Genomic DNA, 115343 nt, shown 5'->3' with positions numbered 1-115343 from the left:
AGAAAGCTTCGCCAGAGCTGCTGGAGCAGGCGCGCAACAAGGCCGGGGCGCAAAATGCCCGCTTCCTCAAGCCGAACGATATGATCACGCTCGAGTACCGCTCTGACCGCTTGAATCTGAACACCGACAACAACCTGGTGATCACTCGCGTCAACTGTGGCTGATGAGCGAAGGCTTTTGTTGCAGGCATAAAAAACCCCGTCACATGGACGGGGTTTTTTTAGTGCGCGCAGAAATTACTCTGGGCGAACCTGTGCAGCTTGCATACCCTTTTGGCCTTTCTCAGCCACGAAAGAGACGGTCTGGCCTTCTTTCAGGCTTTTGAAACCGTCGGATTCGATAGCTTTGAAGTGTACGAACAGGTCGTCACCGCCACCTTGAGGAGTGATGAAGCCGAAGCCTTTTTCATCGTTGAACCACTTAACGGTGCCGGTTTGGCGATTAGACATGGTGTATCTCCAAGAAACATATATTTTTCAGTACTGTGCTGCTCAGGCCAACTGGGCACACCGGGATATCATAGTCGAAATGTTCGCTTTGGTAGCCCCCCGGACGTGCTGTTTGCCAATCAGTCGTGTTTTCTTTACTGTCTGTTTCGGCTGAAAGCCCCGGTTTACAAGGCTTTGCGCGGAACGTAAAGACAATAAAAAAACCTGTAAAACCTGCATAAATCGTCCGAAAAGGCTCAAATTCAGCCCTTTTTAGCGGCGCTGAGCCGACTCAGAAGACTTTTTTGATCACTTTTTCGCCGGGGTATTTGCCTTGCATTTGGCGATTTGGCCCAGTGCTTTCTGCTGCAATTCAGGAGTGGCTTTGTTGTCCATCAGCGCCTGAATGTCGCTCGCTGGATAAGACTTGATGGCGTCAGCGCCGCAAGCACAATGGGATTTGGCAGCTGCAGCACCGATTTGTTGGGTCGCCGCCTGGGTGCACTGGGCCATGTACTTCTCGCGCTCGCCCTTCGGCCAGTCGGCGTGGGCACTCAGCGGCAGCAACATAACAATAGGGGCGACGACGGCGAACAGGGTATTCAGACGCATGCGAGGATGCTCCTTGTGGGTCAATGTCTTGTTATCTGAGGGCTGAAGGGGCCATCAAGTTCAGCACTCTGGCATAAAAACAGACGATTTGCCTTGTGATCAAACAGAGGCATAAGTGACCGCTCATCTGTGCTAGCATGCCGGGCTCAAGCGTTCTCAGGCTCCGGATGACCTACAGTCCCGGCAGCGGTCGACGTGCGAATATTTCGATTTGAATCCCAGTCACTCTGGTTCGGTTTTCCGGTTGGCCGCAAGGCTCCTGCCGCTGTAAGGCAGGCGTTCGTCATTGAATGGCCTGGATCGGATCTTGTACTGGCTCATCCCAACCCACGTGACCTTTGGTAGGGGTCACCACTAGGAGAGGAGGCGCCATGCCAACTATTACTCTTCCCGACGGCAGTCAACGTTCATTCGATCACCCGGTTTCCGTAGCCGAGGTCGCCGCATCCATTGGTGCCGGTCTGGCCAAAGCCACTCTGGCCGGCAAGGTCAATGGCCAACTGGTCGACGCCAGCGACATCATCAGCAGCGACTCGACCCTGCAAATCATCACGCCAAAGGATGAAGAGGGGCTGGAGATCATTCGCCACTCTTGCGCTCACCTGGTGGGTCATGCGGTCAAGCAGCTGTATCCGACCGCGAAAATGGTGATCGGGCCGGTCATCGACGAAGGCTTCTATTACGACATCGCCTTCGAACGTCCTTTTACTCCGGACGACATGGCCGCTATCGAACAGCGCATGCAGCAGCTGATCGAAAAAGATTACGACGTAATCAAGAAAGTCACTCCGCGCGCCGAAGTGATCGAAGTGTTCAAGGCCCGTGGCGAAGACTACAAGTTGCGCCTGGTCGAGGACATGCCGAACGAGCAGGCCATGGGGCTGTACTATCACGAAGAATACGTCGACATGTGCCGCGGTCCGCACGTGCCGAACACACGCTTCCTGAAATCCTTCAAGCTGACCAAGCTGTCCGGTGCCTACTGGCGCGGCGACGCCAAGAACGAGCAACTGCAGCGCGTTTACGGCACCGCTTGGGCAGACAAAAAGCAGCTGGCCGCTTACATCCAGCGCATCGAAGAAGCTGAAAAGCGCGATCACCGCAAGATCGGCAAGCGACTGGGCCTGTTCCATACCCAGGAAGAATCCCCGGGTATGGTGTTCTGGCACCCGAACGGCTGGACTCTGTACCAGGTGCTCGAGCAGTACATGCGCAAGATCCAGCGCGACAACGGCTACCTTGAGATCAAAACCCCTCAAGTCGTTGACCGCAGCCTGTGGGAGAAATCCGGGCACTGGGCCAACTACGCCGACAACATGTTCACCACGCAGTCGGAAAACCGCGACTACGCCATCAAGCCAATGAACTGCCCGTGCCACGTGCAGGTGTTCAATCAGGGCCTGAAGAGCTACCGCGAACTGCCGATGCGTCTGGCCGAGTTCGGTGCTTGCCACCGTAACGAGCCGTCGGGTGCGCTGCACGGCATCATGCGCGTACGTGCGTTCACTCAGGACGACGCCCACATCTTCTGCACCGAAGAGCAGATGCAGGCTGAGTCCGCTGCGTTCATCAAGTTGACCATGGACGTTTACCGCGACTTCGGCTTTACCGATGTCGAGATGAAACTGTCCACTCGTCCGGAAAAACGCGTCGGTTCCGACGAGCTGTGGGATCGCGCTGAAGCTGCATTGGCTGCAGCCCTTGATTCTGCGGGCCTGCCGTACGATCTACAGCCGGGCGAGGGGGCGTTCTACGGTCCGAAGATCGAGTTCTCGCTGAAAGACTGCCTTGGTCGGGTCTGGCAATGTGGTACTCTGCAGCTCGATTTTAACCTGCCTGTCCGTTTGGGCGCTGAATACGTCTCCGAAGACAACAGCCGCAAACACCCAGTGATGTTGCACCGCGCGATCCTCGGTTCCTTCGAGCGTTTCGTCGGGATTCTGATCGAGCACTATGAAGGTGCGTTCCCTGCCTGGCTCGCGCCAACGCAGGCGGTGATCATGAATATCACTGATAAACAGGCAGATTTTGTTGCAGAAGTAGAAAAAACTCTCAACGAAAGCGGATTTCGTGCCAAGTCCGACTTGAGAAATGAAAAGATCGGCTTTAAAATCCGCGAGCATACTTTGCTCAAGGTTCCCTATCTCTTGGTAATCGGAGATAAGGAAGTCGAGATGCAGACTGTCGCTGTGCGTACTCGTGAAGGTGCTGACCTGGGCTCGATGCCCGTCGCCCAGTTCGCTGAGTTTCTCGCGCAAGCGGTTTCCCGGCGTGGTCGCCCAGATTCGGAGTAATTATTATTAAGCGTGAAATGAGACAAGATAAACGAGCTGCACCGAAAGCCCCGATCAACGAGAATATCTCGGCACGCGAGGTTCGGTTAATTGGGGCTGAAGGTGAACAGCTTGGGATTGTGTCAATTGAAGACGCGCTTCTTAAGGCTGAAGAGGCCAAACTGGATTTGGTGGAAATTTCCGCCGATGCAGTACCCCCTGTTTGCAAACTGATGGACTACGGCAAATCGATCTTCGAGAAGAAGAAACAGGTTGCCGCAGCCAAGAAAAACCAGAAGCAGATTCAGGTTAAAGAAATCAAGTTTCGTCCAGGGACGGAGGAAGGGGATTACCAGGTAAAACTGCGCAACCTGGTACGTTTCCTGAGTGATGGGGACAGGGCCAAGGTATCCTTGCGATTCCGCGGCCGTGAGATGGCCCACCAGGAGCTGGGGATGGAACTCCTCAAGCGGGTTGAAGCTGACCTGCTCGAGTACGGTTCGGTCGAACAGCATCCTAAGATGGAAGGACGCCAGCTGATCATGGTCATCGCCCCGAAAAAGAAGAAGTAATCAACAGGGCACGGCAGGCCTTCTGATTATGTTTATCAACTGAATGCGGAGTATCCGAACATGCCAAAAATGAAAACCAAAAGTGGTGCTGCTAAGCGGTTTCTGAAAACTGCTAACGGTATCAAGCACAAGCACGCTTTCAAGAGCCACATCCTGACTAAAATGTCGACCAAGCGTAAGCGTCAACTGCGCGGTAGCAGCTTGCTGCATCCGTCTGACGTGGCAAAAGTCGAGCGCATGCTGCGCCTTCGTTAATTTTAGTCAAGAATAGAGGAAGTAACTCATGGCTCGTGTAAAGCGTGGCGTCATTGCCCGTAAGCGTCACAAAAAAATTCTGAAACTTGCTAAAGGCTACTACGGCGCACGCTCCCGCGTATTCCGTGTTGCCAAGCAAGCGGTAATCAAGGCAGGCCAATACGCCTACCGTGACCGTCGTCAGAAAAAACGTCAGTTCCGCGCTCTGTGGATCGCTCGTATCAACGCTGGTGCTCGTGTTAACGGTCTGTCCTACAGCCGTTTCATCGCTGGCCTGAAAAAAGCGTCCATCGAGATCGACCGTAAGGTTCTGGCTGATCTGGCAGTGAACGAAAAAGCGGTGTTTGCTGCGATTGTCGAGAAAGCTAAAGCCACCTTGGCTTAAGTACCCCCGACAATCACCCGGCCTCACTTCCGTGGGGCCAGGTGGTAAACGTCTTAAATAGGGGAAGAGCCTTCAAGCTCTTCCCCTATTTTGTATCTGGAGTCTGTACATGGAAAACCTGGATGCGCTGGTCTCTCAAGCACTAGAGGCTGTGCAAAGCGCTGAAGATATCAATGCCCTGGAGCAAATCCGGGTTCAATACCTTGGCAAAAAGGGTGAATTGACTCAGGTGATGAAGACCCTGGGGAATTTGCCGGCAGAAGAGCGTCCGCAAGTCGGCGCCCTGATCAACGTTGCCAAGGAACGTGTTACAGGCGTTCTCAATGCGCGCATGGCTCTGTTTGAAGAAGCCGAACTGGCTGCCAAACTGTCTGCCGAATCCATTGACGTGACATTGCCGGGCCGTGGCCAGACCTCCGGTGGTCTGCATCCGGTGACCCGGACTCTGGAACGTGTCGAGCAGTTCTTCACCCGCATCGGCTACGGCATTGCCGAAGGCCCTGAGGTCGAAGACGACTATCACAACTTCGAAGCGCTCAACATCCCAGGCCATCACCCGGCCCGGTCGATGCATGACACCTTCTATTTCAACGCCAACATGCTGTTGCGCACCCATACCTCGCCGGTACAGGTCCGCACCATGGAATCGAAGCAGCCGCCGATCCGCATCGTCTGCCCAGGCCGCGTGTATCGCAGTGACTCCGATATCACCCACTCGCCGATGTTCCACCAGGTCGAAGGCCTGCTGGTTGATCGCGACATCAATTTTGCCGATCTCAAAGGCACCATCGAAGAATTCCTGCGGGTGTTCTTCGAGAAAGAACTGGCCGTACGGTTCCGTCCTTCGTACTTCCCGTTCACCGAGCCATCCGCTGAAGTCGACATGGAATGCGTGATGTGCAGCGGTAAAGGCTGCCGCGTCTGCAAGCAGACTGGCTGGCTGGAAGTGATGGGCTGCGGCATGGTTCACCCGAACGTGCTGCGTATGTCCGGCATCGATCCGGAAGAGTTCTCCGGTTTTGCCTTCGGCATGGGCGTCGAGCGTCTGGCCATGCTCCGTTACGGCGTGAACGACTTGCGTCTGTTCTTCGACAACGACTTGCGGTTCCTCGCGCAATTTCGCTAGTCGTAACGAATTCTTAGGAGAGCAGGATGAAATTCAGTGAACAATGGCTGCGTGGCTGGGTTAGCCCGCAGGTAAATCGCGACGAGCTGGTTGCTCGTCTGTCGATGGCTGGCCTTGAGGTCGATAGCGTGACCCCGGCCGCCGGTGTTTTCAGTGGTGTTGTGGTGGGCGAGGTGCTGAGCACCGAGCAACACCCTGATGCCGACAAGTTGCGCGTGTGCCAAGTCAGCAATGGTGCGGAAACCTTCCAGGTCGTGTGCGGTGCGCCAAACGTGCGTCCGGGCCTGAAGATTCCGTTCGCCATGATCGGTGCTGAGCTGCCGGGCGACTTCAAGATCAAGAAAGCCAAGCTGCGCGGCGTTGAGTCCAACGGCATGCTCTGCTCGCAAGCCGAACTGCAGGTCGGTGAAGGCAATGACGGTCTGATGGAACTGCCGGCCGATGCGCCGGTGGGCGAAGATTTCCGTGTGTATCTGGATCTGGAAGACGCGAGCATCGAGGTCGACCTGACCCCGAACCGTGGTGACTGCCTGTCCCTGGCCGGTCTGGCCCGTGAAGTCGGCGCGCTGTACGATGCTCCGGTCACCCGTCCGGTGGTCATGAGCATTCCTGCCGTGCACGACGAAGTGCGTTCGGTAGAAGTGCTGGCACCAGCGGCATGCCCGCGTTATCTGGGCCGCGTTATCCGTAACGTCGATCTGTCCAAGCCAACGCCGCTGTGGATGGTTGAACGTCTACGCCGCGCCGACGTGCGCAGCATCGACGCTGCCGTCGACATCACCAACTACGTGATGCTCGAACTGGGCCAGCCGCTGCACGCCTTCGATCTCGCCGAAATCAATGGCGGCATCCGTGTGCGCATGGCGGAAGAGGGCGAGAAGCTGGTACTGCTCGACGGTCAGGAAGTCAGCCTGCGTAGCGATACGCTGGTGATTGCCGACCACACCCGCGCGCTGGCGATTGCCGGTGTCATGGGTGGTGAGCACAGTGGTGTCTCCGCGACCACTCGCGATGTATTCCTGGAAAGTGCGTTCTTCGACCAGATCGCTGTGGCGGGCAAGGCTCGTTCCTACGGCCTGCACACCGACGCATCGCACCGCTACGAGCGTGGCGTCGACTGGCAACTGGCCCGTGAAGCCATGGAGCGCGCCACCGGCCTGCTGCTGGATATCACTGGCGGCGAAGCCGGCCCGATCATCGAGACCGTCAGCGAGCAGCATCTGCCGTCGATCGCACCGATCACCCTGCGTTCCCAGCGCATCACCCAGATGCTCGGTATGGAAATGGATTCGGCACAGGTCGAGCGTTTGCTCGGCGGTCTGGGTCTTGGCATTACTGCCGACGGTGAAGGCCAGTGGCGCGTAGAAGTGCCAAGCCATCGCTTCGACATCAGCCTGGAAGTCGATCTGATCGAAGAGCTGGCTCGTCTGTACGGCTACAACCGTCTGCCGGTTCGTTATCCGCAAGCGCGTCTGGCGCCGCAAGCCAAAGCTGAAGCGCGTAGCGACCTGCCGGAGCTGCGTCGCCTGCTGGTAGCGCGTGGTTATCAGGAAGCAATCACTTACAGCTTCATCGATCCGCGTCAGTTCGAACTGTTCAACCCGGGCGTCGAGCCGCTGTTGCTGGCCAATCCGATCTCCAACGACATGGCGGCGATGCGTTCGTCGCTGTGGCCGGGTCTGGTCAAGGCATTGCAGCACAACCTCAATCGTCAACAAGACCGCGTGCGTCTGTTCGAAAGCGGTCTGCGCTTCGTTGGTCAGTTGGAAGGCCTGAAGCAAGAGCCGATGCTGTCCGGTGTGGTTTGCGGTAGCCGTCTGCCGGAAGGCTGGGCGCAAGGTCGCGACACGGTCGATTTCTTCGACGTCAAAGCTGACGTTGAGGCTGTGCTGGGCTTTGCCGGTGCACTGGATTCGTTCACTTTCGCTCCGGGCAAACACCCGGCGCTGCATCCGGGTCAAACCGCGCGCATCGAGCGCGAAGGGCGTGAAGTCGGCTTCATCGGCGCCATCCACCCGGAATTGTCGAAAGCTCTGGGTCTGGATCGTCCAGTCTTCGTTTTCGAGCTGGTTCTGGCTGAAGTGGCACTCGGTAAAATGCCGAAATTCCACGAGTTGTCGCGCTTTCCTGAAGTGCGTCGTGACCTTGCACTGATTGCGCACAAAGACGTCGCGTCCGCAGCCGTACTGGACGTAATCCGTGAAAATGCAGGTGAATGGCTCACAGATCTCAGGCTGTTTGACGTGTATCAGGGTAAAGGTATTGATCCTGATAGAAAAAGCCTTGCAGTTGGCTTGACCTGGCAGCATCCATCGCGCACTCTTAATGACGATGAGGTGAATTCGACGACGCAAAATATCCTCACCTCGCTCGAACAAAGGTTGAACGCCACGTTAAGGAAGTGACGTATGGGGGCTTTGACGAAAGCTGAGATGGCGGAACGTCTGTATGAAGAGCTGGGCCTGAACAAGCGGGAAGCCAAGGAATTGGTCGAACTGTTTTTCGAGGAGATCAGGCACGCTCTTGAAGACAACGAGCAGGTCAAATTGTCCGGTTTCGGCAATTTCGACCTTCGGGACAAACGCCAGCGGCCTGGCCGCAACCCGAAAACGGGGGAAGAAATCCCGATCACGGCTCGCCGTGTGGTCACCTTTCGTCCAGGGCAGAAGTTGAAGGCCCGAGTTGAGGCTTATGCTGGAACCAAGTCATAACGACGAACTACCCGTCATCCCGGGCAAACGCTACTTCACCATCGGTGAAGTCAGCGAGCTGTGTGCCGTAAAGCCACACGTGCTGCGCTACTGGGAGCAGGAGTTTCCTCAGCTCAACCCCGTCAAACGCCGCGGAAACCGCCGGTATTATCAGCGCCAAGACGTGCTGATGATCCGGCAGATCCGCGCGCTCCTTTACGATCAGGGTTTCACCATCGGCGGCGCACGCTTGCGTTTGTCCGGCGATGAAGCCAAAGACGACACGACCCAATACAAGCAGATGATTCGGCAGATGATTGCCGAACTGGAAGACGTACTGGTGGTTCTCAAGAAATAAAAAGCAGCGTTTGAATACTTCCAGTTTTCAAACGCTTGCGCTATATTCTTGAGCGTTCTTCGAGGTGAAGAACAGTTGCAAAACCAGTCGGGGCGTAGCGCAGTCCGGTAGCGCACTAGCATGGGGTGCTAGGGGTCGAGTGTTCGAATCACTCCGTCCCGACCATTATTCCTGAGTAAAATCAGACAGTTAAGCCGATCAGATGGATCGGCTTTTTTGTGCCTGCGCAAAACTACCCGGTAATTTCGTTGAGAAGGCCTGGATTCACTCCGTCCCGACGATCTTTGCTGGCATTCAGCAAACGTAAAACACCATTAAAAACCAGACATCCCCTCCGCACGAGAATTGATGCCTTCCTCAGCATCTGATTCCATCTCGTCTATGCGTAGTAGAGGTTCAGCGCAATCAGCTCAAACACAGCCACAAATACGCAGAACGCAACGAATCTTCAGGTAAACACCCGGCGAGGCTTTTCATAGCCTTGATAGTTACTGAATGCGCTGCAAAGATTTCCCAGAAAATCAATAAAGTCCATCAGATCTGCATCCTCGCCTGCACGCTTCACGCATCTTGCCAATTCCAGTCTGGTTGAAGTTTCTCATTGTCCTTACGGTCGGCCTCGGTAGTCGGCGTAGGGCTCTACTCCACCCACGGGGGTGGCCCGTCGTAGAGGGAAAGTCATCAGCAACCCCCGTTTACACAGCTCAGTATCAACAACTAATAAGGATATTAAGTGCTTCACAAACTGATATTACTGGCGTTGATCGCCAGTTCAAGCGGCTGTGCAGCAACGGCCATGCGGATGGATTATGACAAGCACCGATGTCCCTACATCGGTGTTCGGCTCGACTGGTGGTTGGTCGGTACATCCAAAGGCAAGTTGATTCCCTTTTTACTGATCGACGCGCCATTTTCATTGGTGGTCGATACCGTATTCTTCCCCTTCGAATATCAATACACCTGCAATTTCTGACTGGCGGGTAGTGCAACCCAAAGCAATGTAAAACTCCCTTAGAAAAGTCTTGGCATGTGCCAAGGCTTTTTCGTTGCTGACGCCTCCGCGGATAAAACTCAGGACGATCCAACCCTGCAGTCCCGCACCTGCATCAGTGCAAACCCCAGAAGATTCAGGCCTTTCCACAGATTCGGATCGTTCACATCTGCGTGATCCTGCGCGAGCCCAATTCCCCAAATGTCATCAACCGGGCTCGCTTCGACGATGACCCGAGATCCAGTGCGCATCAGGTATTCGTCCAGCTCCGGGTTTTGGGAGAACTTGGCTTGGTTTGCCCGGACGACGATGTCGTATCGGTGTTGCAGCCAGAGCTGGTCGTTGAACCCGTGCACCTTGCGGCCGAGGGCTTTGGCGGCGTTCGGGGTCGGGGCCTGGAGTACTTGTGCACGAATTTCCTGATCGTCGAACAAGGCTGCCTTCTCGGCCATCATGAAGTGTTCGGCTGTCGGGTAGCGTTGCCCCTCGACAACGAATTCGGCTTCATACCACTGGCTGAAGCACGAAGCCGTGACGGCGTCTTTGCTTCGCTGGTGTCCCCAGAAAAAAGTGAAATCCAGAGGCTCTCCAGCGTTGAAGCGAGCGCGTAGATCTTCGAGAAGTTTAGAGTCGTGCAATGAGATTTCCTCGGTAACTGACGTTCGACGTTACAGTCGCTGTGCGTGTCAGGGCAATACGCAATATTGCCCAGAGACTAATCCAGTGGGCCCAAGACCTGGCGGTAGTGTTCTTCGCCTTGAAGCGTCTGCCGGGTCAGGCGGATTTCCAGGCCTTGGGGGTTTTCTTTGCGGTTGCCGCTGAGCTGGCGCCAGCCCATCTCGGGTTCCCAGACGCGTACTTGCAGGTCGCTGATGCTGTCGAGCACCGCCACTGCCTGTTTCGGCGCGGGCAGCGGGTAGTGATCACGTGGCGTGGCGGCGGCGCGGTACAGGGTTTGATCTTTCAACCACCAGCGCACGCGCTGCAAGCCGTTGTGCGAGGTGGCAGCACTGCGGATCACGTCAAGACGAAAGCGCTGGTCGTCGGCGCTGCGCACGCTGATTGCCGCTGGCTGCTCGGATCGTTCGTCATCGTTGTCGTTCAACAGTGGCTCGCGCAGTTCGATGCTGGCGCGCAAGGCGATATCTCGTTCCAGTTGATGCAGCGTGCGCAGCAGTGCTTCGGTGTGTTCGGTGCTCGCCTGCAGGTGCGTGTCGGCGCGGCTCACGCTGTCCAGACCGCGCCAGGCAATCAGGCTGACGATCGCCATGAGCATGATCGCGACCATCACTTCGATCAGGGTAAAACCCTCTTGCCGGTTATTCATGGCTGGTTGGCCAAGGTCAATTTGCCCGTGGCTGTGCGCTGCACGGTGAGCGTGTTCTGGCCGTCCGAGAGTTGCAGTTGTGCGGGTGAATCGAACCACTCGGCGTTCAGTATCAGCGGCTGCCTAGGTGTCACTTGCACCTTCAGCGATGGCGTTTCCCAGTGACGGGGGCGCAGTTGCGGATCGGCGAGAAAGTGATCGAAGCCGGGGCCTTGTTCATTGCGACGACTGAAACGAAAGCCGTTTTTGTCCGCCAGCCAAGTGATCGGGCGTCCATCGGCCAGGGCTTCGGCATGGGCGATTTGCAGCAACTGGATCAAGCGATTGGCGTCCTTGCGCAGCAGTTGCGCCGGGTCAGGCTTGATACTCAGGCTGACGGCGGCGCTCGCAATACCGATGATGATCAACACCACCATCAATTCGATGAGGGTGAAGCCTGTTTGTCTGTCCTTGTCCATACCGCAACGTTCCTTCGTTGTGAATCCATCCTGGCGGATTCGAACCATCAATCCCGATAGAAAAGCGAATGTTGTCCTGTAGACTGCGACGCAAGACAACAGGGAGGTTGGGTCTTGGCATTTACTTTTCGCTTATCCGCAACGCAGCTTGTGCAGTCGGCGGCGCTGATCACGGCGCTGGCAGGCGGACTATTCTGGTCTGCGCTGTTGCTGACGCCGGCACAGTCCCACGTTCCGGCGGTGGACCCCCAAGTGCTGCCGGCGCGCGCCGACACAGCGGCTTTGCAGTGGTTTTCCAACCAGCCGGCACCGTTGGATATCAAGGTTTCCGGAGTGCTGGCAGGGGCGCACGCTGCAGTAGCAATCCTAAGTCTCAACGACGGTCCGCCGCGCAGTTTTCTGGTGGGTGATCGCTTGGCTCTGGGTGTGCACGTGATAGCTATTGAACAGGATGCGGTGGTCATTGAGCGTGGCGCAGAAAAGAGCCGATTAAAAGTCAGCACGCTGCCAGACTCCCCGTCGCTGCCTCGGTTGACTCGACCCTGAGCTGTGTCATTGGCGCTTTTCCTGCGGCCGGCCGAGTAAGGTTTCGAGTCGCGCCAAGGGCGGTGCCTGACGTTCGCGATCCGAAACCAGCAGCGTCACGCGCATCAGTCGTCCATCGGTGCTCGGGGTCACGCGTTGATCACAGCGCAGTTGCAGGCGACCTTGATCGCACTCGAAGGTTTTCAGTCCCGGGGCAAAATCTTCCTCCAGACGCAACTCGGCGAGCCGGGTTTGCGCCGCCAGCAAAGCGATCGAGCGATCGCGCAACAGGCCATTGCTCTGGGTCATCAGGCCCGCAACGCGCACGGCGACAGACATGGCCACGGCGATGATTGCCAAAGCCACCAGAACCTCGATGAGGGTGAAACCTCGCTCCTTGCGCAACGCTTCCATGCTTGTCTCTGCGGTTGAAACCGGCCCGCAGAATAACACCCGTCCTTTGGCGAATGTGCAGAAAAACAGTGCGTTAATGATTGTTGTACGATGACTGGCTTTTGTTACACTGCGCGCCGAATGTAATCATGCCAAGGAAGGTTGAAATGGATTTCGCGCGCGTCAAATCTCAGTCCGCAGGTCGTCGAGGTCAGCAGGGTTTTACCCTGATCGAGATCATGGTGGTGGTAGTCATCCTCGGCATTCTGGCGGCGATGGTCGTGCCCAAGGTGCTCGACCGACCTGATCAGGCCCGAGCCACTGCGGCGAAACAAGACATCGCCGGCCTGATGCAGGCACTCAAACTCTATCGCCTCGACCACGGCAATTACCCGACGCTGAATCAGGGGCTGAAGGTGTTGGTGGAGCGTCCGGCGGATGCGAAAAACAGCAACTGGCGCTCTTATCTGGAACGCTTGCCCAACGACCCGTGGGGGCGTCCTTACAACTATCTGAATCCTGGCGCGAACGGTGAGATCGACATCTTCTCCCTCGGCGCAGACGGCCAACCCGACGGCGACGGCGTCAATGCCGATATTGGTTCCTGGCAGCTCTGAGAGCGGCCATGAAATCATCGTCGCCACAGGCGCAGAAACAGCGCGGCATGGCCATTATCAGCGCCTTGCTGATTGCCGCCGTGGTTGCGGTGATCGCCGCTGGCATGCTCACCCGTCAGAGCGTCTTTACCCGTTCTCTTGAAGCGGAACAGTCGCGAGTGCAGGGCGCTGCTGCGCTGTTGGCGGGGCTGGAGCTCAGTCGGCAACTGCTCAGAGACACGCGTCAACAGGACGCGCTGACCCGGCTCGATCAACCTTGGGCGCAGCCTGTCAAAAGCCATTTGTTGAGTTCGCCGGGGGGCGGTTTCGAGGGGCGCATCGAGGATCAGCAGGGCAAGTTCAATTTGCGCAATTTACTCAGCAATGAGCGCGTCGATGGCGGACAGTTGCGCAGCTTCGAACGCCTCTGCGAAATGATCGGAATCGATGCTGCCCTCAGCCAGCGCATCAGCCAGCGAGTCATTGCCTCCTACCCGAGAATGCCCGACCTGCAAGCCGCCGGGCAGAGTATGGCGCAGACCGGTTTCGACGGCGTCCGCGCGACGTCGCCGAGTGCGCGTCGAAGCCCCTTGCCGGCCACTCAGCCGATGTTGCGCAGCCTTGATGATTTACGTGGCCTCGAAGGCATGAACGAGGAGTTGCTGGGTCGCTTGAATCAGTATGTCAGCCTGATTCCGGCCAAGACCTGGGTCAACGGTAATACTGCCAGCGCCGAGGTATTGGTGGCGGTGGTTCCGGGGTTATCGCTCGCGCAGGCCAGGGCCGTGGTAGGAGAGCGCGATCGTGGCCAGTGGTTCATCAATCGCGGGGACTTCGTCAACCGTCTGCACTTGCCGCATCTGACCGTCGACGGACTGAACGTCGGCATCAGCAGCGATTGGTTTTTGCTGCGCGGACACGCGCGTCGTGACCAGCGCCGCGTCAGTCTGGATGCGCTGCTGCATCGACCCGCCGACGACATGCCGAAAGTGGTCTGGTCGAGGCTCGGCGTATGACTCGCCTGCGAGTCGCCTTGCCGCCGCTGGCGGGTTTGACCTCGGATTCCGAGATTGAATTTGCGCGCCTGGATCGGCACGACCGGGTCAGTCAGACCGGTGTCACTACGCTGTTGCTGATTGAACAGGAGTGGCCGTTACTGCCCGTCGAGTTTTTTCTGCATCCGGCGGACAGCGTACTGACCAGTTTGCAGTTGCCACCGCTGGCGCCGGTGAAGATCGATGCGGCGGTGAAGTGTGCCGCGCAGGCGCTGATTCTGGGTGGCACCGAACAGATGTACGTTGCACACAGTGCTCGTGAGGTCTCGGGACAAGTGTCGCTGGCCTGGCTCGCGCAGGCATCTCTGGATCGTTTCGGGCTGTTATTGGCTCAGCACCGATTGAAGCTGCGAGGCCTTTACCCGGCGCCTTATGCTCTGCCGGTGCCCACGCAGGGGCAGGTCAGCGCCTGCGTGCTGGACGGGCAATTGCTGCTGCGCTTCAGCGGTGCGCAGGCTTCGGTAGAACCCTTGGCGCAGGAGCGTCTGGATGAACTCGTCACCAGTGGTCGCGGCTTGCAGTGGATCGGCGCGGATGCTCCTGCAACAGTCTTCGAACCACAACCTGCGGAGCAGCGCTGGTGTGGCGTTGCGCCGGGATGGGGGTTGCATGCAGGCATCGGCAAGGCTGCCGGCCCCGCTCGCGGTTGGGGCAAGGCCGTCTTCTGTTGTGCTTTGGCGATTGCGATCTGGGTGTCAGGGCTGAACCTTTACGCGGCCCGTGAAGTGACCCAGGGCGAGCAGCTCAAGGCGCAAATGAGCCAACGGGTGAAGCAGGCTTTTCCAGAGTTACCGGTGATTCTCAATCCGTTGCAGCAGGCTCGCCAGCAACTGGCGGCTCGACACAATGGGGTGGCGGCCGAGGCGAATCACGGGTTTGCCTACCTGGTGCAAAACGCCGCGAGCGCGCTGCCGTTTATGGCGGGCAGCGTCCAGCGTATGACCTATGAGCAGGGACGTTTGCAGTTGGAGTTGGCCGCCGACACTGCGCAGGCACCCGCCGACGGCGCATTGCCGGGGGCGCTGACGCAGGCAGGATTGGTCGCCAGACGCGAAGACAACGTGTGGATTTTCAGCCCGCAGATTGAGCCGGCAGCGGTTGAGGACGATGCCGACATGGACAGCGACGATGAATAATCTACTGGCGATCTATCGGGCTCGCTGGCTGCTGCTGCGTGCACAGATTCATCGGCATTGGGCGCCGCTGACCTTACGCGAAAAACGCCTGGTTGCGGGCACCGCATTGATGTTGGGGGTTGTGCTGATCTGGCTGCTGCTCGTCCAGCCACCGCTGAAAAAGATTGAGCATTGGCAGACCGAAACGCCGAAGTTGCGTGGCCAGGCCGAAGCGCTGGATCTGTTGTTGCGCGAGGTGGCGACAGCGCCCATTGGGCAAAACTTCGAGCGGTCATTGCAGCAATCTCTCGATGGCAGCGGGCTGCTTGGTCACTACCAGTTGCAGACAGTTGGCACCGCTTGGCAGTTGACGTTCGAGGATGCACCCGCTGATGCCGTCATCAGTTGGCTGTTAATCCACCCCGTGCGGTTTTCACTTGAAGTGGTCGAGGCTCGTTTGCAGCGTGCAAGTGAGGTCAAGGTCGATGATACGGCAGGCACTCTGTCGGGAACCGTTCGCATGGATCAGGCGCTGGGCGCTAAGGAAGCTTCATGAAGTGGTCAGGTTCCAATTGTGTACGTACGGCCGCGCCGTTCCTGTTGTTGGCACTGAGCGCATGCAGCAACACCACTCCGCCACAGAACCAGCCGCCATTGCTGGTCGACAGTGAACTCGGGCGGCCGCTGGCCAACACCCAGCGCAGCGGCGACGCGGTGCTCGATCGCGAACGTGCGCAGGCCCAAGCGCGACCTGTGCCGAAGCAGTTGCACAACATCAGCAAGAGTGCGCGCAGTGGGGCGGCGGCTTCGGGCATTGCCTTGCCGAGTAATCCTTTGGGCGATCAACCGGTAACGCTGAATTTTGTCGACGCCGATATTCAAGCGGTGGTGCGCGCGTTGGCGCGTTCTACCGGGCAGCAGTTTTTGGTCGACCCTCGGGTCAAGGGTACGTTGACGCTGGTGTCCGAAGGTCAGGTGCCGGCGCGGCAGGCGTACGACATGCTGCTGGCGGCGTTGCGCATGCAGGGCTTTAGCGTGGTCGATGTTGGCGGTGTGGCGCAGGTGGTGCCGGAGGCGGATGCGAAGTTGCTCGGCGGGCCGATCTACAGTGCCGACAAACCGGCGGGCAACGGCATGCTCACGCGCACGTTTCGTCTGCAATACGAGAACGCGGTGAACCTGATTCCGGTGCTGCGGCCGATTGTTTCGCCGAACAATCCGATCAACGCCTATCCGGGCAATAACACCATCGTCATCACCGATTACGCCGAGAACCTGACCCGCGTTGCGCAGTTGATTGCGAGCATTGATTCGCCGAGTGCGATCGACACCGATGTGGTGCAGATCCAGAACGGCATCGCCGCTGACATCGCGCCAATGGTGGCGGACTTGCTCGATGCGCCGGGCAATGATCCGACGCAGAAAATCGCGGTGATTGGTGATCCGCGATCCAACACCATCATCATTCGCGCAGGCAGTCCGGAGCGCACGGAGCTGGCGCGTAATCTGATTTACAAACTTGATAACGCGCAGAGCAATCCGAGCAATCTGCATGTGGTTTATCTGCGTAACGCGCAGGCGGCGAAACTGGCGCAGGCCTTGCGCGGGTTGCTCACGGGTGAAAGTGACAGCGGCAGCAGCGACAGTGCGCGTTCGGTGCTCAGTGCCATGGGCGCAAGTACTGGCGGTAGCGCTGGGCAAAATGGCCAAAGTAGTACGCAAAGCAGCGGCACTACATCGACTAATAGCAGCGTCAGCACGGGCGGCAGTTACGCCCAGGGCAGCAGTGGCGGCACAACTGGTAGCGGCGGCGCGCAAAGCAGCGAGCAGAACGTCGCTTTCAGTGCCGGCGGCGTGACCATTCAGGCGGACGCCACCACCAACACCTTGCTGATTTCCGCGCCGGAGCCTTTGTATCGCAACTTGCGCGAGGTGATCGATCTGCTTGACCAGCGCCGCGCGCAAGTGGTGATCGAGAGCCTGATCGTCGAAGTCGGCGAGGACGATGCCAGTGAGTTCGGTGTGCAGTGGCAGACCGGCAATCTCGGTGGCAATGGCGTGATCGGTGGCGCGAATCTCGGTGGTTCGGGGCTCAACACCAACGGCAAAACCAGCATCGATGTGCTGCCTCAGGGGTTGAATCTGGGCTACGTCAACGGCACCGTCGATATCCCCGGGATCGGCAAGATTCTTGACCTGAAAGTGCTGGCCCGGGCCTTGAAAAGCAAGGGTGGCACCAACGTGCTGTCGACGCCGAATCTGCTGACCCTCGACAACGAGGCGGCGAGCATTTTTGTCGGCCAGACCATCCCGTTTGTCAGCGGCAGTTATGTGACGGGCGGCGGGGGCACCAGCAATAACCCGTTCCAGACCGTGACCCGTGAAGAGGTCGGTTTGAAGCTCAACGTGCGCCCGCAGATTTCCGAGGGTGGTACGGTCAAGCTCGACATCTATCAGGAAGTCAGCAGCATTGATGAGCGGGCTTCGGCCAGTGCCAATTCGGCGGGGATTGTCACCAACAAACGCGCGATCGACACCAGCATTCTGCTCGATGACGGGCAGATCATGGTCCTTGGTGGCTTGCTGCAGGATGGCTACAGCCAGAGCAATGACGCGGTGCCGTGGCTGGGCAGTTTGCCGGGCATCGGCGCGCTGTTTCGCAATGAACGCCGGGCGATCACCAAGACCAATCTGATGGTGTTCCTGCGTCCGTACATCATCCGCGACAGCGAAGCGGGGCGCAGCATCACCCTCAACCGTTACGACTTCATGCGCCGCGCCCAAGGCGGTTTGCAGCCGGAACGCAGCTGGGCAATGCCGGACATGCAGGCACCACAGTTGCCGACGGCGGCGCAAGGGGTGCCGGCGGTGTTACCGAGTTCCGGCCCACGCGCGACGATCAAAGCGGTGCCCATCCAATGAGTTCGCTGCCTTACGCCTGGGCCAAGGCGCAGCGGATTCTGTTGTGCGATGGCGTGTTGACGGTGTGCCCGTCAACGCCGGGCTGGTCGATCAGCGAGGCGCGGCGGCAGTTCGGCGCGACCACGATTCAGCGGGTGCGCGATGACGAACTCGACGGTTTGCTCGCCAGCGCGTACGCCGACACGGGCAGCGCGGCGGCGGTGGTTGGGGCTGCGGAAAACGAAGTTGATCTGGATCGGCTGATGCAGGACATGCCGGAAATCACCGACCTGCTCGACACCCAGGACGGCGCGCCGGTGATCCGCATGATCAACGCCTTGCTCACGCAAGCGGCGCGCGACGAGGCCAGCGACATTCACATCGAACCGTTCGAAACCTATTCGGTGGTGCGCTATCGCGTCGACGGAACCTTGCGCGATGTGGTCTCACCGCGCAAGGCTTTGCACGGTGCGCTGGTGTCGCGGATCAAGATCATGGCCCAGCTCGACATCGCCGAAAAACGCCTGCCGCAAGATGGACGCATCGCTTTGCGCGTGGCCGGGCGGCCGATTGATATTCGTGTTTCAACCGTGCCCACCGGTCATGGCGAAAGGGTGGTGATGCGTCTGCTCGACAAACAGGCCGGGCGTCTGCATCTGGAAACACTGGGCATGGACGCGCAGGTGCTGGCCAAACTCGATCACCTGATCCGCCAGCCCCACGGCATCGTTTTGGTCACCGGGCCGACCGGCAGCGGCAAAACCACCAGCCTCTACGCCGCATTGGCACGGCTGGATGCGAGTACCAGCAACATTCTCACCGTCGAGGATCCGGTGGAATACGACCTGCCGGGCATCAGCCAGATCCAGGTCAATGCCAAGATCGACATGACTTTTGCCCTGGCGCTGCGAGCAATCCTGCGGCAAGACCCGGACATCATCATGATCGGCGAGATCCGCGATCTCGAAACTGCGCAAATCGCTGTGCAGGCTTCGTTGACCGGCCACTTGGTGCTGGCGACGCTGCACACCAACGACGCGGTGTCGGCAGTCAACCGCTTGATCGACATGGGCGTCGAACCGTTTCTGCTGGCCTCGTCGATGCTCGGCGTGCTCGCGCAAAGATTGGTGCGCCGCCTCTGTAATCAATGCAAAGAGGAAGACCCGGCGACACCGGGCACTTGGCGCCCGGTCGGTTGTCCAGCGTGCAATCAGACTGGCTACAGCGGCCGCACCGGCATCCACGAATTGTTTTGCATCGACGACGACATCCGCACACTGATTCACCAAGGGGCAGGGGAGCAGGCCTTGCGCGCATCAGCCGCGAAAGCCGGGATGTTCAGCCTGCGCGAGGACGGTGAGCGATGGATCCGCAGCGGCGCCACCGCGCCTGAAGAAATCCTCCGTGTGACACGGGACGCCTGATGAATCGCTATCGTTTTGAAGCAGCTGACGCCACCGGCAAGATTGAGTCCGGGCATCTTGAGGCCGAGAGCCAGAGTGCGGCGTTCAGCGTTTTGCGTGGACGCGGTTTGACTGCACTGTCGGTAAACAAAGAAAGCAACGTTGCCCAGCACGGCGGCGGGTTGTTCAGTGCCAAACTTTCCGATAACGATCTGGCCTGGGCCACACGGCAACTGGCGAGTCTGTTGGGCGCGAGTCTGCCGTTGGAAGCGGCGCTGAGTGCCACGGTCGAACAGGCCGAGAAAAAACACATCGCCCACACTCTTAGCGCCGTGCGCGCCGATGTGCGCAGCGGCATGCGACTGGCGGAATCGCTGGCCGCGCGACCGAGAGACTTTCCCGAGATTTACCGCGCGCTGATTGCGGCCGGGGAAGAGTCCGGCGATCTGGCACAGGTCATGGAGCGACTGGCTGATTACATCGAGGAGCGCAACAACCTGCGTGGCAAGATTCTCACGGCGTTTATCTATCCGGGCGTGGTCGGTCTGGTGTCGATCGGCATCGTGATTTTCCTGCTCAGTTACGTGGTGCCGCAGGTGGTCAGCGCGTTTTCCCAGGCGCGGCAGGACTTGCCCGGGCTGACTTTGGCGATGCTCAACGCGAGTGATTTCATCCGCAGTTGGGGCTGGCTGTGCGCTGGGATCATGGCCGCAAGTTTCTGGAGCTGGCGTTTGTACCTGCGCAATCCGGCGGCACGTTTGAGTTGGCATCATCGCGTGCTGAAGTTGCCGTTGTTCGGGCGTTTTATTCTGGGCCTGAACACCGCACGTTTCGCCTCGACCCTGGCGATTCTCGGCGGCGCCGGGGTGCCGTTGCTGCGTGCGCTGGAAGCGGCGCGGCAGACGCTGTCCAATGACCGCTTGAGCCTCAGCGTCACTGAGGCCACGGCCAAAGTGCGTGAGGGCGTGAATCTGGCGGCAGCGTTGCGGGTGGAGAATGTGTTTCCGCCGGTGCTGATTCATCTGATCGCCAGCGGTGAAAAAACCGGCTCGCTGCCGCCGATGCTTGAGCGCGCAGCGCAGACGTTGTCGCGTGATATCGAGCGGAGGGCGATGGGCATGACCGCGCTGCTGGAGCCGCTGATGATTGTGGTGATGGGCGGGGTGGTGCTGGTGATTGTGATGGCGGTGCTGCTGCCGATCATTGAGATTAATCAACTGGTCCAGTAGCCGCTTTTGATGGTGTCTGATCGGGCCCCTTCGCGAGCAGGCTCGCTCTCACAGGGGGAATGCATTTCAAAATGTGGGAGCGAGCCTGCTCGCGAAGGGGCCAGTCAGGGCAACAAAAAATCCAGATTTTTGTCAGGACTTTACCCCCGCACGGTCTGCAAACAGACATGAAAAAGCCCTCGTCACCGAGGGCTTTTCATTAACACGGTTACATCGACCAATCAGATCTTGCCAGCGCCAGCCTTGGCCTTAACGTCGGCCGCGACTTTGTCTGCGTTCAGCGGGGTGTAGCTGTAAGGCGGGGTCCAGCCGATGTTGGTGCCCCACTTGCAGGTCAGCAAGGAGCCATTGAGCGTAGAACCCTGATCAAGGTAGGTGCTGCCACCGTAGTCGCCGGCGATTTTGTCGCAGCCGCTGATGCCGGAGATTTCGAAGGCGTTTTTCTCGGAGAAAATCTTCGAGTTTTTGCCCACACCGTGCGCGTAGCTGAACGGGTAGACCTTATGGCTGGTGCTGCCCACGTGATAGTTGTTGTACAGATGCACCTGGCCGAAGCGAACGCGTGGCGCGCGGGCGGAGATGTTTTCGAACAGGGTGTTGTGGATCGTGACCTTGAGCTTGCCATCATCGGTGGTACGGCTGTCGCTGGAACCGATCAGGTTGTTCTTCTCGTGCGATTTGAACGCCGAGTAGGAAATGGTCACGTAGTTGGCACCGTTTTTCACGTCCAGTGCGCCGTCGTGATGTTGCTTTGGACGACCGTTGGCAGTGCCGTTCTGGTCATCGGTGCGGCGGCCATCGGTGAAGGTGACATGGTCGACCCACACATTGTTGGCGCCTTCGATGGTCAGCCCGTCGTACTCGGAGTTCCAGTTGCCGGCGCTGCCGTCATTGGCGTCCCAGATCGGCTCGGGATCCCACGGGTTTTCGATGGTGATGTTGCGGATGATCACATCGTTTTCCTTGGCATAGAAGAAACCCTCGCGGATCTCCGCCGTGCTGCTCGTACCGACGATGGTCGTCTTGCCCGGGATATCCAGACGACCGCGCTTTTTCATATCGGCGGTCGTCGTATAAGCTTTGCCTTCGCTGATGTCGATCGGCCCGGTAATCTTGATGATGCGACCGTTGGTGCCGACCGAAGCGCTGAGTGCGGTCTTCAGTTCGGCGGCGTTCTTCACGGTGTAGATGTTGTTGGCTGCCGCTCTGGAGCCACCCTTGGTGCCACCGTTTTGCGTGGCCCAGCCAGTCGTTGCAACATCCAGCCAGATATCGGCTGCTTGTGCAGGCAGGCTGGAAAACAGCAGGCTGCCGACGATGGCGCTGGCCAGTTTGCAGGCCGTGAAGGTTGTTGGTTTTGTCATGAGTAATCAGATCCTTGATTAACTTGAGTGTTTTACACGCGATGTCTCGACGTGTTTCTCGAGCGGACGTCCTTATCGCCATTGCAGCGAATCGAACGTCCGCTGCATGAGAAATCCTATCATTGAACTGGTGCGTTGTCGTACAACTGAATGGGCTATGATGCGTAATTATTCGAAAATTCGAGATTTTTGTTGCTGATGGACAGATCCAACGCCACACCCAATGTTCGTCGCCGGCATCGCAGCTTGGCGGAGGACCTGGTCACCGAGCTGTCCCGACGCATTTGCAGTGGCGAACTCGCACGCGCGACGAAGCTGCCGACTGAATCTCAGGTCATGGCCGAGCACGGCGTCAGTCGCACGGTCGTGCGCGAGGCGATATCGCGTCTGCAGGCAGCAGGCCTGGTGGAAACCCGTCACGGTATCGGCACCTTCGTTCAGGACATTCCCAGCCCAAGCGGTTTTCGCATTGATCCGGACAGCATCGTCACGCTTCAGGATGTCTTGGCGGTGCTTGAGTTGCGCATCACGTTGGAGGTCGAGGCCGCCGGCCTGGCGTGTGCGCGGCGTACCGATGAGCAGCTGCAACTGATGCGTGATTCGCTGGACGCGATCAACTCCCGCGCCGTCAGCGTCGACTATGCCGTGTCGGCGGATTTCCAGTTCCACCAGCAAATTGCGCTGGCCACCGGCAACCGCTATTTCACCGACATCATGCTGCACCTGGGCGCGAACATTCTGCCGCGCACACGCCTGCATTCCAAACGCCTGGAAAATGACCGCAAGGAGCCCTATCTGGAGCGCCTCAGTCGTGAGCATGAAGACATTTACATTGCGATTGTCCGGCGTGATTCCGACGCCGCGCGCGCAGCCATGCGTTTGCATCTGTCCAACAGCCGCGAGCGTTTACGCCGGGCCTACGAAGCTGCAGACGCGGCGGCGTTGAACGTCTGAAGCCTCAGGCGCGGGCCTTGGGTTCAGGCAGGCCTTGAACGCCCGGATTGAGGGCGAACACTCCGCCCGCCAACGGCTGGTCGGCGAGGTCGATGCCTTGCGGGCGAATCGAGGTGACAAACAGGGTGTCGAGCCGAGGGCCACCAAAGGCACACATCGTCGGTTTCTTCACCGGTACCGGCAGCGCGCGATCCAGTTTCCCCTGCGGGGTAAAGCGCAGCACCAGGCCGGCATCAATCGCGCAGATCCAGTAACAGCCGTGTGAGTCGACGGCGGCACCGTCCGGTCGACCGGGGTGGTCGTTCATGTCGACGAACAACCGGCGGTTGTGCGGCGTGCCGCTGTCGATGTCGTAATCGAAGGCCCAGATCAGTTGACGACTCGGGTGCGAATCGGACAGATACAGGATGCTCCCGTCGGGACTGAACGCCAGGCCGTTGGGCACTACGAGGTCCTCCAGTTGCGGCGCGAGCATCGATGCATCATTCGGGTTTTGCGCGTCGTAGCGATACAGCCCGCCGACCGCCTCGGCACCCATGGCGGTTGGCATCGAGCTGGCCCAGAAGCGTCCCTGACGATCGCAGCGACCATCATTGAAACGCATGCGCGGGCGGGCGTGCTCGACGCCGATGAGCTTTTCGGCAGCCAGACGTCCGTCAGCCTGCGGGCACAGTTTGAACAGGCCACTTTCCTGCGCGCCCAGCCAATGTCCCGCTTCGCTGCGGGCGATACAGGCGAGCATTTCGTCCGCCTGCCAGCAGTCGGTCTGGCCGTCGAGCTGCCAGCGATGCAAGCGGCCGGCCGGAATATCCACCCAATACAAGGCATTTTCGTCGGCTTGCCAGACCGGGCTTTCACCGGTGGCGTTGCGCGCATCGACAATCAGTTCGGCACTCATGAGTGCGTCTGCGCCGGCGTTTCAAACGGACCTGCAGCGGTAAAGGCGCCGCCCTGATACAAGCGGTCGGGGTGGTCGGCAGCGAGTGCCGGTTGTTGTTCGACCTTTGCGCGAAAGGCTTCGGAACTGTCCTGCGGCGCAAAGCCCAGGTGCGCGGCGTAACGGTTGCTCCACCACTGATCACGGTTGGCGGACACCCCGTACACCACGCTGTGCCCGACATCGCTGGCCAATAGTGCGCGGGCGATCAGATGCTCCAGATCGGTATAGCTCAGCCAGGTCGCCAGCATGCGCAGGTTGCGCGGTTCGGGAAATGAGGAGCCGATGCGCAGGCTCACTGTTTCAATGCCATAGCGGTGGAAATAGAACGTTGCCAAGTCCTCGCCGTAAGCCTTCGACAAGCCGTAATAACCGTCCGGGCGCCGCGGCGAATGGGCGTCGATCTGTTCGTCCTGCGAGTAGAAACCGGTGACGTGGTTGGAGCTGGCGAAGACGATGCGCTTGACTCCGTGCAGACGCGCGGCCTCATAAACATGAAAGGTGCCGCGAATATTCGCCTCGAGGATTTCTTCGAAGGATCGCTCCACCGAGATCCCGCCCAAATGCACGATGGCATCGACGCCCTCGACCAGCGCGGCGACAGCGGCCTTGTCGCTTAGATTGCAGTTGATCACTTCGTCATGCGCGCCGCGACTCGGCGCCATCGCACTGATGTCCGAGGCGCGGACGATGTCGGCGTGAACCTGCAGGGTTTCGCGCAGAATCTGGCCGAGCCCACCGGCGGCGCCGGTCAGCAGAATACGGTTGAAGGGTTTGGCTTGCGTAGCGTGTGTGGTCATGGTCGGGTCTTCCATTACGCGGGGGAGAAAGGGGGAGCGGCGGGGGGGCTGCCCGACAAGCGATGCGCGCTCGCCAGGCAAAGCTGCACGCGGCTTACATGAAGTTGTACTGCACGCCCAGACGCCAGCGAGCCTGGCGGTCGGGTGAGGTGGACTCGACTTTGATGTCGCCGATTTCCATGAAGGGCGCCCATTGTTTGGTGAGCTTGTATTTGACGATCAGGTTCTGTTCGTAGTCGCTCTTCTTGTTGTCGTAGCGGATGTAGTCGGTCTTGAAATAGATGAACTGATATTCGTAGGCCCACTTGTTGGCTGGCGTATAGCCGAGCCAGCCTTCGAAGCGGTGGGTGGTCTGGTCATCCTTGTAGTGATCGGGCATGTCTTTGTTGACCTGATCGCGATCGAGTTTGCGCAGGTCCAGGCGATAGCGCGTCGCAACGTAAAAGGCGTCGTCGATTTTGTAGTTGTACTTGAGGCCGAACTTGTAGGCGGTCGCATCCTTGGAGCTGTCCATCTGAAACGCCGGGGTCAGCGTCGACTGTGCGCTGAGCTTGTAGTTGTAGCTCACCGTGAACTCATGGCCGTTGTTGACCATGTTGTCGTAGGCGACATCTTTGCGGTCACCGGCCGTGCGGTATTTCATCTCCGCCTCAAACCCCAGTCCACTGTCCAGGCGGTAGTTGAGCTTGATTCGGTCGGCGTGGGCGCTGTCCTCCTCGGTGTACTGGTGGCGGTAGTTGAGGCTGGCGGAGTCAGCGTTGACAGCGAAGGGCAGGCCGAGGGCCGCGACAGTGACGAGCGTGCGTAGGGTGGTGTTCATACGGTCTTCTTTTTTTGTTTTTGTTAGGGTCGTTTGACGAGTACTACAGGCACCGCGATGTTGCGTATGGCTCTCATTTGAGGCGCAGATATAAGTTATCGTACGACAAGATGACTCGTCTACGTGATTTTGCTTGTTTAGAAACATATTGATACATATATGCCCTATGAATAGGGTTCTAAAGCAAGTCCTGTTATTCCGTAGTCATCTTTAAATATGGCGCTTTGCTGGACGTTTAGCCGCAAAGGCTTCGATTGGAAGAGGTGTTATTGGGTCTTTTCAAGTGTTGTACGATGACCTATGATCGGTCGCAACCCGACGACACTCCTGTCACAAATCCAATAAGAAGGCTCAAGACGTCCATGAGAATCACAGCAGTCAACGTCCAGGTTTTTTCCTATCCCACCCGCCGCGCAGTCGACAGCGCCGGTCATGCTCATCCTGGTGATGTCAGTCAGGCGCAAATGGCGTTGCTGCGCATCCAGACCGAAGACGGCAAGGAGGGTTACGCCCTCGGTGCGCCGGAACTGATTCGTCCTTATGTGCTGGATGGTTTTGTGCGCAAGGTGCTGGTCGGGCAGAACGCCTTTGATCGCGAAAAGATCTGGCATGACCTGGCGCACTGGCAGCGTGGCAGCGCCAGCCAGTTGACTGATCGCGCGCTGGCGTTGGTCGAGCAGGCGTTGTGGGATTGGGCGGGGCGCAAGCTCGGCGTGCCGGTGCACAAGTTGATCGGCGGTTTTCGCGACAAGGTGCCGGCGTACGGCTCAACCATGTGCGGCGATGAATTGCCTGAGGGCCTGGCGACGCCGGAAGATTACGGACGCTTTGCCGAAACGCTGGTCAAGCGCGGCTACAAGGCGATCAAGTTGCACACCTGGATGCCGCCGGTCTCGTTCGCACCGAGCCCGCGCATTGACGTCAAAGCCTGCGCGGCGGTGCGCGAAGCGGTGGGCCCGGACATCGCCTTGATGCTCGACGGTTATCACTGGTACAGCCGCACCGAAGCGCTGTACATCGGACGTGAACTGGAAAAACTCGACTTCGCCTGGTTCGAAGAACCGATGATGGAAGAGTCCGCCGAATCCTATGCCTGGCTGGCGGGGCAACTGGACATTCCGGTGCTCGGCCCGGAGACCCTGTCCGGCAAACACCTGAGCCGGGCCAGTTGGGTCAAGCACGACGTTTGCGACATCCTGCGTGCCGGCGTCGCCGGGGTCGGCGGGATCGGGCCTTGCCTGAAAGTCGCGCACATGGCCGAGTCGTTTGGCATGGATTGCGAAATTCACGGCAACGGCGCAGCCAACCTGACAGTGGTTGGCGCGATCAAGAACTGCACCTGGTACGAGCGCGGTTTGCTGCACCCGTACCTGGATTACGACGAGGTGCCGGCGTACCTCAAGCGCCTGGTCGACCCGATGGACAGCGACGGTTTTGTGCATTTGTCCGACCTGCCGGGTCTGGGCGAAGACATCGACTTCAACTTCATCGAGATGAACACGCTTAAAAGCTTCTGACGTGTACGCGGGCTGCCCGGTGCATGCCGGGTTGTCCGAGAGCCCTATAAATATAAGAAAGGCACTCTCGCTATGAACATTCTTCCTTCGCTGTGGGCGCGGGTTCTGGCGGCTACCCTGACGGTGACCGCGCTACCTGTCGTGCATGCCAAAACCCCGGCCGATCAATTGATCGTCGGCATGAGCATGATCAATCTGCTGTCCCTCGACCCGGCGGCCGCCACCGGCCTGGACGTGTCGGAGATCAATGCCAATCTCTATGACATGTTGCTGGTGCAGGACGTCGCTGCGCCGGATCAGCTGTTGCCGGCACTCGCCGAGCGCTGGCAAGTCAGCGACGACCGCAAGACCCTGACCTTCAATCTGCGCCAGGGCGTGCAATTTCAATCGGGCAACCCGTTGAGCGCCGAAGACGTCGCCTGGTCGTTGCAGCGCGTGCTCAGACTCAATCTCGCATTGGCGTCGACCTGGAAGGCTTACGGTTTTACCGCCGAGAATGTCGAGCGTTCGATGCGCGCGACTGATGCCAATACCTTCGTCATCGAATTGCCGCGCCCCACCGATCCACAGTTGGTGCTCAACACGCTGGCGACCTCGCCAAGTGCCTTCATTCTCGACCGCAAAAAAGTCCTCGAACACCAGAAGAACAATGACCTGGGCGCCGCCTGGCTGGTGACGCACGCCGCCGGCAGTGGTGCCTTCGTGCTCAATGACTGGCGGGCCAACGACGTGATTCTGATGAGCCGTTTCGACGGCTACTGGGGTGGCCCGGCCAAGCTCAAACGCATCGTCATGCGCAACATGACCGAGTCGCAGTCGTTGCGGCTGATGATCGAGCGCGGTGACCTCGACATCGCCAAAGGCATGTCGGCGCCGGACATCCAGGCCTTGCAGAACAGCGACAAGGTCCGCACGCAAACCCTGCAACGCGGCACGCTGTATTACGTCGCGCTGAGCGTGAAGCAGCCAATGTTTGCCGACGCGCGCGTGCGCAAAGCCGTGCGCTCGTTGATCGACTATCAAGGCATCAACCAGACCGTCATGCCGCACTACGGCGTGATCAACCAGCGCCCGATGCCGTTGGGACTGGCCGCGCGCCTGCCGGATCCCGGTTATCGACTGAATGTCGATGAGGCAAAAAAACTTCTCGCTGACGCCGGTTACCCCAACGGGTTCAAGACCAGCATCCGCGTGCTGGCCGAGCCACCGTTCATCAACATTGCCTCCAACCTGCAATCGACGCTGGCGCAGGCCGGGATCGAAGCCAGCATCATCACCGGCACCGGTAACCAGATCTACGGCGCCATGCGTGAGCGCAGTTTCGACATCATCGTCGGCCGTGGCGGTGGCGGCGCCGAACGTCATCCTCATTCGAGCCTGCGCACGCTGGTGTACAACCCGGATAACCGTGACGAAGCCAAGCTGAGCAACTTTCAGGGCTGGCGCACTTCGTTCTACAGTCCCGAGTTGAATCAGTTGATCGAGAGTGCCGAAGTCGAGCCCGATGCGCAGAAACAGCAGGCGCAGTATCAGGACATCCAACAGCAACTCGATCAGCAAGTGGGCGCGATTCTGCCGGTCTCGCAGATGACCGACACGGTGCTGGTCTACGCCGATGTTGCCGATTTTCAGGGGCACACGGCCGCGACCACGCGCTACAAAGACGTCTACAAAAAACGCTGAAATGCACGGACGAACTTCGCGTGCCGGGTGCACCGGTGACCGTTTTATCAGGAGCTGACTATGTTTGTTATGACTGCCTCTGCCATGGGAGCCCGCGCCTCCAATACTGCGCGGCGTGCCAGCACGGTACTGGTGACGTTGCTGGGCCTGCTGGCGCTGACGTTTATCATCGGTCGGGTCATGCCGCTCGATCCGGTGCTGGCGGTTGTCGGGCCGGATGCCGACAGCTCGACTTACGATCAGGTGTACCGGGCGATGGGGCTGGACAAGCCGATCTGGACCCAGTTCGGCCTGTACCTCAATGACTTGCTGCACGGCAATTTCGGCAACGCGCTGTTGACCGGGCACCCGGTGCTCGATGATATCCGCCGAGTGTTCCCTGCCACCATCGAACTGGCGACTCTGGCCATCCTCTTCGGTGTGCTGATCGGTTTGCCGCTGGGCGTCTGCGCGGCGAGTAATCAAGGGCGACTGGGCGATCATGTCGCGCGAGTGATAACCCTGTTCGGCTATTCCACGCCGATTTTCTGGCTGGGCATGATGGGCTTGCTGGTGTTTTACGCCTGGCTCGGCTGGGCCGGTGGCGCCGGTCGCATCGACCTGGCGTACGACGGCATGGTGCCCGAGGTCACCGGGCTATTGCTGATCGATTCGAGCCTGGCCGGTGATTGGGAAGCCTTCGCCAGCGCCTTGCGCCACATCGTCTTGCCGGCGCTGATCCTTGGGCTGAACTCGGTGGCTTACATCAGTCGGATGACCCGCAGCTTCATGCTCGAGCAACTGTCTCAGGAATACATCATCACCGCTCGGGTCAAGGGTTTGTCGCGTCGCCAGGTGGTCTGGGGTCACGCCTTTCGCAACATCCTCGTGCAACTGCTCACAGTGGTGGCGCTGGCTTACGGCTCGCTGCTCGAAGGCGCGGTGCTGATCGAAACGGTCTTTGCCTGGCCGGGTTTCGGCCAGTACCTGACCAGCAGCCTGATGCTCGGCGACATGAACGCGGTGATGGGCTGTGTGCTGGTGATTGGTTTGATTTTCGTCGCGCTCAACCTGATCAGCGATGCCTTGTACAAGGTCTTCGACCCGCGCACCCGTTAACACGCCTGGCGGCACCAAAACTATAAAAACAAGGATTTTTCAATGACGACTGCATTTACCAAACTGCACGCTGGCCTGTTGGCGGCGATCCTGGCGCTGGTGCCGATGACCCAGGCCAGCGCCAAGACGCCGGCCGATCAACTGATCGTCGGCATGAGCATGGTCAACCTGTTTTCCATCGATCCCGCCAACGCACCGGGCCTCGACGCTTCCGGCGTCAATGCCAATCTTTACGACACCCTGGTCAAGCGTGATCAGGGCAATCCGGAACAGCATCTGCCGCAACTGGCCGAGCGCTGGACGATCAGCGACGACGGCAAGCAGATAACCTTTCATTTGCGTCAGGACGTGAAGTTTCACTCCGGCAATCCGCTGACCGCTGAAGACGTGGCCTGGTCGTTGTACCGGGTGATGAAACTGAATTTCGGCCTGGCCACGACCTGGAAAGCCTACGGTTATAACGTCGACAACATCCAGTCACTGATCCGTGCCAGCGATGCCCACACGCTGGTTATCGACTTGCCGCAAACCATGGACCCACTGTTATTGATTGACTCGCTGGCGATCTCGCCGAGCGCGGTGGTGATCGATCGCAAAACGGCTTTGGCGCATGAGAAAAACGCTGACCTCGGTGCTAACTGGCTGGTGACCAACGAGGCCGGCAGCGGCCCCTTTGTACTGAGCAAATGGACCGCGAACGACTCGTTGTTACTGACCCGCTTCGACGGTTACTGGGGTGGTGCTGCCAAGCTCAAGCGCGTGGTGGTGCGGCACATGACCGAATCGCAGTCGCTGCGCCTGATGCTGGAGCGCGGTGACCTCGATCTGGCGTATGGCATGGCCGCACCGGACATCCGCGCCATCGACGGTTCGGAAAAAATCCACGTGCAGTCACTGCCGCGCGGCACCATGTACTACGTCGCGTTGAGCATGAAACAGCCCGAATTTGCCAATCCCAAAGTGCGCGAAGCGGTGCGCAACCTGATCGACTACAAGGGCCTCGACGAACAGGTGATGCCGTATTACGGCCAGCTGAATCAGCAGCCGATGCAACTCGGTCTGGCGGCGCGCCTGCCGGATCCGGGTTATCACATGGACGTCGCCAAGGCGAAAAAACTCCTCGCCGAAGCGGGTTATCCGGACGGCTTCAGCACGACCATTCGCACCTTGTCAGAGCCGCCCTTCATCGACATCGCCGCGCGTCTGCAAGCGACGCTGGCCGAGGGCGGGATCAAGGCCAGCATCGTCAACGGCACTGGCAACCAGGTGTATGGCGCCATGCGCGCGCGCAACTTCGACATCATCGTTGCGCGCGGGGCCGAGCGCTATCCGCATCCGTATTTCAGCCTGCGTACGTTTGCCTACAACCCCAACAACAGCGATGACGCCGGCCTGCCGAATTTCCAGGGCTGGCGCGCGTCGTTTTTCAGCCCGCAGCTCAATAGCCTGATTGATCAGGCCGGGGTCGAACGCGATGCCGGCCAGCGCCTGAACCTGTATCACCAGGCGCAGAAAATCTACGACGAGCAGGTCGGCCCGATCATGATGATTTCGCAGATGACCGACACCGTGGTCAGCGCCGCCGACGTCAAGGGCTTCGCCGGTGATGATGCCGAGGCCACGCGCTATCTGGGTGTCTACAAACAACGCTGAACGCTGAACGCTGCCCGGTGCGTCGGCGTACGCGCCGGGTGATCCTCAATTCAATCCGAGAACATGCCCATGATTGCCAACATGTCTTCTACTGATTCGAGCGCCAAGCGGCGGTCGGATCGTACCCCCGGATCCAGCTTCGATGCCTTCTGCAAAAGTGCCCTGAAAGTCTTGCGGCACCTGCTGCGCAACCCGATGACCCTGGCCGGATTGCTGGTCGCGCTGGTGCTGGTGGTGGTGGCGTTGTTTGCGCCGTGGATCGCTACCCATGATCCGGTGGCGCAAAACCTCGCCAATGCCCTGCAGGCACCGGGCGCCGCGCACTGGTTCGGCACCGATGAATACGGCCGGGATATCTTCAGTCGGCTGGTCTACGGCTCGCGCATCACGCTGTACATCATCACCCTGGTGACCGTGATCGTCGGCCCGATCGGGCTGTTTATCGGCACCGTCTCCGGCTACTACGGTGGTGTTGTCGACACGGTGTTCATGCGCCTGACCGACATCTTCATCTCCTTTCCCAGCCTGGTGCTGGCGCTGGCATTTATCGCGGCGCTCGGTCCGGGCCTGGAACACGCAGTGGTAGCGATTGCGCTGACGTCGTGGCCGCCGATTGCGCGACTGGCGCGGGCTGAAACCCTGTCGTTGCGCAAGGCTGACTTCGTCGTGGCGGTCGAGCTGCAAGGGGCTTCGTCCACGCGAATCATCCTGCGGCACATTGTGCCGATGTGCATGTCGTCGGTGATCATCCGCCTGACCATGAACATGGCCGGGATCATCCTCACCGCAGCGGCTTTGGGCTTTCTCGGCCTCGGTGCGCAAGCGCCGTCGCCGGAGTGGGGCGCGATGATTTCCACCGGGCGCCGCTACATGCTCGAGTGCTGGTGGCTGGTGGCTGTTCCGGGGGCCGCAATCATGTTGGTCAGCCTGGCTTTCAACCTGTTGGGCGACGGCCTGCGGGACATTCTTGATCCGCGCAGCGAGTAATCGGAGGCTGTATGTCTGCAATCAAATTGAACGTCGAAGGGCTCAATGTGCGCTTCGTCAATGCTCAGAAAGAAACCCATGCCGTGCGCGACGTGTCCTTCACCCTCGGGCGGGAAAAACTCGCCATTGTCGGTGAGTCGGGCTCGGGCAAATCGACGGTCGGTCGCAGCTTGCTGAAGCTGCACCCGGCCAGCGCGCGGATCACCGCCAAGGCAATGCAGTTCGGTGAAGTCGATCTGCTGTCAGCCGGCGAAAAGGTCATGCAGAAGATTCGTGGTCAGCGCATTTCGATGATCATGCAGGACCCGAAATACTCGCTGAACCCGGTGGTCAAGGTCGGCGATCAGATTGCCGAGGCGTATCTGGCGCACCACAAGGCCAGCCGCAGCGAGGCCCGCGAGCGGGTGCTGGAAATGCTCGAAAAGGTGCATATCCGTGATCCGCAACGGGTCTACAACCTTTACCCGCATGAGGTTTCCGGTGGTATGGGTCAGCGCATCATGATCGCGATGATGGTCATCACCCGGCCACAGGTGATCATCGCCGACGAGCCGACCTCGGCCCTTGATGTGTCGGTGCGTCAGCAAGTGCTCAACGTGCTGGAAGAACTGGTCGAACAGCAGGAAATGGGTCTGATTTTCGTCAGTCACGACCTCAACCTTGTGCGCAATTACTGCGACCGCGTGTTGGTGATGTACGCCGGCAGGGTGGTCGAATCGCTCGCCGCCGGTGACCTGCAACATGCGCAACATCCCTATACCCGCGGCCTGATGGCGGCGTTGCCGAGCATGGACAACCGTCGCGAACGGTTGCCGGTGTTGCAACGCGATCCACTGTGGCTGACTTGCTGAGGAATCGACCATGTCCATGATCCAAGCACACGCGCTGAACCTGAGTTTCGGCGCCGGCCCGGCCCTCAATCAGGTGCTGCACGACGTCAACCTCAGTGTCGCCGACGGCGAATCCTTCGGCCTGGTAGGGGAGTCCGGCTCCGGCAAGACCACGGTATTGCGCTGCCTGGCCGGGCAGTACCGGCACTGGACCGGCGAGTTGAGCATTGCCGGCGCGCCGCTGCAGCACAAGATTCCCAAGGAACATTTCCGTCAGGTGCAGATGGTGTTCCAGGACCCTTACGGCTCGCTGCATCCGCGCCACACCGTCGACACGGCCCTGCGTGAGCCGCTGATTATTCACGGCGTGCGCGACAAGGACGACCGGATCAACGAGATCCTGCTCAAGGTCGGTCTGAACGACAGTTACCGTTTTCGCTATCCGCATCAGTTGTCCGGTGGCCAGCGCCAGCGCGTGGCGATTGCCCGTGCGCTGATTCTCGAGCCGCGCGTGTTGCTGCTCGATGAGCCGACTTCGGCGCTGGATGTCTCGGTGCAGGCGGAGATTCTCAATCTGCTGGCGGATTTGCGCCGGCGCGAGAAACTCACCTACCTGATGGTCACTCACGATCTGGGCGTGGTCACGCATCTGTGTGATCGGGTGGCGGTGATGCAGCTGGGCAAGATCGTCGAGCTGCTCGACAGTCAGGCGCTCAGCCAGGATCTGGCAAGCCACGCCTACACGCGGATGCTGGTACAAGCCAGTCGTGATTTCAGCCAGGAATCGGCGCGCCAGCTCGCTGGTTGAGCCGATCCATCAAGGAGCGCGACATGCCGCATTGTCTTATCGATTGCCCGCAAAGCCTGGCCCAGCGTGTCGGCGAGCAAACCCTGCTCGCTGCCGTGCATGACGCCCTCGATGCCTTCGGCCTGTTCAAGGCCGGGGACATCAAGGTGCGCCTCAACACGTTCGAGCATTACCGCTGCGGTGCGGGCGCGGACGATTTTGTCCATGTCGTCCTGTCGGTGTTGTCCGGGCGCAGTGCTGAACAGCGCCGGCGTCTGGCCTCGGCGACCGTGGCGGCGCTGGTCGCTTTGCTGCCGGACGTCGAATCGCTGTCGATGGAGGTTGTGGAAATGCCCCGCGAGACGTTCGTCAACCGCAGCCAATATTTGCAAGAAGCCGGATTGTCGGCCTGAACAAGGAGTGCTCATGCCTTATCGATATGTTGTTCCGACGCAGCGCAAAAAGCCTTTGGCCTTGTCGCTGGCAGCCACGTTGACGCTGGTTTGCAGTGTGCCGTCGTGGGCGCTGGAGGCGCCGGTAAAACTGCAGGTGCCGACGCTGGCCTACGATGATCAGCAGATCATCCTGGTCTGGGAGAAGCCCGCCGATCACGCCGATATCAGCGACTACCGGGTCTACGCCAACGGTGTGTTGCTGGGCGGCAGCAACGCCAACAATTACCGCGTCTCGCCGGCCAAACCTTACATTGATCGATTCTACGAACAGGATGTTGCCGGTTTTCATCATCGCATTGGCATTCACAGTTACACCGCGCAAGGCTTGAAAGCGGATACGGCCTATCGATTCACCGTGCGTTCGGTGGGCACCGATGGCACAGAGTCGGCCGACAGTCCGGCCGTTGTACAACGGACGAGCAAGGTCGCCGCCGTGTTCGATGTGAGGAAATATGGGGCCAAGGGTGACGGCAAAAGCCTCGATACTTTGGCGATCCAGAACGCCATCGACGCCTGCACCCCCGGCTGCAAAGTATGGTTGCCCAAGGGCACCTATAAAAGCGGGGCGCTTTACCTGAAGAGCAACATCACCGTGGAAATCGCCGAGGGTGCAACGCTGTTGGGTTCCGAGCGTGCCGAAGACTATCCGTTGGCTGGCTACATCCAGTATCCGTATTCGAGCACCGTGCGCCCGGCGTCGCTGATCAACGCCTTGCCGCGCGATCCGCGGCAGCACCAGTCGTTCGAAAACATCCGTATCGTCGGCAAAGGCACGATTGACGGCAACGGCTGGAAACGCCGCGCTGATGTCGTCGACGAACGCGGTCAGCCATTGCCGTTCTACCTGCCCAGCGACAACACCCGCTACCAGCAGGACGGCATTCTGGCCAAGGCGCAAGTCGAGCAAGCGGTGGCGCGCGGCATGAACGTCAAGGACGCCTACGGGCAGATGCGCTCGTCGCTGATCACCCTGCGCAACGTCAAAAACGTGTTCTACGGCGGTTTCACCGTGGTGAACCCGGCCTTCCACGGAATCATGAACCTGGAAACCGAAAACGTAGTGCTGGCCAACACCACGCATAAAACCTACGACGCCAATAACGGCGACGGCATCGAATTCGCCAACAGCAAGGGCGCAATGGTCTTCAACAACTTCTTTGATACCGGCGATGACTGCGTCAATTTTGCTGCGGGTACCGGGGCGGATGCCGTGCAGCAAAAGCCGCAGGAAGATGCCTGGATCTTCAATAACTACTTTCGCAAGGGTCACGGCATGGTGGTTGCCGGCAGCCATACCGGCGCGTGGATTCAAAACATCCTCGCCGAAGACAACGTTTCCGATGGCACCGATGCCGGCCTGCGCATGAAGAGCACCAACTTCATGGGCGGCGGCGCGCGTAACGTGATCTTCCGCGACTCGGCGATCCGCAATACGCTCAAGCAGGCGTTCATTTTTACCCTCGACTACAACGATCCGAATGCCAAGCTGGATTACCAGCGCTCAACCATTCCCGGGCAATTCCGTGATATCCGCATCGCCGACGTGAGCATCGAAAATGCCCAGGGCAAAGCGATCGAGGTCAAGGGCGACAGTCAGCACAATGCCTGGCATCAGGGATTGGTGTTCGAGCGCGTGCGCTTCAGTGGTCCGGCACAGGCGCAGATCGACGGGTTGAAGGATTCGCTGTTCGACCATGTGTCGTTCAGCGAGTACGGTGCTGCCAACCCGTGGCAAGTCACCGGGAGTGTCGGGCTGACGTTCAAGGATGTGCAGCCACCACCACCGTAGAACCCTGATCAAGGTTTCGGCGATTTACCGAGGTCTTCCGAGTCGCTTGAAGTGGCTGCATCTTTTGCCGTTTCATGCGACTCGGCGCCGGAGTTCGAGCCCGACGCCTCTTCACCTTTCTTGTCGGCCTTGTCTGCGTTGGATTGAGCTTTGCCGGCTTGATTCACGCCGGGAAGCGCGGTGGGCGGCGCGGCAGACTCGTCAGCCGTCTTAGCGGCTGCCGAGGCGAAAAGCGGGCAGGCCGCGAGCAGGCTGGCCAAGGTGATCGCTGCAATTTTGCTGTTCATGATGGTCGTCTTCCGGTCGAGGCGGATGGTGATCATTGGAGGCGCCCGGCAAGCGAAGGTGCCCGCTGCTGGACGGGCGGTCAGTCGCTGCTGTTCGCATCACGCGAGGTCGACGATCTGGCTCCACTCAAGCCCGAACCGGCCGAGTGAGCGAGGTGTTTTTGCCGGATCGCATCGATTGTCGGGTGGAGGGCGCGGGTCGATTGCGTGTTGAGGTCAGCGCCAATTGATAGTCAGCCTAGGGGCGGTGGGATTTCATCAGGAAACCCCACTGCCTTTTTTACGTCCGTAAAAAATCGCGAAAGGCGGCAAATTGCTGGCCCCCGGATTTTTGCTTCCCCGGCAAAATCGCCTTTTTTCAGAAGGTTAGGTTGGCTTATGCGGACGATTGTCATCACCGTTGCAACGCTTTCCCTGGCTGTTTTCGCGGTGGGAGTGCAGGCGAAAGAGCTGAGTAAAAGCCATCGCTTTGCCTGCACCTGGGGCTCGGACATTGCTGCCGGTGCCCAGCAATCGAAGTTGGCGGGCGTCTCGCTGTACGGCGCACGCAAACAATTGCAGGTGCGCCGGTTCCAGCAACCGTGGATGCGCATGACCGCGATGGGGATTACCGAGCAAACCTACAACAGCACGTCGAAGCTCAAGCCGGCGGCGGTCAAACAGACGTATTACGAACAATGCGTACGCCACGAACTGGCCCAGCGATAACGCAGAAAGCCCAATCTTTTCAGGTTGGGCTTTTTCATGCCTGAGGAAATGTCAGGGTTACTTTTCGCTCTCGCAATTGACCATCCACGATACGCCAAAACGATCCACCAGCATGCCGAAGCGCACCGCCCAGAAGGTCGCTTCCAGCGGCATATCGACGCGACCGTCCTTGGCCAGAGCGTTAAACACCTGCTCGGCTTCAGCAATGCTGTCGACATTCAGTGAAATCGAGCAGCCGCTCATGCCCTGAGTCGGGCGGTCGGGCGTGGTGTCCGAGGCCATGATCATCTGATCACCCACTTTCAAACAGGTGTGGATGATCAGAGAGTGATGCTCTCTGGGCACATGTTCGGCGGCAGGTGTTTCGCCGAACGTCATCATCGCCTCAAGCTTCCCTTGCAAAGCTTGCTCGTAAAAGGTGAAGGCCTCACGGCAGTCACCATTGAAGATCAGGTACGGGTCGATTCTCATGTCTCTGCTCCCGGCAGTCAGGCGCGGAGCGTGGCGGGGGGGCGCCGGGTTCCGCGTAGGGCGGTTAAAACATAGCAGAGCGTTGGACGCCGGAAAGGCCTGAGTCTTCCAGATGTTTTTGTTCTGAAAAGCGCGTCGACAATAACGCGCTCGTCGTTTGAAGTTCAGTCGTAGCGCTGGAGTACCATAACGCACCGCCATCGCCTGCCGAGTCCAATGCCCCATGCCTGATCTATCGCGTTTCACCTCTTTTTTCGATCAGGCGCTGCGAGCCTTGCGGCTGGTTTGGGGGACCTCGCGAGGCTTGTTTCTGGGGCTGGTGCTGGCAACGTTGGTGGCCGGGTTGCTGCCGGCACTGGCGGCATGGTTGGGGCAGCAGATTGTCGATGCCGTGGTGGCGGCGATGCAGTTGCACGCGCAACACGGCAGTGCGCCGCTGTGGCCGGTGTTGCGTTATGTGTTGTTGGAGGCCGGGGTGTTGGCGCTGTTGTCCGGTACACAACGGGCACTGTCGGTGCAGCAGTCGTTGTTGCGGGTGCAACTGGGGCAGAAGGTCAATACGCTGATCCTGGAAAAAGCGCAGACCCTGTCACTGGTGCAGTTCGAGAACTCCGAGTTCTACGACAAACTCGTGCGCGTGCGTCGCGAAGCGTCGACCCGGCCACTGGCGCTGGTCATGAAGTCGTTGGGCTTGATTCAGAACCTGATCATGCTGATCAGCTTCGGTGTGCTGCTGGTGCACTTTTCCCCTTGGGCGCTGGTGCTGCTGGTGGTCGGTGCGTTGCCGGTGTTCTTTGCCGAGGCGCATTTTTCCGGTGACGCCTTTCGGTTGTTCACCCGCCGCGCGCCGGAGAGTCGGCAGCAGAATTACATCGAAACCTTGCTGTCCCACGAAACCTATATCAAAGAGGTCAAGCTGTTCGGCTTTGCACCGTTGTTGCTGCAACGCTACCGCGACACGTTCGCCAGGCTGTATGCCGAAGACCGGCGTTTGACACTGCGGCGCGATGGCTGGGGTTTCGGCCTCGGCCTGCTCGGTACTGCGGCATTTTACGTGGCCTATGCCTGGGTGGTGATCGATGCCGTGCATGGCCAGATCAGCCTCGGCCAGATGACCATGTATCTGGTGCTGTTCAAGCAAGGCCAAAGTGCGGTGAGCAGCAGTTTGAGTGCGATCAGTGGCCTGTACGAAGACGGCCTCTATCTGACCAGTCTTTATGAATACCTGGCCGAACCGGTGCAGGCGGATACCGGCCACCTGACGGTTGGAGCGTGCCCGGGCGATGGTTTGCGTTTCGAAAACGTCGGTTTCCGTTATCCCGGTGCCAGTCGGCCAGCACTGGAAAACATTGACCTGCAACTGATGCCAGGCCAGAGCATGGCGCTGGTCGGCGAGAACGGTTCTGGCAAGACCACGCTGATCAAGTTACTGACCCGGCTCTACCGCCCTGATCAAGGGCGCATTCTGCTCGACGGCAGCGATTTGCAGGATTGGCAGGAGACCGCATTGCGTCGGCGTATTGGCGTAATTTTCCAGGACTATATTCGCTACCAGTTCAGCGTCGGCGAAAACATCGGCGTCGGCGACACCTTGGCGTTCAACGATTCGCAACGATGGAAAGAGGCGGCTGCCCAAGGCATGGCGGCGCCCTTTATCGAAGGACTGGACAAGGGCTATGCCACGCAGTTGGGACGCTGGTTTGCCGGTGGCCAGGAATTGTCTGGCGGGCAGTGGCAGAAGATTGCCTTGTCCCGCGCGTACATGCGCCGTGAGGCCGACATTCTGATCCTTGATGAGCCGACTTCGGCGCTCGACCCGGCAGCTGAAGCCGCGGTGTTCGAGCATTTCAGCCAGCACAGCGAAGGGCGCATGACCTTGCTGATTTCCCATCGCTTTTCCAGCGTGCGCAATGCCGACCACATCATCGTGCTGCAACAAGGCCAAATCCTCGAGCAGGGCGGCCACGATCAACTGATAGCCGCTGCCGGGCATTACGCGCAACTGTTTGATTTGCAGGCGCGCGGCTACCGTTAAGTGTCCCGTCCGCTGCGCACGGTTGTCGGCCCGGCCACCCTAGGGACGGGCTTGCTCTGCATCAGGCTGTCGAGCGCCTTGCGGTAATTCTGCCCGCCGAGCGCCATGCTGTTGTTGTGCGTCGCGCCAGGCACCAGCAACAGGCGTTTGGGTTGTTGCGCGGCGTTGAACAATTGCTCACTGAAACGTGGTGGCACGAAAGCGTCAGCCAGACCGTGCACCACCAGCAGCGGCATGTGAATGTCGGCGATCTTGTCGATCGAATCGAATTTCTGCGACAGCAGCCATCGTACCGGCAGTGAAGTGTTGGCCACGGACGCGGCGACATCCGCCAGCGTGGTGAAGGTGGACTCGATCACCAGTCCGCGCACTGGCAGTGCGGAATGATCGCGGGCGGCTGTTTGCCCGAGTTCCGCCGCCAGATCGATCGCCACGGCGCCGCCCAGGGAGTGCCCGTAGATCAGGCGTTTGGCCGGATCCGGTTGCAGCAGCTTGAAGCGCTCCCACGCTACTCGCGCATCTTCGTAAACACTGCTTTCCGACGGCAGATCACCGTGGCTCTTGCCAAAACCACGGTAGTCGATGGCCAGCACCGAATAACCCGCCGCGCGCAATTGTTCGATGCGGAACAGTTGCCCGGTGAGGTTCCAGCGTACGCCGTGCAAATAAAGAATGGCCGGCGCACTGGCCTTTTCCGCCGGCCACCACCAGGCATGAATGTTCTGCCCGGCCTTGAAACTCTTCGGTTGCAGGTCGAGTTCCTGCACGCTGCCGGGCAAGCCGTGATACCAGCCGGCGGTGCCCGGCTCAATGCGAAACAGCAATTTGCGCTCGGTGTGTTGCAGCACACCACAACTCGCCGGCACGCCGATAATCAGCGCGGCCATGCAGGCGAACGCCAAACGGCGGCGTCGTAGACGCGTCATGAAGGACTGGAACATTAAACGTTTCACCAAGGCGCAGCCAAAGAACGCTTTTTACCAGATGGCTCGGCCTGCGCGTGAATTTTTCGACCACCGCCCCGGCGCAACGATTACCAAATGCTGCAAGGACTCACACGACCTGCAGAACGATCTTGCCGATATGGTCGCCAGCCTCCATGTGCGCGTGGGCCTGAGCCGCGTCGTTGAGTGAATAAACCTTGTCGATCATCGGCAGGCAGCGCCCGGCAGACAGTGCCGGCCATACGTGCTCACGCAGTTGATCGGCAATCGCGGCTTTTTCGGCAGCGGTGCGGGCGCGAAGGAGAGATCCGGTAATGACCGCGCGTTTGGCCATCATCGCCAGCAGATCAAAGTCATTGGCCCGTGCGCCGCCAAGGAAACCGAGCATGACCAGACGGCCATCCATCGCCAGGGCGCTGACGTTATCGTTGAGATACGAGCCTCCCATGATGTCGAGGATCACATTCACACCTTGGCCAGCAGTTTTATCGGTGATGACCTGTGCGAATTTCTCATCGCGGTAATTGATCGCTTCGCCACCCAGATCGCGAATTGCCGCGCATTTGTCCGGGCTGCCGGCGGTGGCAAACGCTTCTATACCGAACTCGCGGCAAAGCATCAGCGCAGTAGTGCCTATACCGCTGGTGCCACCGTGAATCAGCGCGCGTTGACCACGGCTGGCGCCGCCAAGGCCGAACAGGTTGGCCCACACGGTGAAGAACGTTTCCGGGATCGCGGCCGCCTGGACCCAGTCCACGCCATCAGGAATCGGCAGGGTTTGGCCGGCCGGTACGGCGCAGTATTCGGCATAACCGCCGCCATTGGTCAACGCGCAGACTTTGTCGCCCACGGCGAATTGACTGACACCCGCCCCGAGTGCAACGACTTCGCCGGCAACCTCCAGCCCGGGGATCGGGTTCATGCCGGGTTTCATCGGGTATTTACCGGCACGCTGCAAGGCGTCCGGCCGGTTGATCCCGGCGGCGTGTACGCGGATCAGCACTTCGCCTTGTGCCGCGACCGGCAGCGGCACGCGTCGCGGTTGCAAGACTTCGGGGCCTCCGGGTTCGGTAATTTCGATTCGGGTCATTTCATTGGGCAGGGACATATCGTTTCTCTTGGCTTGAGTTGTGTAGGTGGGAGCCTGCCGGGCAGGCAATGATTCCCTTCAATTTGCGCAGCAGCGCGGCTCAACCGGGGCGGGCAGCCATTTCATGGCCTGCTCCAGCAGCAACGCCACGACGATCGCACCAGCGGCAATAACGAACAACAACGCGTGGTGGCCGCCGCTGGCATTGAACAGCGCCGAATAGGCAAATCCGGCCAACGCCTGAAACGTGGCGAACGACACCGTGGCGCGGCTCCAGGCGATTTGCTGGCGATGGTGCTCCGGCACCAGTTCATGCACCCGGGCCAGCGCCAGCGGCACGATGCCGGGCGGAAATGAACCGAGAATCACCGCCAGCAACGCCAACGCCAGAAACGAGTGGGAGATCGCCAGCAGTCCGAGGGTAATCGCCTGCACTACCAGCACCAGACGAATGCTCGACCGTGCACCCAACTGATCGGCGAGAAAGCCATAAGTCACTGGCCCGACAATCGCACCCAAGCCATACATCACCCATACCAGCGCACCGATATGCGCGCCGGCGCCGAGTCCACGCGCCACGTAATCCACCAGAAACACCATCGCCGGCACCAGACCGGCGGCCATAAAGGCATATTGGGCGAACAGCACGTAGACCGCGCGCGGCGTCGGTTCAACGGACGCCGTTTCGTGCGCAGCCACCGGGTGCGCAAAATCGGACGGCCAGCCGAACCAGCTCAGCGCAGTCAGCAACAGGGCCAATGCGCCCAGGCCCAGCCAAGTCGCCTGCAAACCCAGGCTCAACAGCGGCGGCACCAGCGTCCCGGAGCCGGCAATGCCGAGACCGATGCCGAGAAAAATCGCACCACTGGCCAACCCTTTGCGTGCGGCTGGAACATGCGGCAATACCGTCGCCGCAACCAACACCATGATCGCGCCACCGGCAATCCCCGACAGCAGCCGCCAGCCGAAGAACCAGCTCACCGACAAGGGAAATGCACAGGCAAAAAATGCGGCGGTGACGATCAGCATCATCAAGCGCAAGGCATTTTTATTGCCGAACTGGCGCGCTGTCGGCCGGCCGAGCAGGGCGCCGATCAGATAGCCGACCAGATTGGCCGCACCGAGGTAGACCACATCATCGGCGCTGAACCACTGCGCTTCAATCAGCGCAGGAATCAACGGCGTGTAAGCGAAACGTGCCAGTCCGATGCTGACCAGGCTGGCGCAGAGGCCGGCGAAGATCGGCAGCCAGATACCGGTGGAGGTTGAAGTGCGCATGATAGCGATCTCGCGGAAGGTTTATGGCGTTCAGCATATCGGCTATCTTTGCTGCGTTAATGCAGCGATTAAGCGGCACGCTGATGCGTATTTGCATCATACGGAGGCAGCATGAATTGGGATGACGCACGGGTATTTCTCGCCGTTTGCCGCGAGTCGACGCTGCGCGGGGCCGCACGGATTCTGGGGGTAGATCAGGCAACCGTCGGGCGGCGGATCACGGCGCTGGAAAAGTCCCTGGGTGCGACGTTGTTTTTGCGCACCTCCGACGGCTACGCGTTGACGGCCGTCGGCGAAGCGGCGCTCAAAAGCGTGGAGAAGATGGAGCATTCGGCACTGGAGCTGGAGCGGCAGATTCAAGGCCTGGACGATCGCCTGACCGGCACGGTGCGCGTCAGCACCACGGATTCGCTGGCCATCGATTTCCTGATTCCGGCGATCGCCCGTTTGCACGAGCAGCACCCGGAAGTGCGGGTGCAACTGGATGCGTCCACGCAAATCCTCAGCCTGGCCAAGCGCGAGGCGGATATCGCCGTGCGCAACACCCGACCGGACAATCCGGATCTGATCGCTCGGCGAATTGCTCGATGGCCGGTGGGGCTGTTTGCTTCCCAAGCGTATATAGACGCCAATGGCGTGCCGCCGCCGGGCACGGCGTTCGAAGGGCATGATCTGGTGGTCTATCAACCGTATCTGCAAAGCAAAAAGGACCTGACCCTGGTATCGGAACCGCTGAGCCGCGGCCGGATAGTCGCCAGCCTCAGTTCCAGTTTGCTCGTGCGTCGTTCGATTGCAGTAGGGTTGGGTGTAGGAGAAATCCCGGTGTACATGGGCGAGCGCGATGGCCTGATCAGGCTTTGGCCGGAGCGCACCACGCCATTGCCCTATGAGGTATGGCTGGTAACCCACGCGGACCTGCGCCATACCGCGCGGGTGAGGGCGGTGATTGAGCAGATTGTCGACGTGTTCGCGTCGGAGAATGAGTAGGTAGATGCTGTTTTGGCAGGGCTACAACCTCTGACGAAACGGCCTACACCAGAGGCAGAATCTCCCGGCTTGTGAGCCTGTTGGATGGGGCCTATTGTTTCGGCATGTCGGTGAGGGGCGCAGGACTCGCACTGATGTTGATACCAGGGAAGGTATTGGTAAACCCAGGAAGGTGCCGAATTGAGAACCACGGAATTCAGTCAAAATCCAGTCAGTGACCTATCGAGTAAAGGTCGGAATACTCAAACCATGAACGCTATAAGCCGTGAAGAGTTCAATGCCAGGATCGAGACCATTGAGACGAGGATGGATGCTCGGTTCGAGGGTGTGTCGGCAAAAATCGATGCTTATCTTTTGACTCAGGCGGAGAGGGACAAACGATACGATCTGATGTGGGACGGTGTACAAAAAATCGCCGAAGACTCAAAAGAAGCCATCAAACAAGCCTCGACAGTGAAGGCGCATTACTGGGCGACGACAGCCGTCCATTTCCTTGGAATGATCACCGTCGTCGTGGGGGCGCACTTCGCCAATCAGGCAGCGGTGTTAACCACCTTGCAGACGACACTCGCTGCGATCCAGGCAGGTAAAGATATAGGCGCACCAAGACCTGCTTCGCAACAAGCACCCGAATCAGCACAATAGAAAACGGCCTTCAAAGAAGGCCGTTTTTCGTGAGCATTGAAACACCGCGTTATGGCATCTCTGGCAATTCCTGCGGCCGCAGGTCGAATACCAGCACTTCGGCATCGACACCGTTGCTCAAAGTCAGCAACTGTTCCTCGCGAATCCGCACGCCGTCACCTTCGCGCAGTGACTGGCCGTTGAGTTCAACGCTGCCACGTGCGACATGCACATAGGCATAGCGGTTGGCCGCCAGTTCCAGCGTGGCGCTTTCCTTGCCGTCGAACAGCCCGGCGAAGACCCGTGCATCCTGACGCACCTTGAGCGAACCGTGCTTGCCGTCCGGCGAAATGATCAACTGGAGGCGACCGCGTTTTTTCTCGGCGCTGAAATGCTCCTGTTGGTAGCGCGGTTTGGCGCCGGCAACCTCCGGCACAATCCAGATCTGCAGGAAGTGCACCGGTTTGCTCGCCGAATGGTTGAACTCACTGTGCGCCACGCCGCTGCCAGCGCTCATCAATTGCACGTCACCCGGGCGGATGACCGAGCCGGTACCCAGCGTGTCCTTGTGTTCCAGCGCACCTTCCAGCACGTAGGAAAAGATCTCCATGTCGCGATGCGGGTGCTGGCCGAAGCCTTTACCGGCGGCAACGCGGTCGTCGTTAATCACCAGAAGGTCGGAAAAACCCTGTTCACGTGGGTCACGATAGCTGGCGAAGGAAAATGTGTGAAAGGACTTCAACCAGCCATGATTGGCGAGGCCACGATCGGAGGCTTTGCGAAGGGTCAGCATGATGAAATCTCCTTGCAGGACGTGAATTCGTCCGAGTGAGGAGAAGGTTACTGGTTACTGTTCGGCGCAATAAGTAGATGAAAATTGAAAGACTGTCCTGATCAGGTTGACAGTTGTGCGATGCTGTTCACACAAACTTTTATGCCCGGAGTGCCGCACTTGGCCATAATGTCTGGCCTGTCTCATGTCTCCCTGATTTAAGTGATGTCTGCCCATGAAAACCGTGGCAATGGTGCTGTTCCCCGACTTTCTCCTGCTCGATATGGCCGGGCCATTGGAGGTTTTTTCGGTTGCCAACCGCTACCTGAAAGCCGAAGCGCATTATCAATTGGTCACGCTTGGCACCGAGCGTGGCCCACTTCGGGCATCCAATGGCGTGTTGGTGCATGCCGATGCGACCATTGACGACAACACCGAACATTATGATCTGCTGTTGGTGCCGGGCGGTCCGGGTGCCTACAACCAACAATTTCCGTCGTTGTTCGCCTGGCTCAAAGGTGCTGTTCAGCGCGTCGAACATTACGGTTCGATCTGCACCGGCGCCTTCGTGCTCGGGCATGCCGGGTTGCTGGATGGCTACCGGGTGACCACCCACTGGAACTACACCGAACGTCTGATCAAGGGGTTCCCGAAGGCCCATGTCACCACGGATCAGATCTATGTCGAAGATCGCAATCTGATCACCTCGGGCGGTGTCACGGCCGGAATCGATATGGCGCTCGCTGTCATCGCCCGCGATCACGGGAAGAAACTCGCCCAGGATGTCGCCAAAGTCCTGCTGGTGGTGATGAAACGGCAGGGCGGGCAGGCCCAGTTCAGTCCGCTGATGGCCGCTGTGGCACCGCAGGAAACGCCGATCACCCGCGCGCAAAGCTACGTGCTGGAGCACCTCGACGAAGCGTTCACGGTCGAACGCATGGCCGCCATTGCCAACATGAGTGCGCGGCACTTTGCACGCGTGTTCACCCGCGAAATCAATATGACGCCGATGGAGTTTCTGCAAAGTGCGCGCATCGACTGCGCGCGAAATCTGCTCGAAACCAGCGATCTGCCGCTTAAAACCGTGGCTTACAAAAGTGGTTTCGGCAGTGTGCGGCACATGCGTTCATTGTTCGCTGAAAAGCTCGGCCTGACCCCTGCGCAGTACCGCGAACAGTTCAGCTAGAGCGCTTGTGTCCGTCTGGCGCACCCGGATGTCCGTGCTGCGCCTCGTCTAGCGGTTGTCGCGTCATCTGAGGCTGCCAAGATAGTTGGCATGGATAGCCTCAATGATTTGAACACGGCGTCGGTGCTGCGTTTCGGCCCTTACGCGTTCCACCTGCGGCAACGGCTGATACTCGATGGAGATCGGCCCTTGCGTATGGGCGGGCGCGCTCTGGACATTCTGCAAGTGCTGGTCGAGCGTGCCGGTCGAGTGGTCAGGAAGGAGCAATTGATTGCTCTGGTATGGCCGACGTCGGTGGTCGAGGAGATCAACCTGCGCGTGCACATCGCTGCGCTCCGGCGGGCCTTGGGTGACGGCGAAAACGGTCAGCGCTACATCGTCAACGTGCCGCAATGTGGATACAGCTTTATTGCCCCGGTGCGTTGCGACAGCGCCGCGCAAGTGGTCTTCGAGGGTCTGCAAACGCCCCAGCATAATTTGCCTGCGCGACTGACCCCGGTTGCCGGACGCGACTCATTGGTCGGTGGGCTGGTGCGGAAAATGCCGCTGTATCGGCTGATGACCGTGACGGGAGCGCCTGGCGTCGGTAAGTCAACGGTGGCGCTGCGGGTTGCGGAACTGCTGTTGCAGTACTACAGGGACGGCGTGTGGCAGATCGATCTGAGCTTGATCGATGGCGAGACGTCGCTGCTCGATCATGTGCTGCGCACCCTGGACAGCGATTTGACCGGGCTCTCGACTCGCCATGCCTTGTTGCTGCTGGATAACTGTGACCAGCGCCGCGACGCTTGCAGAGCAGCGGTTGAAACGTTGCTTGAAGTGGCGCCTCGGCTGTCGATTCTCGCCTCCAGCCGTGAAGCCTTGCAGGTCAGTCTGGAAACCCAGCAGTGTGTGCCACCGCTGGCCATCCCGAAACGCTCGGCGGCTGATTGCATCACTGAAGCCATGGGCCATTCTGCGGTGCAGTTGTTTGTCAGCCGGGCTCGGGCGCGACAGCATGATTTCAGCCTGCGCGAGCAGGACGTCAAAGTCGTGGTCGAGATCTGTCGGCAACTCGACGGTTTGCCGCTGGCAATCGAATTGGCTGCGGCGCAGATCGATGCACTGGCGTTGGTCGGCTTGCAGGCGCAAATGGCCAACGGTCTGCAAGTGCTCAGCCATGGGCGGCGCACGGCTGTGCCACGGCACCAATCCATGCAGGCGGCGCTCGACTGGAGCTATCAGCGCTTGAGTGAGCAGGAACAACGTGTGCTACAACGCTTATCGGTGTTCAAACTGGCGTTTACGCTGGAGGCGGCGCTGGCGGTGATCAGTTGCCCGCAACTGGCTCCGCAGAGGCTTGCCGCGATCATCGACGGCCTGGCGCAAAAGTCATTGTTGACGGTGGAGCGGGGCGGCACTTCAGGCCGGTACCGGATGTTCAATACCATCCGATGCTATGCCCGCGAGCAACTTGAGCGCAGCGGTGAAGGAATTGATCTTGAACGCCGGCATGCACGTTACATCAAGCGGATTCGTCTGGCCTCAGGAGTGCACGCACTCGCGTAATTCGTCGATCAGCAAGTGCACCTTGCGCAGATCCGGGGTCGCGTAGCCCTCAGTGAAGCGTTGATAGATCGGAGTGAGCAAATCCAGCGCCTCGCGACAGCGCATTTGGCGCTGCCAGAGTTGCGCCAATGAAGTAGCGCTGCGCAGTTCCCAGGCTAGCGCGCCTTGGGTGCGAGCGATGGTCAGAGATTGTTGCAGGAGTGCTTCGGCTTCCTGAATGGCCCCTTCGCGAGCAGGCTCGCTCCCACATGGGGTCTGACTACACCCAAAATCCCTGTGGGAGCGAGCCTGCTCGCGAAGAGGACCACCCAGACAAACCATCTCTCCATTCAATAAGGCATCCGCCCGCACCCGTAGAATCTCCGCCGTGCTCCACCCCGCATCACCACTCAACGCCCGCTCAACCAGCGCGTCATCCACAAAACGGCCATCCAGCGTGACCATGATTTCCCGAATCAGCCCGCTACTGTCCTTCGGCACTGGCGTGATGTTGGGCGCATTGAGCACCTGCGCGTAGTGCCGCGCCCACGTGTTGAACAGCAGCACCGAATGTTTCTGCGACTGCTCGAGCAGTAACTGCAACAGCGCCCGGGCGTTTTGCTCATCGCCGTTGTAATGGGCGATCAGGCAACTCGCCAGCGCGAGGGTGTAGCAAATCGAGGTGCCATGGTCGATCTGTACGGCAATGTTCAGGGCCTGCCGCGCCGTGCGCCAGGCTTGTTCCGGCAGACCTTGCATCCATAAGACCCGCGCCAGCACCGTCAGCGACGCGACGCTCTGGTCGTATTGCACGCCAAAGCCATGAGTGAAGCGGTTGACATGGCCGCTGTGCGCCATGCGCTGGAGTACCTGTTCGGCGTGAATGCGCGCCTGCAATTGATCGCCGGCATAATGCAGGGCCAAAACGCGCAAGCGGTGGGTACTCAGTGACAACAGCGGGTCGCCGTGCAGGCCGAGGCGGTCGAAGTGCTCGCTCTGTGCCAGCGCCATGCGGTAGTGCCCGCAACTGAGGTTGACCGCCATGTGCCCGGACACCGCGCGCAACTGCCCGGCAACATCATCGTTTTCGTGCGCCAACCGGCGGGCATCGACGAAGGCTTCGATGGTTTCTGCAGTGCCGCCCCATGTGTGGTAGCAGGCGCTGCCAAGAGCCAGTTTCAGCGCAACTTTCAGACGCAGGCAAGGTTCGCCGAGTTCATCAAGCAGGCTCAGCGCCCGCCGTACATAGCTGCCGTATTCCTTGAGCAGCGACAACTCTTGCCACAAGGGCGCCGACGCCGCTGTCAGGCGAATCCCCAAACCTGCGGGGCCGACGCCGTTCAGGCTCCAGTCCAGTGCCGCGCGCAGATCTTCCAGGCCTCGGGCATAGCGCTCGATCCACAACGCCGTCGGCGTATTTTCCCAATCGTTTTGCCCCTGTTGCATCAACGCCAGACAGCGTTCGGCATGGCGTTCGCGGGTTTCCTCGCATTCGGCGGCGTGATCGAGTTTTTCCAGGGCGTAGCGGCGGGTCGTGTCGAGCAGGCGATAAAACACCTGTTCGTCACCGACCTCGACGCTGAGCAGGGATTTCGCCACCAGTTGGCTGATCGATACAAATACCATGCTGGGGTCGATATGTTGGCCGACGATAACGGCCGCCGCGGACTCCAAGGTGAAACCCCCTCGAAACACGCCCAAACGGCGCAGGCAGGTTTGTTCGCAACGGTCGAGCAGATTGAAACTCCAGTCCAGCGTGGCGCGCAGGGTGAGATGGCGCTCAAGACTGTTTTGATTGCCCGCTGCCAGCGGCGGCAAGCGGCCCTGTAACTGACTCAACAGACCGTCCAGACCCAGTTCGGCGACCTGCGCTGCGGCCAGTTCCAGCGCCAGTGGAATACCGTCGAGTCGGTGGCAGATCTCGATCGCTTGCGGCAACTGTGCATCGCTCAGTTCGAAGCTTTCCTGCGCGGCCGTCGCTCGTTCGACGAACAACTGCAGCGCCGAGAAATTCAGCGTTTGCTCACGATCCAGCGTCGCTGTCATCGGCGGGTATTCGAGGGAGTCCAGACGCTGCACGTATTCGCCTTCGGCCCGCAGACTTTCGCGGCTGGTGGCGAGGATATGCACGTGCGGCGCCCCGCGCAGAATGCGTTCACTGAGCGCCGCAACGGCATCAATCAAATGCTCGCAGTTGTCGAGCAGCAACAGCATCCGCCGCTGTTGCAGGCCTTTGACCAGTGCTGTCTGCGGGTCGCCTTCGAGAAGCGCCAGATCAAGCAGGGCGGCCAGGTGTGAACAGATCAGTTGGGGATCGCTCAGAGGTGCCAGATCCACGAGACGAATGCCATCGCGATAGTGCCCGATCAACTGCTCGGCCACGCGCAGGGCCACGGTGGTCTTGCCGATCCCGCCAGGGCCGACCAGGGTGATGCAGCGTCGGCGCGGCAACTGCCTCATCAAGCTGTCGACCAGCGGTTGGCGGCCGATCATCCGCGTGCGCCGCAAGGGCAGATTGTGCCGACCGCCAGCATCGCCCACAGGACGCTCCTCCATGGATTGCAGTAAAACCGGTGCGACAAAACTATAACCGCGTTGCGCCACGGTGATGATGTAGCGCTGGCCGGCCTGACCGTCACCGAGCGCCTTGCGCAGCGCCGCCATGTGCACCCGCAGGTTAATGTCTTCGACCACGCTGTCCGGCCAGACCCCGGCCATCAATTGCTGCTTGCTCACCACTTCGCCGGCATGGGCCAGCAGAATCAGGAGGATGTCCATCGCCCGTCGACCGAGGCGCAACGGCTGCTCGCCTTCGAGCACCCGCCGTTGTCCGGGATGTATCCGATAGGGGCCAAAACCGAGGGCCTGATTCGGGGAAAGACTCAACAGCTCACTCCTGCGGTGCTGCGGCGGACAGGGCGGAGTAGTGCCGGGCGCGTGCGCAGGCCTTCTATTCCGGGGTGTCCCGGCATAATCCTCAGGTTTTAGCTTCAGTGCAACGGGCGTCGCGATCAAAACGCGGCGGGCTGTGAAGGGTGGGCTTTGGGTTCTCTCGTGATCTGGCAGCGCCAGGCAAACGGATTGATGCCTTCGCTGCGGGTAAACATATGGCAGAAGTGCGCCTGATCGCAGAACCCGCACTCCAGGCTGATTTGCGTCAGGCTCAGGTCGGTGTGGCGGATCAGCAGCTTGGCCCGCGCGAGGCGCTGGGTGCGAATCCAGTCCTGCGGCGACAGCCCTGTGCTGCATTTGAAGGCACGGGAAAAATGGCTGCGCGACAGCGAACAGGCGCGGGCCAGTTCGGTGACCTCAAGGCTTTCGCCCAGACGTTCGAGGATCAGTTGTTTGACCTGTCGTTCGCGCTGCGGACTGAGCCCGCCGATCCCGGTCTTGCGTGGTTCGTTGGCAGGGGCGAGGGCGACGCTGTGCTGTAAATGAGCCATGGCCAAAGTCCGTGTCGATGGGGAATGCACGGTCGGCGCATCCCCTCAGGTCAAAAAAGCAACGCTGCGCAGAGGGATTCATTGTTGGGCGAGGGCGGGGGACTGACGAGTTAATCGTTGTTAATTTCGCTGCGAAACGGCGCTAAAAGTCTCGTTGATCGCGTAAAGTGCGTAGCACTTGCGTCTGGCTGGCTATAAGGAACCCGTGCCCATGAACCGTAACGACCTGCGTCGCGTTGACATGAACCTGCTGGTGATTTTCGAAGCGCTGATGTTCGAAAAGAACCTGACCCGCGTCGCCGAAAAACTGTTCATGGGCCAGCCGGCCGTCAGCGCTGCGTTGGGGCGTTTGCGCGATCTGTTCGACGATCCATTACTGCTGCGCAACGGTCGCGGCATGGAGCCGACCGCGCGAGCGCTGGCAATTCTCAAGGAGCTGCAACCGGCGATGGACGTCATCTCCGGCGCGGTCAGCCGGGCCAAGGAGTTCGAACCGGCGAGCAGTTGCGACGTGTTCCGCATCGGTTTGTCGGACGATGCCGAGTTTGGCCTGTTTCCGCCGTTGCTGCGCCAGCTTCAGCAAGAGGCGCCGGGGATTGTCGTGGTGGTGCGCCGCGCCAATTACCTGCTGATGCCGGCACTGTTGGCCTCTGGAGAAATCTCCGTCGGCGTCAGTTACACCACTGAGTTGCCGGCCAACGCCAAGCGCAAAAAACTGCGCGACATTCCCTGCAAGGTCCTGCGCGGCGACGACCGTCCGGGGCCGCTGACCCTCGACGAATACTGCGAGCGCCCGCATGCGATGGTGTCGTTCTCCGGCGACTTGAGCGGCAACATCGACATGGACCTGGCCAAGGTCGGACGCAGCCGCCGGGTCGTCCTCGGCGTGCCGCAATTCAGCGGCTTGCGCGCCTTGCTGGCCGGCACCGAAATGATCGCCACCGTGCCCGATTACGCCGCCTGCGCGCTGGTGGAAGGGTGTGCGTTGCGCGCCGAAGATCCACCGTTGCCGATTGATGCGGCGCAATTGTCGATGGCCTGGAGCGGGGTGCATGACAACGATCCGGCGGAGAAATGGTTGCGCTCACGAATCAGCCAGTTCATGGCGGCGCCGCTGGATATTCCCCTGACGTGAGTGTCCATTCGTCTGAAACAGGGCTTGACCTGTTAGTTCTGACAGTGGCGCATCACCGTGTTCCGATGTCTGATTGGCCGATGTCGAAAGGTAGCCAAAAAGGACGTGAACATGGACACGCTGACACCCGCGCTGGACAGCAGCAGTCTTCCGCCGCTCTCAATCATAGAAAGTCGCCCTGACGGTTTGTTGGACCCGGAAGCCGCTCGGTACAACCTGACGGTAAAAATCGACTTCGATTGGCAGGCAGGAGACAGTCTCACGATCACGTGGGCGGGTACGCCAGGACCTGGGTCCTACACTTCACCGCGTATTCCGATCGGCGGATTTTCCCGACCTTTCCAGACCCATATTGATAACCTCTTGGTGGTTTTCAACTTCGAGCGAACCGTCATCGTCACTTACACGGTTTATCGTGGCTCAGAACCGCCTGTTACTTCACAGCCTTTGCCGCTTTACATAACACGCATCAATCAGTTGAATCTGCCTCGGCCATTTATCCGACAGGCCGACAACGACGGTCAGGGAAGTGAGCTGAATGTCAGCAGCCTGTCTGAGTTCACCTTGCGTATAAATGCGTGGCTACTGGGCAGGCGCGGCAATCCCTTCTGGCTAAAGCTCAAAGGCACAAATGCCGATGGCAGTGATTTCGAGGCGACGTACTGGCAAGCGCCGGACAATGTGGTCGATGACGAATTCAACCGCTTCGGTTTCTTCGAGCAGAACTTCCCCGCTGCACCACTGCAACGTCTGCAGAATCGCAGCGTGCTGTCGCTGAGCTTCATGGCCGGGCTGCAAGGCAGTCAGGATCCGCTCCTCTCACAGCCATTTGCACATCGAAACTACATCGTACTGACAGGAGCCCCCAGCGGGCCGAGGATATCGTCAGTCACCGATCCTGATGGAGGCGAGATACTCAATGGCGCGGACACCCGATACTCCACTGTCACGCTGAGCGGCAGCGCTAGCGACACAGTGGCTGTGTTCGATGGCGCGACCAGGCTCGACACGGCCGATGTTGTTGATGGTAACTGGCAGTACGTTGCGACTGACCTGACACCAGGATCGCATGAATTTACGGTGAGGTTGGCCGATGGTAGCGGGAGCGTCTCAAATCCATGGCGAATCAACGTCTTGATGCAAAGCTCGGTGCTGACCATTGTCGAGGCCCCCGGTAACATCAACCTTGATCCGCTGAGAGCAATAACGACCCTGACTGCGTTGTTGTATCTCGACCTGCAACCCACCGATATGGTTTCAGTGACGGTGACAGCCGCTGACGGCACTCTTCCTGCAGGTTCACATACAACTACGCCGGTTGAGGCCGGTACCACAAGGCCGATAAGGATTCCTTTGCCCCCACGGCTGGTGGCATTCAGCATTGGAAAAATAATGCAGGTGAGTTTTACCTATACCCGAGGTGCTTCTGCTCAGGTGACCTCAGAACCTTTGCGCCTCAACGTGTTGCCGATTTCGAGGGATCGACTCCTGGCCCCCGTGATCACTCAGGCCAACGGCACGGATATTCTCGATCTGAAAGATGTCCAGTCCGGCGGGAGGATGTTGTTTGGTCTTTGGCCGCATATTTCTGTGAATCAACCGGTCTGGCTCAGATTTGAAGGGCAAAGCGATTTGGGACAGCACGATCTCCAGATGTGGATCGGCACCAGTCACGCGGTGCATCGAAGTTGGATTACGAACAGTGCTTACAGCCCCAGTGTTTCTGCCAATTACCTGAGGTTGCTGATTGATGGCAGCAGGCTGTTCATTTATTTCAGTGTCAATCTGGACAAGGTGGCGAACCCGGATACCGCGACGGATTTTCAGACACGTGAATACACTATTCGCGCGGTGCCTTGAACTCGTGTAACCGCCATCGCAACTGAGCACATCCGTGCAATTTCCCCCCACCCATCATTGGCATGATTCAGGCCAATGACATTACAAGGGTGGGGTCATGAACGCTTGGCAACGAGAAGAACGGTCGCGCGACATCGGTTTGCTGTTCCTGCGGGTCAGCGGCGGGTTGTTTTTGCTCTGGGTCCACGGCTTGCCCAAGCTGCTGGATTTCACCGCGCAACTGCAACTGATCGAAGACCCGTTCCACCTCGGATCTCACCTCACGTTGATCCTGGCGATCTTCGCTGAAGTCCTCTGTCCGCTACTGATCGTCGCCGGGTTACTGGCGCGATTGGCCTGCGTGCCTATTCTCTTTGTGCTGCTGGTGGCGCTGCTGGTCGTGCATCCGCAATGGAGTGTGGCCGAGGGGCAGTTCGGCTGGTTGCTGTTGATCGTGTTTACCACTGTGTTGATCGCCGGGCCGGGACGGTTGGTGATTCCTGTTCGTTTGCCCGGAGTGTTGCGTTATGCCTGAAGTCCTCAATCCACAGTCACCGGGGGCCGATGAGACGGTCACATTGATCATCAAACACCGGGTCAAGGCCGGTTTCGAGTCAGCGTATGAGGCCTGGCTGCGCAATATCGTCCGCGTGGCGGGGCAGCGTGAGGGGCATTTGGGTGTTGACGTGGTGCGCGGCAAGCGCGGCCGTCTCGATTTCTACACTTGCGTGCTGCGCTTCAGCACCACCGAAGCGATGCAAGGCTGGCTGGAGTCGCCGCAGCGTCAGGCACTGGTCGCCGAAGCCGCGCCAATGCTGGCTGATGGCGATCAGACCGAAGTCGCGCCGATCAAGGAATTCTGGTTTACGCCACTGGCCGACGCTGCTTCGCCGCCACCGCGCTGGAAGCAAGCCGTGGTCACGCTGCTGGTGATTCTGCCGCACACCTTGCTCGTGCCGTTGATCTGGGGGCCGCTGCTGGCGTTGCATCCGCTTCTTTCCAACTACGTAGTCGCCACGTTCCTGATCACCCTGACCATCGTCCTGTCGGTGGTGTACGTGGTGATGCCGCCGGTTACCCGTTTGTTTACGCCGTGGCTCGAAGCCAGCCAGGCCCATGAACACCTCGATTCCCAAGAAACCTCGCCACGCTGAGCGCGCGGGGTTCGCTCCTTTTCACTTTGCTTGAGGAACTGCGATGAGCGCCGATCTGATTCTGTTCAATGGTCAATTTCACACCGTTGACCGCACCAAACCGCTGGCCAGTGCCGTGGCAATCACCGATGGCCGCTTCGTGGTTGTTGGCAACGACAATCAAGCGATGGCCCTGCGCGGGCCGAACACGCAAGTGGTCGATATGCATGGCCGCTGCGTCATTCCGGGCCTCAACGACTCGCACTTGCACTTGATCCGTGGCGGTTTGAACTACAACCTCGAACTGCGCTGGGAAGGCGTACCGTCGCTGGCCGATGCGCTGCGCATGCTCAAGGATCAGGCCGATCGCACACCGACTCCGCAATGGGTGCGCGTGGTCGGTGGCTGGAACGAATTCCAGTTCGCCGAAAAACGCATGCCGACCCTCGAAGAGATCAACCAGGCCGCGCCGGACACCCCGGTGTTTATCCTGCACCTGTATGACCGCGCGCTGCTCAACCGCGCCGCGCTGCGCGTGGCCGGTTACACCCGTGACACGCCGAACCCGCCGGGTGGCGAGATCGTCCGTGACAGCAATGGCAACCCGACTGGCATGCTGGTCGCGCGGCCGAACGCGATGATCCTCTACTCGACGCTGGCCAAGGGGCCGAAGCTGCCGCTGGAATATCAGGTCAACTCGACTCGCCAGTTCATGCGCGAACTCAATCGTCTCGGCCTGACCAGCGCGATCGATGCCGGCGGTGGTTTCCAGAACTACCCGGACGATTATCAGGTGATCGAGCAACTGGCCAAAGACGACCAGTTGACCGTGCGCATCGCCTACAACCTGTTCACCCAGAAACCGAAAGAAGAGCTGAGCGATTTCCAGAACTGGACCGGCAGCGTCAAGTTGCACCAGGGCGACGACTTCCTGCGCCACAACGGCGCCGGCGAGATGCTGGTGTTCTCCGCAGCGGACTTCGAAGACTTCCTCGAACCGCGCCCCGATCTGCCGCAAACCATGGAAGAAGAGCTGGAGCCGGTGGTGCGCCACTTGGTCGAGCAGCGCTGGCCGTTCCGTTTGCACGCGACCTACAACGAATCGATCAGCCGCATGCTCGACGTGTTCGAGAAGGTCAACCGTGACATTCCGTTCAACGGTTTGCCATGGTTCTTCGACCACGCCGAAACCATCACCCCGCAGAACATCGAGCGGGTGAAAGCGTTGGGCGGCGGCATTGCGATCCAGGATCGCATGGCGTTCCAGGGCGAGTACTTTGTCGACCGCTACGGCAAGCAAGCCGCCGAAGCGACTCCGCCGATCAAGCGCATGCTCGCCGAAGGTGTGCCGGTCGGTGCGGGCACCGATGCAACGCGGGTGTCGAGCTACAACCCGTGGACCTCGCTGTACTGGATGGTCAGCGGTCGCACCGTGGGTGGTCTGGCCTTGTACGAAGAAGGTCTGCCGCGCACCACGGCGCTGGAACTGTTCACCCACGGCAGCGCCTGGTTCTCCTCGGAGCAGGGCAAGAAAGGCCAGATCAAGGTCGGGCAACTGGCGGATCTGGCGGCGCTGAGCGCGGACTTCTTCCATGTCGAGGAAGAGGCGATCAAGTGGATCGAGTCGGTAATGACCGTGGTTGGCGGCAAAATTGTCTACGCCGCCGGCGACTTTGAAGACCTCGGCCCACGCTCGATTCCGGTGCTGCCGGACTGGTCACCGGTGGTGAAAGTCCCAGGCCACTGGCGGCCGAATTCGCCATTGCAGGCGCAGGTCCACCAGTGCAGCGGCCCGTGCGCGGTGCATACCCACAGCCATGAAAAGGCGCGGATGTCGAACGCGCCGGTCAGCGACTTCGCCGGTTTCTGGGGTGCGTTCGGCTGTTCCTGCTTCGCTTTCTGATTTCCCCTGAAGCGCCGGCCATCCGGTCGGCGCTCAACGCTTCATCCATCCGTCCATCAGGAGTTTTCCCATGAGCGTTCCTTACACACGTCTGAACAAAGATGATGCGGTTGTACTGCTGGTCGATCACCAGACCGGCCTGATCTCGCTGGTACAGGATTTCACCCCGAACGAATTCAAGAACAACGTGCTGGCGCTGGGCGACATCGCCAAATTCTTCAAGCTGCCAACCATCCTGACCACCAGTTTTGACGCAGGCCCCAACGGCCCGATCGTGCCTGAGTTGCGTGAGCAGTTCCCGGACGCGCCGTTCATTCAGCGCCCGGGCCAGATCAATGCCTGGGACAACGAAGACTTCGTCAAGGCAATCAAGGCCACCGGTCGCAAGCAACTGATCATCGCCGGTGTGGTGACGGACGTTTGCGTAGCGTTCCCGACGCTGTCGGCGATTGCTGAAGGCTACGAAGTGTTTGTCGTGACCGACTCGTCCGGCACCTTCAACACCACTGTGCAACAAGCGGCGTGGGCGCGGATGTCGGCAGCGGGTGCTCATCTGTTGAACTGGTTCTCGGTGGCGTGCGAGCTGCAGGGTGACTGGCGCAACGACATGGAAGGCCTGGCGCATCTGCTGTCGGAGCGTCTGCCTAACTACCGCAATTTGATCAACAGCTATACCAAGTTCACTGCCAAGTAATCGGCTGATCCTGAAAAGCCCCTCACCCTAACCCTCTCCCGGAGGGAGAGGGGACTGACCGATGGGCTCTTTCGAGGTACGCCGACCTGCAATACCGAGCCGAACTCAGGTCTGAATTGCATGCAGTCTGCTCCCTTTCCCTTTGATGTCTTGGGGAGAGGGCACTGACCGAGGTGTTTTCTAGATACGCCGACCTGAAACTTCGAGCCGAACTTCAGTTTTGAACCGCATGAAGATCGGCTCCCTTCCCCCTCGCCCCCCTGGGGGAGAGGGCTGGGGTGAGGGGGAGGCTTTTGATCTTGATCCTGCCGCTTCAACGCTTCTGCAACCAACCCAAAAACCCACCTTTCCTCACCACCACCGGCTTGGCCATCAACGCGAGGCGACTGTTCTGCTGACGCACCGCCTGCAACTTGTTCAACGCCCGACCGACCTCCGTGCGCTGCGCCATGCACTCGCGGGTCAGATTCTTGTCGAGTCGATAAATGATGCTCGACGTCAGTGCCGTGAACGTCGCCTGCGACGGTGTATCGGCCAGAATGCTCTGTTCACCCATGACCTCACTCGGTCCCATTCGCCCGGCCTCGACCTTGCTGTCACCGTCAGGCACAGTCGCACTGACGACGCCGGTAGCAATCACAAACAGACTGTCCGGCACTTCGTCCAGATCCAGCACCACCTGGCCCGCCGCGTACTGCTGCGCAACCATCGATTCGGCGAGGCGATCACGCTCCTCACTGCTCAGCGAGCGGAAGACTTTCACTTCATCGAGCAATGCGCGGGCGCGGGTCGACGGCTCGATCACGCCGTCGGGATGGCGCGAAATGCCTGCTGCTTCAAGATGCCGGTGGGCGAGGTCGAACAGTTGATTGCGCACTTCGCTTTTTTTGCCGAGCTCGGCGATGAAACCGCTGGCGACGTACTCCGACATGGTTTCGCCGGCCTCTTTCAGCACGGCTTTTGGCGCTGGCGTCAGCAACAGCGAACTGCTGCCCTGCAAGGTGCGATCAAGCGCATCGAGTACCCGACGTGGGCGGATGTGATTCGGCACTTTGATGCTGATCGACACGCCATGCATGTTGTTCGGACGGCTGAGGTTGACGATCTTCGCCTTGGCCGCGACCGAGTTCGGCACTACCGCCATGGTCCCGGCGCTGGTCAGCAGGTGCGTAGCGCGCCAGTCGATGTCGAAGACCTTGCCTTCGACGCCGTCGATCACCACGAAATCATCCACCTGATACGGCTTGGTGGTGTTGAGCACGATCCCGGAAAACACGTCAGCCAGGGTGCTTTGCAGCGCCAGACCGACAACGATGGCGACCACGCCGGAGGTCGCCAGCAAACCTTTCACCGGCAGCTCCAGCACGTAACCGGCAGCGGCGACCGTTGCGACCAGAAACACCAGGGCGCCGATCACGTCCTGCAGCAAACGACCGCTGTGGCCGATGCGACGCATCAGCGCCAGGCCGATAACTTCGGTCAGCACCCGCGCGGCGTACAGCCACCAGAGAATGCCCAGCGCCGTCGCACCCAATTGCGCCACCCGGTCATCGACAAACTGTGGTGCCTGCAACGGACTGACGCCGGCGTTGATCACCAGCGCCGTGAACGCGAGAAACAGCACCAGCCGCACACCGACTCTCGGGGCGCGATGGGTGAAGGGCGAGAAGTGCCAGAGCACAGCGTCGAGCAGCAGCAGGGCAGCGCTCCAGGACAGCAGGTGAGTGTAGAAAAGGGTCATGACCGAAGCTCCGCAATGTCTGCCAATAAAAAGATCGCAGCCTGCGGCAGCTCCTACAGAAAATTGCATTCCCAAGTAGGAGCTGCCGAAGGCTGCGATCTTTTGCCGTTATGGATTCAGATGGGTTTTCAACTCAGCCGCCGCCTGACGCACCGCTGCTTTCACCTCAGGAATCTGGCTCAACGGATTGAGCAGGCCAAAGTCATGAATCATCCCGTTGTAACGCACCGAGGTCACCGCCACGCCGGCTGCATCGAGGTGCCGTGCATAGCCTTCGCCTTCATCCCGCAGCACGTCGAATTCGGCGGTCTGCACCAATGCGGCAGGCAAGCCCTTGAGCTGTTCGGCGCTGGCGTTGAGCGGCGAGGCGTGGATCTGCGCACGTTCGGCCGGGTTGGTGGTGTAGTTGTCCCAGAACCACTGCATCATGCCTTTGGTGAGGAAGTGGCCCTCGGCGAATTGCTGGTACGAACCGTCGTCGAACTGCGCGTTGGTCACCGGCCACATCAGCAGTTGGAAGCGCAGCGCCGGGGCTTTCTGTTCCTTGGCCATCAACGCCACGACTGCCGCCATGTTGCCGCCGACGCTGTTGCCGGCCACTGCCAGGCGCTTACCGTCGACACCAATGTCTTTGCCGTGCTCAGCCACCCATTTGGTCGCGGCGTAGGCCTGGTTGATCGCGGTCGGGTACTGCGCTTCCGGCGACGGCGTGTAATCGACGTACACCGCTACGGCGCCAGAGCCCACCACCAAGTCACGAATCAAGCGCTGGTGCGTTGGGTAATCACCGAGCACCCAGCCGCCACCGTGGAAGAACATGAACACCGGCAACTCGCCTTTGACCTTGGCCGGCCGCACGACTTTCAGGTTGATCGTCTGGCCGTCGACCTTGATCGCTTTGTCGCTGACTTCAACTCCGGACAAGTCCACTTTCACCGAAGCCTGCGCACCGGTCAGCACCGCACGGGCGTCTTTCGGGCTCAGTTGCTCCAGCGGTTTGCCACCGCCGGTGGCGAGGGCGTTGAGGAAGGCTTGGGTGTTGTGTTCGACACCGCTGCTTTCAGCGGCGAAAGCGTTGCCGATGGACAGGGCGAGGAGGGAAGCGGTCAGGGTTTTCTTGATGTTCATGTTCAATTCCATTTTTGAGTTTGTTGAGTTTGTTGAGTTTGTGGGGGGGTGGTTTCAACACCGTGGACACAGATTAATAGGGTGCCGAGAAGTGAAAAAGCGGCTATAAAGCGTTTAACTGTCCACCAGAGAGTGACAATGAACCCGTTCGAAGACATGCGTATTTTTTGCCAGGTCATGGACTCCGGCAGCTTCACCGCCGCGGCTGATCAATTGGGGTTGTCCAAGCAGTTCGTCAGCCGACGCTTGATGCAGTTGGAGGAGCGTCTCGGCGTGCGGTTGTTGAACCGCTCGACGCGGCGCCTGGACGTCACGCCGCTGGGGCAGAGTTATTACGAATCCGCCTTGCGCTTGTTGGGTGAAGTCGAGCAAGTGGAGCAGGGCATCGCCGGGCAGACTGCCGAGCCACGAGGGACGATTCGCGTGAGTGCGCCGCTGTCGTTTGCCGTGGCGCATCTGGGGTGTCTGCTGCCGCTGTTCTTGCAGCGCTATCGCGAAGTCACGGTTGAGGTTGATCTGAGTGATCGGCCGGTGGATTTGCTCGGTGAGGGCTACGATCTGGCACTGCGCATTGGCGTGCTGGAAGACTCGACGCTGATTGCCCGGCGCATTGCATCCATCGAACGGGTGTATTGCGCCAGCCCGGCGTACCTCGCCGAGCGCGGCACGCCACTCAAGCCTGAAGATCTGCATAGCCATGACTGTTTGCCGTACGGGCATAGTCGTTCGGTGCAGTGGCGCTTCAACGCGGAGCAGGGCAAGCCTGTGTTGGTCAATGTCACCGGGCGCATGCGCGTGAACAACGGCGAGTTGCTCAGGGACGCGGCAGTGCAGGGGATGGGCATTACCTATTTGCCGACGTTCATCGTTGGCGCGGCATTGAAGGATGGCCGGTTGGTGCCGGTGCTAGATGATCTGCGGCCGGAGCCGTTGACGCTTTCAGCCGTTTACCCGCAACATCGCCAGGCCTCGAGACCGGTGCAGGCGCTGGTTGAGTTTTTGCGAGAGCGCCTGAACCAGAGCCACGTCGCTCTCTGAGCCTTACGCAGATCAAAACTGTAGGAGTGAGCCTGCTCGCGAAAGCGTTCTGTCTGTCACAGCTTCAGTGTCTGAATGACCGCTATCGCGAGCAGGCTCACTCCTACAATTGATGGTGGTTGTCTGCGTAATCTGCGTACGCCACAAAACTCTTGTGGTGCTTCTAAAAATCAGTTGGCGCGCTTGTCATCGCCCGGCTCTCCGCCGACATGTACGCCACGATCATCGCCGACTTCGCCCGCGCGGTGGACCCCGTGGTCATCATCGACTTCACCAGCGCGGTGGACGCCATGGTCATCTCCCGCTTCAGCATGGGTGCCGTTGCGACCGGATGAGGCGCTGTCACGCGAGTGTCCCGAGCCGTGGTCGCTGCCGCTGTGGCCACTGTTGCTGCCACCGCCTCCGCCACTGCCGCTGTTGCCTCCGCCGCCGTGACTGCCGCCGCCGCTTCCGCTTCCACCACCACTACCGCCGCCACCTCCACCACCGCTCCCCCCATCCTTGGCATAAGCACTGGACACCCCGGACAAGCTATCTGGAACGAGTACCGCAGACGCCGACAGAACTGCGCCGATGGCCATTGCGAGCACGAGCTTTTTAATGTGCATATCGTTCTCCGTCTTTGTGGTCTTGTTGGGAGCATAAAAGTGCGTTGTTGCAGCGACCGGATCCGTTCCCGCGGGTCAGTGAATACTCGAAGCCAGTTCGAAAATCGGGATGTACATCAGGATCACGATGACCCCGATCAGCAGGCCGATAAACGTCATCAGCAGCGGTTCGAACAGCTTCACGAACCACTCCAGCCAGCGGCTGATTTCCTCGTCGTAGAAGTCGGCACTGCGTTCCATCATCTGCCCGAGATTGCCGGACTGTTCACCGGCGCGCAGCAGGCGCAGAGACACCGGTGTCACCAGGTGATTGAGCTCCAGCGCGGTAGACAACGATTGCCCCTCGCGCACCCGCTCGCAGGCCTGATCCAGCCGCGTCCGTGAGGCCACGGTGAGCAAGCCGCGCACCATGCTCATGGCGGTCACCAGCGGAATCCCGCCTTGCAGCAGAATCCCCAGCGAACGATAAAACCGTGCCAGCTCATACATGAAAATCCGCTGATGTACGGCCGGCAGTTTTTCCACCAGCCGATCCAGACCACGGCGAAACGCCGGTTGCTTTTGCAGCACGGCGAGGGCGATGACAATCCCTGCCAGCCCAGCGAAGAGTTCAGCCTGATGCGCATGTAAAAACATGCCACTGCTCATCAACACCTGCGACAGCCACGGCAGGTTATTGCCCAACCCTTCAAAGACCAGACTGAAGCGCGGTACCACATACCCCATCAAGAACAGCACCACACCACCGCCGACTATCAGCAACAGCATCGGGTAGATCGACGCGCTGATGATCTTCTGCCGCACCTCGTCCATGCGCTGGCGATAACTGACGTAGCGACCGAGTGCATCGCCGACCGCGCCGGTCTTCTCGCTGGACTGCACCAGCGCCACGTACAACGGCGGGAACACCGCCGACAACTGGCCCAACGCCTGCGAAAAGGATTTGCCCTCGTACAGCAGGCGCACCAGCTCACTCAAGGTTTTCCTGGCAGCGGGAGCAGTTTCTTTTTCGGCGAGGCTTTCCAGCGCATCGATCAGCGGCAGACCGGCGTTGAGCAACGTGGTCAGTTCTTGGCTGAACAACACCAGATTGAAGGTCTCGCGCTGGCGCAGTTTCAGCGAGCGCCAATGCTTGTCGGCGTGCGAGCTGAGCACACGCAAGCCCTGATCCTCGGCAATCCGCCGCGCCTCGCTGTCGCCCGGTGCCTCCACGCTCAAGGACACCACCCCAGCCTTGCCGACCGCTTTCACATGAAATCGCATGGGCCGCGCTCCGCTCACTGCCAATTGGTCACTTCGGCGTTTTCACCTTCGCCGCCGGGCTGGCCGTCCTTGCCCATCGACAACAAGTCGTACTCGCTGTTTTCGCCGGGATAGCGGTAGGCGTAATTACGTCCCCACGGATCCTGCGGCAGTTTTTTCTGCAAGTACGGGCCGGTCCATTTCGCCTCGTCGCTCGGTGCGGTGACCAAGGCCTGCAAGCCCTGTTCGGTGGATGGGTAATGGCCGACCTCCAGTCGATAGATATCCAGCGCCTTGCTCAGCCCTTCGATCTGCGCCTTGGCCACTTTCACTTCGGAGCGACCGAGTTGGGCGAAGTATTTCGGCGCGACGATCCCGGCCAACAGGCCGAGCACCACCAGCACCACGAGCAATTCGAGCAGGGTAAAACCGCGTTGGTCACGCGGACGAAATTGCAGCTTCATGATGACCTCCCGTGAGTGGCAGCCGTGTCGCCAGAAGGGCTTATGCAATTGCCATGCTCAGCCCAACTGAAAATCACTGGATTTGCTGAAACCCTTGTAATCCGGGCATCTCCAGAGTCGGCACAGTGCTTGCGTATGGCTCAAACGTGATCGGCCATTGGGGCATTTCCCCCAATTTATCGGGGTCGATCCGGGGAGGCCCGACATGAAATTTATCGCCAGCGGATTGCTCGGTTGTGTGCTGCTCAGCGGCGTTGCGCAGGCCGATGTGTTCATTTCGGTGGACGCCAAGGGCAGCTATGTACTGTCCAACGTTCACCGGCCCGGACGCACTTACGAACGGGTGATCCACGAGGCTGAAATGCCTGTGGCCAGCCTCGATCAACAGCCGCAAATGATCGCCAACCAGCCCTACGCGGAACTGGTCTCAGCGGCAGCCAAGGTCAATCAATTACCCGAAGCGCTGCTGCACGCGGTGATCAACGCCGAATCCCGTTACAACCCCGGCGCCACCTCGCCCAAAGGCGCGGGCGGGCTGATGCAGTTGATGCCCGATACCGCACGCGAGCTGGGCGTGACCGATGTCTACGACCCCAAGGCCAACATCCAGGGCGGGGCCAAATACCTCAAGCGCCTGATGACCCTGTTCGACAACGACATTGCTCTCGCCGTGGCGGCCTACAACGCCGGGCCAGACGCGGTGCTCAGCCGTGGCCGGGTGATTCCGCCGTTCGCCGAAACCCAGCGTTATGTACCGAATGTGTTGCGTCAGTACCGGCGTTTGCAGGGCCTGGCGATGGACGCGCCGTTGTGACCCCCAACCCGGTTTTCCCCACTTTCGGGGTAAACCGTGGAGGCCCGAAAAGTGGGGAAAACGGGTGGGGAATATCCCCCGGATTCTCAAGTGGCCGCAGTAACTGATTGAACGCTAATGCAATTTTTTGTGGCACGCGGATTGCTCCGAGGCATTTGTCGAGAAGTGTTCCCAAGAGCACCCACTACGAGGTTACTGATCATGGCTGGCTTTCCTCACGCTCCGTCCCTGATTAACTGGCTGCTGATTCTGGCCTCGATGCTCAGCGTCGAGCTGGCCGGCGCGGCCGTACGTTGCGAGCGCAACCTGGTGGCCAACGTCGTCGCCTTCGATCAGCCACTGATGTTCAACCGCCTCGGCGCGCAGAACATCAACGGCATGATGTTCGCCCTGCGCCGCGATGTGGTCGATGAACATGAGCAGTCACTGGCTTACGGCGGCGCCGCAGTGCCAGGCAAAGTTTCGCTGCGCCCGGACAAGCGTCCACGGCCGCTGGTGCTGCGTGTGGCTGCCGGCGATTGCCTGACGATCAATCTGCAGAACCTGCTCGACTATCAGGCCAACCCGAACAAGCACTTTGAAAACGAGGGCGAAGAGGAGGGGGCCGAGAACACCAACGGCGCCGAAGCCTTCAAAGTCGATGAGCAGGTGGCGGATCGTCACGTCGGTTTTCAGGTCAACGGCCTGCAAGCGGTGAACAGCATCGATGACATTTCCTCGTTCACGGGGCGGAACGCCAATACGCTGGTGCCACCGGGCGCCAGTCGTTCTTACACCTTGTACGCCGAACGTGAAGGCGCGTTTGCCGTGAGCAGCCGTGGCGCAACGTTTGGCGGCGAGGGCGCGGCCGGCAACGTTGCCAACGGTCTGTTCGGCCAGGTCGTCGTGCTGCCCAAGGGCGGTCGCACCTATCGCAATACCCTCACCGAAGAAGAAATGCGTCTGGCCACGACTGGCCGCGCACCCACCGGCCAACCGATCGTTGATTACCAGGCGCGTTACCCACAACGCGAACCGTGGTTGCGCGAAGGCAAGGCTGGTACGCCGATCATCGGCATGGTCGACGGCAATGAAATCATTTCCAGCGAGAGCGATGCGATTGTCATGGGCAGCAACGCCGACGGCAGTTTCCCATCCAGCACTTATCCGCTGGAGTCGGTGGGCAAACGCAACCCGGCAATCCCCAACCGCCTCGAAGCGTTCCGCGATTTCGCCTCGCAATTCCAGGATGAAACCGCTGCCACTCAAGCGTTCCCGGCGTATTGGACCGACCCGGTGATGGCCCATGTGCTGGAGCCGACCCGCGACTCGTTCATGATTAACTATGGCTCCGGCGGCATGGGGGCCGAAGTGGTCGCCAACCGCTTGGGCGTGGGGCCGATGCACGACTGCCTGTCGTGCGCCTATGAAGAATTCTTCCTCAGCTCGCACACGGTTGGTGATGTGGCAATGCTGGTGGATGTGCCGGCCAACACCGGGCTTGAGAACATCGCCCCCGGCCAGATACCGCGCGCCGATCAGATCGGCGTGAAAGCCACCATGGCGCTGTATCCGTCGGAGCCGTCGAACGTCAACCACAGCTACATCGGTGACTTCGTCAAATTCCGCAATACCCACAATGGCCACGAGCAGCACATCTTCCACCTGCACGGCCATCAGTGGTTGTTCAACCCCAACGACGACAACTCCGATTACGTCGACGCCCAGGGCATCGGGCCGGGCGCCGGTTATACCTATGAAATCGCCAACGGTGGTTCGGGCAACCGCAACCGCGTTGCCGGTGATGCGATCTATCACTGCCATTTCTATCCGCACTTCGCCCAGGGCATGTGGGCCATGTGGCGGGTGCACGATGTCTTCGAAGAAGGCACTCGACTTGATGTTTCGCAGCAGGGCGCCGATGGCTATCACAGCGAACCGTTTGCCTTGCGCAGTGGCAAACCGGCGGCGGGCGCACGGGCCTTGCCCGATGGCGAAATCGTCGCCGGTACGCCAATTCCGGCCATCGTGCCGCTGCCGGGCAAAGCCATGGCGCCAATGCCCGGCAAAGTGGTGGTGGTGCCGAAAATCGGCGATACCCTGGTCGCCGGCAATGATGACGACGATGACGAAGAAGAGGGCGATGACGACGGCGAGCACCATGGCGGCAATGTCGGTGGTGAAGCCATCGGTTCGCTGGCGCTGGTCGATCGCAGCGAAGCCAACCGCAACGCCGACGGCAGCCTGAAAAACCCTGGCTATCCGTTCTGGATCGGCGGCATGGAAAGTTCGGTCGGCCAACGTCCGCCAACCCCACCGCTGGACATGCTCGACGCCGCCACCGCGCAGTCTTTGAAGGCCAGCGGCAAAGCGCTGTGGGCCAACCTTGATCCCGCGCAGTCCGGCGGTTGGGATGGCGGCTTGCAACGGCACGCACTCGACGGCGTCGCGGCCGGTGGCGAGGCGCACACCGTCACCACTTCGCTGGACTTCTCCAAGGAAGTCACCCGCGCCAAACCGATTTACCTGCCGGAAGAAGGCACCGAAGTCGAACAAGCGGCGATGGCCTTCCACGCGAAAAAAGACCATCCAAGCTATGCCTTGCTGCCCGGCAATCAAGTGGTGGCCAAGGCGTTCCGCACCAACGGCGCCTTGCCAATGGCCGGCGCGCCGTACTACGAACCGTGCATGGACGATCGGCAAAAACGCCTGACCAGCAGCGCTGGCAGCGGTGAGTTCGCCAGCGGTGAACGCATCGACGGCATGTCCTTTGTCGGCGCCTCGAGCTTCACCGCCGACCGCCCACGCATCTACAAAGCCGCCAACATCCAGTTCGACGCGGTGTACAACAAAGTCGGTTATCACTTTCCGCAAGCGCGCATTCTGGCGCTGTGGGAAGACGCCTGGCCGGTGATTACCAAGCAACGTCCGCCAGAGCCGCTGGTGATGCGCATGAACACCTTCGATTGCGTGCAATACCAGCAAACCAACCTGGTGCCGGCCACCTATGAGATGGACGACTATCAGGTGCGTACGCCAACCGACGTGATCGGCCAGCACATCCACTTGCCGAAATGGGATCTGACCTCGGCGGACGGCTCGTCCAACGGCTGGAACTACGAGGACGGCGTGCTCTCGCCCGGCGCCGTGCAGGAACGCATTCACGCGATCCGCGAGTTCAATCAATGCGCCGGTACTGACCCGCGCGACGGCACCCAGGCCTGCCCGAAAGCCAAGAACCATCCGTTCTTCGGCCAGTACGGCCGCGCCGATTGGCTCGGTGCGCGCACGGCGATGCAGCGCTGGTTCGTCGATCCGGTGGTCAATGCCAAAGGCGTCGATCGCGGCCTCGGCACGATCTTCACCCACGACCACTTAGGCCCATCGACGCACCAACAGATTGGTCTGTACGCGACTGTGCTTGCTGAGCCGGCCGGTTCGACCTGGTTCCACGCCGAAACCGGCGAGCCTCTCTATAGCGGCGCGCGTCAGGACGGCGGGCCGACCTCGTGGCAAGCGGTGATCAACACCGGTGACCTTGATGGCGACGGCAAGAACGACAGCTTCCGCGAGTTCTTCCTCGAATACAGCGACTTCCAGCACGCCTATGAAGCTGGCGTCTATGTGGGAGCGGGTCCTAACGGTGTGCCGAATGCGCAGGCGTTCCCGGCCACCGCCGACAGCTTCCGCTACGCGATCAACCCGCCGGTGCGCAACAACGCCAGCAACTTGCTTGAAGGCGTACTGGAAGTGCAGGGCGGTCAGGTCCCTGGCTGCCCGAGCCGGCCATGTCCGCAGGCGATTTCGGTGGATGATCCTGGGATGTTCGTCGTCAACTATCGCAACGAGCCACTGGCGCTGCGCGTGTACGACCCGAACAAGGTCGGTCCGGATGGCAAGCGCGGCATGCAGGCTGATGGCCTCGGTGGCGATCTGTCGTTCGCCATGCAAAGCCGCACCGACCGGGCGATCCCGGCGATGAACCTGGCGCCGAATCTGCTCACCTCAGCGACCGGCCCAACCGGCGGCACTACGCTGTTTCCGCCGCACATCAACAAGGGCGGCGCCGAACCGGGTGACCCGTTCACGCCGATGCTGCGCACCTATACTGGCGACAATGTGCGGCTGCGGGTGCATGCCGGCGGCCATGAAGAAGAGCACAACGTCACCCTGCACGGTGTGAAGTGGCTGCAGAGCGGTTCCGGCTTCGGTAACAGCTCCAACTCCGGCTGGCGCGCGTCGCAGATGATCGGCATCTCCGAGCAGATGGGCTTCATTGCGCCGGTGTCGATGCTCTCCAGTTCGGCGGCGACCACGGGCGATTATCTGTACTCGATGGACGCTTCGATCGAAGGCTACTGGAGCGGTATCTGGGGCGTGATGCGCAACTACACCGCCAAACGCGCCGACCTGTTCGCCATCCCGAACAACCCGAGCCCGGCGGGCATGCGCAACACCGTAGCGTTCGAGGGCAGTTGCCCGCGCTATGGCGCCAACCCTAACGGCATTGGCACCCGGCCCACTGTGCAGCGCAACTATGAAGTGGTCGCGGCGCTGGCCAATGACATCCTCGGCAATACGCTGGGCCTGACCATCGGCGATCCCGAAGGGCTCGGCCAGCATGTCGGCGGGCCGCTGAATCCGGCGGGTGGCACCTTGGTGCTGAACTCGCGCACGGTGAGCATTCCACAAGTCACAGTGACCGACCCGGAGGATGGCGAAACCATCACCATCGGCGGGCAGAGCGGGCCGTTGCATGACCCGACCGCGATTCTGTATGTGCGTAAATCCGATCTCGATCCGGTCAGTGGCAAGCTCAAACCCGGAATCCCGGTCGAACCGCTGGTGTTGCGTGCAGCCGCAGGGGATTGCATCAATATCACTCTGGAAAACCGTCTGCCGAGCGTGATGCCTGACCTGACCCAGACGGCGGTGATGCAAGGCATGGTCAAGCGTGATCGCAACAGCGGTCTGGGTTCGACCACCTTCAGTAACAACCTGATGCGGCCGTCCAGCCACGTCGGCCTGCACGCGCAATTGCTGGCCTACGACATCACCAAATCCGACGGTGCCAACGTCGGCGCCAACCCGATCCAGACCGTGCCACCGCGTGTTGGCAACAGCGGCGCGTACCCGACCCGTACCTATCAGTACTACGCCGGGCATCTGGAGCGTGAAGGCAAACCGGTGACTCAACTGGGCCGCAGCGTCGACAACATCAACGCCACGGCGGTGGAGTTCGGCGGCTTGAACATCACCCCGGCGGACGTGATCAAGCAGCCGCAAAAAGGCCTCGGTGGGGCGATGAGCATTCTGCCGATCGGCGCGACCTGGGTTGATGATGCACGCAAGGTCAACGCCACGGTTACGGCGCCTGGGCAAACCAGCTACCGCGATTTTGCGATGGTCTGGCACAAGGCGTTGAACACCCGTTGGGCCAATGGCCGGCCAGTGGAAGGGATTGCCGCTGAGGGCTTCGGCGTGCCGACTGATCCGCAGGACAACTCGAGCATGGCGATCAACTACAAGACCGAACCGCTGTGGTATCGCTTCGGCCTCGCCCCGGACGCACCGTTTGGTCATGCCGACGGCGCGGGTTACGGCGACATGGTCAACGCGCACATGGCTTACAGCAATGCGCTGGTCGGCGGTGATCCGCAGACGCCTGTGCTCTACGCCAAACCGGGGCAACCGTTCCGCACGCATATTCTGATGCCGAGCGGTGGCAGTCGTGGCACCACGTTCCAACTCGACGGGCACGTCTGGTCGGTGAACCCGTTCCAGGCCGAGAAGAGTGATGTCGGTGGCTATCCGATGGGCTCGCCGGGCGTAGGCTCGGTGCGCTTCGGCTACAACCCGATGTCGATGTACATCGGCGCCCACGAAAGCATCCTGCCGGCTGCGCACTTCAGCTTCATGATTCCGAGCGCTGGCGGCAGCAATGCGATCCCGGGGGATTACCTGTTCCGCGACTACGCCGCCTACGGCAACACCTCCGGTTTATGGGGACTGCTGCGCGTGACCAACGAACCGGAGCCGGCGCCGCCAAGCCAGTAGGCACAACGAAGAGCCTTGTAGGAGTGAGCCTGCTCGCGATTGGGGCAACTCGGTTTCGGATGGTGAGGCGGATGACGCCATCGCAAGCAGGCGAAGGCCTACAGGGGCCGGTGGTGGGCAGTGAGGATGCGGTAGGAATGCAAATCCCTTGTGGGAGCGAGCCTGCTCGCGAATGGGAGCAACTCGGTTTGTGAGGGTGAGGCTGAAGACGCTTTCGCGAGCAGGCTCGCTCCCACATGGGGGACGGTGTTTTGCCAGGTGAAGAGGTAGGGGAGAGTTAGATGAACAGGATCATCAACATCATTGGTATTTGCTCGCTGGCCATGGCCGGGGCGGTGCTGACGCTGAGTGAGATTGCGCTGGCGCAAACCGCTGGCGATCAGACGCTCAATCGTGACGGAGTGGCGGTGGACTTCAACCTCAAGCCACTGGCCGTCGACGGCAAGCTGCGCGAAGGCGAATTCGCCGATGTGCAGTTCCGCGTCACTGACAGCGCCTCCGGCCAGGCTCTGTCGGGCGTGGCGCCGGGCGCCTGGGTCGATCCGCAGACCCTCGCCGCCGATCAGGCCCAGGGCCGCGACCAGAGCTGCAAAGCCCGGGTCGGCGTGTTCCTCAAATCCAACATCGGCGCGCGGCCGTTACTCGACCTCAACAGCTATTTCCTGCTGGTGATGAACCGTGACGCCAGCATCGCCGTGGTCGATCCGTCGGTCTCGGTCGGCGGCATCACCAGCACCCTCGCACGGATCGAACTCAAACAACCGCCGATGGATTGGGTCACGCCCAAAGACAACAAACGCGTGTTCGTCTCGATGCCGACCGCCGGCGAAGTGGCCGTTATCGACAGCGAGCAATTCAAGGTTCTCGATTCGATCAAGGCCGGCAGCCAACCGGTGCGCGTGGCGCTGCAACCCGATGAACGTCTACTGTGGGTCGGCAACAACGCGAGCAAAGCCGAGGACTCCGGCGTGACGGTGATCGACACGCAAAGCCTAAAAGCCCTCAAACATCTGAATACCGGACGCGGCCACCACGAAATCAGCTTCAGCAAAGACAGCCGCTACGCCTTCGTCAGCAATCGCGACGACGGCACCGTCAGCGTGATCGACATCGCCAGCCTGACCATCGTCCAGCAGATCAAGACCGGCTCCCATCCGTTGTCAGTCGCCTATTCGCCGCTGTCCGGCGCGGTCTACGTGGCCGATGGCAAGGACGGCACCGTGAGCGTGATCGACGCCAGCACCCACGCCATCCGCCGGGTGATCAAACTGCAACAAGGCCTCGGCCCGATGGGCTTCAGCGCCGACGGCCGCTTCGGTGTAGTGCTCAACACCGTGGAAAACCGCGCCACGGTTATCGACGCCTCCACCAACAGCGCGATCCACGACCTCGACGTCAGCGCCGAACCCTACCAAGTGGTGTTTACCCAGGCCTACGCCTATATCCGCGGACTCGCTTCACCAAAAGTCACCATGATCAACCTGTCCTCCCTCGGAGAGGGCCGCCAACCGATCAGTCAAGGCTTCGAGGCCGGCCCGCAAGCGCCGCGCCTGGCCGGGGATTTGCCGCTGGCCTCAAGCCTCGCGGTGTCGCGTGACGACAACGCGGTGTTCGTGGTCAATCCGGTCGACAACACCACCTATTTCTACGCCGAAGGCATGAACGCGCCGATGTCCGGTTACCCCAACCGTGGCCAGATCGCCCGCGCCGCCATGGTTATTGATCGCAGCCTGCGCGAAGTCTCGCCGGGGCTCTACAGCGCCCGGGTGAAACTGCCGGCAGCAGGGCGCTTCGACGTGGCGTTCCTGCTCAACCAGCCGAACATCATTCACTGCTTTACCGCGCAGATTGATCCTGACGGCAAACCGCAAAAACACCTCGGCCAGCCGAAAGTCGAGTTCCTCCTCGACAAGACTGCCGTGGCACTCAACGACCCTTACGTCGTGCGTTTCCGCATCGTCCAAGGCAAAGACAAAACCCAGCGCAGCGGCGTCAAAGACGTGCAACTGCGCTACTACCTCGCGCCCACCTCGCACCCCCGCGAAGTGGCGGCGCTGGAAGTCGCCGATGGCGTATACGAAGCGCCAATCACCCTCGACCGCAGCGGCGCCTGGTATCTGCATGTGCGTGCGGCGTCGCTGGGTGCCGGTTTCGATGACAAGACCTTTGCCAGTGTTCGGGTCGCCCCCGGCCAGGCCCGTTGAAGAGGAGTTTCGACATGAACCGATTTGCATCCGCTGGCCTGTTGACCCTGTGCCTGTTGAGCCTCGGCATCCAACAAGCCCAGGTCCACTCGGCCGACGAACACGCCGGTCACAAAGCCCCGGCCAGCAACACCCAGGAACATGCCCAGGTGAAATTCGCCAATGTGCCGTTGCTCGACCAGAACGGTAAAACCGTACGCCTCGAACAAGACCTGGTGCAGGGCAAAATCGTCGTCATGAGCTTTATCTACACCAGTTGCACCACGGTGTGCCCGGTGGTCTCGTCGATCATGGGCAAGGTGCAGAAGCAGCTCGGCGCGCGGGTCGGCGAAGAAGTGCAGTTGGTCTCAATCAGCATCGACCCGCAGCGCGACGACCCGAAACGCCTGCAGGATTATGCCCGTACCTTCCAGAGCGGGCCGGGCTGGAGCTGGCTGACCGGCTCGCCGCAGTCGATCAATGAAACCCTCAAGGGCCTTGGCAGTTTCAGTGGCGACCTGAAAAGTCATCAACCGCTGATCCTCGTCGGCGACGGCGACAGCCGCCACTGGATGCGCTACTACGGCTTCACTGATCCGGCGCTGCTGGCCAAGGAAGTGGAAAAACTCAGCGGCCTGCGCACCCACGCCAAACACACCGCCATCGCCATGGAGCAACAGCCATGAGACTGCTCGACTGGATCTCCCTGACCGTGTGCTTCTGGATTCTCGGTAACGTCGCGTTCGCTCACGAAGGCCACGTCTCTGAGCCGCCAGCCGCTGTGGCTGCCGCGCCGGCCAAAGGCACTCACGACGCAAAAACCTGGTTCACCGACACGCCGTTGCAGGATCAGAACGGTGAAACCCTGCGCTTCTACAGCGACGCACTGCAAAACCGCATAGTCCTGCTCAACGTGATCTTCACCAGTTGCAACGATGCCTGCCCGCTGATCACCCAAAAGCTCAAGGAGGTCCGCGAGCTGCTGGGCGACAAGGCTCAAGACATCACTTTTATTTCCCTTACCAGTGACCCGCTGCGCGACACGCCGGCGGTGCTCAAGGCTTACACCTTGAAGCAGGGTTCCGATGACCCTCATTGGCTTTTTCTTACCGGCGACAAGGCGCAGATGGACCTGGTATTGAGCCGCATCGGCCAGATCGTGCCGACTCCCGAACAGCATTCCACACAGTTGATCGTCGGCGATGTCGCCAATAAACGCTGGAGCAAAATCCGCCCCGACGCCCCGGCTGCCGCCATTGCCCAGCGCTTGCAGTTGCTGACAATGCCCGTGGCTGGCCGCTGAGTCCGCGCCATGAACCTGAGCGATGTACTCGCCCTGATCCTGCTCGCTGGCGTCAGCCTTGGCGCGAGTGCTGCGCCGCTGACTTCGGAGGAAGCGGCAGGCAAGCGCCTGTACCGCCAGGGTCTGTCGGCCAGCGGCGAAGCGATCATGGCGCGGGTTGGCGCGGCGGATATGTTGCTGCCGGCAACCAGCCTGCCGTGCGCCAATTGCCACGGCGCCGATGGCCTCGGGCGACCGGAAGGCGGGGTGCGTCCGCCGCCCCTGAACTGGGCGCGACTGACCAGCACCTACGGTCAGCAACAGGTCAACGGGCGCAGCTATCCGGCGTACACCGAAAGCAGTCTGGCGACTGTCATCGAGCAGGGCCGCGACCCCGGCCACAATCGCCTCGACCCGAGCATGCCGCGCTTTCTGCTGTCGATGAAGGATCAGCGCAATCTCACCGCGTACCTCAAGCGTCTGGCCGATGAGCGCGACCCGGGCCTCGATGCCGAGACCCTGCACCTGGGCACCTTGCTGCCCAGCCAAGGCCCTTTGGCCGAGGAGGGCGCGACAGTAGCAGCCGTACTCAACGGCAGTGTCGCGCGGATCAATCAGGCCGGTGGCATTCACGGCCGCCAGTTGCGGTTGACGGTGATCGATCCCGGTCCGGATCGCGCCAGTGCCGAGCAGGCATTGCAGCGTTTGATCGAGCAGGAACAAGTGTTTGCCCTGATCGCGCCGCTGGCGCCGGCCCTCGACGGCGAACTCGGGCCGCGTCTGGAACAGGCCGGCATGCCGCTGATCGGGCCGATGTCGATCCTCGGCACCCTGCAGACCAGTCCACAGATTTTCGAACCGTTGCCCGGCCTGCGCGAGCAACTGATCGCCCTGGCCGACTATGCCACGGTGAGTTTGCGCGTGCTGCAAGGGCCGACGCTGATTGCCTATCCCGATGACCCTGCACAAACGCTGGCCGCGCAAAACCTCGGCCAGTACTTGCAGGATCACGGCTGGCAGAACGTCCATCTGCAAGCCTACGACCCAGCAGCGGATGCACTGCCGCTGGGCTCGCGATCAGTGTTTTATCTGGGCAATGGCGGCGGTTTCAGTCGTCTGGCGACGCGCCTGCAAAGCGCCGGGCAAGTGCCGTATCTGTTCGCCGCTTCAAGCCAAGTGGCCGGCGATCTGCTGCAAGTGCCCGACGGCTTCACCCGGCGGGTGTTTCTCGCCTATCCGTTCGTGCCCAGCGACTGGACCCAGACCGGACGCATGGCCCTGACACTGCTGCGCGAAGGCCAGGGCCTTGGCGCCCAGCACGCCGTGCTGCAAGTCGGCGCTTACGCCTCGATGTTGCTGCTCAGCGAAGGCATGAAACAGGCTGGCCGCGACGCCAGCCGCGAAAAACTGGTGACGGCGCTGGAAGGCCTGCACGACTTCGACACCGGCCTGACCCCGCGCCTGAGTTTCGGCCCAGGCCGACGCTTGGGCTTGAGCGGCGCCCACGTGGTCACCGTGGATTTGCCCGATCAGCGTTTCTATCTGGTCGCGCCTTATAAACCGATTGTTGCCAGCCCCTGAATGGAGGGCCCGATCATGAAGCTCACAACGCTGATAATGCTGCTGACCTGTTGGCTGCCGCTGGCGTGGGCCAATAACGAACCGGCCGTGGCGCGAGTCAACGGCGAGGAGATTTCCGGGTTTCGCTTTGAGCGCTTCTTCGCCGAATACCTGGAAGATCAGGGGCGCGCCGTGGCGAGCATTCGTAGCCCCAGGGCCTATAAAGAGCTGCGTCAGGCAGCGCTGCAAACGTTGATCGACAAAGAACTGCTATGGCAGGAGTCGCAAAAACGCGGTGTGCAGATTGACGATCAAGTGGTGCGCGAGCAAATCGAGCAAACCCGCATGGCCATCGGCGGCGCGGATAAATTCGTCCGGCGCTTGCAGGACGCCGGTTTCGATGAGGCATCCTTCACCGAGTACACCCGCCGCGAACTGGCGGCGCAGCAGATGTTCGCCGAACTGATTCGCGCCAATACCTTGCAACCACGCCACCTGCTGATCCGTGTGCCCGCGCAAGCGGATACAGCCACAGTCGCCGCAGCGCGTCTACGCTTGTTGCAAATGCGCGCCTCGATTGTCAGCGGGGCGAGTTTCGCCAGCGAACCGGTGCGTTCACCGTTTGGCTGGCATGTGATTTATTTGCCGAACCACTTGGAGGCCGCCGATGTCCCAGATTTGCAGGGGCTGGACACAGTCAGGGCACAGCTCGCCCGACAGCAACAGACCCAGGCTCGTCGCCAAGTGCTCGCGCAATTACGGGTGCAGAACAGGATCGAACGAATTGACGACGACTGAAGGTTCCCCCCCAATAGTGGGGAATGGCTTCGATGCCCGTTCAGGTGCTTCCCCGTTTCTGGGGAACGGGGTACCGGGACGAGCGGGCATTGTCATTAAATTCAAGGACATGAAGACGTAAAATTACCGGCACTCAGCCTGGCATGAAGTGTGCGTTACCGATGGTAAGGCGCACTCTCAGGGCGGGGTCATCGGACCTGCTGTTTCAAGGAGTCGACCTTGGTTAACAAAGTACTGGTTGTCGAAGACGAACAGCTGCTTGCACAGAACCTTCAGGATTATCTGTCGGCGCAGGGGCTGGACGTCCGGATTGCACATGACGGAGCGACGGCGATCGGCCTGGCCGAAACCTTTGCCCCCGACGTGCTGGTGTTCGATTACCGCTTGCCCGATATGGAAGGCTTTGAGGTGCTCGACGCGGTCCGCCAGAACAGGACGTGCCATTTTGTGCTGATAACGGGTCACCCGACCGCTGAAGTCTGTGAGCGGGCGCGGCAACTGGGGGTCAGCCACATCCTGTTCAAACCGTTTCCTTTGGCGGAACTGGCCCGAGCTGTCTGCGACCTTCTGGGGTTCAAGCGCGAAGCGAAACCCGGTGCAAACCCTTCCGAGGGTTTCGTCGAACGACGCCAGAGCAGGACCGAGAGCTTCCCGTTGCAGTTGTACGATGGCAGTTGGGTGTTGGCGGATCGGCGACGACAGTTGCACGCCATGGCACCGGACGACGATCAAATGCTCACCGGGGAGTAATGGCGCGAACAGACGTTCCGGCACTTGCCGCCAAGGTTTGCCGCGCCGACAGGGCTCTAAGCCCCGGTTGGAGAGCAAGCTATGGAACGTCTGTCCGTTGTCGTCGAACCGCTGTTGGCCGAAAGCGCCCCCGCGCGCTTTTCCAGTGAACAGCTTGCTCAGGCCCGGGCGCGGGCCGCCACCTCCGGCGAACGCGTGCTTGAAGCCCTTGGCGTACTCTGTGAATTGGCGCCGATGCGGTTCATTCACACCCTCGGCGCTACCCTGCATTACCCGGTGCTCGACACCGACAGCCTGTTTCAAGCGACGCCGGTGTTCGACCGCGTCACCCTCGCACAATGCCTTAAACGTGAATTCATCCTGCTGCGCCACAACGACGAAGTCATTGGCGTGTTCGCCGACCCTTTCGACCCGGCGCGGCTGGCCTGGATCGACGATTGCCTGCATGGCGCGCCGCTGCATCTGGTGCACGCCGATGACCTCAAGGCCTATCTGGCCCGCCACGAAGAAAGCTTCCACGCCGTCGAATCGCTGAACGCCCAGGGCGACACTCACAGCGAAATCGACACCCTGCAAAGCCTGTCGCTGACCAGCATCAGCGAAGACGCCAGCAGCGTGGTGAAACTGGTCAACTCGACCCTCTACGACGCGCTGAAAATGCACGCCAGCGACATTCACCTCGGCACCACCGGCCACGGTCTGGTAATCAAGTACCGTATCGACGGCGTGCTCAACAACATCAGCAAAGTCCAGGGCAACGAGTTCGCCGAACAGGTGATCTCGCGGGTCAAGGTCATGGCTGAACTGGACATCGGCGAGAAGCGTGTGCCGCAGGACGGACGCTTCAAGATCGGCATCAGTGGCCGTCAGATCGACTTTCGCGTGTCGATCATGCCGAGCATTTTTGGCGAAGACGCGGTGCTGCGTGTGCTCGACAAACAGGATCTCGCCGACAAAGTCTGCGGCGTGCAATTGCAGGCGCTGGGCTTTGAAGACGAAACCCTGCGCCAGTTGCGCCGCCTCGCCGCTGAACCCTACGGCATGGTCCTGGTCACCGGCCCGACCGGCAGCGGCAAGACCACCACGCTGTACGCGATGATCACCGAGATCAACCACGGCGTGGACAAGATCATCACCATCGAAGACCCGGTCGAATATCAATTGCCGGGGGTACTGCAAATCCCGGTCAACGAGAAAAAAGGCCTGACCTTCGCCCGAGGCCTGCGCTCGATCCTGCGCCACGACCCGGACAAGATCATGGTCGGCGAGATCCGTGACCCGGACACCGCGCAGATCGCCGTGCAGTCGGCACTCACCGGTCACCTGGTGTTCACCACCATCCACGCCAACAACGTCTTTGACGTGATTGGCCGCTTCACCCAAATGGAAATCGACCCCTATAGCCTGGTCTCGGCGCTCAACGCGATCCTTGCCCAGCGCCTGATCCGTCTGGTCTGCGCCAGTTGCAGCGCGCCGGTCAATCCAAGCGATGAAGAGCTGCGCGCCTCAGGCCTCGATCCACAGAAAGTCGACCATTACCACTTCGTTCATGGCAAGGGCTGCGGCCACTGCCGGGGCAGCGGTTACCGCGGGCGCACGGCGATTGCCGAACTGCTGCACCTCGACGACGAGCTGCGCCAGATGATCGTCGAGCGCCAACCGATCAAACAAATCAAAGCCCTGGCCTGTGCCCGAGGTTTGCGCCTGCTGCGTGAATCGGCGCTGGAACTGGTGGAACAAGGTCGCACCACGCTGGAGGAGATCAATCGTGTCACTTTTATCTCGTGAGCGTTTTGTCGCCGTGCTCGGCGCCAGCGGTGTTGGCCTCGGTCAGCGGCGTGGCAGCGACACCCTGTGGCTGGGCAGCGTCGGTTACATCGACGAAGGCTTCCAGAGCTACGCGGTGGCGCTGGATACCCTCGATCGCCTGCTCGGTGAACACGCTCGCGCCGGTGCCGAATTGAGTGTGGTCATCTCCGGGCACTTCAGCCGCTTCTGCCTGGTGCCGTGGAGCGCGCAGATCAGCAGCCCTGAAGAACTGCGTGGTTTCGCCCAACTGTGTTTCGAAGACCTGTTCGGAGCGCCAAGCCAAGCCTGGAGTCTGGTGCTGTCCGCCGAGCCTGCCGGTTACGACCGCATTGCCAGCGCCTTGCCGCAAGACTTGCTTGAACGTCTGCGCGCGCTGGTCAACGGTCGCGGTTTGCGCCTGCGCTCGGTGCAGCCGTACCTGATGACGGCGTTCAACCGCTTCGACAAAAGCCTCGATGCCGGCGACTTCCTCTTCGTCGTCGCCGAGCCGCAACGCAGCGTGTTGTTGCTGGCGAGGGAAGGGCGCTGGGCCGGTGTGCGCTCAGTGGGCGGCAGCGACAGCGATGGCGCGTTGAATGCCCTGATCGGTCGCGAGCGGCAGCTGCAAGCCTCGACCAGTGAACGCGCCTTCAACGTTTATCTGCATGCCCCGGCGCGCCTCGATGCGCATCCGGACGTGGCGGGGGTGCAACTGCGCACCCTTGAAGACGCCTCGATGAACGTGCGTGACGGCTTGTACGTCATGTCCCGGGCGGTGGCCTGATATGCGCGCCCTGAATCTGGATTTTCAACCGCGTCCCCGTTCCGGCCCGTTGGGTTGGAGCCTGCTTGGCGGCGGTGTGTTGTTGGCGGCGCTGTGCTTCGGCGTGCAACAGCACCTCGACGCGCACACCGAACAGCAACAGGGCCACCTGCAAACCACCCAGCGTCAGCTCAACGGTGACAGCGGCGCCAAGTCAACCCTGAGCCCGGCGCAAATCCGCGAGCAAGCGGCAAACCTCGCCGAAATGCGCAAGGTCTCGCAGCAACTGCGCCGGCCGTGGGAACGCCTGTTCGCCATGCTCGAAGCGATGCCGCGCGATGACGTCGCGCTGCTGACCCTGACCCCGGATGCGCGCAAAGGCCAGGTACGGATCAGCGCCGAAGCACGGGATCTGCAAGCGATGCTCGACTTCCACAAACGGCTGGAAGCCAGCGACGAGCTGTCCGACGTGTCGCTGCTGAGCCATGAAATCGTCGTCAAATCGCCGGAACAACCGGTGCAATTCAACCTGTCGGCGACTTGGGAGATTGGCGATGCGAATCCCTAGACTGATCGTCCACGAATACCTGCAAGGCCTTGGCATTCCGGGCCTCGCCGGACTGGCGCTGCTGCTGGTCGCCGTGGCTTGGGCACTCGGCGGTTTACTGCCGGGCTGGCAATCGTTGCAGCACATCAGCCAACAGACTCAGGAAGCCACCTCGTATCTGGCCAAGGTTGAAGACGGCAGCATCGCGCCGCCGGTGGTGCCGCAGCGTCAGCTCGACGACTTCCGCAACAAACTGCCGACGCAGCCGCAAGCCACCGTCGCCATCGACCGCATCTACGCCCTCGCAGCCCAGGAGCACATCACCTTGGCTCGCGGCGAATACGCCCTCGGCGTCGACCCTAAAACCCATCTGGCGCGCTATCAGATCCTCCTGCCAGTGCGCGGCAGCTACCCGCAACTGCGCCGCTTTCTGCATGCCTTGCTCGGTCAGTTGCCGGCGGTGGTGGTGGAAGACCTCGAGTTGCAACGCAAGAAGATTGGCGACACCGACCTCAATGGCCGGATCCGTATGACCCTTTACCTGTCGAGGTCGTGATGAATACCAAACGCGTGACAGGTTGGTTGGCGTTCTTCGGCGTAGCGGCCGCGCTGGCGTGGTTGCCGGAATATTTCTCGCCGAGCGAAGACGCCGACTCGAACGAAGTGGCTGTCGCTACGCCGGGGAAGACCCGAGGCGCGCTGCCGGCCAGCACCGCCAAGGCTAAAGACGCCCCGATCAAGGACCTGAGCCCGGCCGGCGACCTGTTCGCGGCCAAATCCTGGAAGGCCGCGCCAACCCTGGCCACGGTCACCGAAATGGCCATCAATCCAGCAACAGTGGTGCAAGCCCCGAGCCTGCCACCGGTGCCGTTTCAGTTCGTCGGCAGGCTGCATGACCGCAGCGACCTGCAAGTGTTTTTGCAGAACGGCGAAAAGATCTACGTCGTGCGCAACGGGGATGTGATCGACGACACCTGGAAGATCACCGGCATTTCCGATCTGGAACTGAGTCTGGTCTACCTGCCCTTGCATTTGTCGCAGACCCTGTCTGTGGGGAGTACGCAATGAACCGTTGCCGTTTGCTGATGAGCCTGGGCCTGTGCGCCGGGCTGGCCGCGTGCAGTTCTGCACAAGTGGCGAACAAGGAGGCCGCCGACCTGATTGAACAGGGTCAGTACGAGGCGGGTCTGGCCCGAATCGAAGAAGGCCTGCGCGAAAACCCACGGGACACCGAACTGCATCTGTTGCTCAACAGCGGTCGGGCCAAGGCGATCACGGCGTTGCTGACGACTGGCGACACTGACCGTTCGCGCCGCGACTTTGCTTCGGCACGGGTGGCCTACAACCGCGCGCTGACCATCGAGCCGAACAACCGCCGCGCTCAGGATGCCCTGAAGCAGATGGATTACCTGCGCAGCATGGACGAAAAACTGGAACTGGCCCGTGGCGACCTGCGTCGCGGCGACATCTACGGCGCTGATCGCCAGGTCAAACAGATCCTCGAACTCGACCCGAACAACGAGGGTGCGCTGGAGCTGCAAGGCAACATTCGTCTGGTGCAGAGCCGCAACGTGATTGCCTATCCGCAACTGCGCACCAAGCTAGATCGGCCAGTGACTTTGGAATTTCGCGACGCCAACCTCAAGACCATTTTCGAGGTGCTGTCGCAGGTCGCCGGGCTCAATTTCATTTTCGACAAAGACCTGCGCCCGGACATGAAAGCCACGATCTTCGTGCGTGACGTGCGCATCGAAGATGCGGTGACCCTGCTGCTGCAACAGAACCAGTTGCACCAGAAAGTGGTGAACGAAAACACCTTGCTGATCTACCCGGACTCGCCGCAGAAAGTGAAGGATTACCAGGAATTGGTGATGCGCACCTTCTACTTGACCAGCATCGACGCCAACACCGCGCTGAACATGGTCAAAACCATGCTCAAGACCCGCGACGTGTTCGTTGATGAACGCCTCAACACCCTGACCATGCGCGACACCGAAGACGCCGTGCGCATGGCCGAAAAACTTCTGCAGTCGCAAGACCAGTCCAACCCGGAAGTGGTGCTCGAAGTGGAAGTGATGGAAGTCGCCACCCAGCGCATTCTCGACCTCGGCCTGCAATGGCCGAACACCTTCGGCGTGGTCAACAGCGACGGTTCGGCGGTGACCCTGCTTGATCAACTGAAAGGCATCAACTCCAGCCGGATTTCGATTTCACCGTCACCGCAAGCCAAGATCAACGCCCAGGACAACGACATCAACACCCTGGCCAGCCCGGTGATTCGCGTCAGCAACCGCGAGCAGGCACGGATCCACATCGGTCAGCGCGTGCCGATCATCAGCGCCACGTCGGTGCCGTCGACGCAAGGCCCGGTGATCACTGAAAGCGTCACTTACCTCGACGTCGGTCTGAAGCTCGAAGTGCAACCGACCGTGCACCTGAACAACGAAGTGGCGATCAAGATTGCCCTCGAAGTCAGTAATGCGACGCCGCTGGAGCCGACCCGTCAGGGCACGATCCCGGTGCAGGTCGACACCCGCAACGCACAAACCTCGCTGCGCCTGCATGACGGCGAAACGCAGATCCTCGCCGGCCTGATGCGCAACGACCACGGCGCCACCGGCAACAAGATTCCCGGCCTCGGCGACATTCCCGGGATTGGCCGCTTGTTCGGCAGCAACAAGGACACCGTCGGCAAATCCGAACTGGTGCTGTCGATCACCCCACGGATCGTGCGCAACTTGCCGTACCAGAGCCCGTCGGACATGGAGTTCTCCACCGGCACTGAAACCAGCATGCACATCCAGGCACCGGATCGTTCGCAGAGTTACGTGATGCCATCGCCTGCCGCGCAGCCGCGTGCAGTCGGTGAATCGGCCGTGGCCACCACCCGCGTCACTGTCGAGAAGCCTTGATCATGAACGCCTCCCAACGCGGTTTCAGCCTGATCGAAGTCGTGGTGACGCTGGCCCTGATCGGCCTGTTGGCGAGCATGGCCGCGCCGCTGACCGAGACTTTGGTGCGGCGTGGCAAGGAGCAGGAATTGCGCAACGCGCTGTACCAGATTCGCGATGGCATCGACGCCTACAAGCGTGCCTTCGATGCCGGGTACATCGAGAAGTCGCTGAACAGCAGCGGCTACCCGCCGAACCTGCAAGTACTGGTCGAAGGCGTGCGCGATGTGCGCAGTGCCAAAGGCGCCAAGTTCTACTTTTTACGCCGCATCCCGCGCGATCCGCTGGTGCCGGCCAAACGTGATGACGAAGGGGGTTGGGGCGTGCGCGCCTACAACAGTTCGGCTCAGAACCCGCGCGATGGCGAGGACGTGTTCGACGTCTACTCCCACGCCCGCGGCAAGGGCCTCAACGGCATCGCCTACCGCGAGTGGTGAACCTCATGCGCCGGGAAAAAGGTTTTACCTTGCTGGAGTTGATGGTGGTGATGACGATCATCGCCACGCTGATGACCATCGCGCTGCCGCGCTACTTCAATAGCCTCGAAGCGTCGAAGGAAACCACGTTGCGCCAAAGTCTGTCGGCGATGCGCGAGGCGCTGGATCACTTCTACGGTGACACCGGGCGCTATCCGGATTCCATCGAGCAACTGATCGAACAGCGTTACCTGCGCAACGCGCCACTCGATCCGATCACCGAACGTAAAGATCAGTGGGTGCTGATCGCGCCACCGGATGGCGTTGCCGGTGGCGTGGCCGACATCAAAAGCGGTGCTACCGGGAGGGCGCGTGATGGCAGCCAATTTTCCGAGTGGTAACCGCGCGCAGCAGGGTGGCTTCACCTATCTCGGCGTGCTGTTCCTGATTGTGGTGATGGGCATGGGCCTGGCCAGTGCCGGTGAGTTGTGGTCGACCGCTTCGCGCCGTGACCGTGAACGCCAGTTGCTCTGGGTCGGCACTCAGTACGCCCAGGCGTTGCGCAGCTACTACCGCAGTTCACCGGGGTTGGCGCAGTACCCGAAAGAACTGGCGGATCTGCTTGAAGATCAGCGCTTTCCCGAGGCCAAGCATCACCTGCGTCAGCTCTATCCGGACCCGATCGGCCAAGGTGAATGGGCGCTGCAACGCGGTTTCGATGGACGCATTACCGGTCTCAACAGCCCTTCGGCCGAGCTGCCTTTGAAGCAATCGGGCTTCCCGACGCAGTGGTCGGATTTCGACGGCATGCAGCGTTATTCGGACTGGCAGTTCGTCGCCGAAAAAGCCTTCCTCGACGGCACCAATGGCCCGGCCAAAGGCCAGTCGAATCTGCCACAGGCGTTGCAGCCATGACTCGCCAATGGTGGTGCGCGTTGGTCCTCACCGTGGTGGCGGGCTGCGCCCAGGCCGGTGAAGAAGACGAAATGATGGGTTTCATCGTCGATGACACGATCTCGCACATCGGACACGACTTTTACTACTCGTTCAGTGAACGCCTGCGCGACACCAGCCGGATGGATTTCAACCTGGTGGTGCGCGAGCGGCCCGACGCGCGCTGGGGCAGCCTGGTGACCGTGGAATATCAGCAACGCCTGGTTTATCGGCGCTTCCTGCCGCCGAACACCGTGGAACTGAAGGACGAGGCCTACGCGGCCGCCGACTGGGTTCGACGCCAGGTTGTCCAGCGCAAGCTGGAGGCTCTGTTGCAGGACACCACCGACCTTGAGAAGGACGAACTATGAACAGCACAACGTTCTCACAGCGCAGCGGATTCTGGATCTCGGGGTTGTTGATCGGGCTCGCCAGCGCCGCGGCTGTCCAGGCCACTGAACTGGTCTACACGCCGGTCAACCCGTCGTTCGGCGGCAACCCGCTCAACGGCACCTGGTTACTCAATAACGCGCAGGCGCAAAACGATCACGACGATCCGGACCTGAAAAGCCGTTCGAGCGTGGCCGGCACCTCGGCGCTGGAGCGCTTCACCAGTCAATTGCAATCGCGGCTGCTAGGGCAGTTGCTGGACAACATCTCCACTGGCAATACGGGGAGCCTGTCCACCGACTCTTTTATCGTCAACGTCATCGACGACTCCGGGGCACTGAGTATTGAAGTGACCGATCGAGCGACCGGTGAGGTTTCGGAAATTCAGGTGAACGGCCTCAACCCGTGACGGGCTGACGGTTCCGGGGAGAACGGACATGAAAAAGATCATCGCGTTAGGGCTGCTGTTGGCGACATTACAAGGGTGCAGTCTGCGTGAGCCGATGTCGGCCGAGCAGGACACCGAAACCCCGACCCTGACTCCAAGGGCCTCGACTTATTACGACTTGCTGAAGATGCCGCGACCCAAGGGGCGGTTGATGGCGGTGGTGTACGGCTTCCGTGATCAGACCGGGCAGTACAAGCCGACGCCGGCGAGTTCGTTTTCCACCAGTGTGACTCAGGGCGCGGCGTCGATGTTGATGGACGCGATGCAGGCCAGTGGCTGGTTTGTGGTGTTGGAGCGGGAAGGGCTGCAGAACCTGTTGACTGAACGCAAGATCATTCGCGCGTCGCAGAAGAAGCCGAATACGCCGGTGAATATTCAGGGTGAGCTGCCACCGTTGCAGGCGGCGAACATGATGCTCGAGGGCGGGATCATCGCGTATGACACGAATGTGCGTAGCGGTGGGGAAGGGGCGCGGTATCTGGGGATTGATTTGCAGCGTGAGTATCGGGTGGATCAGGTGACGGTGAATTTGCGGGCGGTGGATGTGCGTAGCGGGCAGGTGTTGGCGAATGTGATGACCAGCAAGACGATTTATTCGGTGGCGCGCAGTGCGGGGATTTTCAAGTTTATCGAGTTCAAGAAGTTGCTTGAGGCTGAGGTTGGGTATACGACGAATGAGCCGGCGCAGCTTTGTGTTCTGTCGGCGATTGAGGCGGCGGTGGGGCATATGGTGGCGCAGGGGATTGAGCGGCGGTTGTGGCAGGTGGCGGGGGACGCTTCTGTGCCGGGGCAGGATGATGTGTTGAATCGGTATTTGAGCCAGAACAAGATTGATCCGGATGCGGAGTGAGGTTTTTGCTGTTGAGCTTGGCGGCCTGACAGCCGACCAGGCTCTCTCGGTCGAAACCGGTTTAAACCTGTAGGAGTGAGCCTGCTCGCGATAGCTATTTCTCAGACACAGGAGCTATTGCGGATGTACCCAAATCCTTGTGGGAGCTGGCTTGCCAGCGATGGCGGCCTTACAGCCGACCAATCTCTGGCAGATGTACCCAGTTCCAACTGTGGGAGCCAGCCTGCTGGCGATGATTTTCTGGCTGGCTGAGTACATATCCATTCTTGCGGTAACGGCTGCTTAGGGTTTCGCCCTGACGGCGACTCACTTTTTTTACAAACGCCTAAAAAAAGTAAGCAAAAAAACGCTTGCTCCTACGTGCGGCCCACTCGCTAAAGCTCGGGGTTCCTTCGCTCCGGGATCGATCCGGGCGCAGCGCCTACGGTTTGCTTCGCTGCACCTCCTCTCGCTGTGTTTGGCTGCGCCAAACGGTCGCTGCGCTCCCACGCCCGGATCAATCCCTCCACTCAGCCTTCCGACGTCGCCCGTGGATCAAGATCAAGAGCAGGCGAGCTGACACTCGGCCTATTGAGTGGTGAGGAGCACAGCGTGGTCGGCTTTGGATTTGTGGTGGATTCGCCCCTCACCCCAGCCCTCTCCCGAGGGAGAGGCAGCCGATTTGTGGGCTTTTCAAAGCCTGAGTTCGACTCGGTATTTCACGTCGGCGTACCTCTTCCAAACACCCCGGTCAGTCCCCTCTCCCTCCGGGAGAGGGCTAGGGTGAGGGCTGCGATCTGAAGTGTGTTTAAAGAAGTGTCTGAATCGGCGGAACCTTCCCACAATGTTTTCAGGTTGTCCGTCGGACGTCCGGTCTCTAGCCTATATTCGTCGCTGTCAATTCAGCGACCGGGCGTGGAAACCCGAGTAACTACAGAGCGCACAAGCGCCATTCATAACGTATCCTTGCGCACCTCACTGTGTGCACTTTGTTATGGCGGCTGTGCGTGGGAGACCTTGTGTCTGCCGGGTTGCCTCTGTCCCGGGTTTCCAACCTGCGTACAGCTGCCACCTATTCGCTTGGAAACCGAATGGGGGGCCAGCTATAACCGTCATACAGGGTAAATAACCATGAAAAAACCAACACCCAACCCCCCAGAACCAGACACCAACACCACATCCCCCTACGCCTCAGTCGACTGCAAAAAACTCCACGAAGCCGCCGACCGCGCCCTCGATTTCTACCTCAACCCCACCGCCCACATCATGTCCAGCGCCAACGAGCCGGAACCCATGTACCTCGCCAACCCCAGGTACAACACCGAATCCCTGTTGGCCAACGCCAGCGAAACCCTCGGTTCAGCCAGCGAAATGCTCATCAACTTCGCCGCCTCGCTGGAAACCTCACAGCGCAAGACTGCACTGGGTATCGCACAAGTCGTCATGCTGGGCGAACTGGCGGTGAATCAAGCTCTCGATCACGTCGAGCTGAAGGATGGCTGATTGATCGTTCCCACGCGCAGCAAAGGAATGCGGCCCCTGACGCTCTGCGTCAAATTCGCGAGTTGGAACGCGGAGCGTCCCGAGAGGCATTCCCACGCAGAGCGTGGGAACGATCAAAAAAACCGTACCTCCACGGGAGGCACGGTTTTTTGTGTTGAGACGAGGAGGCGATCTTAACCGGGGTCGCGTCGAGGGTACTCCTGACGCGCATGCAAGATGCTCACAATCTCAATTTGGTCCGCCACTTGATAAACGACGAGATAGTTCGGGCTTACCACAATCTCTCGAGTGCCAGGAGAGCGGCCTTTGCGATACAGGTGTGGATGCCAACAAAGCGCAGATGTAGTTTTTACGACGGACGTGTGAAGTGCAGTCGCCGCTACAAAATTTCGTTCGCCAATGTACTTCAGGATTTTCGAGAGTTCGACCCGAGCCTTGGGTCGCCACTTAATCTGCATCAGCGCTTTTGCGCATTGATTCCATCAAGGCATTGATTTCCTCCATCACTTGCTCATGGGGAATACTCGGGCGCGGATCATCGAGAGACGCTTGTACTTCCGCCCTGAACCAGCGGTCATAACTCGCAGCCTGTTCTTCAGGATCAAGATCCGAGACGACTGGGCACAGTGGGTCGATCAAGGACGGGTCGATCATAGAGCCTCCGGGTTTGGTGCCTCGAAGTCTATTCGTTAACGGTATCGCTGTCGTCGCTGTCTGGATGAATTGCATGTAGGCCAAGCTCCATTAGGATCAAGTTGTCCTGGCAAATCCTAGAGCCTGCACTTCCGACGGCCAACCGCCAGAACTTGTCAGAAAACTCCCCGAATTTCTGAAAACGTTCCGTTTTCCGTAGGACGCAACTCAAGCGTAAGCGCAAAAAAAACCGCGACCCCCTCACCAGAGAATCGCGGCCCATCAACACCCACCCCCTACTGCTGCAACACCGTCGCCTGGTTAGCTGACCCGAACTGCTGAATATTCGCCGTCTGCGTAACCCCACTCTGATCGACATTGGCAATGTTCCCCGTGCCGCCCTGGGTCACATACGCCACGTTCATCGTATCCGCCTGCTTAACAGTGATCATGTTGTCGCTGCCATACAACTGCGCGGTATACGCCTGGTTCCCCGACCCAGACTGATCAAACTCAGCACTGTTACCCGTGCCATTCGAAGAACCCTGCACCAGGTTGCCCGTGCCGCGTTGATCGGAGATCAAAATGTTGTCGCTACCATTCTGATCAAAATACAGCTCGTTATACGAATCAGCCTGACTGACCGTGGTCTTGTTGCCCGTCCCGGTCTGATGCGTGGTCATGACTTGCCCGACGCCATCCTGAGTGAAGCTGGCGATGTTGCCATTGCCCGCCTGAGTAACGGTCGCGCGTTGGCCGCTGCCGAACTGGCCGCCGGATTGCGGGCCTTTCCAGTTGCTGGCGTAGACCTTGTTGTCGTTGCCCACGGAGGTGGCGTTGAGCACGTGGCTGTCGCCGTTCTGGTAGGTGAAGTGCACGTTACCGTTACCGACCTGATACAGCGCCAGTGTCGAGTTGACCGATTCGAACTGGTCGGCGTAGATCGCGTTGGTGTTGCCGACCTGGGTGACGGCGGCGGTGTTGTTTTCGCCGAAGCTTTGGTCGACCACGGTTTCGTTGCTGTCACCGTACTGGTTGACGGTGGCCTGGCTGGCGAGTTGCGCGTCCTGCCAGATTTCAGTGCCGTTGAGGTTGCCGAACTGGCTGATGGTGATGTTGCCGCCGGTGCCATTGCGCTGGTCTCCGTAGGCGTAGTTGCCTTCGCCGGCCTGGTTGATGCCGATCTGGCCACCGTTGTGCAGCACTTGTTCGGCGGTGCCGTAGTTGGCGGTGCCGTACTGGGTGATCACGGCGCTGTTGCCGGTGCCTTCATAGAGTTGTTCGATGTTGGCTTCGTTACTGTCGCCGAACTGGGAGGTTTTGCCTTCGCTGCCGTTCTGCGAATCCTGATAGATGAACGAGAAATTGCCAGTGCCTTGCTGTTGTTGCAGCGCATTGTTCGGTGAGCCGAAGCCCAGCGACTGGCTGGCATGGGCGGTGTTGAAGGCGCCGACCTGTTGCTGGGTGATGGTGGCGTTGTCTTCGTAAAGTTGTTCCGCGTAAGCGGCGTTGTAGTCGCCGACCGCGTCCTGGGTGATCACGCTAGTGGCATGGTCTTGCACGGCGGCGGCGTCGTTGCCCTGGCCCAGTTGGGTCTGGGTTGCGGTGCTGAATGGGGCCTGGGTCTGTTTCACATCCGCGATGTTGGCGGTACCGACCTGGCTTTGGTTGGACAGGCTGTCGTCGGCCATGGCCTGGGCACTGATCATGACCAGGATGGCGGCGGTGAGGGGCGTCAGTTTGAACATGATGAACTCTCCGATGATTTGCAGTGCTTAGCGATATTGCTTGACCGAAACGCTCATGCCGTTGCCCGACTGGGTCACGGCGCTTTGCAGCCCCGCGCCGGCCTGCTCGATGCTGGCGTCGTTGTTGTTGCCGTTTTGCGAAATCTGCGCGCGGTTGTGGCTGCCGTTTTGCGTGATTGAGGCGGCGTTGCCGGAACCGTTCTGGTTGATCAGCGCCATCAGGTCGCTGCCCTGTTGCAGGATGTACGCCTCCTGATTGCTGCCCGACTGCACGATCTGCCCGAGCAGCGACTGACCGTTCTGTTGCAGCAGGGCGACGTTGGCCTGGCCGAGCTGGTCGATCAGGGCTTGCTGACCCACCGGTGGGGGCAGTTCGCCGAGATCGCTGCTGGTTGGGGCCAGGTCGTCGTTTTCCATCAGGTCGTCGGCGCGCACGCTCGCAGTGCTGCACAGCAGGAGCAGGCAAAGCAGGGCTGCGATCGGCGTGTTCATGGCGAAAATCCTGTGTGGCGTTATCCGGTTTAGAACCGTGCCCCAGCCACCCGAAAGTGGCTGGGGATCTGGCTTACAGCGTGGTCACCGAGACCGTGCGCACGGTGCCTTGGGACGAGCGGATCGTCGCGGTCGGGTTGGCCGAAGGCACTACCAGCGTGTTGTTCAGCGTCAGCCGCCAGCGTCCGGTTAACGGCACCGTGGTGGTGCCAAGGGTGACCAGCCCGGAAGGGGTGGTGACCTGCACGGTGATGGTGTTGCCGGTGGTCACTGACGAGGTGCCGGTGAAGTCCCAGTTGAAGCGCCCGCCGGAGCGTGCCTGCACCGTCGACGCGGTGACGGCGAACGTTTCCGCTGCTGGCCGTGGCGAAACTTGCACCGTGACCGTGGCCGGCGTCGACAGGGCACCGAAGGCGTCCCGGGCGATGTAGGTGAAGGTCGTGGTGAATGCCGTGGTCACGGTGGCCGGTGGGGTGTAGGTGATCACCGTGCCGTTGCTGCTAACCGTGCCGCGCCCGGCGGCGGGTTGGGTCAGACTGTTGACGGCCAGTGGCACGTTGCCTTCCGGATCGGTGTCGTTGGCCAGCACGTTGATCGGGATCGCTACGCCCAGTGTTGCGACGCTGTCGGCGACGGCGGTCGGGGCCTGGTTCGGTGCGACGGTGATGGTTACGGTCGCCGGGTTGGCCGAGGCCAGACCTTTGGCGTCCTGCGCCTTGTAGGTGAAGGTCGTGGTCAGTGGCGCGTTGACTACCGCTGGCGGCGTGTAGACCACCGATGTGGTGCCGTTGAGCGCTACGGTGCCTTGGCCCGCGGCCGGTTGAGTCAACGCGGTGATGCCCAGTGGATTATCGCCATCGGGATCGCTGTCGTTGGTCAACAGGCTGAGGGTGATCGGCACACCGAAGCTGGTGCTGCCGGTGTCGGCATTGCTGATCGGCGCTTGATTTTCACCCGTGTCCGGCGCGCTGCCGACCACGACGACCGCTTCAGTGTCACCACCGCCAGCGGCAGATTTCACCGTCACGGTAGCGGGTGGCTGAGTCAGGTCGGCGACGGTGATGCGCTGCAGGGTGCCGGTTTTCGACAGACGCCCGTAGCCCTGGGCAACCATGTCCGGGATCGCCACTTCATCGCTCGATGTCGCTTCGATCAGCAGGCTGTGATTGGCCCAGTTGTAGCGCGCAGTCTGCACTTTCACCACGTCGGTGAGCTTGGCTGATACGGCCGTCGGACGCGTGGTGCCGGCGGGGTTGGTGGCGGTCACGACGACTACCGGAGGTACCGCGCCAATGCCCAAGCGGTGGCCGAAGAACAGACCATTGTTGTCACCTAGCAGAGTGGTCTGGCACGGCGTTGGCGGTGGGCCGGGGAGCAGCGCCACGGTTTCGCGGAAGCACAGGGTCGAGCTGTTACTGGCCTTGGCAAACACTTCGGCACGCACGCCGGCGGCGGTGCGGCGATAGGTGGCGCGGTCGATTTCCACTTGGGTCTGCTGACGGTTGTCGAGCACTTTGCCGGACAGGCTGAACACGTTCGACTGGATCGTCCCTGCAGGCCCGGTGATGCGCAGGAAGTTGGTGTTGAACGGGCTGCCGGTCACCGCTTCGTTGAGGTTCGGGTCACCGACGAAAGTTTCCGTGGCGCCGGTGTCGGGGTTCACTTCGGTGTACGGGCCGTTGACGCTGCGCAGGAACGGTCCGATGGCGCCATTGACGGCACCGGTGAAATTGCCCGGTGCGCCGATGCCGATGTCGCGGGTAATGTTGATCGCGCGGCGTCCAGGCGCGGTGACATTGACCGTCTCGACGCCATACGGGTGAGTGATCGTATAGGTGCCGGCAACGGGTACGTTCACCCGGATGCGAATCCGCGCGAAGCTTTGCTGATCACCATCGGCCGGATTTTCCGAGGCGAATGCCGCTTCGATCCCGGCGACATAAGCGTCCACGCCATAACCGGCAGCGTTGTCGGCAATCGTGGTTTCGGCCAGGAACCAGAAGGCTTCCGGCGGCCAGTTGTCTGGGAAAATCATCGGCTGGGCGTCGTCGTAGATACCCGGTTCAGCCAGCAAAATGCACATGTAGGCCGGCGGCGTGGTCGCGGCAACGCGCGAGCTGGCGGCGCGCGACTGGCACAGTTCCATCGACAGCAGATTGTTGTCCTGATACCACATCGGGAATTTCCCGGTGGCGAAGGTGTAGGGGCCGGGGTCGACGGCGGCGAGTTGCGCATAGGCACTGCCGGTCAGCGAGAGAGCGAGCCCGAGCGCGTTGAGCGCAAAGCGTGGCCACTTGTTCATGATGCCTCCTGATGCGGATCTGGGCATGTGAGCGTTCATTGCACGATGACCACTTCTTCGGTATCGCTGCCGCCGTTGGACGACGTCACGCGGACCTTGGCCGGCGGTATTGGCGAGATCCCGGTGGCGAGGGTTTTCACCGCGCCGTCGCCGCCCAGCGCACCGATGGCGGCGCCGCTGCCGGAGGTGGCGGTGAGTACGGGTGGCGAAGTTTCGTCACTGGTCGAGGCGACCACGGTCAGTTGCCCGGAGCTCAGGCTGTATTGCGCGCTCTGGATCACCACCAGATCGGTCAGGGTCATGGGCAGAGTGGTCGGCGTGCTGCTGGCGATGGCCAGGTGGTTGTCGGCGGTCACTTGCAAAGTGGTTGGCAAGGTCGGGTTGACCGAGGACTGCGCGTACCAGCTGCCGGTGCTGTTGGCTTCGGTCATGTTCAGCACCGGGGTGCTGCTGGTTACGGCGACGGTGCCCGGCGCGGGTGGCGCGAGAACGAACACGTCTTGCTGTGCGACCGGCGCGCTGGTTCCCGCTTTACGCGAGTAGGTGCTGCGCTGGGTGATCATTGGCGTTGGCCGGACCACCGTCGACAACTTGCCGGAGACGGCGAACACATTCGTCCGCAGGTCGAGGCCGTTAGGGCCTTCGATGCGCACGTAGTTGGTGTTGAACGGGCTGCCGGTGACTGCCTCGTTGAGGTTTGGGTCGCCGACGAATTGTTCGGCGGCACCGGTCAGCGGATTGGTCTCGGTGTACGGGCCGTTGACGCTGCGCAGGAACGGCCCGATGTCACCCTTGAGCGCGCCGTCATAGGTTTTCGGCGTACCGATACCGATGTCGCGGGTCATGTTGATCGCGCGGCGGCCGGGGGTGTCGATGTTGAACACATCGACGCCATACGGGTGGGTGATGACGTAGGTGCCGGCCGTGGGCACGTCGACGCGAATGCGGATGCGGGCGAAGCTGACTTGATCGCCCTCAACCGGTTCTTCGGCAGCGAATGCGGCTTCGATGGCGCTGACGTAGGTCAGGTCGATTCCACGGGCGGCGTCGACGAGGGCCGTTTCGCCGGTGAACCAGAACGCTTCGTCGGGAAAGTTTGTCGGGAAGACAATCGGTTGCGCGTCATCGAATACGCCGGGGGTTGGCAGCAGCGAGCACATGTACGACGGCGCGCCGGGGGCGCTGGGTACTCGGGAGCTGAGCGCTTTGGACAGGCACAGATCCAGAGTGCGACCGTGGGAGTCCTGATACCAACTGGCGAAACCACCGTTGGCCGGCGTGTACGGACCCGGATCAACAGCAAACAAAGCGGCTTGGGCAATGCCTTGGGCCAATGCGCTCACGACCAGGACAGTCGCGGTTTTGGACAGTAAAGGGTGCATGAGTTAATCCCTCTATCAAAGTACCTGCCCCTTGGGGATGGGTCAGTTGCACAGGGCCTGTACACCTTCCATGCCAAGGTGCGGTGAATGGGCGTGAGAGGGCCGGATTAGAAGGGTTTGCAGGAATGAAGCTGGGTTTTTGGCCAGCGGGGAAAGGGCGTCATTCCCCAGAATCGGGGACGGTGGGGATGAAAACTGAATACCTGTCGTACACCGAACCCTTGTAGGAGTGAGCCTGCTCGCGATAGCGATGTGTCTGTAATGAAAATGTCGACTGGCCCACCGCGATCGCGAGCAGGCTCACTCCTACAAGGGATTGGCGGTGTCTGTGGGATCAACTCAACCGGGTCGATACCCCCGCAACCGGGCAAACACCCAACGGTGGGCTATAACCCTATAGGGACGTATAGAGAAGTCGCCGCCATGAACATGCAGTCGAAATCGCTACCGGTCGAGGAGGGCAATCTGCGCTTGAACTCGCGCAAGCAGTCGTTCAACCTGCTGCGTTGGTTTTCGCTGATCAGCATGGCGGTGATTGGCACGGTGGCTGTGGCGCTGGGGGCGGTGTCGACGCGTTTTGTCATTGATGAAAGCGTACAGCGCGATGCCTTGCTCACCGCGCAGTTCATTCAGGCGATCGCCTCGGCCGAGGTGCGCCATGTGTCGATTCCCAATGTGCGGACCATGGGCGAATTGCTCGATCCGCGTCAGGACATGCACTTTCCCGACGTCAGTCCGCAAGCCCGGGCCGATGCACGGGGCGAGTTTCTCGATCACATCGAACACTTGCCGGACGTGATTCTGGCTAATATTTACGCGCCGGACCGCCAGGTAATCTGGTCAACCAATCCCGTGCTGATCGGTACCAGCATTCATGCCGACGAAGACCTTGATCGCGCCTTCAACGAAAAGATTCCGGTATCCGCCAGCTACCACGACGTCGACAAGGCCCGTGAAGAACAGAAATTCATCACGCCGCCGGATTACATCTTCATCGAGAACTACATTCCGCTGTTCGACGCCGAGGGCAAGAACGTCACGGCGATGGTCGAGATCTACAAGGAGCCCAAGGATCTGATCGCACGCATGGAGCGCGGATTGGTTCTGATCTGGCTGGCCACCGCGCTCGGCGGCGGGCTGATTTATCTGGGGCTGTACTGGATCGTCCGGCGCGCGGCGATTCTGCTCGCCGCTCAGCAAAAACAACTGATTGCCAACGAAACCTTTGTCGCTCTGGGTGAGATGTCTTCCGCCGTGGCGCACAGTTTGCGCAATCCGTTGGCGACGATTCGCTCCAGCGCCGAACTGGCGCTGGAGTTCGATGCCGGCCCGGCGCAGAAGAACATCAACGACATCATCGGCCAGGTCGACCGCATGTCGAAGTGGGTGCGCGAGCTGCTGCAATCGCTGCGACCGCTCAACGATGATCCGGAACCGGTGAATCTGGTGGCCGCGTTGCACGAAAGCCTGGTGGCGTTCGAACAGCAGATTGCCAGAGCGAGCGTGCAGGTGGTGTTTCATCCCCAGCACACGCCGATGGTGCTCAGCCAGCCAGTACAACTGACACAAATCCTCAACAGCCTGCTGGCAAATGCACTGGAGGCGATGGACAAGGGCGGCACGCTGACCGTCAGCCTGGAACCGAGCGACGACCGTGGCGTCTGCGTGGTGCTCAGCGACACTGGTAAAGGCATGAATGAAGAACAACGGACCATGGCCTTCCGGCCGTTTTTCACGACCAAATCGGGTGGTTTGGGTGTCGGTCTGGTCCTGGTCAAACGCATCATGGAACGCTTCGGCGGCGGCGTGACCCTCGACAGCCGCGAAGGCGAGGGCACCACCGTTCGTCTGGCCTTCCAACTCGTCCCCTGATAAACACGTTCCCCTGTAGGAGCTGCCGAAGGCTGCGATCTTTTGATTCTGTTTTTAAGATCAAAAGATCGCAGCCTTCGGCAGCTCCTACAGGGGGATTTGTATGAACAAAAAAATGTGAACTTCCCCCATCAGTGGGTGTCAAGCCCCGGTCACCGGGGAGTGGGGAAACTCACAGCATCCCCAAGCCCCTGTTACAACTGGAAATAATTTATTGGCGCAGTAGTTGCAAAACACCATCATCCCTTCCTTGATGAGGCGGCTGGTGATGGACAGAACAACGCGTGCCCCAAGCAACACCTTTTCGCTGACGCCCTTGAGCGTCTTTCTGATGTTGACCCTCGGCAGCATGGCCGGCGTTCGCGCCAGCCCGATCGATGACGAGCGACAGCCAGAAACCTCCGATCCTTCGGCGTACTACGACGAACCGGCTGACCGCGCCGGTGCGCTCAATGCCATTCTGACCATGCCGGAGGCGAACGAAGACTCTTTCGATTTGCCCGACGGGGTCAAAGGCGACCGCGCTGAAACGCGTGTCGAAAACGTCCTGCCGCCGTCCGTGCAGACCAGTTTCAATTACCCCACCAACGGCAAGCCGAGCCCGCTCTATGGCGCGCAGCCGTTCACCCAGCAGTTGACCCTGTTCGAAGAGTTCGGGCCGGAAAAACTCGACCCGACCACCCCGGCCGCGCCGCTGCCGTTTCCGCCGGCCGCGATTGGCCCGGCACCGGCTCAGGACCCGAACAACATCGCCCGCAGCGCGCCACCCGGCACCGCCCTTGATGCGTTCCTGCGCCAACCGGGGCTAACGCCGTTCCCCAGCCAGTTCGCCAACGTCGTCGACCGCAACCCGTGGCAGGCGCAGATCGAGGTGTACCTCAACCGCCATATCGGCTCATCCGCCGAAGGTCGGCCGCCAGGAAAAGGCTGGGCGCACCAGCGCTGGAACGAGTTCTACCCGCAAGTCGCCTACAAAACCGCGCAGACCGGTGCACGCCTCAATGGTGGCCTGCGTGACAGCGTGCAAATGCACCATTACGCGGTGGGCGAATTCGGCCCCGGCGGCCTGTACCACAACGTCGCTGGCGTACCAGCGACCGATGGCACTGCCAAAGGTGTCGACCCGCGTTTCCACCCGGCCATGCCGGCGCAAAACCACAATTCGGTGTGGACCTTCGACGGCACGTTGCCGCCCAAACTGTTGATGGTGCGCTACGGCCAACCGGTGATGATGCGCCACTACAACGGCTTGCCGATCGACCCGTCGGCCAACCGTGGATTCGGTCTGCACACCATCAGCACCCACGAGCACAACGGTCACGCGCCGGCGGAAAGCGACGGCTATGCCAACGCGTTCTTCTTTCCTGGGCAGTTCTATGACTATCGCTGGCCGATCCAGCTTGCCGGTTACGACAGCATCAACACCAAGGCTGAAGACCCGCGTGCGGCGTTCCCGTGTGCACCGGGTGAAACCTTGTGGGTCAACGACCTGGCCCCCGCGAAGAAAACCTGCGACCACGGCACGATCAAAATCCGTGGCGACTGGCGCGAGACCATGAGCACCCACTGGTTCCACGATCACATGCTCGATTTCACCGCGCAGAATGTCTACAAGGGCAACGCGGCGATGATGAATTACTACAGTGCCCTGGATCGCGGCAACGAGTCGGTGGACGACGGCGTGAACCTGCGTCTGCCCAGCGGCAGCGCCTTGCCATGGGGCAACCGTGACTACGACGTCAACCTGGTGTTCGCCGACAAGGCCTGGGATCAGGAAGGGCAGTTGTGGTTCAACCCTTTCAACACCGACGGCTTCCTCGGTGATCAGTTGCTGGTCAACTGGCAGTGGAAACCGGTCCTCGATGTGCGTGCGCGCAGTTATCGCTTCCGCATCCTCAACGGCTCGGTGTCGCGCTACTTCAAACTGGCGCTGGTGCGGGAAATCAAAGGCACCAGCGGCGAGTTCCAGGGGCCGAAAAACTCCGGTGTGTCGTACAGCCGTGTGCCGTTCCACATGATCGCTAACGACGGCAACATCATGGAACACAGCGTGCCGTTCGACGGCAGCATGGATCTCGATGCCGATGGCGACAAACAGAACCACAACGCGATCCTGCCGACTCAGGGCATCGCCGAGCGCTTCGACATCATCGTCAACTTCTCGAAAAACGGCATCAAGCCAGGCGACAAGCTGTTCTTCGTCAACCTGCAGGCTCACGACGACGGCAAGGGACCCAAAGACGTCATCCCGTTAGGCGACATCCTGTCGGAGAAATACCTGGCGGTGATCAAGCAGACCAGCAAGGGTCCGCAGTGGGACAGAGGCGACCCGGCGGTGGGCAAGGTCTTGCAGCTCAACGTCAAGTCTTACACCGGTCAGGATCTGGCGATGAACCCGGCAGCCTACGAACCGGCGAAACCGGGCAAGGCGGAAGGGCTGGTGATGATCCCGCTGAAGCTCCATCGCGACAACGCCGCCGATAAAGCCGTGCTGGCCAAGGCTCGCCACCGCACCTTCACCTTCGGCCGTTCCGACGGCACCGATGAAGCGCCGTGGACGGTCAAGACCGATGGCGGCTTCGGCTTCCACATGGACCCGCGTCGCCTGAACGCTTCGACGCAACTGTCGAGCGGCCCGACCGATGCCGGTGTCACCGGGTTCGGCACTCTGGAGGTGTGGAACATCAAGGCTGGTGGCACGGGCTGGAGCCATCCGGTGCATGTGCACTTCGAGGAGGGGATCATCCTCAGTCGCGGCGGCAAGGCCCCGCCAGAGTGGGAAAAATGGGCACGCAAGGACGTCTATCGCATCGGCTCCGAAAAGGACGGTCTGGACAGCGTCGAAATGGCGATCAACTTCCGCGAGTTCGCCGGGACCTACATGGAGCACTGTCACAACACTCAGCATGAGGACAACTCGATGCTGCTGCGTTGGGACCTGGAGAAGCCCGGGCAACTGCAACTGATGCCAACCCCACTGCCAAGCTGGGACGGTGTGCGCTACGTCAACTCTGCCGCGCTGCCTACCTTCCGCAACGGTGACGGTGTTGGCCCACAAGTGGTGGTCAAGCCATGAACCGCCGCCACGGTGACCGCCAACCGCTGCATACCCCGCGCTCCCGGGCGTTGGGCATGCACCTGGTGCTGATGCTGGTGGTCTGTGTGCTCGCCAGCCGTGTGCTGCTGGCACACCAGGCCAGCCTCGGCGAGCCGCCAGCGGCCAGTGAATCCGCCACCCCGTGGGGTGGCGACTATTTCCCCAACACCTTGCTGACCGATCAGGACGGTCGGCAGGTGCATTTCTTCGATGACCTGATCAAAGACAAAGTGGTGGTGATCAATTTCATCTTCACGTCGTGCAGCGACTCCTGCCCACTGGAAACCGCACGGCTGCGTCAGGTGCAGAAACTGCTCGGCGATCGGGTCGGCCAGGACATCTTCTTCTACTCGATCAGCATCGATCCGCTCAGCGACACTCCCGAAGTGCTCAAGGCCTATTCGCAGCGCTTCAAGGTCGGCCCCGGCTGGAAGTTTCTCACCGGTGAATTCGAAGACGTCACCGACCTGCGCAAGAAACTCGGGCTGTTTATCGAAGGCGTCGACAACGGTCGCAGCAAGGATCACAACCTCAGCCTGATCGTCGGCAACCAGAGCACCGGTCGCTGGATGAAAGCCTCGCCGTTCGAGAACCCGTGGATCCTTGCCGATCAACTGGCCAACACCTTGCAGAACTGGAAGCAGCCGAGCATCGAAGAAAGTTACGCCAACGCCCCGGACATTCGCCCGCCGAGCAATGGCGAAGAACTGTTCCGCACCCGCTGCGCCTCCTGTCACAGCCTCGGCCCAATGGATGGGCAGGGCCTCGGCATGCGCAGCATCGGCCCGGATCTGATTGGCGTAACGCGTAGTCGAGATCCGAAATGGCTGAATCGCTGGATACGCGAACCGGATCGCCTGCTCGCGGAAAAAGACCCGATTGCCCTGCAGCTGTACGAACAGTTCGAGCGAATTCCGATGCCCAACCTGCGCCTCGACGAGCCGTCCGCGCAGTCGATCATCGACTACCTCCTCGATGAAACCGAGCGTCAGCAACCGTCCGCGAAAGCCTTGGCCGACGGCGCTTTGACGCCAGTAAAACCGGGCGATAGCGCCGCGACGTTGAGTCGTATGCAGTAGCGGCGAAATAGCATCATTGAACCGTGTGTCGCGGTCAGAGCCACCTACACTGATCTCTGTACGCGACTCGATTGAAAAACTCCAGGGCACTCCCATGCAGCGACTGGAAGCACAAAAAACCTCTGCACCGAACCCATCGGTCGCAGGCAAGGGCTGGCGCGAGCAGTTCAATCTGCTGCGCTGGTTCTCGCTCGCGAGTTTTTTCATCATCGCCGCCGTGGCGCTGGGGCTGGGTTATATCTCCACGCGCTTCGTGGTCACCGAAAGCGTCGAGCGCGATGCGCTGCTGACCGCGCAATTCGTTCAGGCCATCGGCGCGGCGGAAATGCGTCACGCCAAAATCAATCCGAACCGAACGATGGGCGAAATGCTCGACCCGCGCCAGGACAACCAATATCCCGATGTTGACCCGGCGTTACAGGCTTCGGCACGCACCGAGTTTCTCGATCACGTCGAACACTTGCCGGACATTTTGCTCGCGACGGTTTATGCGCTGGATCGCACGGTGATCTGGTCGACCAACGCTGAGCTTATCGGTGTGCACATCAAGGATGACGATGAGCTCGACGAATCATTCGAGATGAAAGTGCCGGTGTCTTCCAGCTACCACAAGATCAACGATGAGAAACCCGAACAGCAAATGTTGCGCGAACCGAAATACCTGTTCATCGAGAACTACATCCCGATGTTCAACGCCGACAAAAGCAAAGTCGTCGCCATGGTTGAGGTCTACAAGGAGCCGGCGGATCTGGTCGACCGCATCGACCGTGGCTTCGCCTCGATCTGGGCGGCGACTTGCTTCGGCGGTGCGGCGATCTTTCTCGCGTTGTTCTGGATCGTCCGCCGTGCCGCGAAATTGCTGCAGAGCCAGCAGCAACAACTGATCAGCAACGAAACCTTTGTCGCCCTCGGCGAGATGTCCTCGGCGGTGGCGCACAGTCTGCGCAATCCATTGGCGACCATTCGCTCCAGCGCCGAACTGGCGCAAGAGATCGCCAGCCCCGGTGCGCAGCGCAACATCGGCGACATCATCAGTCAGGTCGATCGTATGTCGCGCTGGGTGCGCGAATTGCTCGTCTCACTGCGGCCGATGAATGACGACGGCGAGGCGGTGGATCTGGTAATGGCAGTAGAAGACACCTTTGGCGCATTTGATGCATTGATTAAACGCAGTGGCGTCGAAGTGCGATTCAGTCCGCAAAACTGCGCGCCGGTCGTCAGTCAAAAGGTGTTGCTCACGCAAATACTCAATAGCCTGTTTGCCAATGCCCTGGAAGCCATGCCCAAGGGCGGTGTGCTCAGCGTCGAATTCGAAACGCCGCAGCCGGACCGCGTACGCATGACCCTGAGCGACACCGGCAAGGGCATGAGCGCACAGCAGCAACTGTTGGTGTTCAAACCGTTTTTCACCACCAAACAGGGCGGCCTCGGGGTTGGTCTGGCGTTGGTCAAAAGAATTATGGAGCGTTTTGAAGGTTCGGTCGTGCTGACCAGCCGCGAGCAGGAAGGAACCCGCGTCAGTCTCAACTTCAAAGTGGCATCGGGAGGGGAATATGGAACACAGCATTCTGCTGGTCGAGGATGACGAACTGTTGGCCGAAAATATTCAGACCTACCTTGAGCGCAAAGACTTCGAGGTGACCGTCTGCCATTCCGCCGAAGACGCGCTGGAGCAATTGGGCAGCTTCATGCCCGACATCGTGCTGACCGACAACTCGCTGCCGGGCATGAGCGGTCACGAGCTGATCCAGAAGCTGCGCATCAGCGCGCCGGATCTCAAAGTGATCATGATGACCGGGTACGGCAACGTCGAAGATGCGGTGGTGGCGATGAAGGAGGGCGCCTTTCATTACGTCACCAAACCGGTCGCGCTGCAGGAACTCAAACTGCTGCTCGACAAGGCTCTGGCCACCGAACGGATGGAGCGCACGCTGTCGTTTTATCAGGAACGCGAGGCGCAGAAATCCGGGGTGCAGGCGCTGATCGGCGACTCGGCACCGATGCAATATCTAAAAAATACTATCGGCCAGTTGCTCGATGCCGAGCGGCGCATGGCCAACACCGATCTGCCCCCGGTTTTGGTGGAAGGTGAGACCGGTACCGGCAAGGAATTGGTGGCGCGGGCGCTGCATTTCGACGGCCCGCGCAGCAAAGGTCCGTTTATCGAGTTCAACTGCGCGTCGATCCCGTCGAATCTGGTGGAATCTGAGCTGTTCGGGCATGAGAAGGGTGCGTTCACCGATGCCAAGGATCGCCGGGTCGGGCTGGTGGAAGCGGCGGATGGCGGCACGCTGTTTCTCGATGAGATTGGCGAGATGGATCTGCTGTTGCAGGCAAAGATTTTGAAGTTGCTGGAGGACCGCACCATTCGCCGCGTCGGCTCGGTGAAGGAGCGTAAGGTCAATCTGCGGGTGATCAGCGCGACCAACTGCAATCTGGAGCAGATGGTGCAGCAGGGCAAATTCCGTCGCGATCTGTTTTTCCGTCTGCGGATCATTTCGATCAAAGTGCCGCGGCTTTACGCCCGTGGCGATGACATTCTGTTGCTGGCGCGGCACTTCCTCGCCAGTCACGGCAAACGCTACGGCAAACCGAATCTTCACTTCAGCCAGCAGGCCGAAGAATTGCTGCTCAGTTATACCTGGCCGGGCAACGTGCGTGAGCTGCGCAACATGCTCGAGCAGACCGTGCTGTTGGCGCCGAGCGACACCATCGCCGCGCATCAGCTCAACGTGTGCATGAGCCTGGTCGACGAGCCGCCGCTGCATATTCATGAAGCCCCGATGCACTACGAACCGCGCCCGGCGAGCAACACCGAATCGATGAACCTGCCGGAAGTCGAACGCGACATGGTGCGCAAGATGCTCGACAAGACCGACTGGAACGTCACCAAGTCCGCGCGCCTGCTGGGCCTGAGCCGCGACATGTTGCGCTACCGCATCGAAAAGCTCGGCCTCGCCCGCCCGGATAAACGCCAGTGGTAACCCAGACACACCGCATTTCCCCTGTGGGATCGAGCCTGCTCGCGAAGAGGGCATGTCAGCCGACATCAATGTTGACTGGTCCACCGCCTTCGCGAGCAGGCTCGCTCCCACAGGGTTTTGTGGTGTCTGGTTAATTCTTGGTCGTCAGAATCAATGCTGCTGTCGACTCAAACATTCCAGCAAACAACCCGGATCCAGCACCTCGTCATTCACATAAATCCCACGCTCCGCATCGTAGGTGCGGATAAACACCCGCACTGTCGCATCCGCCACGGTGGGCAACTGCGAATCGTAGAACTCATGGTCACCCGGAATCACCACAAAATCCTGCGGCGCCGTATCGTCGTAAGGCTTGGGCGGCGTGGAACTCAGTGAATACGGAGCAGGGTGGGCGAAGGGCTGGTTGGGCCCGTAATAATTGAAATTGCTGTCCAGCGCTTGCGCCTGTGTGGCAGCGAGCAGACAGCCGGTCAACAACAGCCGTTCGAGCATTTGCATGGCGGCACCTGCGAGTGCGGTTTTCCCCAAGGCTATTAACTATAGCTGCCCACGCCCCCAACGCTCGATCCACATCGGATCTCTGTAGGAGCTGCCGCAGGCTGCGATCTTTTGATCTTGACCTTTAAAAACAAGATCAAAAGATCGCAGCCTGCGGCAGCTCCTACACGAATTGGCTTACAAGTTTGCAACAACCGCAATTGCCGGGCTGATCTAGACTCGGATCCGCTCAATCACGAGCATCGTCCGGAGTCCGCCATGGAAGTGCCCAACAATAAAATCGCCATCGAGAGCAATCGACAGGCGTGGAACGATTCCGCCCGCCATCATCAGGATTCGCCTGACTGGCAGGCTTTGCTCGGCGAGGTCGTGCAGGTGGATTTCTCTTGTCTCGATGAGACGTTGAGCGGGTTGCTGGAGGTCGATGGCAAGGATGTGATTCAACTGGGCTGCAACAACGGCCGTGAGAGTCTCTCCCTGTTTGCGCTCGGTGCCAGAAGCGTGGTCGGTGTCGATCAGTCGACGGCGTTTCTCGATCAGGCGCGTGAGCTGAACAAGCGTTCCCCGCACAACGCTGAATTCATCGAAACCGATATCCATCATTTGCCAGTGTCATTGCAGAACCGCTTCGACGTGGCGCTGATCACCATTGGTGTTTTGAACTGGATGCCGGACATCGGCGAGTTCTTCCGCCATGTCGCTTCAACGCTGAAGCCTGGCGGCAAACTGGTGATCTACGAAACCCATCCGTTTCTGGAAATGGTCGACCCGGATGCGGAAGATCCTTATCGCCTCGCCAGTTCGTACTTTCGCGCCGAGCCATTTGTGCAGGAAGAGCCGATTGTCTACGTCGGCAAGGTCGAGCAGCAGTCGGCGAAGTCGTATTGGTTTGTGCATACGCTGGGGGCGATTTTCAGTGGTGCCATCGGGGCGGGGCTGAATATTGCGCACTTCAGGGAGTACGCGCATTCGAATCGGGAAGAGGTGTATGACCGGTATCTGAATCGAGAGGCGCAGATGCCGATGTGTTTTACCCTGATCGCCACCAAGTCCTGAATTCTTGATCGCGACAACCGGCCTCTTCGCGAGCAGGCTCGCTCCTACATTTGAAATGCATACCCCTGTAGGAGTGAGCCTGCTCGCGATGGCGGCATCAAAGCCGCCACAAATATCCAGACTGAATCAAGCCTGCGCCGCCACCGTCACTGCTGGTCTTTCCGGCTTGCGCAGTGCCTCCAGCCTTGAATCGCTGTAGTTCGATTCGCGGAAGAAACGCCAGTGCCCGAACAGGTCGTAAACATGCGTGATATGCCCTTGTTCCTGATAGCCCAGGCGAATATGCATCTTCAGGGCCTGCACATTGGCGTTGTCGCAGATATCCACGACTTTTTTAAAGCCTCGGGCAGCCATGACTTGCCAGAGTGCGGTCTGTGCATCGACGGTCAAGCTACTGCCGAAATAGTGCCGGGTAATTTCGGCACCGAACTGGAAGTATTCACCGGGCTTGACCGGGAACGTGCAGCGGTAGAAGTGGCGGTCGTAATAGTCGCGCGTGCTGGCCCAGACGAACCCGACGGTGTGATCGTCCTGGTCCAGGTACATGTGCCCCGTATGCCCTTCAGCGGCCAGCTCGGCCATGGTCTCCACGCGGTCACCAAAGTACTTGCCGAATGCCTTGGCGTTGTCCTCGGTGATGTCGACTCTGCGCAAGCCTTCACAGGGGCGCAGTTTGTTCGGGGCAATTGGCGTGACCAGGTCGCGCTCCATCCACAGCAGTTCACGGTGAGCGAAGACGTAACGTTTCCACAGTGCGCCAAGGGTGCGGCGCAGGCCTTTTTGTCTGATGCGCAGAAGCAGATTTTCAATGACGCTCATGATGCCCTCCGAGGCGCTAGCCCAGGTGTGTTGGATGGTGTTGCCGGTTGAATTTCGGATGTGTTCGCCGCCGTCGAGTTGCCGGCACGCTGTGCGCGCCATTTTTGCAGGGCCGGTTTGACGTGGTGCCAAAGGCGTAACCCCAGGCCCAGCAGCAAGCCGCTTGGGCGCCACGAGTAGAAACTCCAGCGCCAGTGTTCCAGTTGCCCGGTCATGCGTTCGTGCAGTTGATGGCTGGAGTTTTCCAGGCTGACCCGCGACGCGTCGATCCAGCGCCAGTGCTCATCCAGCCCCCAGCGAATCCATTCCTCCAGCAGCACCCGGCCGCTACCGAGGTCGGCGTACTGCGGCAAAAACGCCAGGTTGTAATCGTAGAGCCGGCCCTGTTCGAGCAGGCCGAGGCGATAGCTGATGCAGCGGCCGTTCAGCTCCAGCGTCACGACCCGCACCAGGCCTTGGTCGGCGAGGGCGGTGAAGGCGCTTTGCATCCACTGACGACTGCGTTCGGTGGCGAATATCCCGACGCCCTCGTCACCTTTCCAACTGACCGACTCGACTTCCTGCAGCGCTTCCAAAATCGTAGGCATCGACAGCGCATCGGGGGTGATTCGCCGCACTTGCGCACCGCATGCGGCAATCCGTTTGCGTGCCCGACGCAGCTTGTAGCGCGGGTCGCCGGAGATCTCCTGATGATCGGCATCGCTGATCAGATGCACCGGCACCCGGCAACTCAGGCGCCGTTCAGCCGTGGAACTGCGCGCCATCCATTCGGTGAGCGCACTTTCTTCACCGGCAGGTTCCGACAGTTCATTGAGTTGCAGCAGCGCATGGGGCAGATGTTTACGGATCAGCACTAGCGCTTTGTGCATGTCTTCGCTGCCGAGCATCGACAGCAAGGCCAGGCGATCGGCCATTGGATAACCCAAGTGATGCAAAACGCGAAACGGTACGCCAGCGAAGCGTTCGCGGCTGGCCACCAGTGGCAGGCACAGCAGCAATTGCTCTGCTTCCCAGCCGAGCAGAATGTGCAGGCGCTGATCCTCGTCCATGGCCTGCTCTGCCGCGCACAACCAGCCAAGGTTGTTGAACGGCGTGTGGTCGGCCACGCGCAGGCGCAGTGCTTCGTAGGCTGTGGCCGGGAAGTCGGCAGCGCACAGGGACGTGCGCCATTCGAATCGCATCACCATAGGTTCAGGCCGCCGTTGCTTTGACAGGTGGACGGGAAGTTTTACCCAGCGCCGCCAGGCGCGAACCGCTGTAGCGGGTTTCGCGATAAAAGCGCCAGCGGCCGAACAGCGTGTAGATATTCATGATCCGCTGTTGTTCGGTATAGCCCATGCGCAGGTGCAGCTTGAGCGCCGGGACATTGCTCGAGTCACAGACATCGACCACTTTGCGGCAGCCTTTCAAGGCCATGGCTTCCCACAGGCGCAGTTGCAGATCTACCGACAATTCGGTGCCCCAGTAGGCACGGGTCAGTTCGCCGCCGAACTCGAAAAATTCGCCGGGTTTAACCGGGAACCGGCAACGGTAGTAATGCCGATCGAAATAGTCGCGTGGCGTGCCCCAGATAAACGCCACGGCATCGCCGTTGTCGTCGATATGCATGTGCCCGGTGTGACCGTCACTGGCCAGCTCGGCCATGACGCCGACGCGGTTGCCGAAGTAGCGGGTAAAGGCGCTGGCGTTGCTTTCGGTGATCTTCAACATGCGCAGTGGCGGGTAGGGCTTGAGGCTGTGTGGCGGCACTGGGCTGACCAGATCGCGCTCCATCCACAGCAGTTCCTGATGGGCAAAAATGTACATTCTGCGGATCTTCGCCAAGGTCGCTCGCAGGCCTTTACGACGGATATGTCCGCTGAGTTTTTGCAAAACTTCCATGGTCTCTTCTCCTGTTGAGGGTCCCGCGCACAGCAAGAGGCTCGCGGGACAGAACATCGAAGGGCGGTTCATGAAGCGCTCCAGTTCAGGGCAAACAGGGTTTGCCCCGGTAATTCGAAACGTACGCGCCCGTTTTCGCAGGCAAACGGTATGTCGCGGCTGCGATTGTCAGCGCCGAAGAAACGCAGGGCGCTTTGGTTCAGCGGGCACTTGGCACCGCTCAGATCAACCCGTTGCAGGCGCGTGCCTTTGTTCACCCCGAGCAGTGCGCGCTGCTCGTCGCCGGCCATCGCCAGGACATCCACCTCAAAAGCGTCGTTATCCAGTTGCAGCACTTGCGGCAGCCAATGCCGGGCGATGAATTGCTGGGCAAGGCCCACCGGTTTCAGCTCGAAGCGACCATCGTCATGTACGCGCACCATGCCCTTGCCGTAGGGCGGTTCGTCGGCGGCCTGAAACCAGTTGAGCATGCTCAGCAGGCCGTCTTGAGAGGCGTTGATCACCACCGAGGCCCACCACAGCGCGGTGTAATGGGTTTCCTGATCGTAGGGGCTCAGGGCTGAGCCACTGGACAGATTGGTCTGGTCGAGCAGCAACGCTTTGCGTGGCTGACCTTTAGCGTCCAGCCCCACCAAGTCTGCTGCGCGGCGTACGCTATCGCGGTAAACCCGGGTCGCCAGCAAGTCGCGAATCATCCATTCATGCCAGGCCAAGGCATCGACCTGATCGGCGGATTCACTGAGTAGACGCCGCGCCCAATCGATGCCGCGCTTGTCCGCTGCGTTTTCGGTGAACGGTCCGTTGACCAGCCGTGAACTGGCCGGCATTGCGATGCGCACGCCGGCCTTGGCGTTGGCCGGGTCGCTGCGCACCTGCCGCGCCATGCTGTTGAAGATCGCCCGGTATTGTTCGTAGCTTGAATAGTTGAGATTAGGCTCGTCGGCGAACCCGATGTAATGCGTGCCTTTGCCACCCAGGGCGCGAGTGCCGGCGAGCCAGGCGTCGAGGCCGCTGTTGCTTTGTCCATCGGCGCGCAGATCGGCTTGACGCCCGGTGCCGGCGAGCAGGGTGATGTCCTGGCGAATGCCGAAGCGATTTTGATAAAGCTGACGGAACGCGTCTTCGAAATGCGGATTCTTCGCGGTGACGTCAACGAAGCTGTAGTAACTCGCTGCCCCAGGCCTCAGCGCATCAAGTAAAGCATGGCTGGCGGGTGGCGGCACGAGGTACGGCAGAGCAATGCCCAGATCCGGCGTGCGGCCGATAATTTTGTCGTGCAGGGTCAAATGCGTTTGCCCCGGATCTTCGCGCAAGGGCTGCAATTGCTGCGGATTTTGCGCAAACAGATTGGCCGTGCCGTCGAGCCAGAATGCTGCTTTGCCCCTACCTTGCAGAAGCAGGCGCCAGACCTGCGGTTGTTCGCTGACGGGCAGCGCAACTTGATCGAACTGCCAATAGGCACGATAGGGTTTCAGTGCCAATGACAGTTGCTGTCCATCGCCAACCCGCTGTGCCTGCAAACCGCTGACGCCGCCATGGAACTTGCCGGCCAGCACCGCGTGTTCGCCGGGTGCGACTCTGAAATACAGCTCAGTGGCGTTACGTACTTCCGCGCTGAAATGCACCTTGGCCGGGGCAAACAGCGCCACGGTTTTTTCGTCATGTTCGATCCGGTAACCGCGGAAGCTGTAGCCGGGAATCTCCAGTTGATAACTCGCAGCGCCAGGTGCCAGCGGCCAGCTCTGGCTGCCACGGGTTTCATTGGCCTTGATCAACCGTTCGCCCTGCAACTTGCCCTGACCGTCGAGCAGGTAAAGATGCTCTTCGTTAGCCTCGGCCTGCCACGCCGGCACCCAGCTGACGGTCACGGTGTCCGCGCGATCAGCCTGCAGATACAAACTGCCGTCGCGGATATCGCCCCAGCGCATCGACGCCGCGTAGGCGTCCAGCGTCAGGCCGAGTCCGAACAGCAGGGCAAGGCGTTTCATGCTGTCTTCCGACGTTGCAGCATCAACCACATCGGGGTGATGTCGCTGGGCAGGATGATCAAGGTTTGCCAGAACGGCACGTTGCTCAAGCGGCAATAAAGCACCAGCATCGCCACCGTCACCGCCAGATAGGCGATTGATGAAGCCGCCGCTGCACCGACAATGCCGAAGGCAGGGATCAACAGCAGATTCAGCGCCAGGTTGAACAGAGCGCCGATGCCCATCAGCAACGACACCGTGCCCGGGCGATCCTTGCCAATCAGATCCAGGCGCAGAATGCTCGCATAGCACAGGCCCAGCAGACCGGGCAGCAACGCGAGCAGCGCCGGATACGCCGGTTGATACGCCGCACCGAACAGCGTGACGATCAACCATTCGCCGATCACTGCCATGGTGATGCAGGCGCCGAGCATCACCGTGGCGGTCAGGCGCAGCGCCAGCGGAGTGACCTTGTCCATGCCTTTGTCCTGTTGCAGCAGTCGCTTCATCAGCGGTGTGGTGACCGCCTCCGGAACGATCAGCAACAGTTCGGCGGCGGCGCTGGCCATGGCGTAGTGGCCGAGCGCGGTACTGCCCAGCAGGGCGCCGATAAACAAGTAGTCGGAGCGCAGAATGATCTGTTGAAACAGCAGGTCCGGATGGCTGCGCGCACTGAATCGCAGCAGCTCGTTCTGGCTCGCACGGTCCCATTGCAGTTGCAGCGGCTGCGCGCGTTTTAGCCACATCCAGCCGACCAGCACCACCAGACTGATGCCGGCCAGCCAACTGATCAGCGCGGCTTCGAGTGCTGCCTCTTTCCACATCCAGAACAGCGCAACAAACAACAGCAGCGGCGCCAGGGATTCGATCAGCCGCAGAACATTGAAGGCGACCACACCACCCGACGCGTTGTGCAAGGTCAGCAAGCCGCTCTTAAGGACGGTCAACGGCACCGCCAGCAGCAACAGCCACGCCAACAGACCAAGCTGCATCGTCACATCCAGTTCGCTGCCGAACTCGCGGGCCAACGCGACCACCAGCAAGGTCAGCAGTCCGGCCAGAACACAGCCGAACACCAACACCTGAGCGAGCAACAAGCCCATCGGCCGCTGATTGGCCGCTTGATAACCGACTGCCGAATTCAAACCGCCGCTGGTAGCCGCGCTGATCAGATCCGGCAGGGTGCTGAGCAGGGCGAACAAACCGCGTTCACTCGGGCCGAGAATCCGCGCCAGCAACACATTGCGCAGCAGGCGCAAGGCAATCATTGCCAGTTTGGTGCCCATGCTCAGGGCCAGATGCTTGAGGTAGCTGCCGCGACTCATGGCCGTGCCCCGCGATAAATGCGCCACGACAACAACGCCGGATTGCACGCGATGCGCTGACTGACGCCGAAGCGCGGCAGGTTCAGCGGGTCGCCTGCGCCGCGATAAATGCCGGTGCCGGTGCCGAGGGCGAACGGATAATCGTGATTGGCGATCTGCTCGCGCACGCGTTCATCGTTGTCGCCGTTGGGGTAGCAATACACCGGCAGTGGGCGGTTGCAGCCGTTGTACAAGGCATCGCGGCTGCGGCTGATTTCTTCGTTCAGGCGCTGATCATCAAGGCCGGTGAGGATGGCGTGGCTGGCACCGTGCGGGCCAAAGCGCACCAGACCGGAAGCCTCCAGCGCGCGCACTTGATGCCAGTCCAGCGCTTGCGGCTGTGATTCGGCTGGGCACTCATCGGTGAGTTTTTCCAGTTCCTGCGGGTCAAGCGTCTTCAACCCTTGGAGGAAATGCAGCAGCGCCAGGCTGCGGCGGTCGACATCGATGTCATCGAGCATTACCGGCAATGGGTGATGAATGAACTGCAGGCTCTCGATCAAGTGCATCCGCGCTTTTTCACCGTGGCTGCCCCACAGGGTTTCGCCAAGGCTTTCCCACCAGAAACGCTGACGGCTGCCGATGAAATCGGTGGAGAGGAAAATGCTCGCCGGCACCTGATGTTTCTGCAGCAGGGGGAAGGCGTTGACCGCGTTGTCGCGCCAGCCGTCATCAAAGGTCAGCGCCACCCGTGGGCGCTCGCTGCGCAGCGAATTGGGCTGGAGGATTTCCATCAGCGGCACGCAATCGAAATGCCGACGCAGCCACAGCAGTAAATGCTCGAAGGCCTTGGGCCCGACGCACAGTTCATTGCGGTGCGGGAGGTTGGCGGCACGGTCGTTGGCCAGCACCCGGTGCAGCATCAGAATGACCCCGGCACCGTGCAACTGGTTGCGCCCCACTGACGAGTTGAGATAAAGCCAGCCGCTGGTGCGTTTTAGCAGTTGTTTGATCGCCATGGCATGAGTCCTCTCAACGATTCTGGTCAGGATTCCACTGTGCGTAGCGTTGCCCGCGCAGGAACTGCCACAGACCGACGCTCATGCCGGCCAGCGTCACCAGCAGGAATGCTGCGAGGCGGAACGGTTTGGGTAAACGGTGTTGCGAATCCAGCAGGCCGGCGATGGCCACCGCGTAGCCGAGCAATTGCGCCACCAGGCTCAGGCGATAGAAACCGTGCTCGTTCCACAGCCAGAAATTGCTCAGCAGCAGCGGCAGCAAGAGAATCGGCGCGAGGCGGCGGATCAGTTTGTGGCTGATCAAGGCGATGGAATACAGGCCGTACTTGAACGGGTTCAGCAGGGCGCTGCGTTGCGCCAGGCTTTGCAGGCCACCGACCGTGACCCGCTGGCGGCGGCGCCATTGCTTGCCCGCTTCGTCGACGCCCTGGTCGATCACTTGCGCCTGGGGGACGTAAACAATGCGTTTGTGCGCGACCGGCGCGCAGGTACTGATGAAGAAGTCGTCGTTGACCTCGGCCGGTACGTTCTGGAACAGCTCGCGGCGCAAGGCGAGCAGGGCGCCGTCGGCGGAGACCATGCAGCCGGTGCGATTCTCGACCCGGCGCAACCAGCCTTCGTAATGCCGATAGAGGCTGTCGCCAATACTCAGGCCGCCACCGGTGACCGGGATCACCATGTGCCCGGCGCAGGCACCGACCTGCGGATCGCTCAACGGCGCGAGCAAATGGCCGAGGGTGTCGCGCGACCATTGGTTGTCGGCGTCGGTGAACACCAGAATGTCGCCGCTGCTCACGGCGACGCCGGCATTCAGTGTGGCGGCCTTGCCCTGGCGCGGCAGGTCGAGGACGGTGATGCGCGGATCGATCACTTTGTGCGCGCAGGCCACGGTGTCATCGCTCGAACCGTCGCTGGCGAGAATGATCTGCAGCGTGGCGGGCTGATAATCCTGGGCCAGCAGGGTGCGCAACTTGTGCTCGATGTGTCGCGCCTCGTTGTGCGCGGCGATGACGATGCTGACGTTCAGCGGCGGTGCCGGCGCGTGCCGCCAGGCCGGGAACAGCGGCGCCAGCAAGGTCAGCAGCAGCGGATAGCCAATGTAGGCGTACGCCGGCAGCACAAGGCACAGGCAAAAAATGAATTCAGCCACGGGCGGGCCTCCTGGCGTTCCAATGACACAGACTGAGAACAAGTGCCGCGCTGGGCAGGTGCAGGCGTAACCAGTGCAGACCCCACAGTTGCAAGGTGAGGCGAGCGTTGTGGTGCTTGATACTCTGCCGCACGCTGAGCATCAGACTCGGCAGCAGGGTCAGCACCAGCAGGATCACCGCGAGCTGCGCGAGGCCGGCGAGCAAGGCAACGATCAGTAGAAAATCCGTCATCCAGACCAGCAACGACAGCAGAGGAAAACGCAGCAGGCGCAGGCTCATGCCATGGGTGCGCAGCAACTGCAGGTGGCTGCCCTGGCGCCACAGCTCCTTGCCCATCCACTCGCGCCAGTTCATTTCGTAGCCCCAATGCAGGGCGATGCTGTTACTGGTCGACAGCAGCCGAGCGCCCTGTGTGCTCAGACGCAAGGTGTATTCCTTGTCTTCGCCGGTGCGCAGGGTTTCGTTGAATCCGCCGACGAGGTCAAACCAGCGTTTGCGCATCAACAGGTTGGCGCTGGGCAGCCAGTCCACGGTGCGATTGGCGTGCGCTGATGGACGCAACATGCGCCGTTGCCAGGCGGTCGCGTACCACGGCGCGGCGGCGGGGGTGTGCAGATCCAGGCCAAAAATGTCGCCCTGATTCTGCGCTTCGAGAGCGAACAATTCGTTCAGCCAGTCTTCGGGCATTTCGATATCGGCATCAATGAACGCCAGCCATTCACCGCTGGCAACCGTTGCGCCACGATTGCGCAAAGCGCCGATCAGCAGGCCGGGCAGCACCAGCACCTGTGCGCCGAAGGCGCGAGCGATCTGTGGCCCGTCATCAGTGGAACCGTTGTCGACGACGATCAGTTCACAGTCGATGTCGGCGGCGTTCGCGGCTTTGCGAGCGGCCAGGAGGGTGCGGCCGATGTGCCGTGCCTCGTTGTACATCGGAATGACGATGCTGATCCGGCTCATGCCCTGGCCTCCGTCAGCGGTGCTTGCTCGGCTTTCAGGCGCAGCACCCAGGTCAGTGCAAGCATGATCCACAGGTATTTGAGGTTCGGCGCGCTGAGAAACATCAGGAACAACGTCAACGACAGAAAACTCATTCCCAGATGGGTCATCAGGTCGGCGTGCTGCCACTCGCGCCGTTGCAGCCATTCGCGTCGTGCGCGGATCAGGTTGTAGAAACCCTGCACGAGCATGCCGACAAACAGCAGGCCGGCGGGAATCCCCAATTCGCTGAAAATCTCCAGATAAGTGTTATGCGCGCGGCGATACAGGTCGCCGATCTTGCGGTTGGCCGAGAATGCCTTGGCATAACCGGTGGTCGCATAGTGCAACGGGAAGGTCCCGGGGCCGGAGCCGAGCAGCGGATGTTCGCGGATGATCTGGCTGCCGACGACAATGTACGAGGCGCGACGGCCGAGGGATTCATCC

107 protein-coding genes and 1 tRNA gene (2 of these 108 only partly in view) are annotated in these 115343 nt (G+C 60.3%); 69 read left to right on the top strand and 39 right to left on the bottom strand.

Annotated elements, in window-relative coordinates:
* A protein-coding gene (locus ACI514_RS15335; RefSeq protein ID WP_007913486.1) for an I78 family peptidase inhibitor crosses the window boundary here: on the top strand, positions 1-164 show its 3' portion. It extends 154 nt beyond the left edge of the window; only the last 164 of its 318 coding nucleotides appear in the window; the start codon falls outside the window, past its left edge; it ends in the stop codon at positions 162-164.
* A gap of 72 nt (positions 165-236) precedes the next feature.
* On the opposite strand, the gene ACI514_RS15330 is transcribed toward ACI514_RS15335, so the two are convergent.
* Positions 237-449, bottom strand: coding sequence for a cold-shock protein (locus tag ACI514_RS15330; RefSeq protein WP_003179963.1), 213 nt, complete (start codon positions 447-449; stop codon positions 237-239).
* A gap of 288 nt (positions 450-737) precedes the next feature.
* Complete coding sequence (locus tag ACI514_RS15325) at positions 738-1040, bottom strand: hypothetical protein (RefSeq protein ID WP_095047633.1); 303 nt, start codon at positions 1038-1040, stop codon at positions 738-740.
* Positions 1041-1411: 371 nt separating this feature from the next.
* On the opposite strand from ACI514_RS15325, the gene thrS reads away from it, so the two are divergent.
* From thrS to ACI514_RS15275, 10 genes are all read left to right on the top strand, one after another.
* Positions 1412-3334 carry a threonine--tRNA ligase gene (gene thrS / locus ACI514_RS15320; protein WP_160057170.1) on the top strand — a complete coding sequence of 641 codons (1923 nt, stop codon included), beginning with the start codon at positions 1412-1414 and terminating at the stop codon, positions 3332-3334.
* A complete protein-coding gene (gene infC / locus ACI514_RS15315) occupies positions 3334-3885 on the top strand; it encodes a translation initiation factor IF-3 (RefSeq protein WP_170947229.1) in 552 nt (183 codons plus the stop codon). Before thrS ends, infC begins: the two co-directional genes overlap by 1 nt.
* A gap of 60 nt (positions 3886-3945) precedes the next feature.
* Positions 3946-4140, top strand: coding sequence for a 50S ribosomal protein L35 (rpmI, locus tag ACI514_RS15310; protein WP_002553160.1), 195 nt, complete (start codon positions 3946-3948; stop codon positions 4138-4140).
* 28 nt (positions 4141-4168) lie between these two features.
* Positions 4169-4525, top strand: coding sequence for a 50S ribosomal protein L20 (gene rplT, locus ACI514_RS15305; RefSeq protein ID WP_007913489.1), 357 nt, complete (start codon positions 4169-4171; stop codon positions 4523-4525).
* 109 nt (positions 4526-4634) lie between these two features.
* Positions 4635-5651: a phenylalanine--tRNA ligase subunit alpha gene (gene pheS / locus ACI514_RS15300; RefSeq protein ID WP_003226365.1), complete on the top strand. Its 1017-nt coding sequence runs from the start codon at positions 4635-4637 to the stop codon at positions 5649-5651.
* A 26-nt stretch (positions 5652-5677) separates the two neighbouring features.
* Positions 5678-8056, top strand: coding sequence for a phenylalanine--tRNA ligase subunit beta (pheT, locus tag ACI514_RS15295; RefSeq protein ID WP_405121969.1), 2379 nt, complete (start codon positions 5678-5680; stop codon positions 8054-8056).
* A 3-nt stretch (positions 8057-8059) separates the two neighbouring features.
* Positions 8060-8362 carry an integration host factor subunit alpha gene (gene ihfA, locus ACI514_RS15290; protein ID WP_002553164.1) on the top strand — a complete coding sequence of 101 codons (303 nt, stop codon included), beginning with the start codon at positions 8060-8062 and terminating at the stop codon, positions 8360-8362.
* Positions 8343-8699 carry a MerR family transcriptional regulator gene (locus ACI514_RS15285; protein ID WP_003179985.1) on the top strand — a complete coding sequence of 119 codons (357 nt, stop codon included), beginning with the start codon at positions 8343-8345 and terminating at the stop codon, positions 8697-8699. The genes ihfA and ACI514_RS15285 overlap by 20 nt, the downstream gene beginning before the upstream one ends.
* A gap of 88 nt (positions 8700-8787) precedes the next feature.
* A tRNA-Pro gene (locus ACI514_RS15280) sits at positions 8788-8864 on the top strand.
* 568 nt (positions 8865-9432) lie between these two features.
* Positions 9433-9672, top strand: coding sequence for a YceK/YidQ family lipoprotein (locus tag ACI514_RS15275; protein WP_405121968.1), 240 nt, complete (start codon positions 9433-9435; stop codon positions 9670-9672).
* 98 nt (positions 9673-9770) lie between these two features.
* On the opposite strand, the gene ACI514_RS15270 is transcribed toward ACI514_RS15275, so the two are convergent.
* From ACI514_RS15270 to ACI514_RS15260, 3 genes are all read right to left on the bottom strand, one after another.
* Positions 9771-10328: an NADAR family protein gene (locus tag ACI514_RS15270; RefSeq protein WP_160057173.1), complete on the bottom strand. Its 558-nt coding sequence runs from the start codon at positions 10326-10328 to the stop codon at positions 9771-9773.
* A 77-nt stretch (positions 10329-10405) separates the two neighbouring features.
* The gene (locus ACI514_RS15265) at positions 10406-11017 is read right to left on the bottom strand and encodes a type II secretion system protein GspJ (RefSeq protein WP_405121967.1); all 612 of its coding nucleotides are present in this window, start codon (positions 11015-11017) and stop codon (positions 10406-10408) included.
* Positions 11014-11475 (bottom strand): GspH/FimT family pseudopilin, encoded by a 462-nt coding sequence (locus ACI514_RS15260; protein WP_405121966.1) that lies wholly within the window; start codon positions 11473-11475, stop codon positions 11014-11016. Before ACI514_RS15260 ends, ACI514_RS15265 begins: the two co-directional genes overlap by 4 nt.
* 114 nt (positions 11476-11589) lie before the next feature.
* Between ACI514_RS15260 and ACI514_RS15255 the strand changes: the two genes are divergently transcribed.
* On the top strand, positions 11590-12021 hold the full coding sequence (locus tag ACI514_RS15255) for a general secretion pathway protein GspC (RefSeq protein ID WP_160057176.1): 432 nt from the start codon (positions 11590-11592) through the stop codon (positions 12019-12021).
* A 6-nt stretch (positions 12022-12027) separates the two neighbouring features.
* On the opposite strand, the gene gspI is transcribed toward ACI514_RS15255, so the two are convergent.
* Positions 12028-12414, bottom strand: coding sequence for a type II secretion system minor pseudopilin GspI (gspI, locus tag ACI514_RS15250; protein WP_405121965.1), 387 nt, complete (start codon positions 12412-12414; stop codon positions 12028-12030).
* A 146-nt stretch (positions 12415-12560) separates the two neighbouring features.
* Between gspI and gspG (ACI514_RS15245) the strand changes: the two genes are divergently transcribed.
* Genes gspG (ACI514_RS15245) through gspF form a run of 7 tightly spaced genes read left to right on the top strand, consistent with a single transcriptional unit; the run spans position 12561 to position 20692 of the window.
* Positions 12561-13010: a type II secretion system major pseudopilin GspG gene (gspG, locus tag ACI514_RS15245; protein WP_160057178.1), complete on the top strand. Its 450-nt coding sequence runs from the start codon at positions 12561-12563 to the stop codon at positions 13008-13010.
* A gap of 8 nt (positions 13011-13018) precedes the next feature.
* Complete coding sequence (gene gspK, locus ACI514_RS15240; RefSeq protein WP_405121964.1) at positions 13019-14005, top strand: type II secretion system minor pseudopilin GspK; 987 nt, start codon at positions 13019-13021, stop codon at positions 14003-14005.
* Entirely contained in the window at positions 14002-15180 is a 1179-nt protein-coding gene (gene gspL, locus ACI514_RS15235; RefSeq protein ID WP_405121963.1) for a type II secretion system protein GspL, read from the top strand. Before gspK ends, gspL begins: the two co-directional genes overlap by 4 nt.
* Complete coding sequence (gene gspM / locus ACI514_RS15230) at positions 15173-15715, top strand: type II secretion system protein GspM (protein WP_160057181.1); 543 nt, start codon at positions 15173-15175, stop codon at positions 15713-15715. Before gspL ends, gspM begins: the two co-directional genes overlap by 8 nt.
* A complete protein-coding gene (gspD, locus tag ACI514_RS15225; RefSeq protein WP_405121962.1) occupies positions 15712-18081 on the top strand; it encodes a type II secretion system secretin GspD in 2370 nt (789 codons plus the stop codon). Before gspM ends, gspD begins: the two co-directional genes overlap by 4 nt.
* On the top strand, positions 18078-19484 hold the full coding sequence (gene gspE, locus ACI514_RS15220; protein ID WP_405121961.1) for a type II secretion system ATPase GspE: 1407 nt from the start codon (positions 18078-18080) through the stop codon (positions 19482-19484). The genes gspD and gspE overlap by 4 nt, the downstream gene beginning before the upstream one ends.
* Entirely contained in the window at positions 19484-20692 is a 1209-nt protein-coding gene (gene gspF / locus ACI514_RS15215; protein WP_405121960.1) for a type II secretion system inner membrane protein GspF, read from the top strand. Before gspE ends, gspF begins: the two co-directional genes overlap by 1 nt.
* Before the next feature lie 221 nt (positions 20693-20913).
* Here the strand turns inward: gspF and ACI514_RS15210 are convergent, their stop codons facing one another.
* Positions 20914-22056 (bottom strand): polysaccharide lyase family 1 protein, encoded by a 1143-nt coding sequence (locus ACI514_RS15210; protein ID WP_405121959.1) that lies wholly within the window; start codon positions 22054-22056, stop codon positions 20914-20916.
* A 198-nt stretch (positions 22057-22254) separates the two neighbouring features.
* Here ACI514_RS15210 and ACI514_RS15205 point away from each other — a divergent pair, with 198 nt between their 5' ends.
* On the top strand, positions 22255-23010 hold the full coding sequence (locus tag ACI514_RS15205) for a FadR/GntR family transcriptional regulator (protein WP_038364752.1): 756 nt from the start codon (positions 22255-22257) through the stop codon (positions 23008-23010).
* 4 nt (positions 23011-23014) lie between these two features.
* Here ACI514_RS15205 and ACI514_RS15200 read toward each other — a convergent pair whose 3' ends face one another.
* From ACI514_RS15200 to ACI514_RS15190, 3 genes are all read right to left on the bottom strand, one after another.
* Positions 23015-23908, bottom strand: a complete 894-nt coding sequence (locus ACI514_RS15200; protein WP_405121958.1) for an SMP-30/gluconolactonase/LRE family protein — start codon at positions 23906-23908, stop codon at positions 23015-23017.
* Positions 23905-24747 carry an NAD-dependent epimerase/dehydratase family protein gene (locus tag ACI514_RS15195; protein WP_405121957.1) on the bottom strand — a complete coding sequence of 281 codons (843 nt, stop codon included), beginning with the start codon at positions 24745-24747 and terminating at the stop codon, positions 23905-23907. The genes ACI514_RS15200 and ACI514_RS15195 overlap by 4 nt, the downstream gene beginning before the upstream one ends.
* A gap of 94 nt (positions 24748-24841) precedes the next feature.
* A complete protein-coding gene (locus tag ACI514_RS15190; protein ID WP_122597771.1) occupies positions 24842-25567 on the bottom strand; it encodes an oligogalacturonate-specific porin KdgM family protein in 726 nt (241 codons plus the stop codon).
* Positions 25568-25929: 362 nt separating this feature from the next.
* On the opposite strand from ACI514_RS15190, the gene ACI514_RS15185 reads away from it, so the two are divergent.
* From ACI514_RS15185 to ACI514_RS15145, 9 genes are all read left to right on the top strand, one after another.
* Positions 25930-27084 carry a mandelate racemase family protein gene (locus ACI514_RS15185; RefSeq protein WP_008079679.1) on the top strand — a complete coding sequence of 385 codons (1155 nt, stop codon included), beginning with the start codon at positions 25930-25932 and terminating at the stop codon, positions 27082-27084.
* Positions 27085-27156: 72 nt separating this feature from the next.
* Positions 27157-28767, top strand: a complete 1611-nt coding sequence (locus ACI514_RS15180) for an ABC transporter substrate-binding protein (protein ID WP_405121956.1) — start codon at positions 27157-27159, stop codon at positions 28765-28767.
* Positions 28768-28851: 84 nt separating this feature from the next.
* The gene (locus ACI514_RS15175) at positions 28852-29865 is read left to right on the top strand and encodes an ABC transporter permease subunit (protein WP_016987798.1); all 1014 of its coding nucleotides are present in this window, start codon (positions 28852-28854) and stop codon (positions 29863-29865) included.
* A 42-nt stretch (positions 29866-29907) separates the two neighbouring features.
* Positions 29908-31518, top strand: coding sequence for an ABC transporter substrate-binding protein (locus ACI514_RS15170; RefSeq protein ID WP_186613534.1), 1611 nt, complete (start codon positions 29908-29910; stop codon positions 31516-31518).
* A 69-nt stretch (positions 31519-31587) separates the two neighbouring features.
* Positions 31588-32505 (top strand): ABC transporter permease, encoded by a 918-nt coding sequence (locus ACI514_RS15165; RefSeq protein WP_034152645.1) that lies wholly within the window; start codon positions 31588-31590, stop codon positions 32503-32505.
* A gap of 11 nt (positions 32506-32516) precedes the next feature.
* The gene (locus tag ACI514_RS15160) at positions 32517-33356 is read left to right on the top strand and encodes an ABC transporter ATP-binding protein (RefSeq protein WP_026000816.1); all 840 of its coding nucleotides are present in this window, start codon (positions 32517-32519) and stop codon (positions 33354-33356) included.
* Between the two features lie 10 nt (positions 33357-33366).
* Complete coding sequence (locus tag ACI514_RS15155) at positions 33367-34143, top strand: ABC transporter ATP-binding protein (protein ID WP_405121955.1); 777 nt, start codon at positions 33367-33369, stop codon at positions 34141-34143.
* A 23-nt stretch (positions 34144-34166) separates the two neighbouring features.
* Positions 34167-34535 (top strand): 5-carboxymethyl-2-hydroxymuconate Delta-isomerase, encoded by a 369-nt coding sequence (locus ACI514_RS15150; RefSeq protein WP_160057190.1) that lies wholly within the window; start codon positions 34167-34169, stop codon positions 34533-34535.
* Between the two features lie 13 nt (positions 34536-34548).
* Positions 34549-36366: a glycosyl hydrolase family 28 protein gene (locus ACI514_RS15145; protein WP_160057191.1), complete on the top strand. Its 1818-nt coding sequence runs from the start codon at positions 34549-34551 to the stop codon at positions 36364-36366.
* An 8-nt stretch (positions 36367-36374) separates the two neighbouring features.
* Here ACI514_RS15145 and ACI514_RS15140 read toward each other — a convergent pair whose 3' ends face one another.
* Positions 36375-36653 (bottom strand): hypothetical protein, encoded by a 279-nt coding sequence (locus ACI514_RS15140; protein ID WP_160060068.1) that lies wholly within the window; start codon positions 36651-36653, stop codon positions 36375-36377.
* 378 nt (positions 36654-37031) lie between these two features.
* Here ACI514_RS15140 and ACI514_RS15135 point away from each other — a divergent pair, with 378 nt between their 5' ends.
* Positions 37032-37361: a hypothetical protein gene (locus tag ACI514_RS15135; protein WP_160057192.1), complete on the top strand. Its 330-nt coding sequence runs from the start codon at positions 37032-37034 to the stop codon at positions 37359-37361.
* Between the two features lie 57 nt (positions 37362-37418).
* Here the strand turns inward: ACI514_RS15135 and ACI514_RS15130 are convergent, their stop codons facing one another.
* Positions 37419-37832 (bottom strand): VOC family protein, encoded by a 414-nt coding sequence (locus ACI514_RS15130; RefSeq protein ID WP_160057193.1) that lies wholly within the window; start codon positions 37830-37832, stop codon positions 37419-37421.
* 223 nt (positions 37833-38055) lie between these two features.
* On the opposite strand from ACI514_RS15130, the gene ACI514_RS15125 reads away from it, so the two are divergent.
* On the top strand, positions 38056-39867 hold the full coding sequence (locus tag ACI514_RS15125; RefSeq protein ID WP_160057194.1) for an ABC transporter ATP-binding protein: 1812 nt from the start codon (positions 38056-38058) through the stop codon (positions 39865-39867).
* On the opposite strand, the gene ACI514_RS15120 is transcribed toward ACI514_RS15125, so the two are convergent.
* The 3 genes from ACI514_RS15120 to ACI514_RS15110 all read right to left on the bottom strand — a co-directional run bounded on the left by ACI514_RS15120 (position 39864) and on the right by ACI514_RS15110 (position 43179).
* Positions 39864-40808 carry an alpha/beta hydrolase gene (locus ACI514_RS15120; protein ID WP_160057195.1) on the bottom strand — a complete coding sequence of 315 codons (945 nt, stop codon included), beginning with the start codon at positions 40806-40808 and terminating at the stop codon, positions 39864-39866. The genes ACI514_RS15125 and ACI514_RS15120 overlap by 4 nt on opposite strands.
* A gap of 112 nt (positions 40809-40920) precedes the next feature.
* On the bottom strand, positions 40921-41919 hold the full coding sequence (locus ACI514_RS15115) for an NAD(P)H-quinone oxidoreductase (protein ID WP_405121954.1): 999 nt from the start codon (positions 41917-41919) through the stop codon (positions 40921-40923).
* Between the two features lie 60 nt (positions 41920-41979).
* A complete protein-coding gene (locus tag ACI514_RS15110; RefSeq protein ID WP_405121953.1) occupies positions 41980-43179 on the bottom strand; it encodes a YbfB/YjiJ family MFS transporter in 1200 nt (399 codons plus the stop codon).
* Between the two features lie 111 nt (positions 43180-43290).
* Here ACI514_RS15110 and ACI514_RS15105 point away from each other — a divergent pair, with 111 nt between their 5' ends.
* A complete protein-coding gene (locus ACI514_RS15105) occupies positions 43291-44166 on the top strand; it encodes a LysR family transcriptional regulator (RefSeq protein WP_160057198.1) in 876 nt (291 codons plus the stop codon).
* Between the two features lie 249 nt (positions 44167-44415).
* Complete coding sequence (locus ACI514_RS15100) at positions 44416-44811, top strand: hypothetical protein (RefSeq protein ID WP_160057199.1); 396 nt, start codon at positions 44416-44418, stop codon at positions 44809-44811.
* A 49-nt stretch (positions 44812-44860) separates the two neighbouring features.
* Here ACI514_RS15100 and ACI514_RS15095 read toward each other — a convergent pair whose 3' ends face one another.
* A complete protein-coding gene (locus tag ACI514_RS15095; RefSeq protein ID WP_160057200.1) occupies positions 44861-45583 on the bottom strand; it encodes a pirin family protein in 723 nt (240 codons plus the stop codon).
* Between the two features lie 214 nt (positions 45584-45797).
* Between ACI514_RS15095 and ACI514_RS15090 the strand changes: the two genes are divergently transcribed.
* Positions 45798-46748, top strand: a complete 951-nt coding sequence (locus ACI514_RS15090) for a GlxA family transcriptional regulator (RefSeq protein ID WP_160057201.1) — start codon at positions 45798-45800, stop codon at positions 46746-46748.
* 90 nt (positions 46749-46838) lie between these two features.
* Positions 46839-48296, top strand: coding sequence for an ATP-binding protein (locus ACI514_RS15085; RefSeq protein ID WP_405121952.1), 1458 nt, complete (start codon positions 46839-46841; stop codon positions 48294-48296).
* Here the strand turns inward: ACI514_RS15085 and ACI514_RS15080 are convergent.
* Entirely contained in the window at positions 48273-51161 is a 2889-nt protein-coding gene (locus ACI514_RS15080; protein WP_405121951.1) for an ATP-binding protein, read from the bottom strand. The genes ACI514_RS15085 and ACI514_RS15080 overlap by 24 nt on opposite strands.
* A 125-nt stretch (positions 51162-51286) precedes the next feature.
* A complete protein-coding gene (locus ACI514_RS15075) occupies positions 51287-51718 on the bottom strand; it encodes a helix-turn-helix domain-containing protein (RefSeq protein WP_160057204.1) in 432 nt (143 codons plus the stop codon).
* 211 nt (positions 51719-51929) lie between these two features.
* Between ACI514_RS15075 and ACI514_RS15070 the strand changes: the two genes are divergently transcribed.
* From ACI514_RS15070 to ycaC, 6 genes are all read left to right on the top strand, one after another.
* On the top strand, positions 51930-52853 hold the full coding sequence (locus tag ACI514_RS15070; protein WP_160057205.1) for a LysR family transcriptional regulator: 924 nt from the start codon (positions 51930-51932) through the stop codon (positions 52851-52853).
* A 111-nt stretch (positions 52854-52964) separates the two neighbouring features.
* A complete protein-coding gene (locus ACI514_RS15065) occupies positions 52965-54713 on the top strand; it encodes a hypothetical protein (RefSeq protein WP_405121950.1) in 1749 nt (582 codons plus the stop codon).
* Positions 54714-54810: 97 nt separating this feature from the next.
* Positions 54811-55227 (top strand): DoxX family protein, encoded by a 417-nt coding sequence (locus ACI514_RS15060; RefSeq protein WP_405121949.1) that lies wholly within the window; start codon positions 54811-54813, stop codon positions 55225-55227.
* Positions 55220-55846 (top strand): antibiotic biosynthesis monooxygenase, encoded by a 627-nt coding sequence (locus ACI514_RS15055; RefSeq protein ID WP_175554767.1) that lies wholly within the window; start codon positions 55220-55222, stop codon positions 55844-55846. Before ACI514_RS15060 ends, ACI514_RS15055 begins: the two co-directional genes overlap by 8 nt.
* A 43-nt stretch (positions 55847-55889) precedes the next feature.
* Positions 55890-57728 carry an amidohydrolase gene (locus ACI514_RS15050; protein ID WP_016987824.1) on the top strand — a complete coding sequence of 613 codons (1839 nt, stop codon included), beginning with the start codon at positions 55890-55892 and terminating at the stop codon, positions 57726-57728.
* A gap of 70 nt (positions 57729-57798) precedes the next feature.
* Positions 57799-58422 (top strand): isochorismate family cysteine hydrolase YcaC, encoded by a 624-nt coding sequence (gene ycaC / locus ACI514_RS15045; protein ID WP_007913541.1) that lies wholly within the window; start codon positions 57799-57801, stop codon positions 58420-58422.
* A 313-nt stretch (positions 58423-58735) separates the two neighbouring features.
* Here the strand turns inward: ycaC and ACI514_RS15040 are convergent, their stop codons facing one another.
* Together ACI514_RS15040 and ACI514_RS15035 are read right to left on the bottom strand one after the other, a co-directional pair.
* Complete coding sequence (locus ACI514_RS15040) at positions 58736-60163, bottom strand: mechanosensitive ion channel family protein (protein ID WP_160057210.1); 1428 nt, start codon at positions 60161-60163, stop codon at positions 58736-58738.
* 108 nt (positions 60164-60271) lie between these two features.
* Positions 60272-61291 carry an alpha/beta hydrolase gene (locus tag ACI514_RS15035; RefSeq protein ID WP_405121948.1) on the bottom strand — a complete coding sequence of 340 codons (1020 nt, stop codon included), beginning with the start codon at positions 61289-61291 and terminating at the stop codon, positions 60272-60274.
* Positions 61292-61429: 138 nt separating this feature from the next.
* Between ACI514_RS15035 and ACI514_RS15030 the strand changes: the two genes are divergently transcribed.
* Positions 61430-62329, top strand: a complete 900-nt coding sequence (locus ACI514_RS15030; RefSeq protein WP_160057212.1) for a LysR family transcriptional regulator — start codon at positions 61430-61432, stop codon at positions 62327-62329.
* Between the two features lie 170 nt (positions 62330-62499).
* On the opposite strand, the gene ACI514_RS15025 is transcribed toward ACI514_RS15030, so the two are convergent.
* The 3 genes from ACI514_RS15025 to gspG (ACI514_RS15015) all read right to left on the bottom strand — a co-directional run bounded on the left by ACI514_RS15025 (position 62500) and on the right by gspG (ACI514_RS15015) (position 64643).
* Positions 62500-62937, bottom strand: a complete 438-nt coding sequence (locus ACI514_RS15025) for a hypothetical protein (RefSeq protein WP_405121947.1) — start codon at positions 62935-62937, stop codon at positions 62500-62502.
* A gap of 75 nt (positions 62938-63012) precedes the next feature.
* Entirely contained in the window at positions 63013-64200 is a 1188-nt protein-coding gene (locus ACI514_RS15020) for a type II secretion system F family protein (protein WP_405121946.1), read from the bottom strand.
* Positions 64201-64214: 14 nt separating this feature from the next.
* Positions 64215-64643, bottom strand: a complete 429-nt coding sequence (gene gspG, locus ACI514_RS15015) for a type II secretion system major pseudopilin GspG (protein ID WP_160057215.1) — start codon at positions 64641-64643, stop codon at positions 64215-64217.
* A gap of 205 nt (positions 64644-64848) precedes the next feature.
* Here gspG (ACI514_RS15015) and ACI514_RS15010 point away from each other — a divergent pair, with 205 nt between their 5' ends.
* The 21 genes from ACI514_RS15010 to ACI514_RS14910 all read left to right on the top strand — a co-directional run bounded on the left by ACI514_RS15010 (position 64849) and on the right by ACI514_RS14910 (position 88634).
* Positions 64849-65457, top strand: coding sequence for a lytic transglycosylase domain-containing protein (locus ACI514_RS15010; protein WP_405121945.1), 609 nt, complete (start codon positions 64849-64851; stop codon positions 65455-65457).
* Between the two features lie 201 nt (positions 65458-65658).
* Positions 65659-71493 carry a manganese-oxidizing multicopper oxidase MnxG gene (gene mnxG, locus ACI514_RS15005; protein WP_405121944.1) on the top strand — a complete coding sequence of 1945 codons (5835 nt, stop codon included), beginning with the start codon at positions 65659-65661 and terminating at the stop codon, positions 71491-71493.
* Positions 71494-71774: 281 nt separating this feature from the next.
* The gene (locus ACI514_RS15000) at positions 71775-73697 is read left to right on the top strand and encodes a YncE family protein (protein ID WP_405121943.1); all 1923 of its coding nucleotides are present in this window, start codon (positions 71775-71777) and stop codon (positions 73695-73697) included.
* Between the two features lie 14 nt (positions 73698-73711).
* Complete coding sequence (locus ACI514_RS14995; RefSeq protein WP_405121942.1) at positions 73712-74362, top strand: SCO family protein; 651 nt, start codon at positions 73712-73714, stop codon at positions 74360-74362.
* The gene (locus tag ACI514_RS14990; protein WP_007919362.1) at positions 74359-74979 is read left to right on the top strand and encodes an SCO family protein; all 621 of its coding nucleotides are present in this window, start codon (positions 74359-74361) and stop codon (positions 74977-74979) included. Before ACI514_RS14995 ends, ACI514_RS14990 begins: the two co-directional genes overlap by 4 nt.
* A 9-nt stretch (positions 74980-74988) precedes the next feature.
* On the top strand, positions 74989-76539 hold the full coding sequence (locus ACI514_RS14985; protein WP_405121941.1) for an ABC transporter substrate-binding protein: 1551 nt from the start codon (positions 74989-74991) through the stop codon (positions 76537-76539).
* Positions 76540-76554: 15 nt separating this feature from the next.
* The gene (locus ACI514_RS14980) at positions 76555-77316 is read left to right on the top strand and encodes a SurA N-terminal domain-containing protein (RefSeq protein WP_405121940.1); all 762 of its coding nucleotides are present in this window, start codon (positions 76555-76557) and stop codon (positions 77314-77316) included.
* A 219-nt stretch (positions 77317-77535) separates the two neighbouring features.
* A complete protein-coding gene (locus ACI514_RS14975; RefSeq protein ID WP_405121939.1) occupies positions 77536-78066 on the top strand; it encodes a response regulator in 531 nt (176 codons plus the stop codon).
* Between the two features lie 81 nt (positions 78067-78147).
* Positions 78148-79854, top strand: a complete 1707-nt coding sequence (locus tag ACI514_RS14970; RefSeq protein ID WP_405121938.1) for a GspE/PulE family protein — start codon at positions 78148-78150, stop codon at positions 79852-79854.
* On the top strand, positions 79835-80638 hold the full coding sequence (locus ACI514_RS14965) for a hypothetical protein (RefSeq protein WP_160057224.1): 804 nt from the start codon (positions 79835-79837) through the stop codon (positions 80636-80638). Before ACI514_RS14970 ends, ACI514_RS14965 begins: the two co-directional genes overlap by 20 nt.
* Position 80639: 1 nt before the next feature.
* Positions 80640-81185 carry a PilN domain-containing protein gene (locus ACI514_RS14960; protein WP_160057225.1) on the top strand — a complete coding sequence of 182 codons (546 nt, stop codon included), beginning with the start codon at positions 80640-80642 and terminating at the stop codon, positions 81183-81185.
* Positions 81172-81720 (top strand): GspMb/PilO family protein, encoded by a 549-nt coding sequence (locus tag ACI514_RS14955; RefSeq protein WP_160057226.1) that lies wholly within the window; start codon positions 81172-81174, stop codon positions 81718-81720. Before ACI514_RS14960 ends, ACI514_RS14955 begins: the two co-directional genes overlap by 14 nt.
* Entirely contained in the window at positions 81720-82232 is a 513-nt protein-coding gene (locus tag ACI514_RS14950) for a hypothetical protein (protein WP_095047573.1), read from the top strand. Before ACI514_RS14955 ends, ACI514_RS14950 begins: the two co-directional genes overlap by 1 nt.
* Complete coding sequence (locus tag ACI514_RS14945) at positions 82229-84076, top strand: secretin N-terminal domain-containing protein (protein WP_160057227.1); 1848 nt, start codon at positions 82229-82231, stop codon at positions 84074-84076. The genes ACI514_RS14950 and ACI514_RS14945 overlap by 4 nt, the downstream gene beginning before the upstream one ends.
* Positions 84077-84078: 2 nt before the next feature.
* Positions 84079-84552 carry a type II secretion system protein gene (locus tag ACI514_RS14940; RefSeq protein ID WP_038364886.1) on the top strand — a complete coding sequence of 158 codons (474 nt, stop codon included), beginning with the start codon at positions 84079-84081 and terminating at the stop codon, positions 84550-84552.
* Positions 84553-84557: 5 nt separating this feature from the next.
* Entirely contained in the window at positions 84558-84932 is a 375-nt protein-coding gene (locus ACI514_RS14935; protein ID WP_405124181.1) for a type II secretion system protein, read from the top strand.
* On the top strand, positions 84907-85446 hold the full coding sequence (locus tag ACI514_RS14930; RefSeq protein WP_160057229.1) for a type II secretion system protein: 540 nt from the start codon (positions 84907-84909) through the stop codon (positions 85444-85446). The genes ACI514_RS14935 and ACI514_RS14930 overlap by 26 nt, the downstream gene beginning before the upstream one ends.
* Positions 85443-85835 (top strand): curli production assembly/transport protein CsgE, encoded by a 393-nt coding sequence (gene csgE, locus ACI514_RS14925; RefSeq protein WP_127926659.1) that lies wholly within the window; start codon positions 85443-85445, stop codon positions 85833-85835. The genes ACI514_RS14930 and csgE overlap by 4 nt, the downstream gene beginning before the upstream one ends.
* Positions 85832-86263: a curli assembly protein CsgF gene (locus tag ACI514_RS14920; RefSeq protein WP_405124180.1), complete on the top strand. Its 432-nt coding sequence runs from the start codon at positions 85832-85834 to the stop codon at positions 86261-86263. Before csgE ends, ACI514_RS14920 begins: the two co-directional genes overlap by 4 nt.
* A gap of 28 nt (positions 86264-86291) precedes the next feature.
* Entirely contained in the window at positions 86292-87152 is an 861-nt protein-coding gene (locus tag ACI514_RS14915; protein ID WP_095111635.1) for a CsgG/HfaB family protein, read from the top strand.
* A 1110-nt stretch (positions 87153-88262) separates the two neighbouring features.
* Entirely contained in the window at positions 88263-88634 is a 372-nt protein-coding gene (locus ACI514_RS14910) for a DUF6124 family protein (protein WP_405124179.1), read from the top strand.
* Positions 88635-88807: 173 nt separating this feature from the next.
* Here the strand turns inward: ACI514_RS14910 and ACI514_RS14905 are convergent, their stop codons facing one another.
* The 6 genes from ACI514_RS14905 to ACI514_RS14880 form a co-directional block, all read right to left on the bottom strand.
* Positions 88808-89092: a type II toxin-antitoxin system RelE/ParE family toxin gene (locus tag ACI514_RS14905; protein ID WP_160057231.1), complete on the bottom strand. Its 285-nt coding sequence runs from the start codon at positions 89090-89092 to the stop codon at positions 88808-88810.
* Positions 89082-89288, bottom strand: coding sequence for a hypothetical protein (locus tag ACI514_RS14900; RefSeq protein ID WP_034152589.1), 207 nt, complete (start codon positions 89286-89288; stop codon positions 89082-89084). The genes ACI514_RS14905 and ACI514_RS14900 overlap by 11 nt, the downstream gene beginning before the upstream one ends.
* Positions 89289-89563: 275 nt before the next feature.
* Positions 89564-91015 (bottom strand): curlin, encoded by a 1452-nt coding sequence (locus ACI514_RS14895; RefSeq protein ID WP_405124178.1) that lies wholly within the window; start codon positions 91013-91015, stop codon positions 89564-89566.
* 27 nt (positions 91016-91042) lie between these two features.
* The gene (locus ACI514_RS14890) at positions 91043-91507 is read right to left on the bottom strand and encodes a curlin (RefSeq protein ID WP_160057233.1); all 465 of its coding nucleotides are present in this window, start codon (positions 91505-91507) and stop codon (positions 91043-91045) included.
* 73 nt (positions 91508-91580) lie between these two features.
* A complete protein-coding gene (locus ACI514_RS14885; RefSeq protein WP_160057234.1) occupies positions 91581-93809 on the bottom strand; it encodes an Ig-like domain-containing protein in 2229 nt (742 codons plus the stop codon).
* 35 nt (positions 93810-93844) lie between these two features.
* Positions 93845-95191, bottom strand: coding sequence for a hypothetical protein (locus tag ACI514_RS14880; protein ID WP_405124177.1), 1347 nt, complete (start codon positions 95189-95191; stop codon positions 93845-93847).
* Between the two features lie 423 nt (positions 95192-95614).
* Here ACI514_RS14880 and ACI514_RS14875 point away from each other — a divergent pair, with 423 nt between their 5' ends.
* From ACI514_RS14875 to ACI514_RS14855, 5 genes are all read left to right on the top strand, one after another.
* Positions 95615-97063, top strand: coding sequence for an ATP-binding protein (locus ACI514_RS14875; RefSeq protein ID WP_160057235.1), 1449 nt, complete (start codon positions 95615-95617; stop codon positions 97061-97063).
* Positions 97064-97331: 268 nt separating this feature from the next.
* Positions 97332-100139, top strand: a complete 2808-nt coding sequence (locus tag ACI514_RS14870) for a multicopper oxidase domain-containing protein (RefSeq protein WP_405124176.1) — start codon at positions 97332-97334, stop codon at positions 100137-100139.
* Positions 100136-101239 carry an SCO family protein gene (locus ACI514_RS14865; RefSeq protein ID WP_405124175.1) on the top strand — a complete coding sequence of 368 codons (1104 nt, stop codon included), beginning with the start codon at positions 100136-100138 and terminating at the stop codon, positions 101237-101239. Before ACI514_RS14870 ends, ACI514_RS14865 begins: the two co-directional genes overlap by 4 nt.
* A 94-nt stretch (positions 101240-101333) precedes the next feature.
* Positions 101334-102824 (top strand): sensor histidine kinase, encoded by a 1491-nt coding sequence (locus ACI514_RS14860; protein WP_405124174.1) that lies wholly within the window; start codon positions 101334-101336, stop codon positions 102822-102824.
* Entirely contained in the window at positions 102793-104223 is a 1431-nt protein-coding gene (locus ACI514_RS14855; protein ID WP_160057239.1) for a sigma-54 dependent transcriptional regulator, read from the top strand. Before ACI514_RS14860 ends, ACI514_RS14855 begins: the two co-directional genes overlap by 32 nt.
* A 150-nt stretch (positions 104224-104373) precedes the next feature.
* Here ACI514_RS14855 and ACI514_RS14850 read toward each other — a convergent pair whose 3' ends face one another.
* Positions 104374-104721: a hypothetical protein gene (locus ACI514_RS14850; RefSeq protein ID WP_405124173.1), complete on the bottom strand. Its 348-nt coding sequence runs from the start codon at positions 104719-104721 to the stop codon at positions 104374-104376.
* A 258-nt stretch (positions 104722-104979) separates the two neighbouring features.
* Between ACI514_RS14850 and ACI514_RS14845 the strand changes: the two genes are divergently transcribed.
* Positions 104980-105777, top strand: a complete 798-nt coding sequence (locus tag ACI514_RS14845; protein ID WP_405124172.1) for a class I SAM-dependent methyltransferase — start codon at positions 104980-104982, stop codon at positions 105775-105777.
* A 126-nt stretch (positions 105778-105903) separates the two neighbouring features.
* Here the strand turns inward: ACI514_RS14845 and ACI514_RS14840 are convergent, their stop codons facing one another.
* From ACI514_RS14840 to ACI514_RS14800, 9 genes are all read right to left on the bottom strand, one after another.
* Positions 105904-106596, bottom strand: coding sequence for an N-acetyltransferase (locus tag ACI514_RS14840; RefSeq protein WP_405124171.1), 693 nt, complete (start codon positions 106594-106596; stop codon positions 105904-105906).
* Entirely contained in the window at positions 106593-107783 is a 1191-nt protein-coding gene (locus tag ACI514_RS14835) for a GNAT family N-acetyltransferase (protein ID WP_405124170.1), read from the bottom strand. The genes ACI514_RS14840 and ACI514_RS14835 overlap by 4 nt, the downstream gene beginning before the upstream one ends.
* 4 nt (positions 107784-107787) lie before the next feature.
* Entirely contained in the window at positions 107788-108477 is a 690-nt protein-coding gene (locus tag ACI514_RS14830; RefSeq protein ID WP_405124169.1) for an N-acetyltransferase, read from the bottom strand.
* Between the two features lie 68 nt (positions 108478-108545).
* The gene (locus ACI514_RS14825; protein WP_405124168.1) at positions 108546-110465 is read right to left on the bottom strand and encodes a hypothetical protein; all 1920 of its coding nucleotides are present in this window, start codon (positions 110463-110465) and stop codon (positions 108546-108548) included.
* On the bottom strand, positions 110462-111769 hold the full coding sequence (locus tag ACI514_RS14820) for an oligosaccharide flippase family protein (RefSeq protein WP_405124167.1): 1308 nt from the start codon (positions 111767-111769) through the stop codon (positions 110462-110464). Before ACI514_RS14820 ends, ACI514_RS14825 begins: the two co-directional genes overlap by 4 nt.
* Positions 111766-112767, bottom strand: a complete 1002-nt coding sequence (locus ACI514_RS14815; RefSeq protein ID WP_405124166.1) for a polysaccharide deacetylase family protein — start codon at positions 112765-112767, stop codon at positions 111766-111768. The genes ACI514_RS14820 and ACI514_RS14815 overlap by 4 nt, the downstream gene beginning before the upstream one ends.
* Before the next feature lie 13 nt (positions 112768-112780).
* Positions 112781-113917, bottom strand: coding sequence for a glycosyltransferase (locus tag ACI514_RS14810; RefSeq protein WP_095047547.1), 1137 nt, complete (start codon positions 113915-113917; stop codon positions 112781-112783).
* The gene (locus ACI514_RS14805) at positions 113910-114878 is read right to left on the bottom strand and encodes a glycosyltransferase (protein WP_160057248.1); all 969 of its coding nucleotides are present in this window, start codon (positions 114876-114878) and stop codon (positions 113910-113912) included. Before ACI514_RS14805 ends, ACI514_RS14810 begins: the two co-directional genes overlap by 8 nt.
* Positions 114875-115343: the final stretch of an O-antigen ligase family protein gene (locus ACI514_RS14800; protein WP_405124165.1), read on the bottom strand. 899 nt of this gene lie beyond the right edge of the window; only the last 469 of its 1368 coding nucleotides appear in the window; the start codon falls outside the window, past its right edge — the gene reads right to left on this strand; it ends in the stop codon at positions 114875-114877. Before ACI514_RS14800 ends, ACI514_RS14805 begins: the two co-directional genes overlap by 4 nt.

Source organism: Pseudomonas sp. M20 (genome assembly GCF_045037865.1).
In the GTDB taxonomy this organism is placed as follows: domain Bacteria; phylum Pseudomonadota; class Gammaproteobacteria; order Pseudomonadales; family Pseudomonadaceae; genus Aquipseudomonas.
Note: the sequence above shows the minus strand (reverse complement) of the source record. Positions and strands in the feature narration are given on the sequence as shown.

Coding starts and splice junctions, on each gene's coding strand:
- ACI514_RS15330 (WP_003179963.1), bottom strand. CDS start 449: ATGTCTAATCGCCAAACCGGCACCGTTAAGTGGTTCAACGATGAAAAA.
- ACI514_RS15325 (WP_095047633.1), bottom strand. CDS start 1,040: ATGCGTCTGAATACCCTGTTCGCCGTCGTCGCCCCTATTGTTATGTTG.
- thrS (WP_160057170.1), top strand. CDS start 1,412: ATGCCAACTATTACTCTTCCCGACGGCAGTCAACGTTCATTCGATCAC.
- rpmI (WP_002553160.1), top strand. CDS start 3,946: ATGCCAAAAATGAAAACCAAAAGTGGTGCTGCTAAGCGGTTTCTGAAA.
- rplT (WP_007913489.1), top strand. CDS start 4,169: ATGGCTCGTGTAAAGCGTGGCGTCATTGCCCGTAAGCGTCACAAAAAA.
- pheS (WP_003226365.1), top strand. CDS start 4,635: ATGGAAAACCTGGATGCGCTGGTCTCTCAAGCACTAGAGGCTGTGCAA.
- pheT (WP_405121969.1), top strand. CDS start 5,678: ATGAAATTCAGTGAACAATGGCTGCGTGGCTGGGTTAGCCCGCAGGTA.
- ihfA (WP_002553164.1), top strand. CDS start 8,060: ATGGGGGCTTTGACGAAAGCTGAGATGGCGGAACGTCTGTATGAAGAG.
- ACI514_RS15285 (WP_003179985.1), top strand. CDS start 8,343: ATGCTGGAACCAAGTCATAACGACGAACTACCCGTCATCCCGGGCAAA.
- ACI514_RS15265 (WP_405121967.1), bottom strand. CDS start 11,017: ATGAATAACCGGCAAGAGGGTTTTACCCTGATCGAAGTGATGGTCGCG.
- ACI514_RS15260 (WP_405121966.1), bottom strand. CDS start 11,475: ATGGACAAGGACAGACAAACAGGCTTCACCCTCATCGAATTGATGGTG.
- gspI (WP_405121965.1), bottom strand. CDS start 12,414: ATGGAAGCGTTGCGCAAGGAGCGAGGTTTCACCCTCATCGAGGTTCTG.
- gspG (WP_160057178.1), top strand. CDS start 12,561: ATGGATTTCGCGCGCGTCAAATCTCAGTCCGCAGGTCGTCGAGGTCAG.
- gspK (WP_405121964.1), top strand. CDS start 13,019: ATGAAATCATCGTCGCCACAGGCGCAGAAACAGCGCGGCATGGCCATT.
- gspL (WP_405121963.1), top strand. CDS start 14,002: ATGACTCGCCTGCGAGTCGCCTTGCCGCCGCTGGCGGGTTTGACCTCG.
- gspM (WP_160057181.1), top strand. CDS start 15,173: ATGAATAATCTACTGGCGATCTATCGGGCTCGCTGGCTGCTGCTGCGT.
- gspD (WP_405121962.1), top strand. CDS start 15,712: ATGAAGTGGTCAGGTTCCAATTGTGTACGTACGGCCGCGCCGTTCCTG.
- gspE (WP_405121961.1), top strand. CDS start 18,078: ATGAGTTCGCTGCCTTACGCCTGGGCCAAGGCGCAGCGGATTCTGTTG.
- gspF (WP_405121960.1), top strand. CDS start 19,484: ATGAATCGCTATCGTTTTGAAGCAGCTGACGCCACCGGCAAGATTGAG.
- ACI514_RS15210 (WP_405121959.1), bottom strand. CDS start 22,056: ATGACAAAACCAACAACCTTCACGGCCTGCAAACTGGCCAGCGCCATC.
- ACI514_RS15205 (WP_038364752.1), top strand. CDS start 22,255: ATGGACAGATCCAACGCCACACCCAATGTTCGTCGCCGGCATCGCAGC.
- ACI514_RS15200 (WP_405121958.1), bottom strand. CDS start 23,908: ATGAGTGCCGAACTGATTGTCGATGCGCGCAACGCCACCGGTGAAAGC.
- ACI514_RS15195 (WP_405121957.1), bottom strand. CDS start 24,747: ATGACCACACACGCTACGCAAGCCAAACCCTTCAACCGTATTCTGCTG.
- ACI514_RS15190 (WP_122597771.1), bottom strand. CDS start 25,567: ATGAACACCACCCTACGCACGCTCGTCACTGTCGCGGCCCTCGGCCTG.
- ACI514_RS15185 (WP_008079679.1), top strand. CDS start 25,930: ATGAGAATCACAGCAGTCAACGTCCAGGTTTTTTCCTATCCCACCCGC.
- ACI514_RS15180 (WP_405121956.1), top strand. CDS start 27,157: ATGAACATTCTTCCTTCGCTGTGGGCGCGGGTTCTGGCGGCTACCCTG.
- ACI514_RS15175 (WP_016987798.1), top strand. CDS start 28,852: ATGGGAGCCCGCGCCTCCAATACTGCGCGGCGTGCCAGCACGGTACTG.
- ACI514_RS15170 (WP_186613534.1), top strand. CDS start 29,908: ATGACGACTGCATTTACCAAACTGCACGCTGGCCTGTTGGCGGCGATC.
- ACI514_RS15165 (WP_034152645.1), top strand. CDS start 31,588: ATGATTGCCAACATGTCTTCTACTGATTCGAGCGCCAAGCGGCGGTCG.
- ACI514_RS15160 (WP_026000816.1), top strand. CDS start 32,517: ATGTCTGCAATCAAATTGAACGTCGAAGGGCTCAATGTGCGCTTCGTC.
- ACI514_RS15155 (WP_405121955.1), top strand. CDS start 33,367: ATGTCCATGATCCAAGCACACGCGCTGAACCTGAGTTTCGGCGCCGGC.
- ACI514_RS15150 (WP_160057190.1), top strand. CDS start 34,167: ATGCCGCATTGTCTTATCGATTGCCCGCAAAGCCTGGCCCAGCGTGTC.
- ACI514_RS15145 (WP_160057191.1), top strand. CDS start 34,549: ATGCCTTATCGATATGTTGTTCCGACGCAGCGCAAAAAGCCTTTGGCC.
- ACI514_RS15140 (WP_160060068.1), bottom strand. CDS start 36,653: ATGAACAGCAAAATTGCAGCGATCACCTTGGCCAGCCTGCTCGCGGCC.
- ACI514_RS15135 (WP_160057192.1), top strand. CDS start 37,032: ATGCGGACGATTGTCATCACCGTTGCAACGCTTTCCCTGGCTGTTTTC.
- ACI514_RS15130 (WP_160057193.1), bottom strand. CDS start 37,832: ATGAGAATCGACCCGTACCTGATCTTCAATGGTGACTGCCGTGAGGCC.
- ACI514_RS15125 (WP_160057194.1), top strand. CDS start 38,056: ATGCCTGATCTATCGCGTTTCACCTCTTTTTTCGATCAGGCGCTGCGA.
- ACI514_RS15120 (WP_160057195.1), bottom strand. CDS start 40,808: ATGTTCCAGTCCTTCATGACGCGTCTACGACGCCGCCGTTTGGCGTTC.
- ACI514_RS15115 (WP_405121954.1), bottom strand. CDS start 41,919: ATGTCCCTGCCCAATGAAATGACCCGAATCGAAATTACCGAACCCGGA.
- ACI514_RS15110 (WP_405121953.1), bottom strand. CDS start 43,179: ATGCGCACTTCAACCTCCACCGGTATCTGGCTGCCGATCTTCGCCGGC.
- ACI514_RS15105 (WP_160057198.1), top strand. CDS start 43,291: ATGAATTGGGATGACGCACGGGTATTTCTCGCCGTTTGCCGCGAGTCG.
- ACI514_RS15100 (WP_160057199.1), top strand. CDS start 44,416: ATGAACGCTATAAGCCGTGAAGAGTTCAATGCCAGGATCGAGACCATT.
- ACI514_RS15095 (WP_160057200.1), bottom strand. CDS start 45,583: ATGCTGACCCTTCGCAAAGCCTCCGATCGTGGCCTCGCCAATCATGGC.
- ACI514_RS15090 (WP_160057201.1), top strand. CDS start 45,798: ATGAAAACCGTGGCAATGGTGCTGTTCCCCGACTTTCTCCTGCTCGAT.
- ACI514_RS15085 (WP_405121952.1), top strand. CDS start 46,839: ATGGATAGCCTCAATGATTTGAACACGGCGTCGGTGCTGCGTTTCGGC.
- ACI514_RS15075 (WP_160057204.1), bottom strand. CDS start 51,718: ATGGCTCATTTACAGCACAGCGTCGCCCTCGCCCCTGCCAACGAACCA.
- ACI514_RS15070 (WP_160057205.1), top strand. CDS start 51,930: ATGAACCGTAACGACCTGCGTCGCGTTGACATGAACCTGCTGGTGATT.
- ACI514_RS15065 (WP_405121950.1), top strand. CDS start 52,965: ATGGACACGCTGACACCCGCGCTGGACAGCAGCAGTCTTCCGCCGCTC.
- ACI514_RS15060 (WP_405121949.1), top strand. CDS start 54,811: ATGAACGCTTGGCAACGAGAAGAACGGTCGCGCGACATCGGTTTGCTG.
- ACI514_RS15055 (WP_175554767.1), top strand. CDS start 55,220: ATGCCTGAAGTCCTCAATCCACAGTCACCGGGGGCCGATGAGACGGTC.
- ACI514_RS15050 (WP_016987824.1), top strand. CDS start 55,890: ATGAGCGCCGATCTGATTCTGTTCAATGGTCAATTTCACACCGTTGAC.
- ycaC (WP_007913541.1), top strand. CDS start 57,799: ATGAGCGTTCCTTACACACGTCTGAACAAAGATGATGCGGTTGTACTG.
- ACI514_RS15040 (WP_160057210.1), bottom strand. CDS start 60,163: ATGACCCTTTTCTACACTCACCTGCTGTCCTGGAGCGCTGCCCTGCTG.
- ACI514_RS15035 (WP_405121948.1), bottom strand. CDS start 61,291: ATGAACATCAAGAAAACCCTGACCGCTTCCCTCCTCGCCCTGTCCATC.
- ACI514_RS15030 (WP_160057212.1), top strand. CDS start 61,430: ATGAACCCGTTCGAAGACATGCGTATTTTTTGCCAGGTCATGGACTCC.
- ACI514_RS15025 (WP_405121947.1), bottom strand. CDS start 62,937: ATGCACATTAAAAAGCTCGTGCTCGCAATGGCCATCGGCGCAGTTCTG.
- ACI514_RS15020 (WP_405121946.1), bottom strand. CDS start 64,200: ATGCGATTTCATGTGAAAGCGGTCGGCAAGGCTGGGGTGGTGTCCTTG.
- gspG (WP_160057215.1), bottom strand. CDS start 64,643: ATGAAGCTGCAATTTCGTCCGCGTGACCAACGCGGTTTTACCCTGCTC.
- ACI514_RS15010 (WP_405121945.1), top strand. CDS start 64,849: ATGAAATTTATCGCCAGCGGATTGCTCGGTTGTGTGCTGCTCAGCGGC.
- mnxG (WP_405121944.1), top strand. CDS start 65,659: ATGGCTGGCTTTCCTCACGCTCCGTCCCTGATTAACTGGCTGCTGATT.
- ACI514_RS15000 (WP_405121943.1), top strand. CDS start 71,775: ATGAACAGGATCATCAACATCATTGGTATTTGCTCGCTGGCCATGGCC.
- ACI514_RS14995 (WP_405121942.1), top strand. CDS start 73,712: ATGAACCGATTTGCATCCGCTGGCCTGTTGACCCTGTGCCTGTTGAGC.
- ACI514_RS14990 (WP_007919362.1), top strand. CDS start 74,359: ATGAGACTGCTCGACTGGATCTCCCTGACCGTGTGCTTCTGGATTCTC.
- ACI514_RS14985 (WP_405121941.1), top strand. CDS start 74,989: ATGAACCTGAGCGATGTACTCGCCCTGATCCTGCTCGCTGGCGTCAGC.
- ACI514_RS14980 (WP_405121940.1), top strand. CDS start 76,555: ATGAAGCTCACAACGCTGATAATGCTGCTGACCTGTTGGCTGCCGCTG.
- ACI514_RS14970 (WP_405121938.1), top strand. CDS start 78,148: ATGGAACGTCTGTCCGTTGTCGTCGAACCGCTGTTGGCCGAAAGCGCC.
- ACI514_RS14960 (WP_160057225.1), top strand. CDS start 80,640: ATGCGCGCCCTGAATCTGGATTTTCAACCGCGTCCCCGTTCCGGCCCG.
- ACI514_RS14955 (WP_160057226.1), top strand. CDS start 81,172: ATGCGAATCCCTAGACTGATCGTCCACGAATACCTGCAAGGCCTTGGC.
- ACI514_RS14950 (WP_095047573.1), top strand. CDS start 81,720: ATGAATACCAAACGCGTGACAGGTTGGTTGGCGTTCTTCGGCGTAGCG.
- ACI514_RS14945 (WP_160057227.1), top strand. CDS start 82,229: ATGAACCGTTGCCGTTTGCTGATGAGCCTGGGCCTGTGCGCCGGGCTG.
- ACI514_RS14940 (WP_038364886.1), top strand. CDS start 84,079: ATGAACGCCTCCCAACGCGGTTTCAGCCTGATCGAAGTCGTGGTGACG.
- ACI514_RS14935 (WP_405124181.1), top strand. CDS start 84,558: ATGCGCCGGGAAAAAGGTTTTACCTTGCTGGAGTTGATGGTGGTGATG.
- ACI514_RS14930 (WP_160057229.1), top strand. CDS start 84,907: ATGGCAGCCAATTTTCCGAGTGGTAACCGCGCGCAGCAGGGTGGCTTC.
- csgE (WP_127926659.1), top strand. CDS start 85,443: ATGACTCGCCAATGGTGGTGCGCGTTGGTCCTCACCGTGGTGGCGGGC.
- ACI514_RS14920 (WP_405124180.1), top strand. CDS start 85,832: ATGAACAGCACAACGTTCTCACAGCGCAGCGGATTCTGGATCTCGGGG.
- ACI514_RS14915 (WP_095111635.1), top strand. CDS start 86,292: ATGAAAAAGATCATCGCGTTAGGGCTGCTGTTGGCGACATTACAAGGG.
- ACI514_RS14910 (WP_405124179.1), top strand. CDS start 88,263: ATGAAAAAACCAACACCCAACCCCCCAGAACCAGACACCAACACCACA.
- ACI514_RS14905 (WP_160057231.1), bottom strand. CDS start 89,092: ATGCAGATTAAGTGGCGACCCAAGGCTCGGGTCGAACTCTCGAAAATC.
- ACI514_RS14900 (WP_034152589.1), bottom strand. CDS start 89,288: ATGATCGACCCGTCCTTGATCGACCCACTGTGCCCAGTCGTCTCGGAT.
- ACI514_RS14895 (WP_405124178.1), bottom strand. CDS start 91,015: ATGTTCAAACTGACGCCCCTCACCGCCGCCATCCTGGTCATGATCAGT.
- ACI514_RS14890 (WP_160057233.1), bottom strand. CDS start 91,507: ATGAACACGCCGATCGCAGCCCTGCTTTGCCTGCTCCTGCTGTGCAGC.
- ACI514_RS14885 (WP_160057234.1), bottom strand. CDS start 93,809: ATGAACAAGTGGCCACGCTTTGCGCTCAACGCGCTCGGGCTCGCTCTC.
- ACI514_RS14880 (WP_405124177.1), bottom strand. CDS start 95,191: ATGCACCCTTTACTGTCCAAAACCGCGACTGTCCTGGTCGTGAGCGCA.
- ACI514_RS14875 (WP_160057235.1), top strand. CDS start 95,615: ATGAACATGCAGTCGAAATCGCTACCGGTCGAGGAGGGCAATCTGCGC.
- ACI514_RS14870 (WP_405124176.1), top strand. CDS start 97,332: ATGGACAGAACAACGCGTGCCCCAAGCAACACCTTTTCGCTGACGCCC.
- ACI514_RS14865 (WP_405124175.1), top strand. CDS start 100,136: ATGAACCGCCGCCACGGTGACCGCCAACCGCTGCATACCCCGCGCTCC.
- ACI514_RS14860 (WP_405124174.1), top strand. CDS start 101,334: ATGCAGCGACTGGAAGCACAAAAAACCTCTGCACCGAACCCATCGGTC.
- ACI514_RS14855 (WP_160057239.1), top strand. CDS start 102,793: ATGGAACACAGCATTCTGCTGGTCGAGGATGACGAACTGTTGGCCGAA.
- ACI514_RS14850 (WP_405124173.1), bottom strand. CDS start 104,721: ATGCAAATGCTCGAACGGCTGTTGTTGACCGGCTGTCTGCTCGCTGCC.
- ACI514_RS14845 (WP_405124172.1), top strand. CDS start 104,980: ATGGAAGTGCCCAACAATAAAATCGCCATCGAGAGCAATCGACAGGCG.
- ACI514_RS14840 (WP_405124171.1), bottom strand. CDS start 106,596: ATGAGCGTCATTGAAAATCTGCTTCTGCGCATCAGACAAAAAGGCCTG.
- ACI514_RS14835 (WP_405124170.1), bottom strand. CDS start 107,783: ATGGTGATGCGATTCGAATGGCGCACGTCCCTGTGCGCTGCCGACTTC.
- ACI514_RS14830 (WP_405124169.1), bottom strand. CDS start 108,477: ATGGAAGTTTTGCAAAAACTCAGCGGACATATCCGTCGTAAAGGCCTG.
- ACI514_RS14825 (WP_405124168.1), bottom strand. CDS start 110,465: ATGAAACGCCTTGCCCTGCTGTTCGGACTCGGCCTGACGCTGGACGCC.
- ACI514_RS14820 (WP_405124167.1), bottom strand. CDS start 111,769: ATGAGTCGCGGCAGCTACCTCAAGCATCTGGCCCTGAGCATGGGCACC.
- ACI514_RS14815 (WP_405124166.1), bottom strand. CDS start 112,767: ATGGCGATCAAACAACTGCTAAAACGCACCAGCGGCTGGCTTTATCTC.
- ACI514_RS14805 (WP_160057248.1), bottom strand. CDS start 114,878: ATGAGCCGGATCAGCATCGTCATTCCGATGTACAACGAGGCACGGCAC.